The organism is Nonomuraea sp. NPDC054003 (assembly GCF_055585125.1).
Map to the genome: position 1 here is coordinate 282,041 of NZ_JBVJKR010000006.1, position 110,976 is coordinate 393,016.

General features: G+C 72.3%; 108 protein-coding genes and 2 tRNA genes (1 of these 110 running past the window's edge). 48 read left to right on the plus strand and 62 right to left on the minus strand.

The window, feature by feature from the left end; translation table 11 throughout:
- The 4 genes from ACZ6YG_RS17820 to ACZ6YG_RS17835 all read right to left on the minus strand — a co-directional run.
- A protein-coding gene (locus ACZ6YG_RS17820; protein ID WP_466018596.1) for a roadblock/LC7 domain-containing protein crosses the window boundary here: on the minus strand, positions 1-166 show its 5' portion. The gene continues 209 nt to the left of window position 1, outside the view; only the first 166 of its 375 coding nucleotides appear in the window; the start codon lies at positions 164-166; its stop codon lies beyond the left edge, outside the window.
- 29 nt (positions 167-195) lie between these two features.
- Entirely contained in the window at positions 196-996 is an 801-nt protein-coding gene (locus tag ACZ6YG_RS17825; RefSeq protein ID WP_466018597.1) for a hypothetical protein, read from the minus strand.
- Positions 997-999: 3 nt separating this feature from the next.
- Complete coding sequence (locus ACZ6YG_RS17830; RefSeq protein ID WP_148029617.1) at positions 1,000-1,377, minus strand: roadblock/LC7 domain-containing protein; 378 nt, start codon at positions 1,375-1,377, stop codon at positions 1,000-1,002.
- Positions 1,378-1,548: 171 nt separating this feature from the next.
- Positions 1,549-2,778 carry a DUF4032 domain-containing protein gene (locus ACZ6YG_RS17835; protein ID WP_148029618.1) on the minus strand — a complete coding sequence of 410 codons (1,230 nt, stop codon included), beginning with the start codon at positions 2,776-2,778 and terminating at the stop codon, positions 1,549-1,551.
- A gap of 22 nt (positions 2,779-2,800) precedes the next feature.
- Between ACZ6YG_RS17835 and ACZ6YG_RS17840 the strand changes: the two genes are divergently transcribed.
- Positions 2,801-4,378 carry a DUF885 domain-containing protein gene (locus tag ACZ6YG_RS17840; protein ID WP_466018598.1) on the plus strand — a complete coding sequence of 526 codons (1,578 nt, stop codon included), beginning with the start codon at positions 2,801-2,803 and terminating at the stop codon, positions 4,376-4,378.
- Here the strand turns inward: ACZ6YG_RS17840 and ACZ6YG_RS17845 are convergent.
- Complete coding sequence (locus ACZ6YG_RS17845; protein WP_466018599.1) at positions 4,350-4,982, minus strand: class II aldolase/adducin family protein; 633 nt, start codon at positions 4,980-4,982, stop codon at positions 4,350-4,352. The two genes, ACZ6YG_RS17840 and ACZ6YG_RS17845, sit on opposite strands and share 29 nt — an antisense overlap.
- A 39-nt stretch (positions 4,983-5,021) precedes the next feature.
- A complete protein-coding gene (locus tag ACZ6YG_RS17850) occupies positions 5,022-5,606 on the minus strand; it encodes a TetR/AcrR family transcriptional regulator (protein ID WP_466018600.1) in 585 nt (194 codons plus the stop codon).
- Positions 5,607-5,674: 68 nt separating this feature from the next.
- Here ACZ6YG_RS17850 and ACZ6YG_RS17855 point away from each other — a divergent pair, with 68 nt between their 5' ends.
- Both ACZ6YG_RS17855 and ACZ6YG_RS17860 read left to right on the plus strand, forming a co-directional pair.
- Positions 5,675-6,592, plus strand: a complete 918-nt coding sequence (locus tag ACZ6YG_RS17855; protein ID WP_466018601.1) for a carbohydrate kinase family protein — start codon at positions 5,675-5,677, stop codon at positions 6,590-6,592.
- 20 nt (positions 6,593-6,612) lie between these two features.
- The gene (locus ACZ6YG_RS17860; RefSeq protein WP_148029623.1) at positions 6,613-7,827 is read left to right on the plus strand and encodes an aminotransferase class III-fold pyridoxal phosphate-dependent enzyme; all 1,215 of its coding nucleotides are present in this window, start codon (positions 6,613-6,615) and stop codon (positions 7,825-7,827) included.
- 4 nt (positions 7,828-7,831) lie between these two features.
- Here the strand turns inward: ACZ6YG_RS17860 and ACZ6YG_RS17865 are convergent, their stop codons facing one another.
- Complete coding sequence (locus ACZ6YG_RS17865; protein WP_271277179.1) at positions 7,832-9,070, minus strand: alkyl sulfatase dimerization domain-containing protein; 1,239 nt, start codon at positions 9,068-9,070, stop codon at positions 7,832-7,834.
- A gap of 170 nt (positions 9,071-9,240) precedes the next feature.
- On the opposite strand from ACZ6YG_RS17865, the gene ACZ6YG_RS17870 reads away from it, so the two are divergent.
- Entirely contained in the window at positions 9,241-9,780 is a 540-nt protein-coding gene (locus tag ACZ6YG_RS17870; protein ID WP_219543793.1) for a superoxide dismutase family protein, read from the plus strand.
- On the opposite strand, the gene ACZ6YG_RS17875 is transcribed toward ACZ6YG_RS17870, so the two are convergent.
- Complete coding sequence (locus tag ACZ6YG_RS17875; protein WP_466018602.1) at positions 9,777-11,162, minus strand: serine hydrolase; 1,386 nt, start codon at positions 11,160-11,162, stop codon at positions 9,777-9,779. The two genes, ACZ6YG_RS17870 and ACZ6YG_RS17875, sit on opposite strands and share 4 nt — an antisense overlap.
- Before the next feature lie 16 nt (positions 11,163-11,178).
- On the opposite strand from ACZ6YG_RS17875, the gene ACZ6YG_RS17880 reads away from it, so the two are divergent.
- From ACZ6YG_RS17880 to ACZ6YG_RS17890, 3 genes are read left to right on the plus strand one after another with little or no spacing between them, the layout of a single operon-like run.
- Positions 11,179-11,307 (plus strand): hypothetical protein, encoded by a 129-nt coding sequence (locus ACZ6YG_RS17880; RefSeq protein ID WP_281429311.1) that lies wholly within the window; start codon positions 11,179-11,181, stop codon positions 11,305-11,307.
- 12 nt (positions 11,308-11,319) lie between these two features.
- The gene (locus ACZ6YG_RS17885) at positions 11,320-13,032 is read left to right on the plus strand and encodes a sensor histidine kinase (protein WP_466018603.1); all 1,713 of its coding nucleotides are present in this window, start codon (positions 11,320-11,322) and stop codon (positions 13,030-13,032) included.
- Positions 13,025-13,693: a response regulator transcription factor gene (locus ACZ6YG_RS17890; protein ID WP_364231234.1), complete on the plus strand. Its 669-nt coding sequence runs from the start codon at positions 13,025-13,027 to the stop codon at positions 13,691-13,693. The genes ACZ6YG_RS17885 and ACZ6YG_RS17890 overlap by 8 nt, the downstream gene beginning before the upstream one ends.
- On the opposite strand, the gene ACZ6YG_RS17895 is transcribed toward ACZ6YG_RS17890, so the two are convergent.
- Positions 13,690-14,541, minus strand: coding sequence for a spermidine synthase (locus ACZ6YG_RS17895; protein WP_396989216.1), 852 nt, complete (start codon positions 14,539-14,541; stop codon positions 13,690-13,692). The genes ACZ6YG_RS17890 and ACZ6YG_RS17895 overlap by 4 nt on opposite strands.
- A 76-nt stretch (positions 14,542-14,617) precedes the next feature.
- Here ACZ6YG_RS17895 and ACZ6YG_RS17900 point away from each other — a divergent pair, with 76 nt between their 5' ends.
- From ACZ6YG_RS17900 to lat, 4 genes are all read left to right on the plus strand, one after another.
- Positions 14,618-16,096 carry a penicillin-binding transpeptidase domain-containing protein gene (locus ACZ6YG_RS17900; RefSeq protein WP_466018604.1) on the plus strand — a complete coding sequence of 493 codons (1,479 nt, stop codon included), beginning with the start codon at positions 14,618-14,620 and terminating at the stop codon, positions 16,094-16,096.
- Positions 16,097-16,116: 20 nt separating this feature from the next.
- Positions 16,117-16,761 carry a PAQR family membrane homeostasis protein TrhA gene (trhA, locus tag ACZ6YG_RS17905; RefSeq protein ID WP_219543798.1) on the plus strand — a complete coding sequence of 215 codons (645 nt, stop codon included), beginning with the start codon at positions 16,117-16,119 and terminating at the stop codon, positions 16,759-16,761.
- Between the two features lie 60 nt (positions 16,762-16,821).
- The gene (locus tag ACZ6YG_RS17910; protein ID WP_219543799.1) at positions 16,822-17,349 is read left to right on the plus strand and encodes an HdeD family acid-resistance protein; all 528 of its coding nucleotides are present in this window, start codon (positions 16,822-16,824) and stop codon (positions 17,347-17,349) included.
- An 84-nt stretch (positions 17,350-17,433) separates the two neighbouring features.
- Positions 17,434-18,714 (plus strand): L-lysine 6-transaminase, encoded by a 1,281-nt coding sequence (lat, locus tag ACZ6YG_RS17915; protein WP_466018605.1) that lies wholly within the window; start codon positions 17,434-17,436, stop codon positions 18,712-18,714.
- A gap of 57 nt (positions 18,715-18,771) precedes the next feature.
- Here the strand turns inward: lat and ACZ6YG_RS17920 are convergent, their stop codons facing one another.
- From ACZ6YG_RS17920 to ACZ6YG_RS17955, 8 genes are all read right to left on the minus strand, one after another.
- A complete protein-coding gene (locus ACZ6YG_RS17920; protein ID WP_148029633.1) occupies positions 18,772-18,999 on the minus strand; it encodes a helix-turn-helix domain-containing protein in 228 nt (75 codons plus the stop codon).
- Positions 19,000-19,155: 156 nt separating this feature from the next.
- Positions 19,156-19,231 (minus strand) — tRNA-His (locus ACZ6YG_RS17925).
- 67 nt (positions 19,232-19,298) lie between these two features.
- On the minus strand, positions 19,299-19,892 hold the full coding sequence (gene orn / locus ACZ6YG_RS17930; protein ID WP_148029634.1) for an oligoribonuclease: 594 nt from the start codon (positions 19,890-19,892) through the stop codon (positions 19,299-19,301).
- Positions 19,893-19,962: 70 nt separating this feature from the next.
- Positions 19,963-21,270 (minus strand): DUF2510 domain-containing protein, encoded by a 1,308-nt coding sequence (locus ACZ6YG_RS17935; protein ID WP_466018606.1) that lies wholly within the window; start codon positions 21,268-21,270, stop codon positions 19,963-19,965.
- Between the two features lie 37 nt (positions 21,271-21,307).
- Positions 21,308-22,711: a protein kinase family protein gene (locus ACZ6YG_RS17940; protein ID WP_466018607.1), complete on the minus strand. Its 1,404-nt coding sequence runs from the start codon at positions 22,709-22,711 to the stop codon at positions 21,308-21,310.
- A 119-nt stretch (positions 22,712-22,830) separates the two neighbouring features.
- Positions 22,831-24,369 (minus strand): protein kinase domain-containing protein, encoded by a 1,539-nt coding sequence (locus ACZ6YG_RS17945; RefSeq protein WP_466018608.1) that lies wholly within the window; start codon positions 24,367-24,369, stop codon positions 22,831-22,833.
- 111 nt (positions 24,370-24,480) lie between these two features.
- Positions 24,481-26,844, minus strand: coding sequence for a serine/threonine-protein kinase (locus tag ACZ6YG_RS17950; protein ID WP_466018609.1), 2,364 nt, complete (start codon positions 26,842-26,844; stop codon positions 24,481-24,483).
- Between the two features lie 88 nt (positions 26,845-26,932).
- On the minus strand, positions 26,933-27,571 hold the full coding sequence (locus tag ACZ6YG_RS17955; protein ID WP_148029639.1) for a pyridoxamine 5'-phosphate oxidase family protein: 639 nt from the start codon (positions 27,569-27,571) through the stop codon (positions 26,933-26,935).
- A 67-nt stretch (positions 27,572-27,638) separates the two neighbouring features.
- On the opposite strand from ACZ6YG_RS17955, the gene pdxR reads away from it, so the two are divergent.
- Positions 27,639-29,030: a MocR-like pyridoxine biosynthesis transcription factor PdxR gene (gene pdxR, locus ACZ6YG_RS17960; RefSeq protein WP_148029640.1), complete on the plus strand. Its 1,392-nt coding sequence runs from the start codon at positions 27,639-27,641 to the stop codon at positions 29,028-29,030.
- On the opposite strand, the gene ACZ6YG_RS17965 is transcribed toward pdxR, so the two are convergent.
- Positions 29,017-30,141: a DegT/DnrJ/EryC1/StrS family aminotransferase gene (locus ACZ6YG_RS17965; RefSeq protein ID WP_466018610.1), complete on the minus strand. Its 1,125-nt coding sequence runs from the start codon at positions 30,139-30,141 to the stop codon at positions 29,017-29,019. The genes pdxR and ACZ6YG_RS17965 overlap by 14 nt on opposite strands.
- Positions 30,138-31,157, minus strand: coding sequence for a GNAT family N-acetyltransferase (locus ACZ6YG_RS17970; RefSeq protein WP_466018611.1), 1,020 nt, complete (start codon positions 31,155-31,157; stop codon positions 30,138-30,140). Before ACZ6YG_RS17970 ends, ACZ6YG_RS17965 begins: the two co-directional genes overlap by 4 nt.
- Before the next feature lie 210 nt (positions 31,158-31,367).
- Here ACZ6YG_RS17970 and ACZ6YG_RS17975 point away from each other — a divergent pair, with 210 nt between their 5' ends.
- The 3 genes from ACZ6YG_RS17975 (at position 31,368) to ACZ6YG_RS17985 (ending at position 34,698) form a co-directional block, all read left to right on the plus strand.
- The gene (locus tag ACZ6YG_RS17975) at positions 31,368-32,396 is read left to right on the plus strand and encodes a phosphotransferase family protein (RefSeq protein WP_466018612.1); all 1,029 of its coding nucleotides are present in this window, start codon (positions 31,368-31,370) and stop codon (positions 32,394-32,396) included.
- A gap of 54 nt (positions 32,397-32,450) precedes the next feature.
- Entirely contained in the window at positions 32,451-33,200 is a 750-nt protein-coding gene (locus tag ACZ6YG_RS17980) for an SDR family oxidoreductase (RefSeq protein WP_466018613.1), read from the plus strand.
- Between the two features lie 100 nt (positions 33,201-33,300).
- Positions 33,301-34,698, plus strand: coding sequence for a GH39 family glycosyl hydrolase (locus ACZ6YG_RS17985; protein ID WP_466018614.1), 1,398 nt, complete (start codon positions 33,301-33,303; stop codon positions 34,696-34,698).
- A gap of 2 nt (positions 34,699-34,700) precedes the next feature.
- On the opposite strand, the gene ACZ6YG_RS17990 is transcribed toward ACZ6YG_RS17985, so the two are convergent.
- The 10 genes from ACZ6YG_RS17990 to ACZ6YG_RS18035 all read right to left on the minus strand — a co-directional run bounded on the left by ACZ6YG_RS17990 (position 34,701) and on the right by ACZ6YG_RS18035 (position 48,399).
- Positions 34,701-38,321, minus strand: a complete 3,621-nt coding sequence (locus tag ACZ6YG_RS17990; protein WP_466018615.1) for an MFS transporter — start codon at positions 38,319-38,321, stop codon at positions 34,701-34,703.
- Between the two features lie 91 nt (positions 38,322-38,412).
- Positions 38,413-39,711, minus strand: coding sequence for a lipopolysaccharide biosynthesis protein (locus tag ACZ6YG_RS17995; protein WP_148029646.1), 1,299 nt, complete (start codon positions 39,709-39,711; stop codon positions 38,413-38,415).
- Between the two features lie 13 nt (positions 39,712-39,724).
- On the minus strand, positions 39,725-40,528 hold the full coding sequence (locus tag ACZ6YG_RS18000) for a polysaccharide deacetylase family protein (protein WP_148029647.1): 804 nt from the start codon (positions 40,526-40,528) through the stop codon (positions 39,725-39,727).
- On the minus strand, positions 40,525-41,466 hold the full coding sequence (locus ACZ6YG_RS18005) for a glycosyltransferase family 2 protein (protein WP_466018616.1): 942 nt from the start codon (positions 41,464-41,466) through the stop codon (positions 40,525-40,527). The genes ACZ6YG_RS18000 and ACZ6YG_RS18005 overlap by 4 nt, the downstream gene beginning before the upstream one ends.
- 26 nt (positions 41,467-41,492) lie before the next feature.
- Complete coding sequence (locus ACZ6YG_RS18010) at positions 41,493-42,326, minus strand: glycosyltransferase family 2 protein (RefSeq protein WP_148029649.1); 834 nt, start codon at positions 42,324-42,326, stop codon at positions 41,493-41,495.
- A gap of 156 nt (positions 42,327-42,482) precedes the next feature.
- Positions 42,483-43,607 carry a GNAT family N-acetyltransferase gene (locus tag ACZ6YG_RS18015; RefSeq protein ID WP_345482858.1) on the minus strand — a complete coding sequence of 375 codons (1,125 nt, stop codon included), beginning with the start codon at positions 43,605-43,607 and terminating at the stop codon, positions 42,483-42,485.
- Complete coding sequence (locus tag ACZ6YG_RS18020; protein WP_246639421.1) at positions 43,604-44,026, minus strand: hypothetical protein; 423 nt, start codon at positions 44,024-44,026, stop codon at positions 43,604-43,606. Before ACZ6YG_RS18020 ends, ACZ6YG_RS18015 begins: the two co-directional genes overlap by 4 nt.
- A 193-nt stretch (positions 44,027-44,219) precedes the next feature.
- Positions 44,220-45,737 (minus strand): RNA polymerase sigma factor, encoded by a 1,518-nt coding sequence (locus tag ACZ6YG_RS18025; RefSeq protein ID WP_466018617.1) that lies wholly within the window; start codon positions 45,735-45,737, stop codon positions 44,220-44,222.
- A 123-nt stretch (positions 45,738-45,860) separates the two neighbouring features.
- On the minus strand, positions 45,861-47,540 hold the full coding sequence (locus ACZ6YG_RS18030) for a substrate-binding and VWA domain-containing protein (RefSeq protein ID WP_261808348.1): 1,680 nt from the start codon (positions 47,538-47,540) through the stop codon (positions 45,861-45,863).
- Between the two features lie 253 nt (positions 47,541-47,793).
- Complete coding sequence (locus tag ACZ6YG_RS18035; protein WP_148029652.1) at positions 47,794-48,399, minus strand: cation diffusion facilitator family transporter; 606 nt, start codon at positions 48,397-48,399, stop codon at positions 47,794-47,796.
- Between the two features lie 168 nt (positions 48,400-48,567).
- On the opposite strand from ACZ6YG_RS18035, the gene ACZ6YG_RS18040 reads away from it, so the two are divergent.
- Positions 48,568-49,350 carry a DUF4184 family protein gene (locus tag ACZ6YG_RS18040; RefSeq protein WP_466018618.1) on the plus strand — a complete coding sequence of 261 codons (783 nt, stop codon included), beginning with the start codon at positions 48,568-48,570 and terminating at the stop codon, positions 49,348-49,350.
- Entirely contained in the window at positions 49,343-50,152 is an 810-nt protein-coding gene (locus ACZ6YG_RS18045) for a TrmH family RNA methyltransferase (protein ID WP_466018619.1), read from the plus strand. Before ACZ6YG_RS18040 ends, ACZ6YG_RS18045 begins: the two co-directional genes overlap by 8 nt.
- A 6-nt stretch (positions 50,153-50,158) precedes the next feature.
- Here ACZ6YG_RS18045 and ACZ6YG_RS18050 read toward each other — a convergent pair whose 3' ends face one another.
- Together ACZ6YG_RS18050 and selD are read right to left on the minus strand one after the other, a co-directional pair.
- Positions 50,159-50,932, minus strand: coding sequence for a neutral zinc metallopeptidase (locus ACZ6YG_RS18050; RefSeq protein WP_148029655.1), 774 nt, complete (start codon positions 50,930-50,932; stop codon positions 50,159-50,161).
- A 105-nt stretch (positions 50,933-51,037) separates the two neighbouring features.
- Entirely contained in the window at positions 51,038-52,015 is a 978-nt protein-coding gene (gene selD, locus ACZ6YG_RS18055) for a selenide, water dikinase SelD (RefSeq protein ID WP_148029656.1), read from the minus strand.
- A gap of 47 nt (positions 52,016-52,062) precedes the next feature.
- Here selD and selA point away from each other — a divergent pair, with 47 nt between their 5' ends.
- The 3 genes from selA (at position 52,063) to ACZ6YG_RS18070 (ending at position 55,702) form a co-directional block, all read left to right on the plus strand.
- Positions 52,063-53,364 carry an L-seryl-tRNA(Sec) selenium transferase gene (gene selA, locus ACZ6YG_RS18060; protein WP_466018620.1) on the plus strand — a complete coding sequence of 434 codons (1,302 nt, stop codon included), beginning with the start codon at positions 52,063-52,065 and terminating at the stop codon, positions 53,362-53,364.
- Positions 53,355-55,598, plus strand: a complete 2,244-nt coding sequence (locus tag ACZ6YG_RS18065) for a SelB domain-containing protein (protein WP_466018621.1) — start codon at positions 53,355-53,357, stop codon at positions 55,596-55,598. The genes selA and ACZ6YG_RS18065 overlap by 10 nt, the downstream gene beginning before the upstream one ends.
- Positions 55,599-55,608: 10 nt before the next feature.
- Positions 55,609-55,702, plus strand: a tRNA-Sec gene (locus tag ACZ6YG_RS18070).
- A gap of 8 nt (positions 55,703-55,710) precedes the next feature.
- Here the strand turns inward: ACZ6YG_RS18070 and ACZ6YG_RS18075 are convergent.
- The 10 genes from ACZ6YG_RS18075 to ACZ6YG_RS18120 all read right to left on the minus strand — a co-directional run bounded on the left by ACZ6YG_RS18075 (position 55,711) and on the right by ACZ6YG_RS18120 (position 62,296).
- Positions 55,711-56,769 (minus strand): TolB-like translocation protein, encoded by a 1,059-nt coding sequence (locus ACZ6YG_RS18075; protein ID WP_466018622.1) that lies wholly within the window; start codon positions 56,767-56,769, stop codon positions 55,711-55,713.
- Positions 56,766-57,269 carry a SigE family RNA polymerase sigma factor gene (locus ACZ6YG_RS18080; protein ID WP_466018623.1) on the minus strand — a complete coding sequence of 168 codons (504 nt, stop codon included), beginning with the start codon at positions 57,267-57,269 and terminating at the stop codon, positions 56,766-56,768. Before ACZ6YG_RS18080 ends, ACZ6YG_RS18075 begins: the two co-directional genes overlap by 4 nt.
- A gap of 88 nt (positions 57,270-57,357) precedes the next feature.
- Positions 57,358-57,738, minus strand: a complete 381-nt coding sequence (locus tag ACZ6YG_RS18085; RefSeq protein WP_466018624.1) for a MauE/DoxX family redox-associated membrane protein — start codon at positions 57,736-57,738, stop codon at positions 57,358-57,360.
- Positions 57,735-58,208 (minus strand): hypothetical protein, encoded by a 474-nt coding sequence (locus ACZ6YG_RS18090; RefSeq protein ID WP_148029662.1) that lies wholly within the window; start codon positions 58,206-58,208, stop codon positions 57,735-57,737. The genes ACZ6YG_RS18085 and ACZ6YG_RS18090 overlap by 4 nt, the downstream gene beginning before the upstream one ends.
- 87 nt (positions 58,209-58,295) lie before the next feature.
- The gene (locus ACZ6YG_RS18095; protein ID WP_148029663.1) at positions 58,296-58,478 is read right to left on the minus strand and encodes a hypothetical protein; all 183 of its coding nucleotides are present in this window, start codon (positions 58,476-58,478) and stop codon (positions 58,296-58,298) included.
- Positions 58,479-59,000 carry a hypothetical protein gene (locus ACZ6YG_RS18100; protein WP_148029664.1) on the minus strand — a complete coding sequence of 174 codons (522 nt, stop codon included), beginning with the start codon at positions 58,998-59,000 and terminating at the stop codon, positions 58,479-58,481.
- Positions 58,997-59,506, minus strand: coding sequence for a hypothetical protein (locus tag ACZ6YG_RS18105; protein ID WP_148029665.1), 510 nt, complete (start codon positions 59,504-59,506; stop codon positions 58,997-58,999). Before ACZ6YG_RS18105 ends, ACZ6YG_RS18100 begins: the two co-directional genes overlap by 4 nt.
- A complete protein-coding gene (locus tag ACZ6YG_RS18110) occupies positions 59,507-60,259 on the minus strand; it encodes a hypothetical protein (protein WP_148029666.1) in 753 nt (250 codons plus the stop codon).
- A gap of 186 nt (positions 60,260-60,445) precedes the next feature.
- The gene (locus ACZ6YG_RS18115) at positions 60,446-61,183 is read right to left on the minus strand and encodes a ThuA domain-containing protein (RefSeq protein ID WP_271277637.1); all 738 of its coding nucleotides are present in this window, start codon (positions 61,181-61,183) and stop codon (positions 60,446-60,448) included.
- Between the two features lie 42 nt (positions 61,184-61,225).
- Positions 61,226-62,296: a Gfo/Idh/MocA family protein gene (locus tag ACZ6YG_RS18120; RefSeq protein WP_271277636.1), complete on the minus strand. Its 1,071-nt coding sequence runs from the start codon at positions 62,294-62,296 to the stop codon at positions 61,226-61,228.
- A gap of 179 nt (positions 62,297-62,475) precedes the next feature.
- Here ACZ6YG_RS18120 and ACZ6YG_RS18125 point away from each other — a divergent pair, with 179 nt between their 5' ends.
- Positions 62,476-63,660: an RNA-guided endonuclease InsQ/TnpB family protein gene (locus ACZ6YG_RS18125; protein ID WP_466018625.1), complete on the plus strand. Its 1,185-nt coding sequence runs from the start codon at positions 62,476-62,478 to the stop codon at positions 63,658-63,660.
- A 183-nt stretch (positions 63,661-63,843) separates the two neighbouring features.
- Here ACZ6YG_RS18125 and ACZ6YG_RS18130 read toward each other — a convergent pair whose 3' ends face one another.
- Positions 63,844-64,890 (minus strand): LacI family DNA-binding transcriptional regulator, encoded by a 1,047-nt coding sequence (locus ACZ6YG_RS18130; RefSeq protein ID WP_148029669.1) that lies wholly within the window; start codon positions 64,888-64,890, stop codon positions 63,844-63,846.
- 76 nt (positions 64,891-64,966) lie between these two features.
- On the opposite strand from ACZ6YG_RS18130, the gene ACZ6YG_RS18135 reads away from it, so the two are divergent.
- Entirely contained in the window at positions 64,967-65,143 is a 177-nt protein-coding gene (locus ACZ6YG_RS18135; protein WP_187280980.1) for a hypothetical protein, read from the plus strand.
- Between the two features lie 3 nt (positions 65,144-65,146).
- Here ACZ6YG_RS18135 and ACZ6YG_RS18140 read toward each other — a convergent pair whose 3' ends face one another.
- Positions 65,147-65,983, minus strand: a complete 837-nt coding sequence (locus ACZ6YG_RS18140; RefSeq protein WP_246639422.1) for a D-alanyl-D-alanine carboxypeptidase family protein — start codon at positions 65,981-65,983, stop codon at positions 65,147-65,149.
- A gap of 54 nt (positions 65,984-66,037) precedes the next feature.
- Positions 66,038-66,562, minus strand: coding sequence for a DedA family protein (locus ACZ6YG_RS18145; RefSeq protein WP_148029670.1), 525 nt, complete (start codon positions 66,560-66,562; stop codon positions 66,038-66,040).
- 133 nt (positions 66,563-66,695) lie between these two features.
- Between ACZ6YG_RS18145 and ACZ6YG_RS18150 the strand changes: the two genes are divergently transcribed.
- The gene (locus tag ACZ6YG_RS18150; protein ID WP_466018626.1) at positions 66,696-67,208 is read left to right on the plus strand and encodes a hypothetical protein; all 513 of its coding nucleotides are present in this window, start codon (positions 66,696-66,698) and stop codon (positions 67,206-67,208) included.
- Here ACZ6YG_RS18150 and ACZ6YG_RS18155 read toward each other — a convergent pair.
- The 3 genes from ACZ6YG_RS18155 to ACZ6YG_RS18165 all read right to left on the minus strand — a co-directional run bounded on the left by ACZ6YG_RS18155 (position 67,177) and on the right by ACZ6YG_RS18165 (position 72,550).
- Entirely contained in the window at positions 67,177-70,542 is a 3,366-nt protein-coding gene (locus ACZ6YG_RS18155) for a BTAD domain-containing putative transcriptional regulator (RefSeq protein ID WP_148029672.1), read from the minus strand. The genes ACZ6YG_RS18150 and ACZ6YG_RS18155 overlap by 32 nt on opposite strands.
- Positions 70,543-70,620: 78 nt before the next feature.
- Positions 70,621-71,682, minus strand: coding sequence for a lysylphosphatidylglycerol synthase domain-containing protein (locus ACZ6YG_RS18160; protein WP_148029673.1), 1,062 nt, complete (start codon positions 71,680-71,682; stop codon positions 70,621-70,623).
- Between the two features lie 49 nt (positions 71,683-71,731).
- A complete protein-coding gene (locus ACZ6YG_RS18165; protein WP_148029674.1) occupies positions 71,732-72,550 on the minus strand; it encodes a PIG-L deacetylase family protein in 819 nt (272 codons plus the stop codon).
- Between the two features lie 24 nt (positions 72,551-72,574).
- On the opposite strand from ACZ6YG_RS18165, the gene ACZ6YG_RS18170 reads away from it, so the two are divergent.
- Genes ACZ6YG_RS18170 through ACZ6YG_RS18180 form a run of 3 tightly spaced genes read left to right on the plus strand, consistent with a single transcriptional unit; the run spans position 72,575 to position 74,400 of the window.
- Positions 72,575-73,681 carry a glycosyltransferase family 4 protein gene (locus tag ACZ6YG_RS18170; protein WP_466018627.1) on the plus strand — a complete coding sequence of 369 codons (1,107 nt, stop codon included), beginning with the start codon at positions 72,575-72,577 and terminating at the stop codon, positions 73,679-73,681.
- 18 nt (positions 73,682-73,699) lie between these two features.
- Positions 73,700-73,942 (plus strand): hypothetical protein, encoded by a 243-nt coding sequence (locus ACZ6YG_RS18175; protein WP_148029675.1) that lies wholly within the window; start codon positions 73,700-73,702, stop codon positions 73,940-73,942.
- Positions 73,939-74,400, plus strand: a complete 462-nt coding sequence (locus ACZ6YG_RS18180) for an SRPBCC family protein (RefSeq protein WP_148029676.1) — start codon at positions 73,939-73,941, stop codon at positions 74,398-74,400. The genes ACZ6YG_RS18175 and ACZ6YG_RS18180 overlap by 4 nt, the downstream gene beginning before the upstream one ends.
- 45 nt (positions 74,401-74,445) lie before the next feature.
- Here ACZ6YG_RS18180 and ACZ6YG_RS18185 read toward each other — a convergent pair whose 3' ends face one another.
- Entirely contained in the window at positions 74,446-74,829 is a 384-nt protein-coding gene (locus tag ACZ6YG_RS18185; protein WP_148029677.1) for a hypothetical protein, read from the minus strand.
- 241 nt (positions 74,830-75,070) lie between these two features.
- On the opposite strand from ACZ6YG_RS18185, the gene ACZ6YG_RS18190 reads away from it, so the two are divergent.
- The gene (locus ACZ6YG_RS18190; protein WP_261808350.1) at positions 75,071-76,183 is read left to right on the plus strand and encodes an aromatic ring-hydroxylating oxygenase subunit alpha; all 1,113 of its coding nucleotides are present in this window, start codon (positions 75,071-75,073) and stop codon (positions 76,181-76,183) included.
- Here ACZ6YG_RS18190 and ACZ6YG_RS18195 read toward each other — a convergent pair.
- On the minus strand, positions 76,150-76,710 hold the full coding sequence (locus ACZ6YG_RS18195) for a DUF1707 SHOCT-like domain-containing protein (RefSeq protein ID WP_246639423.1): 561 nt from the start codon (positions 76,708-76,710) through the stop codon (positions 76,150-76,152). The two genes, ACZ6YG_RS18190 and ACZ6YG_RS18195, sit on opposite strands and share 34 nt — an antisense overlap.
- A 182-nt stretch (positions 76,711-76,892) precedes the next feature.
- On the opposite strand from ACZ6YG_RS18195, the gene ACZ6YG_RS18200 reads away from it, so the two are divergent.
- The 8 genes from ACZ6YG_RS18200 (at position 76,893) to ACZ6YG_RS18235 (ending at position 84,431) form a co-directional block, all read left to right on the plus strand.
- On the plus strand, positions 76,893-77,822 hold the full coding sequence (locus ACZ6YG_RS18200; RefSeq protein WP_271277632.1) for an anti-sigma factor RsbA family regulatory protein: 930 nt from the start codon (positions 76,893-76,895) through the stop codon (positions 77,820-77,822).
- 168 nt (positions 77,823-77,990) lie between these two features.
- Positions 77,991-78,611 (plus strand): DUF998 domain-containing protein, encoded by a 621-nt coding sequence (locus tag ACZ6YG_RS18205; RefSeq protein WP_397198723.1) that lies wholly within the window; start codon positions 77,991-77,993, stop codon positions 78,609-78,611.
- 28 nt (positions 78,612-78,639) lie between these two features.
- On the plus strand, positions 78,640-79,098 hold the full coding sequence (locus ACZ6YG_RS18210; RefSeq protein ID WP_148029680.1) for a universal stress protein: 459 nt from the start codon (positions 78,640-78,642) through the stop codon (positions 79,096-79,098).
- A gap of 87 nt (positions 79,099-79,185) precedes the next feature.
- Positions 79,186-80,445: an APC family permease gene (locus ACZ6YG_RS18215; RefSeq protein ID WP_466018628.1), complete on the plus strand. Its 1,260-nt coding sequence runs from the start codon at positions 79,186-79,188 to the stop codon at positions 80,443-80,445.
- A gap of 197 nt (positions 80,446-80,642) precedes the next feature.
- Positions 80,643-82,067, plus strand: coding sequence for a methionine--tRNA ligase (locus ACZ6YG_RS18220; protein WP_466018629.1), 1,425 nt, complete (start codon positions 80,643-80,645; stop codon positions 82,065-82,067).
- 58 nt (positions 82,068-82,125) lie between these two features.
- The gene (locus ACZ6YG_RS18225; protein WP_466018630.1) at positions 82,126-83,100 is read left to right on the plus strand and encodes a phosphotriesterase family protein; all 975 of its coding nucleotides are present in this window, start codon (positions 82,126-82,128) and stop codon (positions 83,098-83,100) included.
- 41 nt (positions 83,101-83,141) lie between these two features.
- Positions 83,142-83,528, plus strand: coding sequence for an STAS domain-containing protein (locus ACZ6YG_RS18230; protein ID WP_148029683.1), 387 nt, complete (start codon positions 83,142-83,144; stop codon positions 83,526-83,528).
- A 9-nt stretch (positions 83,529-83,537) separates the two neighbouring features.
- Positions 83,538-84,431: a sigma-70 family RNA polymerase sigma factor gene (locus ACZ6YG_RS18235; protein WP_148029684.1), complete on the plus strand. Its 894-nt coding sequence runs from the start codon at positions 83,538-83,540 to the stop codon at positions 84,429-84,431.
- A gap of 371 nt (positions 84,432-84,802) precedes the next feature.
- Here the strand turns inward: ACZ6YG_RS18235 and ACZ6YG_RS18240 are convergent, their stop codons facing one another.
- From ACZ6YG_RS18240 to ACZ6YG_RS18255, 4 genes are all read right to left on the minus strand, one after another.
- Entirely contained in the window at positions 84,803-85,954 is a 1,152-nt protein-coding gene (locus ACZ6YG_RS18240) for a hypothetical protein (RefSeq protein WP_466018631.1), read from the minus strand.
- Between the two features lie 570 nt (positions 85,955-86,524).
- On the minus strand, positions 86,525-89,077 hold the full coding sequence (locus ACZ6YG_RS18245) for a Tex family protein (RefSeq protein ID WP_466018632.1): 2,553 nt from the start codon (positions 89,075-89,077) through the stop codon (positions 86,525-86,527).
- 28 nt (positions 89,078-89,105) lie between these two features.
- Positions 89,106-90,269, minus strand: a complete 1,164-nt coding sequence (locus ACZ6YG_RS18250) for an amidohydrolase (RefSeq protein ID WP_466018633.1) — start codon at positions 90,267-90,269, stop codon at positions 89,106-89,108.
- 203 nt (positions 90,270-90,472) lie between these two features.
- Positions 90,473-90,907, minus strand: coding sequence for an RpiB/LacA/LacB family sugar-phosphate isomerase (locus ACZ6YG_RS18255; RefSeq protein WP_466018634.1), 435 nt, complete (start codon positions 90,905-90,907; stop codon positions 90,473-90,475).
- A 107-nt stretch (positions 90,908-91,014) separates the two neighbouring features.
- Between ACZ6YG_RS18255 and ACZ6YG_RS18260 the strand changes: the two genes are divergently transcribed.
- Genes ACZ6YG_RS18260 through ACZ6YG_RS18290 form a run of 7 tightly spaced genes read left to right on the plus strand, consistent with a single transcriptional unit; the run spans position 91,015 to position 98,794 of the window.
- Positions 91,015-92,082, plus strand: a complete 1,068-nt coding sequence (locus ACZ6YG_RS18260; protein ID WP_148029689.1) for a DUF917 domain-containing protein — start codon at positions 91,015-91,017, stop codon at positions 92,080-92,082.
- Positions 92,075-93,622: a hydantoinase/oxoprolinase N-terminal domain-containing protein gene (locus ACZ6YG_RS18265; RefSeq protein ID WP_148029690.1), complete on the plus strand. Its 1,548-nt coding sequence runs from the start codon at positions 92,075-92,077 to the stop codon at positions 93,620-93,622. The genes ACZ6YG_RS18260 and ACZ6YG_RS18265 overlap by 8 nt, the downstream gene beginning before the upstream one ends.
- 21 nt (positions 93,623-93,643) lie before the next feature.
- Positions 93,644-95,269 (plus strand): ABC transporter substrate-binding protein, encoded by a 1,626-nt coding sequence (locus tag ACZ6YG_RS18270; protein ID WP_148029691.1) that lies wholly within the window; start codon positions 93,644-93,646, stop codon positions 95,267-95,269.
- A gap of 3 nt (positions 95,270-95,272) precedes the next feature.
- Complete coding sequence (locus ACZ6YG_RS18275) at positions 95,273-96,289, plus strand: ABC transporter permease (protein WP_148029692.1); 1,017 nt, start codon at positions 95,273-95,275, stop codon at positions 96,287-96,289.
- Entirely contained in the window at positions 96,286-97,143 is an 858-nt protein-coding gene (locus ACZ6YG_RS18280; RefSeq protein WP_466018635.1) for an ABC transporter permease, read from the plus strand. The genes ACZ6YG_RS18275 and ACZ6YG_RS18280 overlap by 4 nt, the downstream gene beginning before the upstream one ends.
- Complete coding sequence (locus ACZ6YG_RS18285; RefSeq protein ID WP_466018636.1) at positions 97,140-97,877, plus strand: ATP-binding cassette domain-containing protein; 738 nt, start codon at positions 97,140-97,142, stop codon at positions 97,875-97,877. Before ACZ6YG_RS18280 ends, ACZ6YG_RS18285 begins: the two co-directional genes overlap by 4 nt.
- The gene (locus ACZ6YG_RS18290; protein ID WP_466018637.1) at positions 97,874-98,794 is read left to right on the plus strand and encodes an ABC transporter ATP-binding protein; all 921 of its coding nucleotides are present in this window, start codon (positions 97,874-97,876) and stop codon (positions 98,792-98,794) included. The genes ACZ6YG_RS18285 and ACZ6YG_RS18290 overlap by 4 nt, the downstream gene beginning before the upstream one ends.
- Here the strand turns inward: ACZ6YG_RS18290 and ACZ6YG_RS18295 are convergent.
- Positions 98,769-99,128: a DUF742 domain-containing protein gene (locus tag ACZ6YG_RS18295; protein WP_148029695.1), complete on the minus strand. Its 360-nt coding sequence runs from the start codon at positions 99,126-99,128 to the stop codon at positions 98,769-98,771. The two genes, ACZ6YG_RS18290 and ACZ6YG_RS18295, sit on opposite strands and share 26 nt — an antisense overlap.
- On the minus strand, positions 99,121-101,019 hold the full coding sequence (locus ACZ6YG_RS18300) for a sensor histidine kinase (RefSeq protein ID WP_466018638.1): 1,899 nt from the start codon (positions 101,017-101,019) through the stop codon (positions 99,121-99,123). The genes ACZ6YG_RS18295 and ACZ6YG_RS18300 overlap by 8 nt, the downstream gene beginning before the upstream one ends.
- A 162-nt stretch (positions 101,020-101,181) precedes the next feature.
- On the opposite strand from ACZ6YG_RS18300, the gene ACZ6YG_RS18305 reads away from it, so the two are divergent.
- Positions 101,182-102,744 carry an ABC transporter substrate-binding protein gene (locus ACZ6YG_RS18305; RefSeq protein ID WP_466018639.1) on the plus strand — a complete coding sequence of 521 codons (1,563 nt, stop codon included), beginning with the start codon at positions 101,182-101,184 and terminating at the stop codon, positions 102,742-102,744.
- On the opposite strand, the gene ACZ6YG_RS18310 is transcribed toward ACZ6YG_RS18305, so the two are convergent.
- On the minus strand, positions 102,720-102,884 hold the full coding sequence (locus ACZ6YG_RS18310) for a hypothetical protein (protein WP_187280982.1): 165 nt from the start codon (positions 102,882-102,884) through the stop codon (positions 102,720-102,722). The two genes, ACZ6YG_RS18305 and ACZ6YG_RS18310, sit on opposite strands and share 25 nt — an antisense overlap.
- Positions 102,885-102,901: 17 nt before the next feature.
- On the opposite strand from ACZ6YG_RS18310, the gene ACZ6YG_RS18315 reads away from it, so the two are divergent.
- A complete protein-coding gene (locus tag ACZ6YG_RS18315; RefSeq protein WP_219543847.1) occupies positions 102,902-103,540 on the plus strand; it encodes a hypothetical protein in 639 nt (212 codons plus the stop codon).
- On the opposite strand, the gene ACZ6YG_RS18320 is transcribed toward ACZ6YG_RS18315, so the two are convergent.
- Positions 103,503-104,855 (minus strand): NAD(P)/FAD-dependent oxidoreductase, encoded by a 1,353-nt coding sequence (locus ACZ6YG_RS18320; RefSeq protein WP_261808353.1) that lies wholly within the window; start codon positions 104,853-104,855, stop codon positions 103,503-103,505. The genes ACZ6YG_RS18315 and ACZ6YG_RS18320 overlap by 38 nt on opposite strands.
- 121 nt (positions 104,856-104,976) lie before the next feature.
- Here ACZ6YG_RS18320 and ACZ6YG_RS18325 point away from each other — a divergent pair, with 121 nt between their 5' ends.
- Entirely contained in the window at positions 104,977-105,879 is a 903-nt protein-coding gene (locus tag ACZ6YG_RS18325; RefSeq protein WP_466018640.1) for a DNA-3-methyladenine glycosylase family protein, read from the plus strand.
- On the opposite strand, the gene ACZ6YG_RS18330 is transcribed toward ACZ6YG_RS18325, so the two are convergent.
- From ACZ6YG_RS18330 to ACZ6YG_RS18350, 5 genes are all read right to left on the minus strand, one after another.
- Complete coding sequence (locus tag ACZ6YG_RS18330; RefSeq protein WP_466018641.1) at positions 105,880-106,242, minus strand: hypothetical protein; 363 nt, start codon at positions 106,240-106,242, stop codon at positions 105,880-105,882. It lies immediately after the preceding gene.
- Positions 106,243-106,276: 34 nt separating this feature from the next.
- A complete protein-coding gene (locus ACZ6YG_RS18335; RefSeq protein ID WP_466018642.1) occupies positions 106,277-106,732 on the minus strand; it encodes a hypothetical protein in 456 nt (151 codons plus the stop codon).
- Between the two features lie 47 nt (positions 106,733-106,779).
- Positions 106,780-107,052 (minus strand): DUF3040 domain-containing protein, encoded by a 273-nt coding sequence (locus ACZ6YG_RS18340; RefSeq protein WP_187280983.1) that lies wholly within the window; start codon positions 107,050-107,052, stop codon positions 106,780-106,782.
- A gap of 239 nt (positions 107,053-107,291) precedes the next feature.
- A complete protein-coding gene (locus tag ACZ6YG_RS18345) occupies positions 107,292-108,449 on the minus strand; it encodes a DUF1648 domain-containing protein (RefSeq protein ID WP_466018643.1) in 1,158 nt (385 codons plus the stop codon).
- On the minus strand, positions 108,446-108,835 hold the full coding sequence (locus ACZ6YG_RS18350) for a GntR family transcriptional regulator (RefSeq protein ID WP_148029703.1): 390 nt from the start codon (positions 108,833-108,835) through the stop codon (positions 108,446-108,448). Before ACZ6YG_RS18350 ends, ACZ6YG_RS18345 begins: the two co-directional genes overlap by 4 nt.
- 56 nt (positions 108,836-108,891) lie before the next feature.
- Here ACZ6YG_RS18350 and ACZ6YG_RS18355 point away from each other — a divergent pair, with 56 nt between their 5' ends.
- From ACZ6YG_RS18355 to ACZ6YG_RS18365, 3 genes are read left to right on the plus strand one after another with little or no spacing between them, the layout of a single operon-like run.
- Positions 108,892-109,248 (plus strand): hypothetical protein, encoded by a 357-nt coding sequence (locus tag ACZ6YG_RS18355; protein ID WP_271278612.1) that lies wholly within the window; start codon positions 108,892-108,894, stop codon positions 109,246-109,248.
- Positions 109,245-110,126, plus strand: a complete 882-nt coding sequence (locus ACZ6YG_RS18360) for an ABC transporter ATP-binding protein (RefSeq protein ID WP_466018644.1) — start codon at positions 109,245-109,247, stop codon at positions 110,124-110,126. The genes ACZ6YG_RS18355 and ACZ6YG_RS18360 overlap by 4 nt, the downstream gene beginning before the upstream one ends.
- Entirely contained in the window at positions 110,123-110,920 is a 798-nt protein-coding gene (locus tag ACZ6YG_RS18365) for an ABC transporter permease (RefSeq protein WP_466018645.1), read from the plus strand. Before ACZ6YG_RS18360 ends, ACZ6YG_RS18365 begins: the two co-directional genes overlap by 4 nt.
- The last annotated feature ends 56 nt before the right edge of the window (positions 110,921-110,976 follow it).

Here is a 110,976-nt window from a genome sequence, read left to right on the forward strand (position 1 = left end):
TCGCGAGCAGCGCCGCGGCCAGCGCGGACACGTGCTCGCTGGTGTCCTCCGCCAGGTCGCAGGCGATCGTCAGCCCGTCGATGGTGGAGGCCACGCTCCCTTTGACGTCGGCCGTCCGTTCGCGCAGGAGAACCATCTCCTTGAGCACCTCTTGACGCAGTTCCACAGATGGCCTCCTCCTGCGTGAGGGGAACCTCACGTCAGCTCCTCCAACGCCTTCCTGAGCCGCAGCAGCAGCTCGATGTCCGTGGGATCCCCGGTGACGACCGGGCCGAGCGGGCCGCCGGCGGTGGCGTCCGCCCTGTGCCGGGCGACGTCGAGCCGCTTGACCCGCCTGGGCAGCGGCTCCGTCCCCTCGGCCGCGACGATCAGGCCCGCCGCCGCCAGCCTGCGCACCGCCAGCAGGACCGCGTAACCGGACCGGCCCAGCCGTTTGGCCAGCTCCAGGGGAGTGGCCTCGCCGTCGGCCCCGATCGCCACCTCCCACTGCACGTCGCTGAGCGTCACGCTCTGCCCGGGCATCCGCCGCGCGGCGCGTACGGGGGAGGTGTCCAGGTCGGCCCGCGGCCACGTCTCGGCGAGCCGTGCCCGGCGGCGCGCGCACTCGCGCACCAGGCCGGGCACGTCGAAGTACCAGCGCCCGCCGAGCCAGTGCCCCTCGCCGGGCCGGAACCTCGGCCGGGCGCCGGTCACCGGCAGCAGGAAGAACGCCGCGTCCAGCACCGCGCCGAGCACGCAGTACTGCAGCTCGCCGAGCGTGACCCGGCCTTCCTCCAGCAGGCGCTCGGTGCCGCCGTCGGCCTGCAGCCTGCGCAGCGCCGACTCCGGCACCCGGCCACCGGCCGCGAGCAGCCGCTCGGCGCCGGGCACCTGCGCGCAGGTCATGTACGTGATGCGCCCGTCGTCGAGGTAGACGGTGCCGGCGCGGCCCACCCGCAGCGCACCGGTGGCCCGTTCCTTGGCGAGGCCGGCCAGGAGCGTGTCCAGCGACGGCATCGGTCACGCCAGCAGCTGCTCGGAGATGGTGCGCAGCCGGTGGCGGGCCAGCGCGATGTTCGACCGCTCCATGTCGAGGCGCACGTAGATCACCAGCGGCCCCTCGAACAGGGTGTCCATCAGCCTGATCAGGTGGTGTCCCTGGTCGGTGCTGATCAGCAGGTCGCCGATGCGCACGGTGTCGCCGGGACAGGCCCGCGAGAGCCCGTCCATGCTGGCCCGCAGCATCTCGGTCAGCGCCGCGGCCGCCTTGTCGGCGTCCACGCCGCGGGGTTGCCCGCTGAAGGACACGGCCATGCCGCTCGTGTGATCCACGAGCATCGCGTCGAGCGCTCCCGGTATGGCCATGACTTCGGTCAGGCAGCTGTCGAGTGCGAGCACGGTGGCCTCCCTCGCCGTCATGCGGACGCGGACAGCTTAGGGATGCCAGAAGAGACGGAAATGAACGGCGATAACGTGAGCCGTACCGAGATGAAGTTGTCTACGGCTGAGGCGAAGAAAAACCCTACTGAGAGGGATAATCCCGCGATTTATGAGGAAATGACAAAGGCCTCAGGGAAGGTTATTCGCATTCGGTTCCGTCGCCTCGTCCGGAAGGAGCGCCTTCTCGTCGGGCTTGAAGACCAGCACCTTGTCCACGTACGACTTGACCGCCGCGGCCAGCCCCACATCGCTCCCGGCCGCCTCCGACAGGTACCACCGGTGGTCGAGGATCTCGTGGAACAGCTGCGGAGCCTCCAGCTTGCCGCGCAGCCCGGCCGGGATGGCCGCGATCGTCGGCTGGAACACCTCGGCCAGCCAGCGGTGCGCCACGATCGCCTCGTCCTCGTGCCGCAGCCCCACGGCGACCCGGAACCCGTCGAGGTCGTTGAGCAGCCGCCTGGCCTGGTTCTCCTCCGCGTCCAGGCCGGTCAGCCGCAGCAGGCGGCGCTGGTGGTGCCCGGAGTCGACCACCTTGGGGCGGACGATCAGCCGGCCGGTGCCGACCTTGCGCCGCACCATCATCTCGGCCACGTCGAACCCGAGCAGGTTCAGCCGCCGGATCCGCTGCTCCACCCGGTGCCAGTCGACCTCCTCGATGATCTCGTCCTGGGTCAGCTCGGCCCACAGCCGGTGGTAGCGGCTGACGATGTCCTCGGCGGTGTCCATCGGGTCGATCGACGGATGGAGCAGGCCGCCGGCCTCCAGGTCGAGCATCTCCCCGAAGATGTTCAGGTGCGCGGCGTCGATGTCGCCGAGCCGCTGCCCGTCGCTGAGCATCGGGTGCATCTCGCCGGTCTCGGCGTCGACCAGGTAGGCGGCGAACGCCCCCGCGTCGCGCCTGAACAGCGTGTTCGACAGCGAGCAGTCGCCCCAGTAGAACCCGGTGAGATGCAGCCGCACCAGCAGCACGACCAGCGCGTCCATCAGCCGGGTGAGCGTGTCGGGGCGCAGCGTCCCGGACATCACGGCCCGGTACGGGAGCGAGAACTGCAGGTGCCGGGTGATCAGCGCCGCGTCCAGCCCTTCCTCGCGGCCGGTGACGTAGGCGACCGGCTCCACGGCGGGCGCGTCCAGCCTGGCCAGGTCCCACAGGAGCTGGTACTCGCGCCTGGCGTACCGCTCGCTGATTTCCTTGATCGCGTAGACCTTGCCGCCCAGCCGGGCGAACCGCACGACGTGCCGCGAGATGCCGCGGGGCAGGTCGACGAGGTGGTGCTGGGGCCACTCCGCGAGCGGCAGCTCCCAGGGGAGCCGGATCAGGTCGGGATCGCCTAACGCGCCGGTGATCTGAAGGGGCATTCGCCAAGGATATGGTGCATCGGTGGACGAGTTTCTCAGGTGGTACTTTTCCCGGCGTCCGGTCCTGGCGAGCACCTTGGGCGCCGAGGGCTACGACCACACGCTCGGCGACTTCTCCGCCGCCGCGTTCGCCGAGCGCGAGCGCGAGGAGGCCCGATGGCTGGCGCGGCTGGAGGCCGGCGAGACGGGCGACCCGATCGACCGTGACCTCGTGATCTCCCAGCTCCGCGGCGCGGTCGCGCTGGCGGAGTGGCCCGACTGGCGGCGCGACCCGGCCGTCTACCTGTCGGCCGTCTTCACGGCCCTGTTCACGCCGTTCCAGCACCGGCTCAGGCCGGAGCCCGAGCTGGTGGCCGCCGCGATCTCCCGGCTGGCCGAGGTGCCCGGAGTGCTGGCCGCCTGCCGCGCCAACCTCGACCCCGAGCTGGCCGCGCCGCTGATCGTGCGGCGCGGGCTCGGCCAGGCGCGCACCGGGCGCGCCTTCCTCACCGAGACCGTCCCCGGCATGGTCGGCGACCCGGACCTGCGGGCCCGGCTCGCCGAGGCCGCCGAGCCGGCCGCCGCCGCGTTCGACGAACTGGTCGCGTTCCTGGACGGCTTCCAGTGCGGCGGCACCTGGCGGATGGGCGAGCGGCTCTACTCGCGCCTGCTGCGCGAGCGCGAACTGCTCGGGTACGGCGCCGCCGAGCTGCACGAGAAGGGCCGGGCCGCTTGGGACGAGCTGGACGGGCGGATGCGCGAGGTCGCGGTACGGGTGAGCGGCTCGCCCGACTGGCGGGCCGCCATGGAGACGCTCATGGACGACCACCCCGGCACGCTGGAGGGGATGCGGGCCGAGTACGAGGCCGAGACCCGGCGGGCCAGGGAGTTCGTCCGCGAGCGGGACCTGGTGACGTTCCCCGAGGGCGAGGAGTGCCTGGTGCTGCCGTCGGCGGTCTACAGCCGGCCCGTCGTGGCGGTGGCCCACTACCTGGCGCCGCCGCCGCTCAGCAGCTCGCGCACCGGCGTGTTCTTCGTGCCGTACACCCCCGACCACTTCACGCCCGAGCAGGTGCGGCAGCGGCTGCGCACCAACAGCCGGGCGCAGATGCCGTCGATCGCGGTCCACGAGGCCTACCCCGGCCACCACTGGCACCTGGCGACCCTGGCCGCCAACCCGCACCCGGTGCGCAAGGTGTTCCGCACCCCGTACTTCACCGAGGGCTGGGGCCTGTACGTGGAGAAGCTCCTGCACGAGCAGGGCTACTTCGGCACGCCCGCCACCGAGCTGGCCCACCTGGACTTCCGGATCTTCCGGGCGGCCCGCATCGTCGTGGACACCGCGCTGCACTGCGGGGACATGACGACCGAGGAGGCCGAGACGTTCATGGCCACCAAGGCGTCGCTGTCGCCCGGCACCGCGCAGGGCGAGGTCAGCCGCTACTGCGCCTGGCCCACCCAGGCCCCCTCGTACCTCACCGGCGCCATCGAGATCGAACGGATCCGCGCGTCGTACACCGGCTCGCTGAAGTCCTTCCACGACCGGATCGCCGGCTCCGGCGGGCTGCCGACCGGGCTCGCCGAGCGGGCGCTCACCGGCGGGGGAACTCCGGCGGGTTGAGCGCGCGCTCGACCACGGCGGCGAGCTGCTCGTCGGTGAGCACGGCCGGCTCGCCCACGCCCAGCGCGCGCACGTACACCTCGCACAGCCACTCCAGCAGCCGGGTGGCCTCGAACGCCTCCTCCAGCGTGGCGCCGATGGTCACCCCGCCGTGGTTGGCCATCAGCGCCGCCCGCTTGCCCTCCAGCGCCGCCCGCACGTTCGCGGCCAGCTCGTCGGTGCCGTACGTGGCGTACTCGGCGACCTTGACCACCCCGCCCAGCATCAGCGCGTTGTAGTGGATCGGCGGCAGCTCGGTCTTCGTGGTGGCCACGACCGCGCCGAACACCGAGTGGGTGTGGACCACCGCGCGCGCGTCGGTGGCGCGGTAGATCGCCAGGTGCATCGGCGTCTCCGAGGACGGCTGCGCGTCACCTTCCAGGAGGTTGCCGTCGAGGTCCACGACCGGGCACGACTCCGGGGTCAGCCGGTCGAGCGCCACCCCGGAGGGGGTCACCGCCACCCGGTCGCCCTCGCGCACGCTCAGGTTGCCCGACGTCCCGATGACCAGGCCCAGCTCGACGGCGCGCCTGCCGTACGCGCACAACTGCTCGCGGAGGCTCATGGCGGCAATGTAGTCGGTCGTCCGAAATGCGGCAACGAATCAGAGCCCGTCGAGGTGCTGGAGCAGGAGTCGTTCCAGGTCGACCCGGCGCAGCCGGTCCGGATAGAGCAGCAGGTGCAGGCTCAGGCCGTCGACCAGGGCGAGCAGGTGCTCGGTCACGTCGTCGAGGTTCTGCCCGGTGGTCAGCTCGCCCGCCGCGCTCGCCTGGCCGAGCAGGTCGCGCACGGCGGCGCGCAGCTCGGCCGCCTCCGACCGCTGCACCTCGGCCAGCCGCTCGGAGGCCAGGCTCCGGCTCCAGAAGCTCACCTCCAGGCGGGTCTCCTGGGTGCGCTCGGCGTCGAGCGGCAGGTTGTCGAGGAGCAGCTCGCGCAGCGCGGCCAGCCCAGAGACGCCCTCGACCTTGCGGGACAGCCGGTCGCGGATGCGCTCGTGGGACTGGCTCAGCGCCGACAGCAGGATCTCGTCCTTGTCGGTGAAGTAGTGGGCCAGGACACCGTTGGAGTAGCCGGCCTCCTTGGCGATGGCGCGGGTGGTGGCGGCGTCGATGCCGTCTCTGACGATCACCCGGCGGGCGGCTGACAGCACCTCGCGCCTGCGCTCGTCGTGGTCCACGATCTTCGGCATCGGCATGCCCCCTTCCGTGTTCGTTCCAGCATATTGACTTTTTAGTCGGACGTCTGTCTATTTAAACCATGACCGTCGTCACCGTCGGCGTGCACATCGTCGACATCCTCGCCAGGCCCGTCTCGCACATCCCCGACGGGCAGGACACCGTGCTCGTCGACGAGATCCGGCTCACCGCCGCGGGCTCCGCCGCCGGCACCGCCGTCGACCTGGTCAAGCTGGGCAACGAGGTCGTCACCATGGGCGCCGCCGGCGACGACGAGCTCGGCGACTTCCTCGTCGCGGTGCTGGCCAAGCACGGCGTGAACGTCTCCCGGCTGGTCCGCCGGGCGGGGGAGCACACCGCCGCCTCGATCCTGCCGATCCGGCCGGACGGCGGGCGCCCCAGCTTCCACGTCCCCGGCGCGAACCTCGGCGTCACGCCCGCCGACCTCGACACCGATCTGCTGCGCCGGGCGCGGGCGATCCACCTGGGCGGCGTGGACGTCACCTTCGCGCTCGCCGACCCCGCCTTCTTCGCGCTGCTCGACGAGGTCAGGGCCGCCGGCACGGTGGTCACCATGGATCTGCTGTCGGAGATGCCGGACCTGCTCGGTCTGGCGCGGGCGTTCCTGCCGCACGTCGACTACGTGCTGCCGAACGAGAGCCAGGCCCGGCTGATGGCGGGCGCCGACGATGTGCGGGAGGCCGCCGGGGCGCTGCTGGCCGAGGGGCCGCGCGGCGTGCTCGTCACGCTGGGCGAGGCGGGCAGCCTCGTGGTGACCGGCGCGGGCGCCGAACGGGTCCCGGTCGTCAAGACGGAGGTGGCCGACACCACCGGCTGCGGCGACGCGTACTGCGCCGGGTTCGTCACCGGCCTGCTGCACGGCGAGGACGTGCCCACCGCCGCCCGCTGGGGCACCGCCGCCGCCTCCCTGGTGGCCACCGGGCTCGGCTCCGACGCCGGGCTCACGGACCTCGACGCCGTGCTGGCCCTCCTCGACTGACCACCCCTTAGGAGTCTCCGATGACAGACGCCGAACTCCGCGCGCGGGCCGCCAAGGTCGTCCCCGGCGGCATGTACGGGCACCTCAACGCGGCCATCTTCGCCCCCGGCTACCCGCAGTTCTTCGAGCGGGCCGAAGGCTGCCGGCAGTGGGACGCGGACGGTCGCGCGTACATCGACTTCATGTGCAGCTGGGGGCCGGTCGTGCTGGGCCACCGCCACCCCCGGGTGGAGGAGGCCGCCGCCCGGCAGGCCGCTCTCGGCGACTGCCTCAACGGCCCCGGCCCGATCATGGTGGAATTGGCCGAGCTGCTGGTGGACACGATCCCGAGCGCCGACTGGGCGATGTTCTCCAAGAACGGCACCGACGCCACCACCCAGGCGCTCATGGTCGCCCGCGCCGCCACCGGCCGCACCAAGGTGCTCCGCGCGCACGGCGCCTACCACGGGGCCGACCCGTGGTGCACGCCCTCCACCGCCGGCACCACCCCGAACGAGCGGGCCGACCTGGTCGAGTTCGACTACAACTCCCTGGAGTCGCTGGAGGCCGCCGCCGCGAGCGCGGGCGACGACGTGGCGGCGATCATCGTGACGCCGTTCAAGCACGACTCGTTCGAGGACCAGGCACTGGTCGAGCCCGCCTTCGCGCGGGGCGCGCGGGCGCTGGCCGACCGGCTCGGCGCGGCGCTGGTGATCGACGACGTGCGCGCCGGGTTCCGGATCGACCTGCGCGGGTCGTGGGAGCGGTACGGAGTGCGGCCGGATCTGACGGCCTGGTCCAAGGCCATGGCCAACGGCTACCCGATCGCCGCCCTCACCGGCGTCGACGCGCTGCGGGGCGCGGCCCAGACGCTCTACACGACCGGGTCGTTCTGGTTCTCCGCGGTCGCCATGGCGGCGGCCAAGGCGACCATCGAGACCCTGCGCGACACCGACGGCATCGCGGCGATGGAGCGCGCCGGCACCCAGCTCAGGGAGGGCCTGTACGCGCAGGCCAAGGCGCACGGCTTCGTGGTGAACCAGACCGGCCCGGTGACGATCCCGTGGCTCAGCTTCGACGGCGACGCGGACCTGTCGGTCGCCCTGCACTGGAGCGACGCCTGCCTGCGGCACGGCGTCTACCTGCACCCCTGGCACAACTGGTTCATGTCGGCGGCCCACACGGAACAGGACGTGGCCCTCGCGCTGGAGGGCACCGACCGGGCCTTCGCCGAGACCCGGTCGCACTTCGGCTGACCGGTCAGGAGCCGGCCCGCTCCGCCGACTCGGAGGCGGCCCAGGTGAAGACGCCCTTGGCCATGAGGGACGCCTCGCGGGCGGCGCGGGCGGCGAAGACGTCGGCGCGGACCCGGTGGACGCCCGGGTCGTCAGGAGCGGCGAGCGCGGCCATCTCGGCGAAGTGGCCGGCGAGCCGCTCGTCGCCGTCCGCGAGCGCCTTCACGGCGGCGTCCGCGAGCTTCCCGGCGCCGCCTGCCAGGTCCGCCACCGCCCGGGCGAGCACCGCGTCGGGAGCGGGCTTGAGGTTGGCCGGGTTGCCGTCGTACCAGCCGCCGTAGAGCCGCCAGAGGTTGCGCACCACGAACTCCGGCTCGTCGTAACGGGCCCGCAGGTACGGCCGGTCGGCCAGGTGGCCGGGCGGCCGGACGGCGTGCACGATCTCGTCCAGCCGGGCGCCCGCGTTGAGCAGGCCGAGCGTCTGGGTGACCAGCGACTCCAGCCACTCGGCCGTCTCCAGCAGCGCCTGCCGGATGCGGTCGCGGCCGAAGATCGGGGCGCCGTGGCTGGGCAGCATGATCTCGGCGTCGAGCGCGGCCATCCGGCGCAGGGCGTGCACCCACTCGCGCGGGTAGCGCTGCGCCTTCTGCGGGTTGCCGCAGTTGGGAGTGACCCAGATGAACAGGTCGCCGGGCAGCAGCAGCCGGTGCTCGGGCACGTACGCGACCGTGGCGTCGTCGGTCTCGCCCTTGGCGTGGAACAGGTCGAAGGTCAGCCCGCCGAGCCTGACGGTGAGCGCGTCCCGGTAGGTGACGTCGGGGTGGCGGTACTCCGAGGGCCACTGGAGGCCGGGGAGCTGGAACTGCCGCTGGTTGATCACCGCGTTGTAGCCGCTGGTCAGCAGGTAGCGCTGGAACCTCGGCACGACGGCCTCGTGCGCGTACACCGTCGCCCGGGGCCCGGACTCCTCGAACGGCCCGGTGCCGAAGACGTGGTCGATGTGGCCGTGCGAGTAGAACGCGGCCGTCAGCGGCGCCCGGGTCCATCCCCGCACGTCCTCGTACAGCTTGCCCGCCGAGAACGGGCTGCTGGTGTCCCAGAGCGCCAGGTGCCCCTCCGTCTCGAACGCGATCACGTTGCCGAATCCGGGCCACCACCCCAGGCCGTCGGCGACGGTCATCACACCCCTGCCGGACAACCCGGGATCCGCGATGCTGTCGCCAGTCTCCCCACGCCACACGCGGTCCGCGTACTCCTCCATCATGGTCCCACTCTGCTTCTAGAATTCGGTTCTAGGCAAGAGGGGCATGGCAAGGTCACGTCTCGATTCGATCGCGACCTTTTGGCGGGCGGGGGTGAGGGCCGGGTCGCTGAAGTGGGACACGAATCTTCAAACACGATGCGTAGTCACTCGGTTACTGATATGAGTGGGGCATGCCCACACGCCTGCCCGTCATCCTGCTCGCCCTGCTCGCGGCCGGTTGCGGCGCCAGCCCGCCGCAGCTCGCCCACACGGAAGGCCAGCCGGCCACCACGCTCAACGGCAGCGGCGAGTTCACCGTCGCCGGCGCCTCCGCGGTCGCCTATGACCGGAAGCTGGCGCCCGAAGGCGCCCAGGCCAGCGTCACCGCCGAGTCGTCCGGCGGCCAGACGATCACCTCTCTGGTGGTCGAGGGTTTCCGGCCGAGTCGTGGCTACGGCGCCCACCTGCACACGAAGCCGTGCGGCAAGACCGGCGCCGACGCGGGCCCGCACTACCAGCACCGGCCCGGCCCGGCCAGCGCCGACAACGAGATCTGGCTCGACCTCAAGACCGACGCCACCGGCGCCGGCCGGGCCACCGCCCGCCACCCGTGGGGCTTCGACCCGGCCACGCCGCCCCGCTCCCTGGTCCTGCACTCCAAGGAGACCACGGCGACCGGCCCCGACGCCGGCAACGCCGGTGACCGGATCGCCTGCCTGACGATCAGCTAGCCCCGCGCCGCCAGCGCGAACGCGCCCCGCGCCAGCGCCAGGAACTCCTGGCCGGTCTTCCCGTCGTCCAACGGCGCGTCCGGGTCGACGCCCATCAGGGTCACGGCGTACGTCCTGCCGTCGGTGGTACGGGCGCGGAAGCCCATGGCATACACCCCGGGCTCGGAGCCGCCCTTGAACCACACCGACCGCCACCGGTCCGGCGGCAGCCCGAGCCCCGCGTCGTTCGCCGACATGATCTCGTCCACCCGCTCGTCGCCCAGCCCGGAGAGCGCGGCGTGGGCGCGGCAGACGTCCTCCGGTGACACGAACCACTCGATCGTGTCGAGCTCGCGCGGGTGGGTCCACGGACGGATGTCCGAGAGCGGCACCTTCGCCACGACCTTCGCCAGATAGTCGCGCCTGTCCCGGGTGTTCATCGACAGGTAGCGCTCGGCCAGCTCCGGGTAGCGGGCGCCCTTGAGTACGAACAGCTCCCTCGTGGTCAGCAGCGGCGTGTTGCGCCGGTCGTGGCCCTTCGTCCAGGAACGCATGGTGCGCTCCACGGCCTCGCGTCCCGCCTTGCGGATGAGCAGGTCGGTGGCGGTGTTGTCGCTGATGGAGATCATCAGCCTGGCGGCCTCCAGCACGGTCACCCGGCTCCCGTCGGGGCGGTCCTGGAGCTGCCCGGTCGGCAGGCTCTTCACGTCCGCCGTGATCGTCAGCTCGGTGTCCCAGCCGTAGGCGCCCTTCTCGATCTGCCCGGCGACCGTGCCGAGCACGTACAGCTTGAACATCGAGCCGAGCGGGCGGCGCACGTCCGCCGCGACGCCGCGCACGGTGCGGCAGGCGCGGCCGTCGACCCGCGCCGCGACGAACCCGGCCCGCGGCGCGACGGCGCGCAGCCGCCGCTCCAGCTCCTTCCAGCTCTTCGGCGCGGGCTGCGGGGCGGGCGCCTCGGTGAGCCGCATCCCGTTGATCAACCCCGCGCCGTCGACCGACAACTCCAGCAGGAACCGCTTGCCGCCCGACTCCACGCCCGCCACGAGCGCGGCGGCGTGCGCCACGCTCACCGCCCGCAGGCTCAGGTCCGGGTACGCGGTCAGCACCGCGTCGAACTGCTCGGCCGGGACCGCCGCGAGGAACTCGGGGGCGATGCGCGTCCTCAGCTCGCTCTCCCCGACCGGCGCCCTGGTGGAGGCGTCCAGCACCCAGCGCAGCGCGTCCCCCAGAGGCGTGTCCGGGATCTCGACGGGCGGCGCCGTAGACGTGGCCGCAGGCGTCGCGGTCGCCGTCGCGGCAGTGGCGACCGGTGGGACCGCCGCGGCGGTGGCGACCGGTGCGGCGCACGCCGTCAGGCTGACGGCACAGGCGGCCGCCAGGAGTGATACGCGCCTTCTCATGAAAGATCCTCCTCGCGTGGACGTGCCCCCAGCCAAGCCGGGCGCCGCCGCCGCGCCCACCGGGCAGGCCACCGTCCCGCGGGGTGGGGATGGCCGCACCGACTGTGCGGTCAACCTCATGGACGCAGGTCAGCTGCCTTTGTGACGATGAGGGGCGATGCGTACGAATCTGGTGGCCGGGCTGATGGCCCTGATCGCGGCCGCGGGTCTGGTGGGCGGGTCGCTCCTGGAGGGCTTCACGGTCTGGCACGTGGCGTTCGTCGCCGTCGGGCTGGTCCTGCCGGTGCTGGGCTGGCTGCTGGCCGCTCGCCGGCCGGACGTGCCGTACGGCCGGCTGCTGCTGGCCGCCGCGGTGTGCTTCGGCGCCGGCATCTTCGGCGTCGGCCTGGTCGGCCGCGTGCCCGGGCTCGCGGCCCCTTCGATGGTCGCGATGGTCGTCTTCTACGCGCTGACCTGGGTGTACGTCCCGCTGCTGTTCCCGGAGGGCCGGCTGCCCTCGCGCCGGTGGCGTCCCGTCGCCTGGGGCGCGGGCGTCGCCGCCGCCGTGCACGCCGCGGGGGTGCTGATGGCGCCCCTCTTCCTCGGCGGGTCTCCGGACGTGACCGATCCCGTGCAACTGACCGGCGTTCTCGCCGCCACCGTCGGCCAGCTCACCGTCTGGGTCGCCGGCTGGGTGGTCCTCGGCGGGCTCGTGCTGCGCTGGCGCCGCAGCCGTCCGCCGGAACGCTCGCAGTACGGCTGGATGGTCGCCGGGACCACGGCCACCCAGGTGGGAGTGCTGCTGGCGTACTTCTTCCTCTTCGGAGGGGTCGCCCTGCCGGTCGTCGGCGTGGCCGGGGCGCTGGCCATGCTGGGGGCGCTGCCCGGCGCGATCGTGGTCGCGGTCGTCCGCCACCGCCTGCTCGACCTCCGCGTCGGCCTGCGCGGCTCGCGGCTGCTGCTGGTGTTCGACGTGCGGCCGACCGTGCAGGAGGTGCTGTCCAGCCTCGGCCCGGAGCTGGAGGACAGCCGGGAGCCCGTCGAGCAGCTCGGCAGACTGGCCATGGCCGTGCGCACCGGCCTGGAGACCCGCTGGGCCGCCGTGACGCTCGCCGACGGCCGCCGGGTGGTCTCCGGGCCGGAGGACGGTCCCGCCGCGATCACCCTGCCCGTGCTCGGCGGGCAGGGGCGGATCGAGTGCGGCCCGCGTGCCCACGGCCGCCTGTCCGTCGAGGACCGGCGTTTCCTGGAGGCGCTGGCCGTACCCGCCGGGCTGGCCATCCAGAGCGCCGGGCTGGCCACCCGCCTGGTCAACGCGCAGGAGGCCGAGCGGCGGCGCATCGAGCGCAACATCCACGACGGCGTGCAGCAGCAGCTCGTCGCCCTCATCGCCGGCATCGAGCTGGCCCGCGCCACCGGCGGCGGCACCGGGACGCTCGGGAACCTCCGCGAGCAGGCCCGCCAGACCCTCGCCGACCTGCGCGAGCTCGCGGCGGGCATCCACCCGTCGGCGCTCAGCCAGGGCGGCCTGGTGGAGGCCGTCGAGGAGCGCTGCGCCCGGCTGCCGGTGCCCGTCCAGGTGCTCGCCGGCCGGGAGCTGCGGGCCGAGCGGTTCCCCGACGAGGTCGAGGGCGCGATGTACTTCACGGTGAGCGAGGCCGTCGCCAACGCGCTCAAGCACGCGGGGGCGGCCAGGATAGAGGTGCGGCTGTCCCGGGAGGAAGGGCGGCTCGGCGCCACGGTGACCGACGACGGCACGGGGTTCGAGGCGCGGCCCGGCGTGCTCGCCACGCTGGCCGACCGGCTCGACGCGCTGGGCGGCGGGCTGCGGGTCGAGAGCGCGCGCGGAGAGGGGACACGGGTGGACGCGTGGGTGCCGGTCGATGGGTGACGCGATCAGGACGGTCCTGGCCGACGACCACTACCTGGTGCGCGAGGGCACCCGGCAGCTGCTGGAGACGTCCGGCGGGGTCACCGTCGTCAGCGCGGTCGGCGACGCCGACGAGCTGCTCGACGCGGTGCGCAGGCTGCGGCCCGACGTGGTGGTCACCGACATCAGGATGCCCGGCGGCGACTGGCGGCAGGGCTTCGAGGGCATCGACGCCGCGCACGCGGTGCGGGCGGCGCACCCGGGGGTCGGCATCGTGGTGCTGTCGCAGTACTCCGACGCGCTGTCCGCGCTGGAGCTGTTCAAGCACGGCACCGAGGGCTTCGCCTACCTGCTGAAGGACCGGGTCGGCGACCTGGACGAGCTGCTCGGCGCGATCAGGGCGGTGGCCTCCGGGGGTTCGGTCATCGACCCGAAGGTCGTCGAGGGCCTGATGGCGAGACACGACCTGCGCGGTGAGCCGGAGTCGCTCACCCCGCGCGAGCGCGACGTGCTCCGCGAGATGGCCCACGGCCGCTCCAACGGCGCCATCGCCAGGGCCCTGCACCTGTCGGTGTCGTCGGTGGAGAAGAACGTCAACTCCATCTTCACCAAGCTCGGCCTGGAGGTCAGCGCCGACGTGCACCGCAGGGTGGCGGCCGTGCTCGCCTACCTGCGGCCCTAGCCGAACACCGCCGGCGGTGGCACCGGGGCGAGCACCGCGTCGCCGTCCTTGATCGGGGCGGCTCCGGCGACGAAGTTTTCCAGCGCTTCCCCGTACACGCACCTGGCCTGGGTGAGGCCGCCGGCGGCGCGGCGGGTGAGCGGGTCGAGCGGCAGCTCGGCGCGCGAGGCGGCGACGATCAGGTTGCCGAACCGGCGCCCGCGCATCACCCCGGGCTCGGCCAGCAGGGCGACGTGGCGGAAGGCGCCGGTGACGGTGGCGAGCAGGCGCCTGGCGAAGGCCAGGCCCTTGCCGTCGGCCAGGTTGATCAGCAGCGTGCCGGAGGGGCGCAGGACGCGGGCGACGTCGCCGAGATACTCCACCGTGGCCAGTTCCACCGGCATGGTGGCGCCGGTGAACGCGTCCAGCACCACGAGGTCGGCCGAGGAGTCCCAGACCTTGGCGGTGCCCTCCCGGCCGCCCGCGATGATCATTTTGAGCTTGGGCACCGAGCGCAGGTCGAGCTGCTCGCGTACCAGGTTGACCAGGAGGCCGTCGGGCTCGATCACGATGTGCCGGGAACCCGGCCGGGTGGCGGCGACGTAGCGGGGGATCGTGCAGGCGCCGCCGCCCACGTGCACGCAGCTCAGCGGGCCCTCGTCGAGCAGGTCGATGACGTCGGCCATGAGGCGGACGTATTCGAATTCCAGAAATGTCGGGTCTTGTAGGTCCACATAGGACTGAGGTACGCCATCCTTGGACAGCACCCAGCCGTCCTGCCTGTCCAGGTCCCGGAGCAGCTCCACCTCGCCGAAGGTCACCGGGTACTGGCCGGGCATCGGTTCCCTCTGTCCACGTGCCACGTTCATCTCCTCCTGGGAGAACCGTATGCGACAGCGCAGGCTGATTGTGGTCGTAGGCGCAGTTGTGGCCGTTATCGCCGCGGTGGCTTTCGCGGTCTCGGCCGCCGGCGGCGTCGAGGGCAGCGCCGCCGCCACCTCGGCCGCGTACTTCCAGGCCTGGCGGGACGGCGACGTGGTCGCCATGTCGCGGCTGGTGGACCGGCCTCCCGGCGACTTCAGGCAGTGGCACGAGGCGATGGGCGGCGCCCTCGGCGTCGAGCGGCTGCGGCTGGAGCCCGGGGACGTCGAGCGCACCGGCGAGGAGACGGCCGAGGTGACGTTTACCGGGGTCAGGGAGCTGGAGGAGCTGGGCGAGTGGCCGTTCGACGGCACGCTCAGGCTGGCGGTGCGCGACCGGCAGTGGAAGGTCCTCTGGCAGCCCGAGACCCTGCACCCGCTGCTCAAGGACGGCGGCACGATCGAGCTCGTCGAGCTGTTCGGCTCCCCGGCCGAGCAGGTCACCAGGGAGGGCGACAAGATCCCGCACAACAGCTACGCCGACGCCCACCTGCGGCCGCTGCGCGACGACCGGGAGGAGGGCGAGCCGGTGGGCTGGGTGCTGGTGGCCAAGGCGCCGGGGAAGCCGGACCGGGAGCTGCTGAGCGCGCGGCCGGAGACCCGGCGCCAGCGGACCACGCTGTCGCGCTCGGTGCAGGCGGCGGCCGCGCGAGCGCTCGACGCGAGCTCCGACGCGGCCATCGTGGCGATCCAGCCCAGCAGCGGCGACATCCTCGCGGTGGCCGACCGGCTGAAGAGCGGCTTCAGCGCGTTGAAGGACGTGTTCCCGCCCGGCTCCACCTTCAAGGTCATCACGGCCGCGGCGCTGCTGGAGTCGGGGCTCGGCCCGAGTGACCAGGTGGCGTGTCCCGGCACGTACACGATCCCCGGTCATCGCACCCTCCGCAACGACGGCGAGGTGGCGCGCGGCGCCGTCTCCTTCACCGACGCGTTCGCGTACTCCTGCAACACCACGTTCGTCGAGCAGTCGCTCGCCCGGCTGGACGTGGCCGACCTGCCGGGGACGGCCTCCAGGTGGGGCTTCGGGCGGGCGCTGCCGACCGGCGCGGGCGGCTTCTGCGGCTCGATCCAGGAGGCGGACGGGCCCGACCAGCGCGCCGCCGACGCCATCGGGCAGGGCTCGGTCACGGCCAGCCCGCTCTGCATGGCGACGGTCGCGGCCGCGGTGCAGAGCGGCACCTGGCGGGCGCCCAGGCTGTTGCCGGAGAAGGAGGCCACCCGCATCGACGGCCCCGCGCCCGACCCCGTGGAGCTGGACCAGGGGGTGGTGGCCGGGCTGCGGGCGATGATGCGCGCGGTCGTGGACCACGGCACGGCCGGTGGCGCGGGGCTGCCCGGTGACCTGTCGGGCAAGACCGGCACCGCCGAGGTCGTGGACGGCGCCCCGCACGCGTGGTTCATCGGTTACCGCGGCGACCTGGCCTTCTCCGTCTTCGTCAGGCACGGCGGCTCGGGCCGGTCGGCGGCGGTGCCGATCGCCGCCCGCTTCTTGAACGGACTCTAACCTACGGTACCGTAGGTTATATGACGACGATCTCCGTTAAGCCCATTCTGCGGGGGTGGTTGCACGCGGGAGCGTTGCCCGTGACCATGATCGCGGGCATCGTGCTCGTGGCGCTCGGCCCGACCCTCCAGGCCCGCCTCGCCTCGGCCGTCTACGCGATCACTTCAGGGCTGCTCTTCGGCATCTCGGCCACCTACCACCGCGGCACGCTCGGCCCCCGGCTCGCCGAGTGGCTGCGCCGGTTCGACCACGCCAACATCTACCTGATCATCGCGGGCACGTACACGCCGTTCGCGCTGCTCGCGCTCGACGGCGCCGCGCGCATCGCCGTGCTCGCCGTCACCTGGGGCGGGGCGCTCGCGGGCGTGCTGTTCAGGGTGCTGTGGATGGGCGCGCCGCGCTGGCTCTACACCGTCCTGTATCTCGCGCTCGGCTGGACCGCGATCTTCGTGATGCCGCAGCTCCTGCGGGGCGCCGGGGTGGCCGCCGTGGTGCTGGTCGCCGTCGGCGGCGTCTTCTACAGCGCCGGCGCCGTCGTGTACGGGCTGCGCCGGCCGGATCCCTCGCCCCGCTGGTTCGGCTACCACGAGGTGTTCCACGCCTTCACCCTGGCCGCCTACCTGGTGCAGTACGTCGCGGTGTCGATCGTGGTCTACTCCCAATGATCGCCCATTCTTGACCATGCCGAGGGATGCCCCGACGGCTCGCGCGGACATCAGGGAAGAATGGAGCAGCAACTCGCACGTACCTGGTGGATGCCGCTCGTCCGGGGCATCGCGGCCGTGATCTTCGGCATCCTGGCACTGATCTGGCCGGGCATCACCCTGCTGGTGCTGGTGATCTTCTTCGGCGCCTACGCGATCGTCGACGGCATCGTCGCGATCTACTCCGCGTACCGCCACGAGGTGCGGTCGCGGGCCTGGGCCGTGGCTCTCGGCGTCATCGGCATCCTGGCCGGCCTCGCCGCCTTCATCTGGCCGGGCATCACCTCGCTCGTGCTGCTGTACCTCATCGCCCTCTGGGCGATCTTCACCGGCATCGCGGAGATCGCGGACGGGATCCAGCTGCGCAAGGTCATCTCCAACGAGTGGATGCTCATCCTGGGCGGCGTGCTGTCGGTCATCTTCGGCGTGCTGCTCCTGCTCTGGCCGGCCGCCGGGCTGCTCAGCCTCGTCTGGCTGGTCGGGATCTTCGCGCTGCTGTACGGGATCACGCTGATCGCGCTGTCTTTCCGGTTGAAAAAGATAGCCTGATGGGGCGATGATCCGTAAATTTTATGGATGAATCCGGGTTACGGTGGGGAATATATGGCATGTCCGGCCGAATGCGGAGGAGACATGGACGTTCACGCCCGCCTTGCCCGCCACCTGCTCGTCGACGGATACAGGCTCGTACTCGACCTCGAACTCAGCCAGGGCTCGTGGCTCGTCGACGCCCGCGACGGCCGCCGCTACCTCGACTTCTACACGTTCTTCGCCTCCGCGCCGCTCGGCGTGAACCCGCCCTTCGACCCCGACTTCGCCCGCCTGCTCGGCCAGGTCGCCCGCAACAAGCCGGCCAACCCCGACATGTACACCGAGCACCTCGCCGACTTCGTCGACACCTTCACCCGGGTGCTCGGCGACCCCGCCCTGCCCCACCTGTTCTTCGTCGAGGGCGGCGCGCTGGCCGTGGAGAACGCGCTCAAGGTCGCCTTCGACTGGAAGAGCCGCCGCAACGAGGCCGCCGGTCGCCCGCGCGAGCTCGGCACCCGGGTCCTCCACCTCACCCAGGCCTTCCACGGCCGCAGCGGCTACACGCTGAGCCTGACCAACACCGATCCGGTCAAGACCGACCGGTTCCCCACCTTCGACTGGCCGCGCGTCGAGGTGCCCGCCATCCACGCCGGCGACGTCGAGGCGGCCGAGGAGCGCGCGCTGGCCCAGGCCCGCGCCGCCTTCGAGCGGCATCCGCACGACATCGCCTGCTTCATCGCCGAGCCCATCCAGGGAGAGGGCGGCGACAACCACATGCGGCCGGAGTTCCTGCGGGCCATGCAGGACCTGTGCCACGCGCACGACGCCCTGTTCGTCCTGGACGAGGTGCAGACGGGCGGCGGCACCACCGGCACCCCCTGGGCCTACCAGCAGCTCGGGCTGCAGCCGGACATCGTGGCCTTCGCCAAGAAGGTCCAGGTCGGCGGCATCATGGCGGGGCGGCGCGTGGACGAGGTGCCCGGCAACGTCTTCGAACGCAGCGGGCGGATCAACTCCACCTGGGGCGGCGGGCTGGTCGACATGGTGCGCAGCCGCGGCATCCTGGAGATCGTCGAACGCGACGGGCTCATCCCGCGGGCGGCCGCCCTCGGCACCACCATCCTGGAGCGGCTGACCAAGCTGGAGGCCGAGCACCCGGAGACCGTGTCCGGCGTCCGGGGTCGCGGGCTCATGTGCGCCTTCGACCTGCCGAAGCCGTCCGACAGGGACGCCCTGGTCACCCGGCTGCGCGAGGAGGCGGGAGTCCTGGTCCTGCCGTGCGGGCCCAGGTCGGTCCGCCTGCGCCCGGCGCTCAACATCCCCGAGCAGGACGTGGACCACGGCCTCACGGCCCTGTCCGCCCTCCTGGAGACGGCTCCGTAGCCACCTCTGTCCGAGCGCGCGCGCCTCAGGGGAGGGCGCGCACGCTCCGAAACGGGATCACTCCGTGGTACGGGACCGCCAGAGGCCGATGGCACGGACGCGGGAGTCCACGCCGAGCTTGGCATAGATGCGGTTGACGTGGTTCTTGACCGTTTTCTCGCTGAGAAACAGTCGCTGTGCGATCTGGCTGTTGGACTGTCCTGTCGCGATCAGGTCCATGACCTCGGCCTCACGCTTGCTCAAGGACGTGAACGCGCTGTCGAACGCTGCGTCGTCGACTCTCATCCGGCCTCCGGGGCGCGCAGACGGTCAGATCGCCGAGTCCCCCCAACCAACCGGCGTTAGCGGTAGACAGCGAGCATAACTCGCATTGACATGTTTTTGGGGAGTTGTCGGAAGAAAACGGCAACGGCCGGTCCCGAAGAACCGGCCGTTGCCCTCTGGGGTGAGTGAAGGGACTTGAACCCTCGACATCCAGGACCACAACCTGGCGCTCTGCCAACTGAGCTACACCCACCATCGCGCCGTCCGCAAGAACGGCACAGGAAGAGTGTAGCGGTGTTCGGGAGTCTTCACGCCACCCGTTAACCGCTGACACGCTCCGCGAGTGTCCGGGCCGTCGCCGAGTCAGGCCCGGGCTGGCCGACGAACACGGCAGCCCGATAGTAACGCAGCTCCCGGATGCTCTCCAGGATGTCGGCCAGAGCCCGGTGGCCGCCCTGCTTCTCGGGCGCGGCGAAGTAGACGCGGGGATACCACCGCCGCGACAGCTCCTTGATCGACGACACGTCGACCATGCGGTAGTGGAGGTAGGCGTCGACCGCCGGCATGTCCCTGGCCAGGAACGTGCGGTCGGTGCCGATCGAGTTGCCGCACAGCGGAGCCTTCTTCGGCTCGGGGACGTGGCGCCGGATGTAGTCGAGCACCAGCGACTCGGCCTCGGCCAGCGTGACCCCGGTCGCCAGCTCCGGCAGCAGCCCCGACGCGGTGTGCATCTCGCGGACGACCCCCGACATCTGCTCCAGTGACTCCGGCGGCGGCTTGATGATCACATCCACGCCGCTGTCGAGCTGGTTGAGCTCGCTGTCGGTGACGATGCACGCCACCTCGACGAGCGCGTCGCGCCCGAGGTCGAGACCCGTCATCTCGCAGTCGATCCAGACCAGGGAATCACTCATGCGTACTCCTCGCCGCAGCGGCCCGGAGCGACCCGTCCGCCTGCTCATGCCACCAGCCTAGTGCCACTCGTCACGCGGGCTTGAGCGAGCTCACCACCTTGTCGACCACGTCGGTGCCGAGGTTGTCGGGCACCGAGACGTAGATGAGTCCCGGCCGCTCGCCCTCACCGCGGTCCATGAGCACGACCGCGCCGTTCTCCTTCTTCCACTGGTAGCCCTTCTCCTCGGAGATCTGGGTGAAGTCCATCTCGAACTGCACCAGCCAGGCGTCCCGGTCACCGATCTTGATCGCCTGGTCCTTGACGATCTTGCTGGTGTGCTGGAGCGAGTAGTACCTGTTGTTGAAGTCGGCGTACACCGCCTTGGCCGTCAGCCCGATCCCGGCGGCGCCGGGGTAGGGGTAGCGGTCGCTGAGCGCCCCGGTGAAGACGTTGCCGATCCAGTCGGACCGGCCGTCGAACTTCTCCTGCGAGATCTTCTGCACGCCGCTGCTCCACAGCTGGGCCCCCGGCTGGGTGCTGTTGATCGCGGACGCGCGCGGCACGTCCCAGGCGTCCGGCACCTCGTACGAGACCCCCAGCTTGGCGTCGGTGATGCGGCCGTCCACCGGCTGCGGGAGCTCGGCGGAGCTCTGCGGCGGGTCGGTCGAGGGCGGGGGATCGGTCGAGGGCGCCGGGTCCGGGTCCTCGGTCTCCGCCGGCTCCTCGGTCTGGCTCTGGGACGTCGTCGGCGCGGCCGCCGGGTCACCGGTGCTGTTGACGAAGACGACGGCGGCCACCACGAGGAGGGCCACCACGAGCAGTGCCGCCGCCCCGCCGATGATCCACGGCATCGGGTTGCTCTGCTTGGGCGGCGGGCCGTAGCCGGGAGCGTCCCACGGCTGCTGCCCGTAGGAGCCCTGCTGTCCGTACGGGGCCTGCTGGCCGTACTGCTGCCCTCCCGGCTGCCCGTACGGGGCCTGCTGGCCGCCGGGATGCCCGAACGCGCCCTGCTGCGGACCCGACTGCCCGTAAGGACCGGACTGCCCGTACGGTCCAGACTGGCCGGAAGGCCCGGACTGCCCGTACGGACCTGACTGGCCGGAAGGGGGCTGGCCCTGGGGCGGAGGCTGGCCGTAGGCGAGCGTGGGGTTGGCCCCCGCCGGCGGCCAGTCGGGCGGCCGGCTGCCGTGCTGCTGCGGGCCGGAGGCCGGCTGGGGTCCTGAGGGCTGCTGGTGCGCCGGCCCCTGATCCGTCTGGCCCTGCTGCGTCGGGCCTCGATCCATCGGGCCCTGCTCCATCGGATGGGTGGCGTCGGTCCACTGGCTGCCGTCCCACCACCGCAGTTGCGGAGAGCCGTACGGGTCGGGGTACCAGCCCGCGGGGGTCTGCGAGGTCATGCACGTCAGCGTAGTAAACAACCGCTTTGGTGTGCATTCAGCACTTGTAGGTGAAGGTCGTCTTCGCGGTGCGGGCCGGACCGGGAGAGAGCACCCGTAACGTGGCCGTGGCCTTGGCGGTGCGCTCGCCCTGGAGCCGCCACGTCAGGTCGACGTCGTAGGAGGTGGTGCCGGCCGTGGCGCGCAGGGTGCCCTCCTCGACGTCCTTGTCCAGGTTCATCCGCCACTCGTAGCGGATCTCGCCGGCCCCGCCGTTGGTGTCGATCCGGCCCGAGACGAACGCGTCGCTGTCGCAGCCCAGCGTCTTCTCCGACGTGGTGACGGTCACCTTCTCCACCGCCACGGGTGTGTCGTCGCCACCGCTGAGCCGCAGCCAGGCCAGGACCGCCCCGGCCATCACGGCCGCGAACACGAGCGCCGATACGATCGTCCGGCGGCGTCGCGCGCGCACCGCCCTGGCCCTGCCGTTCCGCGCGGGGGAGGCGCCCTCGCGCCAGATCCGCTGGGCCGTGGACTCCTGCCCCGCCGCGCCGACGCCCGGCCCGAACCGCATCGCCTCCCCGCCGCCGGGGCTGGGACTGGTGGTCGCCTGACCGGCGTGCGTGGTGCGGCCCGCGCTCTCGCGCCCCTGCGGGACGTGCAGCAGGGTGACGATGTCGCCCTCGTCGCGCTCCTGCCCGGCCGGGGCCGGCATGCCGTACGCGGCGGGCTGCGCGAACATCGACTGGCCGCGTGCCGCCTGCGCCAGCCGGTCACGGGTGATCATGCCGCCGGGCAGCACGTGCGACTCGGCGAGCAGGCCGCTCCTGGCCGCCGCCAGCCCGTGGGTGGTGGCCGCGGCCGCGGCCCGCTCGAACGCCGCCGCGGCCTGCGGCGCCCCGCGCTGGCAGGCGCCGGCGAGCCCGCGTGCCAGCGCCGCCCAGCCGGAGACGTCGCGGTCCGGCGGCGAGATCTCGCCCCGGATGGCGTCGGCCAGCCCGCGCTCGGACAGCAGCGCGGCGCCGTCGGCCGTGACCACGACGGTGCCCGGGTGCACCGAGCCGTGCGTCACCCCCGACGCGTGCAGCGCGAGCAGGGTCTGAGAGGTGTCGGCCAGCACCGCCGCCGCGCCGCCCGACTCCACGGTGCCGGCCGCCAGCAGGCTCGCCAGGGTGGGCGTGACCGCCTGCGCGGTGAGCAGCCACACCTGCTCGCCGGCCGCCACCACGTCGGCGACCGGGATCAGCCCGCCGAGCCCGCCCATGACGAGCCGTCGGTCGGTCAGCACCGCCGACACCACCCGGTCGCGCACCCCGGGCAGCTCGATGATCCTGGAGTCGAACAGCAGCGCCCCGGCCCTGCGGCCGTCGGGCGAGATCGCGTCGATCCAGTTGCCCAGCTCGGTGATCCAGGTGTGCTCGGTCAGCCGGAACCCGGCGATCCCCTGTCTCGGATTGCTCATCGCCGTCTGCCCCCCCGGAGCGTCAGATCTTCCTGTGGTGACGCCCCGACTTGCGTCGCCTTACCGCCAGTTTGACGGGAACCGCACCGGACGTCACCCGTTCCGGTCGGTGCCGCTCCCTAGTCGATGATCACCGTGGGCGTGCTCCTGGGCGGCTCGCCGCCGGTCGGGCTCTCGGACGGGCTGGGCGTGGTCGGCGGTGTGGACGGCGTCCGCGTGGGTTGCCGCGTCGGCGTCTGCCGCGTGGGCGTGGCGGAGGGCTGCGTGGGCGCGGCGGTGCCCCGGTTGCCGGTGTCGGCCTTGCCGGACAGCCTGGTCTCCGGCGTCTCGGCCGGGGTGGACACCGGGGTCTTCACCGGGGTCCGGGTCGGCCGGGCCGTGGGCTTCCTGGTCCTGGTCGGCCGCACAGTCGGCCGCACCGTGGGCCGTGCCGTGGGACGGGTGGCCGTGGGCTGGGCGACGGGCGCGACGGACGTGGTCGGCTGCGGCGTCGTCGCCTCCGGCGTCGGCTCCTCGGGCGTCTCCGTCTCGACCGGCTCCAAGGTGTCGGTCTCCACCGGCTCGGCGCTGGAGGCCGACGGGGTGGGCGTGGCCGTGGTGGTCTGCGCGCGCAGGGCGGTGTCGCCCTTCCACGGGTTCACCAGCACCACCGCCACCGCGATCGCCACCCCGACGCAGGCCGTGGTGATCGTGGCCTTGGCGGACACCTTGCTCAGCAGCTTGGCCGGGCCTTCGAAGCGGGTCTCGGCCAGCGTGGTGACCGCCTCCGCCGGAGCCTCGGGCGGCACCGGCCAGAGCAGCAGGAGCAGGCCCGCCAGAGAGGTCAGCCTCCGCCTGCCGCGCTCCTCCCAGTCGGTCCCGTACGCCTCGCGGGCGACGGTCTCCAGCTCCACCAGGAACGCCTCGGCGGACGCCGGCCGTTCGTCCGTGCGCTTGGCCAGGCCCTGCTCGACCAGGCCCTGCAGGGCCGGCGGCACCTCCTCGACGGGCGGCGGCGTGGCCTGGTGCTGGCGGGCCAGCGCGGCCAGGTTGGTCGCCCGGTAGGGGCGGGCGCCGGTCAGGCACTCGAAGAAGACCACCGTGGCCGCGTACACGTCGGTCGCGGGGGAGGCCGGCGCGCCCGACCACTGCTCCGGCGCCATGTACGGCGGCGTGCCGGCCGCGCTGGCGCCGATGCCGGCCGCCACGGCGATGCCGAAGTCGACCAGCTTGCTGGCGCCGTCGCCCTGGACGATCACGTTCTCCGGCTTGTAGTCGCGGTGCACGATCCCCATCGCGTGCGCCGCGGCGAGCCCCTGTAAGGAGCCCTTCAGCACGGTCAGCGCGGCCTCGGGCCCCGTCGGGCCCTCCGAGCGGAGCAGCTCGCGCAGCGACACGCCGTTGACCAGCTCCATGACGATGGCCGCGCCGTGCCCGGTCTCGACGTAGTCGATCAGCCTGGCGTTGTGCGGGCTGCGCATCGCGCCCAGCAGCCTGGCCTCCTGCCGGAACCGGGCGACGAAGCCGACGTCGTCCCTCAGCCGGTCGGACAGGTACTTGATGGCGACTTCGGCCCCGTCGTGGTCGCGCGTGGCCAGGACCACCCGGCCGGCGGCGCCGGTGCCCAGCTCGCGGACCTCGGTGTAACCGGGGACCCCCCACCGCTCATCGCCGTTCATAGCGGTCTCCTCTACGGTCGTCCGGGCCCCCACCCTCAACAGACGGAGCGTAGCTTAACCGGCGTTTCACACCTACCGGCATCAGATATCCCGAATTCGAAAGGGTGAGGTTCAGTCGATCTCCGGCTGTGGAGTCTCCGTCACCTCGGGTTCACAGTCCGGCAGCGTGCCGCCCCGCTGGGAGCCGCCGTTGCCCGCTCCCGGCCGGGTGCTCGCCCGTACCCGCCAGGACGCCCCGCAGGGTGTCTTGACCGCGTATCGGATCGTCCTGGAGTACGAAGTCGCGCCGGACAGCGTGAGCTGCCTCGTACCGGCGATCTTCCCGGCCTGGAACGCCACGACGAGGCGGACCGGCCGCGTGTCACCGGTTCTCACGGCGACCGTGGCGGTCAGCCCGCCGGCGTCGGCCACGGCGCGCACGACGGAGACGCTCCTGACCTCGATCGGGCAGACGACGTCGGCGCTGCCGGTGGCCGTCCGGTTCTTGGCGGTCACCCGCACCGTGACGGTGGCGCCGCACGGGCGGCTGCGGAAGGCGTGGCGGAACGTCGTGGTGTACGTGGTGCGCCCGGACGCCTCGGCCGACCGGGTGGCGACCTGGTCGCCGTTGACCGCGAAGGCCGCCGCCACCGGCACCTCGCCGGTGCCGCTGGTGCGCATGGACACGGTGGCTCTGGCGGTCGCGCCCGCCATGGCCAGCCTCACCCGCAGGCCGGTCACCTCGGTCGGGCAGGGCGGCACGCTCACGGTCGACGAACCGTTCCCGCCGCGTGCGGGCGGGTCGGAGACGACGGTGAGCGTGACGTCCTTGCCGCAGGGGCGCTCGCCCAGGTCGTGCGAGACGGTGCGGGTGTAGGTGCGGGCGTCGCCGAGCCGGATCCGCTCGGTGCGCACCTCCTCACCGGCGACGCGCCAGGTGGCGCGGGCGGTGATGGGGCCGGTGCCGGTGGCGTCGACGGTGAGCGCTCCCGCCGCGACGGCGCCCCTGACGGCCAACCGGTGCACGACGAGCGAGGACACCGCGGTCAGGGGCGGCGCGCTCGTGACCGGGTCGCTCGGCGTCGGGGTGCTCGCCGTCGGAGTCACCGTCGGAGTCACCGTCGGCGTGGTGGTCGTCGGCGGGTCGGAAGAGGGCGGGGCGCTGGTGGGCGGGTCCGAGGAGGGCGGGTCGCTGGTCGGAGGCTCGGAGGAAGGCGGGGTGCTGGCCGGCGGGGCGCCGGGGTCGTCCGTGGAGGTCGCGACCGGGTCGGGGCCCCCGGTGACGGCGGGGTCCGGCGACCCGCCCGTGGCGGTGGCCGGGGATCCCGGGTCGCCGATGACCGGCAGGCGGCCGAGCGCCGTGTCCTCCGGGGAGGGGCCCGCGGTGGGATCCCCGGAGGGCCGCGGAGTCACCGTCGGCGGCAGGGACGGGGTGGGCGACGGCGCTTCGGAGGGCGCGGCGGCCACGGGTTCGAGCCGCGTCGGCGTCTCCCTGTTGACGGCCACGACCACCACGGCGGCGGCCACCACGGCGGCCAGCCCGCCCGCCATGGCGACGCGCACCGCCTTGCGCGGCGCTGCCCTGAACACCGTGCGGGCCAGGGTGGTGGTCACCTGCGGGGCGGGCTCGGCGGGCTCGGGCAGCAGCAGCGCGAGCAGGAACACCAGCCCGGCCAGCCGCCGGCGGCCGCGCTCCTCCCAGTCGTCGCCGTAGGCGGCCCTGGCGACCTCCTCCACCTCGGCGACGAACGCCTCGGCGCCGGCGGGCCGGTCGGCGGGGCTCTTGGCCAGCCCGCGCCGGATCAGCTCGCGCACCGGCTCGGGCGCGTCGTCCACCGGCACCGGGGCGTGCAGGTGCTGGTAGCCCAGCACGCTCGGCTCCGGCGAGCGGTAGGGCCGGTGGCCCGTCAGGCACTCGAAGAACACGGCCGTGGCCGCGTACACGTCGGTCGCCGGGGTGGCGGGCTCGCCCGACCACAGCTCCGGCGCCATGTAGGGCGGGGTGCCCTCGGCCCGGGTGGCCTGACCCTGCTTGACGGCGATGCCGAAGTCGACGAGCTTGCTGTGGCCGTCGTCGCGGACGATCACGTTCTCCGGCTTGTAGTCGCGGTGGACCAGGCCGAGCGCGTGCGCCCCGGCCAGGCCGAGCAGCGAGCCCTTGAGGACGACCAGCGCCGCCTCCGCGCCGGTCGGGCCGCTCTCGCGCAGCAGCGCGCGCAGCGGGACGCCGTTGACCAGCTCCATGACGATGGCGGCGCCCTGCGGATCCTGGATGTACTCCCACAGCGTGGCGACGTTCGGGTCGCGCAGCGTGGTCAGCAGCCGCGCCTCGGAGCGGAACCTGCCCAGCGCGGCCGGATCATGTCGCAACCTCTCGGAGAGGTACTTGATCGCGACCTTGACGCCGGTCTCCTCGTGCGCGGCCAGCACGACACGGCCGCTGGCGCCCGCGCCGAGCTGCGTGATCTCCGTGTAGCCGGGTGCGCTCCACTCCATTTGTCCGCCTCTTTAACCAGGGTCGGCCCACCAGTTGAGACGCGTGATCTAGGGAAGGAGTTTGCCAGGTGCGCCCCTGTTCATGGAACTACTTTCTGTCACTGATGTGAACCGGTATGCCGATCCCGTCTGCGAGCGCCGGGTCGGGCAGCGGCTCGCCCCAGGCGGTGACGAGCGGGAGCACCCCCGCCCACATGGGCAGCGCGTAGTCGGCGTCCTCGTCGCTGGGCGCGCCACGGCGGATCTTGACCGACGCCTCGTCCAGCGGCAGGGCGAGCACGGCGGTGGCGGCCAGCTCCTTGCGGTCCGGCGGCCGGGCGTAGTCCCACTGGCCCGGCGCGAGCTGCTCGGTCAGCGCCCGCAGGCCGGCCATCCGCTCCTCCTCGTCCGTCACCAGCCTGGCCCGGCCGTAGACGATCGCGGAGCGGTAGTTGACGGAGTGGTGGAAGACCGACCTGGCCAGCACGATGCCGTCGAGGTGGGTCACCGTCACGCACACCTCGCCGCCGGCCGCCGCCCGCAGCGACCTGGCCCCCGTCGACCCGTGCAGGTAGAGGGTGTCGCCGACGCGCCCGTAGCCGGTGGGCACCACCATCGGGTAACCGTCGGCCACCACGCCCAGGTGGCAGATCAGGCCCGCGTCGAGGATCTCGTACAGATCGTTCCTGTCGGTGCTGCCACGCTCCTTCGAGCGGCCCAGCCGGGTGCGAGCGGTGGAGGAGAGCATGCGTCGACCGTAGCCGCGAAGTGGACCTATCCTGGAGAGCCACTATCAATGCCTTCCCGGAGACCACTTGCGCGCCCTCGTCGACCTCCCGATCTCCCTGTCCAGGGAGTCCGACGTGCCGCTGACCGTCCAGCTCGCGGGCCGGCTGCGCGACGCCATGCTCTCGGGCGCGCTCGCGACCGGTGAGCGGCTGCCGTCCTCGCGCGGGCTGGCCGCCCAGCTCGGGGTCAGCCGCACCGTGGTGACCGAGGCCTACCAGCAGCTCTACGCCGAGGGCTGGCTGGAGGGGCGGCACGGCTCCGGCACGTTCGTGGCCTCGATGGAGACACCGCCCGGCGCCAACGGGGCCGCCGCCGCGCAGGCGCCCGCCCCGAAGATGGCGCGGCGGGCGGTGCCGGGCGACCACGTGATCAACCTGTCGCCCGGCCACCCCTGGGTGCGCGACTACGACGTGGCCGCCTGGAAGCGGGCCTGGCGCAAGGCCGCCGACCTGCCGCCGGGCGACTATCCCGACCCCTACGGCCTGCCCAGGCTCAGAGAGCTCCTCGCCGATCACCTGCGCAGGGCCAGGGCGGTGGCCGTCGGGCCGGAGAACATCCTGGTCACCCGCGGCACCGGCAACGGCCTCGACCTGTGCGCGCAGGCGCTGCTCGGCGCGGGCACCCGCGCGGGCGTCGAGGACCCGGGCTACCACGTGGCCCGCACGGTGTTCGCCGCCAGGGGAGCGGAGGTGGTGGCCTGCCCCGTGGACGAGGACGGCGTGATCGTCGACGACCTGCCCGGCGGGCTGCGCGTGCTCTACACCACTCCCGCCCACCAGTACCCGCTGGGCGGGCGCCTGCCGATCCCGCGCCGCGAGCGGCTGCTGGCGTGGGCCAGGCGCACCGGCGCCACGGTCGTGGAGGACGACTACGACGCCGAGTTCCGCTACGACGTCGCCCCGCTGCCCGCCCTCTACGGCCTCGACCCGTCGCGGGTGGTGCTGCTCGGCACGCTCTCGAAGTCGCTGGCGCCGGACGTCGGGGTCGGCTGGCTGGTCGGCACGCCCGATCTGCTCGACAGGATCGCCGCCATCCGCCGCGCCGTCTCCGACCGCACCAGCGGGCCGGTGCAGCAGGCGGTGGCGACCCTGCTGGAGCGCGGCGACCTCGACCGCCACCTGCGCAGGATGCGCCTGGAGTACGCGCGCAGGCGCGCCGTGGTGGTGGAGTCGCTGGGACCGGTCTGCCGCCTGCGCGGCGACACGGCCGGGCTGCACGTGCTGGCCGAGCTGCCGCCGGGGCTGGCCCCCCGCGTCATGGAACGTGCCGCGGAGCGAGGGGTGCTGCTCGACACGGCCGAACGCCATCATCACGGGGTCGAGCGGGTGCACGGCCTGGTCATCGGGTACGGTTCCGCCTCGCTCGCGCAGGTGCGGCGGGGCTGCCAGATCCTGGCCGAGCTGATCAGGGAAGGCTGAACGCCGGGGCGGCCTCAAGCTCGCGCAGCAGCGGCAGCGCCCGGCGCGCGTACAGCGGGTCGACCGGCAGCACGTGCCGGGCCCACCAGCGGGCCGGCGTCGGGTCGGGCGAGGGCTTGGTGAGACCCGGCGCGTAGTCGTCGTACGGCGGGTCGTAGAGATAGCCGGTCGCCACCCCGCGCCGCTCCAGCTCGGCGATGGCGGCGTCGCGGTCGCGCACCAGCAGCGGCACCCTGAACAACGGCTGGTCGAGGTGGTCGCGCACGGCGGGGGCGGCGATCGGCAACGACGCGAGCAGGGCGACCCCGGCCAGCCTGCGCTCGCGTTCGCGCGGCACCTTGGCCACCCGCCTGGCCTGGTACCACCGGGAGACCCGGCCACGGGCGGCGCGGTAGTCGTGCAGGTCGGCCCGGACCCACGGGTCGAACGACGGCAGCGAGGGCGCCCGCGGCAGCGCCTCGGCCAGCTCGCGGGCCATCAGCGCGATGCGGTAGCCCTCCCGCTCCTCCTGCAGGCCCAGCGCCCGCATCAGCCACAGCGCCGGGCGCACCAGGTCGAGCCGGAGCGCCGCCTGGCGGGCCATCGAGGTGGCCACCGCGAACAGCTCCGCGCGCAGCGACCCCGGCCGCAGCAGGGCGTCGCGGGCCTGCTCCAGCGACTTCAGGTCGGCGCGTTCCGCCACGGCCAGCACCCCGCCCGAGCCGGCGGCGGCGTGCTTGCCCAGGCTGAACACCCCGGCCAGGCCGAACGTGCCGAGCGGCCGGCCGCCGACCGAGGTCTCCATCGCGTGGGCGACGTCCTCGACGAGCACCTTCCCGGTGAACGCCGTCACCTGGTCGGGCAGCCCGTACAGATTGGTCGTCAGGACCGCGTCCACGGAGGAGAGGTCGGCGCGGGCGACGTCGATGTTGCCGTCGCGCGGCGACAGCGGCGCGATCACCGGGCACAGGCCGGCGGCGAGCACCAGGAAGAGGATCTCGTCGGCGGAGACCGGCGACATGAGCAACCGCTGGCCGGGCGAGCACCAGTGGCGCAGCGCCAGGTAGAGACCGAGCCGGTTGGAGGGGAGGAGCAGGCAGTGGCGGCCGGTGCGCTCCTCCAGGAACCTCATCCGGCCATCCTGGCCCGCAACCGGCCGTAGGTCTTCAGCGCCTTGTCGGCGGTCTTGTGGAGCACCGGATGGGCCAGCACGGTGGCCCTGGCCCTGCGCGCGGGCACCCGCATCATCCAGTGGACGCCGGCCGGGAGGCCGGGCCTGGCGAGCCGGCCCTCCGCGACGGAGAGCTCGCCGGTCTTGAGCTTCTCCTTGTACTCCTTGGCGCCCCGGCCCATGTCGATCAGCTCGATGCCGGCGGCGGCGGCCTTCTCGGCCATCGCCAGGTGCTGGATGAGGCCGGGGGAGTACTTGGCGAAGGCGGTGTCGTAGGCGGGGAACCAGCCGGCCAGGGTGGTGCGGGTGCGGACGCCGAAGTGGCCGGCCACCGGCCGGTCGCCGACGTAGACCATGTCGAGCACGCCGGCGAAGCTCTCGCCGCGAGTCGCCTGCAGCCGCTCCACCAGCTCGACGATCCACCGGTGGGAGAACCGGTCGGTGCGGCCGGTGCGGCGGTACTGGTCGGTCTTCCAGTTGAGCAGCGTGTGGAGCGGTCCCGGGTCGGTGATCGCGAACTCGTGGCGCACCTCGCCGGCCTCGCGCCCGAGCTTGCGCTCCTTGGCCAGCGTCGTCTTGTAGGTCTTGCCGGAGTTGGCCCGCAGGAACTCGGTGTAGGGGCCGTAGCCGTCGCTCAGGTCGATGACCGGCGACGGATAGGTCTCGTAGGTGGCGCCCAGCAGGGGCTGCCCGATCACCAGGTGGTCGAACTCGTAGACGCTGAGCCCGCACTTGCGCAGCAGCTTGAACGGGTCGATCTCGAGGTCCTTGGCGTAGATCATGCCCTGGGCGTCGGTCAGGCCCGCGGCCACCGGTTTGCCGATGCCCAGCGGGTGTCGCTCGAACGGGAAGAATCCGACGATCTCCGGCCCGTCGTGGATCACCGCGACCCGCACGGCGTCGCGCAACTCACCGACGGTGAGCGTGAACTCCGGAGACAGGAAGGGGTTGTCGAACGCCGTGTCGCTTTCCTGCAAAGCACGCCAGCGGCTGATTTCGGCGTCTCCCAGCTCTCTGGGATGAGCGAGGGTGACCTGCACTGGGCTCCTACTGTCGACATGCCTCGGGGCGGCAGACATGTGGAAACTCAGCTTAAAGGATCGGCGTGGCGCCTGTTCTCGCAGGTGCGGAACGTTACGCAACTCCCAGGTGGTTTTCAGAACCGAATAACGTTCTAATATCAGACCATGACCGTACCTGGGATCGACCGGCCCCGGCTGTTCGCCTGGATGGGCCGCCACACGCCCGACGCCGGTGAGCCGCTGTCCGTCTCGCTCATCTCCGGGGGCAGGTCCAACCTGACCTACCTCATCGAGACCGGCGAACGCCGCGTGGTGCTGCGCCGGCCCCCGCTCGGCCACGTGCTGCCCACCGCGCACGACATGGCGCGCGAGTGGCGCGTCATCTCCGCGCTGGCGCCGACCCCGGTGCCCGTGCCCGGCCCGGTCGCGTTCTGCGCGGACGAGGACGTCATCGGGGCGCCGTTCTACCTCATGGAGTACGTGGAAGGCGCCGCGGTGCGCGGCCGGGAGGAACTCGGCGACCTGCCGCCGGAGGGGACCAGAAGGCTGAGCGAGCGGCTGGCCGAGGTGCTGGCCGCCATCCACGCCGTCGACTACCGGGAGGCGGGGCTGGACGGCTTCGGCCGTCCCGACGGCTACCTGGCCCGGCAGGTCGAGCGCTGGTGCAAGCAGTGGGAGCGGTCGAAGACGGAGGAACGGCCCGACTTCGACCGCCTGGCGGAGCGGCTGCGCCGGAGGCTGCCCGCACACTCGCACGGCACGCTCGTGCACGGCGACTACCGGCTCGACAACACGCTGGTGCGGCTCGGCCCGGAGCCCGAGATCCGCGCGGTCGTCGACTGGGAGATGTCCACCCTCGGCGACCCCCTCGCCGACCTCGGGCTCACGCTCACGTACTGGCAGGACGCCGGGGACGAGGAACGGGCCGGGATCCCGGTCGCCGGGGACGTGACGGCCGCGCCCGGCTTCCTGAACGCCGCCGAGTTCGCCGCCCACTACGCGAAGGTCTCCGGCCGCGACACCGCCGAACTGGGCTTCTACGTCGCGCTCGGCAACTTCAAACTCGCGGTCATCGTGGAGGGTATCCACGCCCGCTTCCGCCAGGGTAAGACCGTGGGGGAGGGGTTCGAGCGCATCGGCGGCGCCGTGCCCACCCTGATCGCCCGCGCGCACCGCATGCTCGGCCCGTCGTGACCGCCGGCCACGCCTGATCCGACGCCAGTCACACCCACCGCCCTGAGGAGCGTCATGAGCACTGTTGCACTGATCACCGGAGCGGCGAGCGGCATCGGCGCCGCGGTGGCCCGCCGCCTGTCGACGGGAGGCGCCAGGTGCGTCCTGGTCGACCTCGACGGCGACGGCGCCGAGCGGCTCGCCAAGGAGGTCGGCGGCGTCGCCCTGGCCGCCGACGTGCGCACCGAGGAGGCGTCCAGGCAGGCCGTCGAACTGGCCGAGCGCACCTACGGCCGGCTCGACCTGGTCCACCTCAACGCCGGCATCTCCAGCGGCGTCGACCTGAACGCCTTCGACCTGGCCCAGTACCGCAAGACCTTGGGGGTGAACGTGGACGGCGTGGTCTTCGGCGTGACCGCCGCCCTGCCGCTGCTGCGGCGCTCCGGCGGCGGCGCCATCGTGGTCACCGCGTCGCTGGCCGGGCTGGTCGGCTACGACGGCGACCCCATCTACACGATGACCAAGCACGCCGTCGTCGGCCTCGTCCGCGCCCTCGCCCCGCCGCTGGCCAAGGAGCACATCCGCATCTCCGCCGTCTGCCCCGGCTTCACCGACACCCCGCTGGTGGCCCAGGCGCGCGAGCTGTTCATCAGCGCCGGGTTCCCCCTGCTGGAGGCCGACGAGGTCGCGGCCGCCGTGGAATCGGCTTTTTACGCCGACGACACCGGCAGCTTGCTCGTGGTGCAGCCGGGTAGGCAACCGGTGCCGTACCGTTATGCAGGGGTTCCTGGACCCGCGAGCGGCCAGCGGCCACCATCGTCCTGACCGTTCGCAAGCCACTCGCAACCCGGACGGTTACGGTGAACAAGGTCGAGGTCCTGGCGCTCGGCCTTGTTTGGAACGTTCGTGAAGGGGTGGGTTCAGGGTGATTCCGACGGACGGCAGGCATGCCCGCAAACGGTCGCCATGGCCGCTGGCCGTCGGGGCGGGGGTCGTCGCGGTCCTGCTGGTCGCCGGCATCCTGACCTACGCCGGCCTCCGCTCGGAGCCGGACGACGGGCCCACGAGTTACGTCGGCGGCGAGATCGCCTCGTCCGCGCCCGCCGAGCCCGCGCCCGAGCTCGACCCGCCGCCGGCGGTGGACGACTGGCCGCGCTGGGGCATCACCCACACCCAATACAGCGCCGACAACGAGGACCGCGTGGCCCGGGAGGCGGCCAAGGGGATCCTCGGCCGGGTCCCGATGCTGCAGAACCAGCACATCATGGGCTGGGGCGCCGGCAACCCCGAGCCGAGCCCCGGCCAGTACAACTTCGTCGACCTCAACAGGCGGCTGAAGTTCATGGCGTCCTCGCGGTCCATCCCCGTGATCACGCTGTGCTGCGCGCCCGACTGGATGAAGGGCGGCCAGGCGGGCCGCACCGACTGGTCGAAGAACCACACGGTCGCGGTCAAGCCCGAACACTTCGACGACTACGCCAAGCTCGCCGCCCGGGTCGCCAAGCAGTATCCGACGGTCGAGTACTACATGGTGTGGAACGAGTTCAAGGGCTTCTGGAACGCCAGCACCAACCGGTGGGACGCCGAGGGCTACACCGAGCTCTACAACAAGGTCTACGACGCGCTCAAGAAGGTCAACCCGAAGATCAAGGTCGGCGGCCCCTACGTGCCGATCGAGAGCTCCAAGGCCGACAGGCCGTCCGAGCTGAAGGGCACGTACGGCAGCGTCGACCAGCGGGCGCTGGACGCGATCGAGTACTGGATCGAGCACAAGAAGGGCGCCGACTTCATCGTCGTCGACGGCGCCACCATGACCACCGACGGCGGCAACGTCCCCGACGACTTCGCGGCCACCGAGAAGTTCAGCGCGATCAGCACCTGGCTCAGGCAGAAGAGCGGCGACCTGCCGGTCTGGTGGGCCGAGTGGTACGTCGAGCCCGACGACTCCGGCTGGACCGAGGACAAGCGGACCGCCGTCCAGGCCACGGCCCTCATGGAGTTCGCCAAGAGCGGCGTCTCCACGGCTCTCTACTGGAACCCGCAGACCAGGGGCCGCGGCGAGTGCGCCGGCTGCCTGTGGCGGTCCGGCACCGGCGAGGAGATGCCCATGGCCGGCCTGCTCAGCGGCTTCACCAAGTGGTTCCCCGCCCACGCGCAGCTGGTGCAGGTCCAGTCCTCCGACAAGCGGATTCGCGTCCTGGCCCAGGAACGCCAGGTCGTCATGGTCAACACCGCCGACACCGCCGTGACCGCCACCGTCGACGGCAAGCAGGTCACGCTCCAGCCGTACGAGATCCAGTGGAGCGGCCGCGGCCCCGCCTGACGTCAGTTGAGGCCCGCGATGTAGACGAACCGCTCCACGATCACCCCGAGCGCCACCGCGAAGGCCGGGATGGCCACCGCCAGCATCCAGCGGCGGGCGCGTGGCGCCCGGCGGGGGCCGTTGAGCCTGATCACCTCGTAGCCGAACAGCGCGATCCAGGTCACGGCCAGCGCCCCGATGCCGACCGGCGTCCACGGCGAGGTGGGCTCCCCCTGCACCTTGTACGGGCGAGGATCGGGGATCTCCGTGCCGCGCACGAACTCGCCCCACGTGTAGAGAGCGGCGTCGTCGTTGGAGAAGACCCTCTTCAGCTCCGGCGCGGCGTCCAGCGCGGCCCGGAACTTCTCGCCCCAGCCCTCCGGGAAGCCCTCGTTGAGCTGCAGGTAGCTGACCTGGCCGCGGCTGACCACCACGTAGGTGTTGCGCGGGCTCTCGGGGCCGGGCTTCAGCGAGTCGATCACCCCGGTGATGTTCGTCGGGTCCTTGAACACCTGCGCCTGGCCGGCGAAGTTGACCAGCTCGATGTCGCGTTCGCCCCACGGCAGCGTGGGCGTGACCTCCGGGCCCAGCTTCGGCACCAGATAGACCACCCGGGCGCTCGGCTTGTCGTGCTCGTACACGTGGTGCATGGCCGCGACCTCGCCCGAGGTCACCCGCTCGAACTTCTCGTTGCCGTAGCGGGCGACCAGGAAGGCGCCCGCGAACGCCACCGCCATGCACGCGGCCAGCACCAGCGAGATCTTCCTCGTCAGGTCGGGGTTGAAGCGCACGTTCCGCTTGCGCAGCGGGACGGTCTCCTCGCGCACGTCGGCGCTGTCGGCCGGCATGTTGGGGAAGAACGCGTACGCGGCCAGCAGGCACGCGCCGGGCAGCGCGAACATGTAGATGCGCAGCCCCATCTCGCCGCCGTAGCTCTGCATCGCCAGCGCCAGCGCCGGCACGCAGAGCAGGATGAGCGCCGCCCGGTCGAACACGCCGCGGTGCAGCCGCCTGAACAGGCCCACCGCCGCCAGCGCCAGGATCACCACCAGGATGCCCAGCCGCGCCTGCAGCACCAGGGCGTGCAGCGCGTCGGTGCCCTCGATCCGGTCGCCCGTGTTGGTCTGCAGGTTGTCGAGCACCCGGCCGAGCCCGCCGAAGATCGTGTCGATCTGGCCGACCCAGAAGCCGACGGCCATGTAGCTGATCCAGGTCAGCACCACCAGGCCGAGGAAGAACGGCAGCCCCCACGTCAGCGAGGTCCGCTTGAACAGCAGGAACGCCGTCAGCACGCCGAGCATCATGAACGGCGTGATCTGGTGGGACGCCGTCGCGGCCACGAACAGGGCCAGCAGCAGCATGAGCATGAGCAGCTTGTCGGCCCGGAACATGCCGGTGTTGGCCAGCTCGCCCGGCGTCATCGCGTCCAGGCGGGCCAGCAGCCTGCGCAGCCCCTTCGGCGGGATCGGCTTGGTGCGCGGCTCCACCCGCCCGAACCAGCGCAGCAGGATCGCCACGAACACCAGATAGAGGGCGAACGTGAAGCCCTGCGGCGAGAAGTAGTCCTGCCCGATCCACTGGACCAGGATGAACAGCAGCGCCGCGAACCAGCGCGCCCGCGTGGTCGCCACCACCTGGCGCAGGATGAGCACGAACGGCAGCAGGTAGAGCAGGTTGGACAGCAGCGGCGACCAGTTGAGTATCGGCGTCAGGTCCTCGATCCCGGCGGCCTTCGTGACGAACGCGAACAGCGCGAAGAAGCCCGGCCAGCCCATGCGGGCGTCGATGTTGATGGCCGTCTCGCCGGTCCTGCCGATGAACTCCACGAAACCGGCATGGATGTACGCGGTCGGGAACCTGGGTTCCTCGGCCACCAGCGCGCCCACGCCGTGCAGGGCGAACGTGATGGCCGCGATCTGGAACAACAGCAGGAACTTGCGGTCGGTGCTCTGGGCGACCGTGACGAAGAACGACACGACCATGATGAGGATGGCCGCGAAGGCGGTGACGGGCAGCGCCGAGATCAGCCCGAGGCCGTTGATCTCCTCGGGGTCGACGCCCCAGTACGGGCCGGGCGGCGCCTTGACCGCCAGCACGTACATGACCAGACCTTCGAGCACCAGCAGCACGGGCAGCCACCGGGGCGCGCTGGCCAGCAACCTCGCCCAGCGCCCTCCCTGCTCGCCCGCGGCCCCAGGCGTCGCGACCGGCTTCTGCCGCACCGCGGTCGCGGTTTGCGCGGCCGCCGCGCCCTGCTTGGAGGCCGCTGGAGCTTCCGCCGGGTCTTTCTGGAGACCCGCCGGACCCTGGGGTGCCGCTGGATCTTTCTGGAGAGCCTTCGGAGCTTGGGGCGCCGCGGGGTCCTTCCGGGGACCCGCCGGAGTTTGGGGTGCCGCCGGGTCCTTCTGGAGACCCGCCGGACCCTGGGGTGCCGCGGGGTCCTTTTGGAGAGCTGCCGGGGTTTGGGGTGCCGCCGGGTCTTTCTGGAGACCGGTCGGGGCTTGGGAGGCCGCCGCGTCCTGTGGGGACGTGGTCTCCTGTCCGCCGTCTTCCGCCTTCGCGCCCGGCTGCCCGGGCTTGCCCTTGGCGGGCGCGGACGCCGCCGAGGCACCCGCCCCTCCCGTGGCCTTGCCCCCGCGAGCGGTGGGTGCCGGCGAGCCCTTGGCGGCCGGTCGTGAGACTCCGCCGGTCGAAGGGGAGGTGAAGTCCGTGGTCGGCGGGGCCGTGGATGCGCCGGAGTCCTTACGGGCCTGCTGCGCGGGGAACGGAGTCGTGCCGGAGACGTCCTCCGTGGGCTTGGCCGAAGGGCCGAACTTGAGCTTGGGCAGCGTGGCCGTCTCCGGCTCGGCGTCCCCTTGCCCAGGTGCGGCAGCGGGGGCCGCCCCCTCAGCCTTCGGCTTGGCCGCATCGCCCACCGGCTTCTGACCCGAGCGGGCCTCCTCCGCCTCGGCTACGGCCTTCGTGCCCGAGCGGGCCTCCGTCTCGGGTGCGGCCTTCTTGCCCGAGGGGGTCTCCGCCTCGGGTACGGCCTTCTGACCCGAGGGGGTCTCCGCCTCGGGTACGGACTTTTCACCCAAGCGGGTCTCTGCCTCGGGTACGGCCTTCTGACCCGAGGGGGTCTCCGCCTCGGGTACGGACTTCTCGCCCGAGCGGGTCTTCTCCGTCTCGGGCACGGCCTTCTGGGCGGACCGGGTTCTCTCGGGTACGGATTGCGCCTTGGAGGCCGTGGTGCCCTTGGACGCGGGTGGTGGGGCGGCCGCGGCAGCGGCCTCTTCGGCGGTCGGCGGGCGGCCGATGTGGACCGACGGCGGGCCGGGGATGCGGAAGGTCAGGGTCTGGCTGACGTCCTCGGAGTCCCGCTCCGCTCCGCGCTCGTCCTCGGCGGAGTCGCCTCCGGAGGAAGCCGCGGCACGCTCTCCGGCAGGCCGCTCGGCGTCCGTCACGACGTCGGCGGAACGCTCTCGGGCGGGCCGCTCGGCGTCGGCGGGGGGCTCTTCGGCCGCCTCTTCGTCGGACGGGCGGTCGTCAGCCGAGCCGTCGGTGGGCTGGTCCGCGTCGGCGGGCTTGGGCGTGTCGGCTCGGTCCTTGGCGGCATCGAGGTCCAGCCGCGGGATGATCCCCGTAGCCTCCGGATCGAAGGGCACCTCTGACTCCTCTCCCGTGTCCCCCCGTACGCCGGAAGAGCCGGTGAAACGCGCTGTCATACGATCGCCGTCCCGTTGCCTCACGTGACCATCATGGGGCCCCGGGCGACCCCTGAGCGACGCTGAGCAGCCTAGTGTCGGCAGGTCTGAGAATTTTACGTAGTTTTCCGAAGATCACCAATGCGATGAGACTCTGGCTGATCAGCATGCCGTACCCCACCGCTTCGACGCTCGCGAACGGGAACAGCACCGCGATCGAGGTCAGCACCAGCGCCGCGAGCCCGATCTGCAGGAACGCCAGCTTCCGTACCTCGCCCTGTGCGCGCAGCGCGCTCAGGTAGATCTCGATCAGCACGCGTGGCAGCACGGCCAGCGCCATGAGCCGCAACAGCAGCGTCCCCTCGGCGGCGAAGGAGTCACCGAAGATCTGCAGGATGAGCGGGGCGGCGGCGACGGCTACCACGATGATGGGCACGATGATCATTAAGGCCCTGCGCAGCGCGTTGCGGCAGTTGACCGCCAGCTGGGACCGGTCGAAGGACCCCTCCACGGTCAGCGACACGGCCATGTTCATGGCCAGCAGCTCGATCATGCAGCCCAGCGTGTGGGCCATCGAGAAGCGGCCGAACGTCGCCTCGCTCACCTGGGTGGCCACGGCCACCGGCACCAGGTAGACGATCGCCAGTACGGACAGCGTGCCGGGGAAGTCGCCGGACAGGAACCTGCCGATCTCGCGCAGCCCTGGAGGGTGCGGGTGCCGCTCGGCGGTCTGCCGCATGTGCCGCGGCACCACCACCCCGAAGATCAGCCAGTTGATCGGGATCAGCGCGATCGCCGTCGGCACCATCCAGGAGACGAAGATCCCGCCGTCGGGCAGCGCCCCGGCGAGCGCGACCAGCAGCCCCATCTTCATCAGGCCGAACACGATGCTGTTGACCGGGACCCAGACGGCGTTGCGCAGCCCGGTCAGCACCACGTCCTGGAGCGTGAAGACGGCCCAGACCGCGACCGCGCCGAGGAAGAACAGCCCGGGGCCGAACCCGCCGAGCACGGCGTAGGTGTCGCCCCACAGGGGCAGCGTCAGCAGGAAGCCGATCGCGGCGGTCACACCCGTGGCTGCGGCGATCCCGTAGCCGCGCAGGATGAGCCCCGGCGTGCTCCGGCCGCCGATCGGCAGGTAACGTGCCAGCGCCCCGACCAGCCCGAGCGCGGTCAGCGACGCGAACAGCCGCATCAGCGTGATGACCGCCTGGCCCCGGCCGAACTCCTCCTCGGAGAAGTAGTGGGCCGCCAGCAGCCAGTAGCCCATGCCGAGCACCGCGGTGATGCCGGTGTTGGCCATCAGCGCGTAGCCGTTGCGGAAGAGCGGGTTGCGGAGGTCGCTCAGCACCTTCCGCCAGAGGCTAGACATTGCCGCGAACCCGTTGCAGCCCGTATCGCGTCCTTCTGACGACGGCGTAGCCCTTGGTCAGGATGCGTTCGCGCAGGTAGATCAGGGGCACGGCGGTGCCCTCGACGGCCTTCTTGAACATGCTGATCGTGGTGTGGCGGGCGACGGTCAGGCGCGGGATGGCGAGCACGTCGTGGCCGTCGGCCGCGATCGTGTTGTTCACCGCGCAGGCGGCGAAGTAGCCGGCCTTGCGCACCTCGCGGCGGACCCGCGCGCTGGAGTAGCCGTAGGGGTAGGCCATGGTCGCCACAGGAGTGCCGAGCTTGTCTTCGAGCAGGCCCTTGTTGCGGCGCAGCTCCTGGCGCAGCTCCTCGCCCGGGAGCTGGTCGAGCTGCGGGTGGCTGTGGCTGTGACCGCCGATCTCGATGCCGGTCTGGGCGGCCTCGCGGGCCTGGGTCCAGCTCAGCATGTCGTCCAGCGGCCTGCCAGCGGCGTCCTTGCCCGCGTCGGCCACCCACCCGCTGGTCAGGAAGACCGTGGCGGGGAACGCGTGGCGCTCCAGCAGGGGCAGCGCCTTCGTGTGGAAGTCGGCGTAGCCGTCGTCGAACGTGAGCACGATCGGCTTGCCGGGCAGCTCGACGCCGTTGATCTTGTTGAGCCGGGCGACCAGGTCGCCCAGCGTCAACGGGGTGAAGCCGCTCTCCGCCAGGTAGGCGAGCTGCTCGTCCAGGTCGGAGGGGCGCACCGAGTGCGGTTTGGTCTCCTCGTTGGGCGAGTCGGTGACGGAGTGGTACATCAGGATCGGCACCCGGATCACGAGCGCACCCCCTTCAGCCGGATCGAGCCCACCAGGTAGCCCCAGGCGGTCCAGGCCAGCCCGACCACGATCGCGCCGGCCCGGCCCAGGCCGCCGAGGTCGCCCCTGAGCGCCTCGCCGAGACCGCGCAGCGCGCCCAGCGGCAGCGTCTTCATCGCGTGCGCCCGCTCGCTGGACAGCCCGTCCTGGGTGCCCACCTCCTGGGTCACCAGGGCCTTCGACAGGCCCTCCGCGTAGCAGCGGGAGCGGAAGTAGCCGAACGTCTCCCGCTGCCTGGACACCTTGTGCCCGATCGCCGCCGTGGGCTGGAAGAGCATGACCGAGCCCGGCTTCCGCTGACTCAGGCGGATGCAGAACTCGGTCTCCTCGCAGCCCAGCGGCCGGCTCTTGCGACCCTGCACGCTCCGGCCGATGCCGCTGTGGAAGCCGCCCACCTCGGACACCGCCTCGCGCAGGAAGGCCGCGTTGCCGCCCATCACGTTGCGGATCGGCGCCTTCACCTGGGGCATGCCCCGGTAGCTGCAGCCGACCGTCCAGTCGAACTCGTGCGGGAACCAGCGCGGCCTCCGGCCTGAAGCCCAGATGGGTTCGGTGCGACCGCCCACGCCGACGACACCCGGATCCTGGAAGCCCTCCTCCAAAGCCTCCAGCCAGCCGGGATCGGCGACCGCGTCGTCGTCGAGGAACGCGACGATCTCACCGTTGGCGGTGGCCACGCCGGTGTTCTTGCCGCCCGACAGGCCCTGCTCGTGCGAGTTCTCCACGACGATCGCGTGTGGATAGGCGCGCTTGAGTCTCAGGTGCAGGTCGGGGTTGTGGTCGACGACCAGGATCAGCTCGCGGGGCGGGCGCGTCTGGCGCTCCACCGACTCCACGGCCTCCCTGATGTCCTCCCACCGGTCCTCGGTGTAGACGCAGATGACGACAGACGTGTTCACGACGATTCCTTCAGGCGTTCGAGCGCTTACGCCACACCCCGGTCCGCGGCTGGGGCGGCGGCCGGCTCGGGCCTGGGCGGCGCGGGCTGGCGACGCCACTCACGCATGATCGTCCTGAGCACGCGCAGGCCGTCGCGTACCACGTGCAGGTTGCTCTCGCCGTGGATGCGGTCGCGCTCGTGGCTGGGCACCTCGTGCACCTTGAGCCCGCCCTTGGCGGCGCGGATGTTCATCAGCGTCTCGACCTCGAAGCCGTCGCAGTCGAGGTCGAGCACGTCGAGGTGACGCGACCAGAAGGCGTTGTAGCCGTAGCAGAGGTCGGTGTACTGGGTGCCGTACATCTTGTTGACGATGCCGGTGAGGACCCTGTTGCCGAAGCGGCGGCTGAAGGTCAGGTCGTCGCTGCCGCCTCCGGAGGCGTAGCGCGAGCCCTTCACGAAGTCGGCCCCGGTCATGAGGGCGCCCACGAACGAGATGATCTCGTGGCCGTCCGTCGAGCCGTCGGCGTCGATCATCACGATGATGTCGCCCGTGCAGGCGGCGAAGCCCTCCGCGAGGGCGTTGCCCTTGCCCTTCCCGGTCTGCGTGACGATCTTGACATTGGGCCGCAGGCGCCGCGCCACGGCCACCGTGTCGTCGACGGAGTTGCCGTCGACGAGCACGATCTCGTCGATCCACTGCGGCAGCGTGGCGAACACATGGGGCAGGTTCTCCGCCTCGTTCATCGCCGGAACTACCACACTCACTGTGGGTGAAATGGCCAAGTGGGGCGTGATCGGCGTGAATCGCTCAATAGGCGGCATCGAACGCAAGGGCATGACGTGGCTCTTGCCGTTGTGCTGGACGGTGTCGGAACTCATGGCGAAGTTGATCCTTCCGGGACCGGCCGCGGCGTGCCGGCGCCAGTGTTTCCCCGGTGCTGAGGGAACGCCTGACGAGACAGGTGGTGCATCGGCCGGTCCAGTGAGGTGCGGGTGGTGCTCGGGTTGTGCTGCTGAAGTGCTGACGGACCGCCACTAGGGCGCTCCCGGCACTTCCTTCGGTACTGCGTTCGGATCGTGCTGGACGGTACTGCGGACCCGCCCGAATCCTTTGAGGACTCGATCGGCTGCCTTATAGAGAGACGGCCGATCCAGCACGATAGTTCGGGCCTTGTTGAAAGGAGTTCGGCCGATCCAGTGGACGGCCGCCGCCGGCGTCGGCCTGGACACGCGCCCCTCGGCGACGTAGAGAGTGCCGCTCTTGAGCCAGTCCTTGTACTCCTTGCCGCCCTTGCCCATGTCGATGATGTGCAGGCCGCTCTTGGCCGCGGCCTCCGCCATCTGCATGTGGTGGACGATGCCGGGGGAGTATCGGGCGTATTCGGTGTCGTACGCGGGGAACCAGCCGACGAGCGTGGTGGCCGTCATCAGCCCGAAATGGCCGGCCACAGGCACGTCTCCCGCGTACAACATGGTGAGCACGCCGGAGAAGTCGGGCGACCTCGAGGCGTGCATCAGACCGGTCAGTTCGACGATCCACGGCTGGGCGAACCTGTCGACCCTGCCGGTGCGCCGGTACTGATCGGACTTCCAGGACAGGAGCGTGCGAAGCTCGGACTCGTCATCGGAGGCCCAGGCGAGCCGGAGCCCGCCGTGTTCCCTGCCGAGCTTGCGCTCCTTGTAGCGGACAGTCTTGAGATTCTTCGGGGAGTTGGCCTTGACCTGGTCGAGCCAGTTGTCGAAGCCGGTGGTGAAGTCCATGACCGGCGCCGGGCGGACGTCGCTCTCGTACGGGGCGAACGTCGGCTGGCCGGCGACCAGGTGGTCGAAGTCGTACACGGTGAGCCTGCACGCGCGCAGGAGCGCGCGGGCGTCGAGCTGCAGGTCGGGAACAGCGATCAAACCATGACAAGTAGTCAGGAATCCGCCGAGAGGCTTACCAATACCGAAATTGTGTCGCTCATAAGGAAAAAATCCGACAATACGGTCTTCGTTCTCAATAACGGCAACCCGTACATAATCCCGCAATTGATCCATGGCGAGCGCGAACTCCACCGACAGGAACGGATTGTCCAGACTCGGGTCGGCCTTCTGGAGCTCCCGCCATCGTGCCCGCTCGGGCCCGCCAAGCTCGCGCGGGCGCACGACGCTGATCTTCACCTTGCCCTGGCCCCCTGTTCGGTCTGCATGTTCTTCCCCCGGTACAACACGCGAAGCACGTACATGAACCCGCCGAGCACGGCGACCGTCGCCACGCCCGCCCGGGGTGACCACGCGTCGAACAGCAGCATGGCCTGGGCCAGCAGCACGTTGATCACGAGGCTCGCGGCGGCTCCTACCGATAGTGCGGCAAGCGGATCACGATCGCGCAACAGGCCGACGACCGCGGTGCCCGGCACGACCAGAAGGAAGAGGGAGATCAGGAACGGCCGCAGAGGCGTGTCGATGTCGAGCAGAGCGATGACCGCCCCCGCTATGCAGGCCAGCGAGAGCAGCCACGTGACCGCTCTGCGGTGCTGCTTGAGCATGCCGTCTCTCTCCCGGTTCTTCGCTTCGAGGTGCGCGGTTGATCGCTCCATGGCATCAATCCATGCGCGCGCGCGTCAACGCCGACGCGTGAGGACCACGTCAGGTTTACCGCAGGTCGCCACTTACCCATGTGGGATTGACCACATGGGTAGGAACCACCTCGGCCTGACACGTTCCCCAGCTACACCAGGATGCCCTATCTGCCACACACGTACCGACTTCGCGTCCGACTTATCGCATTTTTTAACGCGATGACGAACTGGCGGCTTCGGGCACCGGTGTGCCGGTCGGTCCGGCGCTCGCGGTGACGTCGTCGTCGGGCAGCCTGGTGGGGCCCGGCACGGCCGGGTCGTCCCAGCTCAGCGCGCAGGCCGAGCCGCCGCCGTTCGAGGTGATCGTCACCGTTCCGCTGCCCTCTGTGCCGGGATCCTCCACCGTGACCCAGACGACCGCCGTGCCGCCGGGCTTGATCGAGCCCGCGGCCGGGACCACGCCCAGTCCTTCCGACGCCGCGGCCTTCCAGGAGACAGTCCTGTTGCGGGCGCGCAACCCGATCGTGGCGGCGCCGGCCACCTCTTCCGGGCAGGTCGTGGTGAGCCTGGCGGGACGGGCGGCCCGCCGCCGGGTGGGGGTGCTGACGGCCGGGGGCCTGGTGGTCGCCAGGTCGGCGGCGGGCCGCCGCGTCGGCTTCGGCGACGGCGTGCGCTCGCGCCTGCTCTCGCTCGGGCTCGGGGTGGGGCCGGACTCCTCCTCGGTCTCGGCCGGGGGGCTCTCCGGCAGCACGTGTGCGGTGGGCGAGCCCTCGGGCCGCAGATCCAGCGCGGTCTTGGCGCCCTCGTGGCCGGTCATGGCGACCAGCACGGCCGTGCCGGCCAGCAGCGCCGCGGCCGCCAGCAGCGCCGGCGCGAGCCCGCGCCGCCCGCGCCGCCGCGACCGGCCGGGCGGCGCGGGGAAGCCGCCGCGGTCGAAGCCGTCGCCCCGGTCCAGGATCATCGTGCGGGTGTCGCCCAGCGCCGGGTCCGCGCACGTGCCGAGCACCCGCTCGCGCAGGGAGAACGGCGCGTACGCCACCGGGAGCATCTCCAGCAGCCGCGCCGCGGACACCTGCGCGCGCCGCCGCTCGGTGCAGACCTCGCAGCCGCCGATGTGCGCGGCCAGCCGCCGGCGCAGCGGCGGCGTCAGCGGCCCCTCCCACGAGTCCACCAGCGCCGAGAGCTCCGGGCAGTGCGCCCGGCCGGTCCTGGCCAGCACCACCGCCGCGGCCGCGTTCTCCAGCAGGTCGCGCGACCGGCGCAGCCTGCTCGCCGCCTGCCGTGAGGTCAGCCCCAGCACCGAGCCGACCTCGGCGGGCGTGAGCCCGTGCCGCGTCGACAGCTCCAGGATCTCCCGCTCGCTCCTGCGCATCTCGCCCAGCGCCGCCCCGACGAGCTCGGCCAGCTCGTGATCGTCGGGGTCGTCCAGCGGCGCCACGGCCCCGCGATGGTGGCCGAGCCTGGCCATCGCCTGGAACCTGACCAGCGCGTACAGCCAAGCGCGTAACCTGGCCGGCTCGCGCAGCCGGTCGGCGCACCCCTGCGCGGTCACCACCGCGTCGTGCACCGCGTCGGCCGCGCGCCGGTCGCCCAGGAGCGAGGCGGCGTAGTCGTGCAGCCGGTCGCCGTACGCGTCGTACAGGCGCTCCGGCGCGCCCGGATCGGCGCGCCGCAACGCCGCCACCAGTTCCAGATCGTGGGCGCGGTCGACCGCCGGCCATCCAGGCACCAGTACCTCCCCGCGGGTGACAAGGAATCCCCGGCGTAGAGGACGTCCCTGGTGCCCGGCGGGTTGCCAGGTCGTGCCCAAGTGGCTTAACCAGGTAAAACAGGGGTAGATGTGACGGTTGTGTCAGCCGTCGCAGTTGGGGGAGCAGAGGCGGCGTTCCATGCCCTGGAGGAAGAAGTCGCGCACCTGGAGCGGGTCCTTGGCGATGTAGGCCTCGCCGCCGGTGGCCCGCGCCACCGCGTCCATCTGCCGCTTGCCCGCCTGCGCCTCGGGGCCGAACGCGATCAGCAGGATGCTGACCGGCCGCTCCGGGTTGTAGGTCTCCTTCAGGAACCGCAGGATCTCCGCGTCGCTGACGCCGCCGTCGGGGTCGTCGTTCCCCGCGCCGTCGGTCAGGATCAGCAGCGTGTTGATCCTGTCCCGGGCGTACGTCTTGGTCATCTCGGTGTAGGCGGCCTTGATCGTGTCGTTCAGGCCGGTGTCGCCGGTGGCCTTGGCCTGGACCGAGGCGAGCTCCCTGGCCAGCGCGTCCTTGCGCAGCACGCCGTCGACGCTCTGGGTGAGCGGGCCGACGGAGACGACTTCCTTCCAGTCCTTGCCCTGGCCGTCGAGGTGGGTGGAGAACATCCACACGCCCATCTCGGAGTTCGCCGGGAACAGCGTCAGGCCCTCGGTGGCGATCTTGCTGATGGCCTGCATGCGGGTCAGGTTCGTGCCGGGGACCGGCAGCGCCATCGTGCCGGAGACGTCGAGCAGCGTGAGCAGGCGGGTGCCGAGGTTCAGCCTGGTCCAGGTCTGGCTGACGGTGGCGACCGTCTTGACGTCGGGCTCCGGCAGCGCCTTGGGGGCGGCGGGGACGAAGCCCTTGGCCTCCGACAGCGCCTCGCCCGCCGTGCCGTCGGGGCCGCGGAAGCCCTGCGCGCGCAGCACCTTGAGCGCGGACTCCTTGGCCAGCTCCTGACGGAAGTCGGCCGCGGCCTTCTGCGTCGCCAGGTCCTTGGTGAGGACGGTGAGCGGATAGTCGAGGCTCAGCGTGCCCTCGGCCGGGTAGAGCGCGACCGCCGGCGTCTCCGGCTTCTTCGTGTTGTGCACGTGGATGGCCTGCTCGGAGCTGACGCCGATCGGCACCTTCCCGCCGGACTTGACCGTGAGGCTGGCGAGCAGCGCGGTCGAGTCGGCCGCCACCTGGCCCGACAGCTCCTTGAGCGCGCCCACCAGCGCCTTGCTCTGGCCCGCCTCCCTGGCCACGCCGGACGCGGCCATCAGGGCCGCCATCCCGGCCGAGCTCTTCTGCGGGTCGAGGGCGACCACGCGCACCTTCTTGCCGGGGCCGTCGGGGTCGGCCACGTTCGCCGCCGCCACCAGGCCGGACCAGCTCGGCTTCAGCGTGCCCTCCAGCTTGGCCGCCGCGGACGCGGCCGTCGCCAGCACGACGGGCGAGGAGGCGATCGAACCGGCCGGCTGGGGCACCTCGACCTGCTCCGACACGCGGCTGCTCAGCTGGCTCAGGATCAGGCTGGAGTCGGGCACCCAGATGTCACCGGCGAACTTGCCCGCGGCGACCGCGCTCGCGGCCTTCGCGGAGGTCTCCTTGGCCACCGTGACCTCGACGCACTTGCTGTCGATCGAGTGCAGGGCCTTGGTGTACGTGCCCGCGATCTTGTTCAGCGCCGGCTGGATGTCCGGGCTCGCCACCACCCGCAGCGGCAGCCTTCCGGCGGAGCAGTCGTGTTCGCGGGTGAAGATGACGAACGCCGCTACGCCGAGCAGCACCGCCAGCGCCACGGCTCCCGCGAGCGGCACCAGGACCCGTCCGCGTCCACGCGCCCGTCTGCGCGCGGAGCGGGAAGATGGGTCCTGGGCTCGGTAGCCGCCGTCGATGTCGTCTGTGCGGTGTCGCCCCACGGTGTCCCTCTTGGTGTTCTTGATCGCCTGGCTGAGCCTGACCTTCCGGAGACCCTGGCGGGTGGTACTCCTCGATACCCGGGGAACGATACTCGGTAGGCTTGCCGGGGCAAAACACCTCTTTTGGTGCAGTAATTACTCAGGGTCGTGTTCAGTGGCAGCACGTGTGACCACGCCACGCCCGTATCCCTTCGCGTACCGCGACCACGGCGAGGACCAGCGCCACGATCGGATCGACCCACCACAGGCCGAGGGTGTTGAACCAGAGCCCGGCGAGCACGCCCGCGGCCGTCAGACCGCAGATGATGTTCTGGGTGCCCTCGCCCGCGGTCGCCCCGGACGCCAGCCGCACCCCCAGCCGCCGCTTCAGCACGCCCAGCACCGGCATGCTGACCAGGCTCACCGACGTCACCACGATGCCGAGCAGGCTCACCTCCGCGCGGTGGCCGGCGTCCAGGTCGTGGCCCACATGCACGATCAGGTACGGGGCGAGCAGCCAGAAGCTCACCGCCACGGCCCGCCGTGCCCGGAGCTCGGCCGTCTCCGACAGCGTGCGCTCGCCGGTGAACCGCCACACCACGATCAGGCTGGCCAGCGCCTCCACCAGGGCCGACAGCCCCCACCCGATCAGCGCGACCGAGTGCGCGCCGAACCCGGCCGCCAGCCCCAGCGTGCTCTCCACGCCGAGCCAGACGAGCGTGACCACCGAAAGCGACCGCGCGTTCCGCGCCGCGCGCAGCCATTCGGGCGACGCCACAGGATGTGCATGAACTCGCTGGTCAGACACCTTGAACCCCCGCTTTCGCCGCCGACAGCGGTCCGTACCGACCTCATCACTGCTCGTGACCCTAGAGGGTGGAGGCGAGGGACGGCCGAACTTCGCGGGTAGTGTCGTGATCAAGGAGCGACTCGTACAGGGGGGCCGGTGCCGTTCACACCCAGCCACATGGCGCTCGTGCTGCCCCTCATCTCGTCGGCCCGTCTGCGCCGCCTCGCCGACCCGTGGGCGCTGGCGCTCGGCGCGATGGTGCCCGACCTGCCGATCTTCCTGCCGTTCCTGCCCGACTACAGCGACTGGCACTCCTGGCAGGGCGTGGTGACGGTGGACCTGGCGGCGATGCTTATCCTGCTGGTCCTCTTCCACGGCCTGCTCCGCGACCCGCTCCTGGCCCTGCTCCCGCCCGCGCTGGCGGGCCGCGCCGCCACGCTGCGCCCCGCCTGGCCGCAGCTCGCCCGCGGCTTTCCGGCCGTCGTGGCCGGCGGCCTGATCGGCTCGGCCAGCCACGTCGCCTGGGACTCCTTCACCCACTCCACCGGGCCGGGGGAGTGGGGCGCGTGGCTGGCGACCCCGGTGCTCGGCGTGCTGCCGCTGTTCCGGGTCCTGCAGTACACCTCGTCGGCGGTGGGGCTGGTGATCGTCGTGTGGTGGGCCTGGCGCGGCCTGTCCAGGATGGCGCCCGTGCCGGTGCCCGCCGACCTGCGCACCCCCGCGCGGACGCGCTGGACGGTCCTGGGCTGGAGCGCGGCGGGCGTCGTCGCCGGCGCGTTCGCCTGGCCCCGGCTGGACGAACCCAACCCGGTCTTCGGCCTGCCCGGCGTCATCACCAAGGTCGGCGCCGGCACCGTCGTGGGGTTCTGCCTCGTGCTTCTCTGCTACGCGGCCGTCTGGCAGGTCAGACGGCTCATGGCAGTATCGGAACGTGCTTGAGTACGTCACGGACGCCGCCGATCCCCGCCTGACCGACTTCACCAGACTGCGCGACGTCGAGCTGCGCAAGAGCCTGGAGGCCGAGCGCGGCCTCTTCATGGCCGAGGGCGAGAAGGTGATCAGGCGCGCCGTCGGCGCGGGCTACCCGATCCGCTCCGTCCTCACCACCCGCCGCTGGCTCCAGCCGCTCGCCGACGTCCTCGGCGACGCCACCGTGTACGTGGTCAGCGACGAGATCATGACCGCCACCGCCGGCTTCCAGGTCCACCGGGGCGCCCTCGCCTCGATGGCCCGCCTCCCGCTGCCGCCCACCGCCTCGGTCATGGAGTCGGCCGGCCGCCTCGTCGTCCTGGAGGACATCGTCGACCACGCCAACGTCGGCGCCGTCTTCCGCTGCGCCGCCGCACTCGGCGTCGGCGGCGTCATCCTGTCCCCCCGCTGCGCGGATCCGCTCTACCGGCGCGCGGTGAAGGTCTCGATGGGGGCGGTGTTCTCGATCCCGTACGCCCGGATGGACAACTGGTACACCGGCCTGGACGAGCTGCGCGCGGCCGGCTTCCAGACCCTGGCGCTGACCCCCGACCAGTCGGCCACCCCGCTCGACGAGGTCAAGCTGGGTGACCGGGTGGCGTTGCTGCTCGGCGCCGAGGGCGACGGCCTGTCGTCGCGGTGGCTGCACGAGGCGGACGAGCCGGTCTGCATCCCGATGAGCCCGGCGGCCATGGACGCGGGCGTGGACTCGCTGAACGTGGTCGCCGCCGCCGCCATCGCCTGTCACGGCCTCATGCGCGGCCGACGGTGACGCCGGTCAGGAGACCTTGGAGGACGACGCCGCCCAGGTGTTGCAGGACTTGGGGTCACCGGTGGCGAAGCCCTGCTTGATCCAGGCACGCACGTTGGCCGTCTTCCCGACCCAGCGCTCCGAGCCGGTGTCGCCCTGGACCAGGCTCAGCAGTTCGCGATAGTCACGCGACGTCCTGCCCTTGAGCGGCCACACGCTCTTCAGGAAAGCCCCGCCGAGGCAGTCGGTCTGCAGACTGACGCGGCGCGACTGCTCCCGCAGCTCCGTCTTGTTGTCGTAGGGCTCGTCGTTGTAGGCGTCGGTGATGCCGGTGAGCTTCTGGACGTGGTAGCCGTACATGCCGGCCGTGTAGTTGAAGAGCCACAGGTCGTCCGGATCCTCGACCCAGGTCTTGCCCACCTGGACGGCGAGCGTCTCGGTCTTCTCGCAGTACCAGGCCTGCGAGTCGTCCTTGTCCACGTCCAGGCCGCAGTACTTCTTCGGGATCCGGTTGAAGTGCTTGACGCGCATCTTGCCGAAGTCCACCCCGGCCTTCGTCAGGTGCGCGCCCCAGGTCTTGTTGAGGCAGGCGACGACGGCGTCGATATAGGCCCGGGCCTGCTTCTTGTCGCCCGTCCTGATGCGCTTCTCCGCGCACTTCGTACGGGGGAGAGGCCCGGTGGCGTAGAGGTCGTTCTTGGTGAGCTCGGGGCTGTTGATCGGGTCCATGGCGGCGTTGGCCGCGGTGCCGGACAGCGGAAGGGTGATGGTCGCCAGCGCGGCGATCATGAGGGTTTTCACATGGCGGGACCATAGGGGGGAAGGTGACTTCGGGCAACCGCAATAGATGAAAAGCGATATTTCCGGAATTTTCGGCGTATAACGCTGCCAAAGGCGCTTGCCTGCCTATCGGATGACGATGGCGTGGTCGCCGCGCGGCACCAGTTCGCCGATGACCGGGGCGCCCGGGATCTCGCCGGCGATCAGCAGGCCGCCCGAGGTCTGGGCGTCCGCGAGCAGGAGCATCGTCTCCTCGTCCGCGCCGCCCGGATCGACGTGGCCGGCGACCCAGTCCAGGTTGCGGCGGGAACCGCCCGGCACGTACCCCTCGCGCAGGCTCCGGCGGGCGTCGTCCAGGATCGGCACCGCGGCCGCGTCCACCACCGCCGTCACCCCCGAGGCGCGGGCGAGCTTGAACAGGTGACCCAGGAGCCCGAACCCGGTCACGTCGGTGGCGCAGCGCACCCCGGCCTCCAGCGCCGCCCGGCTCGCCGCCGCGTTGAGCGCGGTCATGGTGGCGACGGCGTGCGGGAACACCTCGCCCGTCGCCTTGTGCCGGTTGTTGAGCACGCCCAGGCCGAGCGGCTTGGTGAGCGACAGCGGCACGCCCGCGACCCCGGCGTCGTTGCGCATCAGCCGGTCCGGGTCAGCCAGCCCCGTCACCGCCATGCCGTACTTGGGCTCGACGTCGACCACGCTGTGACCTCCGGCGACGTGGCAGCCGGCGTCCGCCGCGACCTCCGCGGCCCCGCGCAGCACCTCGCGGGCGAGCTCGTACGGGAGAGTCTCGCGGGGCCAGCACAGCAGGTTGATCGCCATCAACGGGCGCCCGCCCATGGCATAGACGTCCGAGAGCGCGTTGGCCGCCGCGATCCGCCCCCAGTCGAACGGGTCGTCCACCACCGGCGTGAAGAAGTCGGCGGTGCTCACGATCGCCGTCCCGCCCTCGATCCTGACGACCGCCGCGTCGTCACCGCTGTCGAGGCCGACCACGAGATCACCGCCCTGCGGCCGGGCCAGGCCGGCCAGCACGTCCTCCAGCTCTCCGGGAGGGATCTTGCACGCGCAGCCGCCGCCCTGGGCGTATTGGGTGAGCCTCATCATGATCACATCATTGCGTGGATCGCGGGTTTCCGGTATGGCAGATGACCATGACCGATCAACGGCGCCGGATTCCCCGCACGGACGCGGTCCTGGCGGATCCCCGCCTGGCCGAGCTCATCCCCGTCTTCGGCAGGAGCCGGGTGAAGGCCGCGGTCACCGCGGCGCAGCGCCGGGCGCGTGACGGCGAGATCGCCCCCGAGCTGGTGGCCGAGACCGCGCTGGCGTCGCTGTCGGACGCCGGGCCGCGCCGCGTGATCAACGCCACGGGGGTGGTCGTGCACACCAACCTGGGCCGGGCGCCACTGTCCGGGCCGGCGCTGGAGGCCGTGCGGGTGGCGGCCGGATCCACCGACGTGGAGCTCGACCTGGTCACCGGACGCAGGGGACGGCGCGGGCGCGGCGCCCTGGCGGCCCTGGCCCAGGCAGTCCCGGCGGCGGAGGCGGTGCACGTCGTCAACAACAACGCGGCCGCCCTCGTCCTCGCGGCGACCGCGCTCGCGTACGGGAAGGAGATCGTCATCAGCCGGGGCGAGCTGGTCGAGATCGGCGCCGGGTTCCGGCTGCCCGAGCTGCTGGAGTCCACCGGCGCCCGGCTGCGGGAGGTCGGCACCACGAACCGCACCACCGTCGCCGACTACCGGGCGGCGATCGGCCCCGCGACCGGGTTCGTGCTGAAGGTCCACCCGTCCAACTACCGCGTCGAAGGCTTCGGGGGGACGCCCGGCGTGGGCGAGCTCGCGGGGCTGGGCGTCCCGGTCGTCGGCGACATCGGCTCGGGGCTGCTGCGCCCGGAGCCCGCGCTGCCGGCCGAGCCGGACGCGGCCACCTGGCTGGAGCAGGGCGCCGACCTGGTGACGGCCAGCGGCGACAAGCTGCTCGGCGGCCCTCAGTGCGGGCTCCTGCTCGGCCGGGCCGGCCTGGTCGAACGGCTCCGCACCCACCCCCTGGCCCGCGCGCTGCGCGTCGACAAGCTCACCCTCGCCGCTCTGGAGGCCACGCTCACGCACGCCGCCAACCCGACCCGCGCCGCGCTCCTCGCGGACCTGCCCACGCTGCGCCGCCGCGCGGACGAGCTCCTGCTCCTGCTGCACGCGGACGGGGTCAAGGCCGACGCCGTGGACACCGTGGCGGCGGTCGGCGGAGGGGGCGCGCCGGGGGTGGAGCTGCCCAGCGTGGCCGTCACCGTGCCGATCGCGCTCGCCGGCCCGCTGCGGACCGGGACCCCCGCCGTGGTCGGCCGGGCGGCCGCGGACCGCTACCTGCTGGACCTGCGCGCCGTCGCCCCGGACGACGACGGGGACCTCGCGGCGGCGGTGGCGGCCGCCTGGGAGGCGGCGGCATGCGCGTGATCGCCACCGCCGGGCACGTCGACCACGGCAAGTCGACCCTGCTCCGGGCGCTGACCGGGATGGAGCCCGACCGGTGGGAGGAGGAACGCCGCCGCGGCCTCACCCTGGACCTCGGCTTCGTCTGGACCGACGGGCTGGCCTTCGTCGACGTGCCCGGCCACGAACGGTTCATCGGCAACATGCTGTCCGGCGTCGGCCCCGCGCCGGCCGTGCTGTTCGTGGTCGCCGCCGACGACGGCTGGGCCGTGCAGTCGGAGGAGCACCTGCGGATCGTCGACGCGCTCGGCATCACCACCGGGGTTCTCGCGGTCACCCGCGCCGACCTCGCGGACCCGGGACCGGTCCTGGCCGCCTGCCGGGAACGGCTGCGCGGCACCGGCCTCGACGGGATCCCGGCGATCGCCGTGAGCGCCGTCCGCGGCGATGGGCTGGCCGAGCTGAGAGCGGCGCTGTCCGCCCTTCCCGAGCCCGAGCCGTGCCCGGACGCCGACGTCCGCCTCTGGATCGACCGGGTGTTCACCGTCGAGGGCCGCGGCACCGTCGTGACCGGGACGCTCGGCGCGGGCACGATCCGCACCGGCGACCGGCTGATGGCCGGCCGCGAGCCCGTCCGCGTCCGCGGCTTGCACAGCCTCGGCACGGCCCGCGACGAGGTCCGCGGCCCGGCCCGGGTCGCGGTCAACCTCCGCGGCGCGGCCACCCCCCGCCGCGGCGACGCCCTCCTCACCCCGGACCGTTGGCTGGAAGTCACCCAGGCCGACGTCCGGCTCTCACCCGCGACCGACGTCCCCCACCACGCCATCTGGCACATCGGCACATCAGCCACCCCCGCCCGCATCCGCCCCCTGACAGCCCCCTCCCCCCGCACCGTCCGTAACCACCCACCCGCAGCGTCCCCCCACGACCTTCAGAACTCGCCGAGAGTGTCTGTCGGCGACGTTCAGGATCACCCGTATGGAGGAGCCGCCCGCGACCTCCGGGATCGCCCGTCTGGGGGAGTCGCTCGCGACCTTCAGGGTCATCCGCCGGGGGTGTCCGCTCGGGACCTCCAGGATCACCCGTCGGGAGTGGCCGCTCGCGACCTTCAGGGCCATCCGCCGGGATTGGTCGCTCGCGACCTCCGGGATCATTCGCGGGGAGTGTCTGCTGGTGACCTCCGGGACCATCCGCCTGGAACGTCCGCCCGCGACCTTCAGGACTCGCCGGGAGTGGCCGCTCGCGACGTCCGGGACCGCTCGCCTGGAGACCTCGGGCTCGGGCCGGGGGATCGGCTGGCCGCCGACGGCGCGGGGGGCCGTTCGTTCGGGGAGGACCCGGTGCATGTCACGCTGGATCGTGCGTACGGCGGGGAATCGGTGCTCGATCGTGCGTATGGCGGGGACACTGTGCGGGTCACGTTGGAGAGGCCGCTTCCGCTGCGTATCGGTGATCGGGCGTTGCTGCGCGATCCCGGCAGCCGCAGGGTCTGGGGGGTGACCGTACTCGACGTCCGGCCGCCCGCGCTGCGTCGCAGGGGCGCGGCGAGGCGGCGGGCGGAGGAGCTGGCCGCCCTGGACGGCGTTCCCGACGGAGAGGCGGAGCTGCGGCGGCGGGGGATCGCCAGGCTGGACGAGCTGGCCGCCATGGGCGCGCCGGTGACCGCCGAGCCCGTCGCCGGCGCGTGGGTCGCCGATCCCGAGCACTGGGAGTCGCTCAGGGCCCGGCTGGTCGAGGTCGTGACCGCGCACGCCGAGGCCAGCCCGCACGATCCCGGGATGTCGGCCGAGGAGGTCAGGCAGGCGCTGGGCCTGCCCGACCGGTCGCTCGTGGACGCGCTCGCCGAGCGGACGCCGCTCGGCCGCTCCCGGGGACGGCTGACCGCCGCGCCGCCGGAGCTCGCGCCCGGCGTCGAGCGGTTGCGCAGCGACTGGGCCGCCGCGCCGTTCGCCGCCCCCGACGCCGCCAGGCTGGCCGAGCTCGGTCTGGACGGCCGCGACCTGGCCGCGGCGGAGGCCGCCGGACACCTGGTACGGCTCGCGCCCGGCGTCGTCCTGCCCCCGGGCGCACCCGAAAGGGCGCTCACCGTGCTGTCCGGCCTGGCCCAGCCGTTCACCGCCGCCGACGCGCGCAAGGCGCTGGGCACGTCCCGCCGGGTGGTCATCCCGCTGCTCGAACACCTGGACAGGACCGGCGCGACCCGCAGGGCCGAGGACGGCTCGCGCCGGATCGCCGGAACGGGCCGCCCGGAGCGCTAAGATCGCGAGCGGAGGCGTCCAGGTGCCTGGTGGCCCTCCCGGTCTTCAAAACCGGTGGCGCCGAGCATCTCGGCGCGGCGGGTTCGATTCCCGTCCGCCTCCGCTGAACAGTTCAGTGCCGGGCCAGGCCCGGGATCGCCGGCTCCGCCTCGCCCGGCAGGTCACGCAGGACATGCCCGTCGGTGGTCAGCAGCCGCAGGCGTCCCCGCTGGTCGGCCGGTGGCTGGACGACCGCGTACCCGTCCCTCGTGGGCCCGAGGGCGTACTGCCCGTCCGGCAGCGGCGTGCGCTCGACGAGCGTGCCGCGCGGATCGAACCGCAGCACGGCGACGCTGTCGCCGGTGTACTCCAGCACGAAGATCCGCTCTCCGCTGACCTGGACGGACAGCCCGTGGTCGGCGTCGGACAGCACCCCGGACCCGGTCGCCGAGAGCGTGCGGGCCGTCCCGCCCACCCGCAGCCGCACCCGCTCGCGCGCGCCGTCGCCGTCCTGCCCGAGCGCCAGGAGGACGAGCTCGCCCGACGGGAGCACGCCGACCGGCTCGTACCCCTCCGGCGGGGTCAGCGGCTCCGTCCGCCCGTCATCGAGACGCACGTCGGTGTACGCGTGCACGTCCCCGCTCGCGTGGTAGCCGAGGATCAGCCTGCGGGAGTCGGCCGACCACGCCCACGGGCTGTAGGCGCTGTCGGCCCGGCCGTCACCGGGCACGGGGACCCGATGCGCGGTGCCGCCCAGCAGGTCCCTGAGCTCGTAGCCGTCCGGCGTGGGCAGGCCCAGCCAGCGGCCGTCGGGGGACAGCGTGATGTTGCCCTGCGGGTGCACGGTCCGCGCGCCGAGCCCGTAGGTCCGGCCGTCCTCCAGGGTGAGCAGCGTGGGGCAGGAGCTCCGGCACGGCGCGTACACGACCGCGCCGCGGCCCACCGGACCGCTCGAAGGCAGGACTGGGTACCCCGCGCTCGTGGAGACCGCCGGCACCGCCGTGATGGTCTCGGCGGAGCGGGTGAGGTTCTGTAGCAGCCCGAACCCCCCGGCCACGAGCAGGGCCGCCGCCGCGGCGCCGGTCACGGCCCGCGCGGTTCTGCGGCGGCGCAGGACGCGCAGGGCGAGGTCCGCGTCCGCGTAGTCGCGCGCGTCGGCTCCTAGCCGGTGGTACGTGTCGCGGAGGTTCATGGGCACACCCTCTCCAGCAGTCGCGGCGCCACCCGGCGCAGGCGGTTGAGCGCGTCGTGCGCGTGCCGCTTGACCGTCCCGACCGAGCAGCCCAGGTGCGCGGCGACCGCCGACTCCGGGAGGTCCTCGTAGAAGCGCAGGTAGAGCACGATCCGCTGCTTGGCCGTGAGCACGCCGAGCGCGCGCCCTAACATGATCTTCAGGTCGGCCTGCGTGGACTGGTCGTGGTGCGGCCCGGAGTCCGGCAGGTCGGCGGTCGGGACGATGGTGAGCCGCCGAGGGCGGCGCCAGGTGCGCAGCTGGTTGAGCATCATCGTGCGCACGTACGCCTCGGGATCGGCCGCGGCGGAGACCCTGCGCCACCGGGTGGCGGCCTTGACCAGCGTCTCCTGCAGCAGGTCCTCCGCCTGGCCGTGGTCGCCGGTGAGCAGGAACGCCGTCCTGGACAGGGCGTGGCCACGCGCGGCCACGAAGTCGCGGAAACCCTCGGTGTCGATCAATCGGCCCAGCCCTTCAGTCCTGCGGCGTCATAGGAGAGGACTCTCCGCACCCCGCCGGAGGTTGAGGCCGTTCGCGAGATCGTGCCAGTCAGGCCGGGACGGCGAGCAGCAGCAGGCCCAGGGCCAGCACCGCCGCGGCCCTGGCCCAGGTGCGCCAGGACACCGGCTCGCGGACGCCGAAGCACTGGCAGGCGGCCGGCCCGCCCGCGGCGACCAGGTACGTCTGCGCCGCGGTGAAGCCGGCCCCCAGCACCGTCGCCGCCACCCCCGCCACCAGGCCAGGGGCGGGGGAGAACAGCAACGCGGCCGTGCCCACCTCCACGGCCACGGCCGCGCCCGCGGCGGCCGTGCCCACCGCGCCCCGCAGCCCGAACGCGCCGAGGCTGTCGCGGAAGCCGCGCGGATCCCGCAGCTTGCCCGCGACGGCCAGGACGAGCACCAGCCCCAGCGCGTACCGGACGACGATCACGCGATCACCATCAGGGCCAGCATCGGGATCACCAGGACCACGAACAGCGGCCGGAGCCTCGGCAGCTCGAAGTAGAAGGCCTTGTCCGCGCTGTTCTTGCTGCGCGCGGCCACGAACGTCAGCAGCATCACGGCCCTGCCGAGCGCGAACCCGGCGCCGGCCAGGAGCGCCTGCTGCCAGGAGGCGAGGAACACGATGGAGATCGCCATGATGTGCGGCAGCGCCGTCGGCGAGTACGTGCGCATGCCCGTGCCCATCTCCATGCCGAACTGCACCGAGCCCCAGAACGGGATCCTGGTGACGAACTGCGGGACGAGCCGCGCGTTCTGCAGGATCGGGAACCGGAGCACGCCGATCTCCTGCAGCAGCAGGACGATCGCCGCGACGACGACCACCACCCGCGCCACGGCGGGCGGGAACGGCACGCGCAGGAGCGAGCCGACCACCACGAAGGCGAACGCGGTGCCCATCGCACCCAAGAAAAGACCGAGGACGAACCCCGAGACGTCAGAGCCCCGCCGGACCGACGAGGACAGCACCCAGGCGCTGTTGAGGCTTCAAACGGAGCCCGACAGCGAGAACCCGGCGACCAGGGCGGCGACCAGCCAGACGAAGCCGGTCGTGCCCGCGCCGAGCGCCCCTGCCGAGGTCAGGGCCGCGAGCACGGCCGCCTCCCCCGCCGCGATGAGCCCGAAGCCGGGCCAGAGCAGGCGGAGGGAGGCCGACGTGTTGTCACTCACTCAGATCGTGGTCCTGCAGATCGAGAACTGGCCGGAGCCGCTGGCGCCGCAGGCCACCACGTAGCGGTAGCCGTCGGAGCACTTGCGCCGCTTGCTGGTCGTGCTGCCGCCGGTCCAGCGCCAGGCGTTGCGGCCGGCGCACGAGTCGGCGTACGAGGTGTAGTTGATGCTGACGCAGGTGCCCGAGTAGCCGTCGTCGCGGTGCCAGGAGCCCGTGCAGTTGTCGGAGCCGTAGTAGGCCGAGGACGGCACGCACACCGACGACGCGTTGATGAATCCCTTGCAGGTGTCCCAGACGGTCTTGTAGACGGCGGCGGCGGCGCTGCGCGGGCGGGAGCCGGGCAGCAGGTCGAGGGCGCCGAGCCCGGCCGCCGTCGCCACGCCGAGGGCGAGGCCGAACACGCCCCGGCGGCTCGGACGCGGCTTGGTCGCGGCGACCCGGGACGGGACCGCGTCCACGGGCTCCCGGTTCGCGCTCGGTATCTGGTCGAGGATCGAACTCTTCTCGTCCGAGATGGTCACGGCTGTGCTTCCCTTCGTTTCTCCAACGCTCGTTCCACGACGTCCACCAGCGCCTCGCCGGACCCGACCGGGGTCGAGAACACGACCAGCCCGTCAGGGCCGACGACGAGGAGGGCGGGTGCGTACGGGACGGTGATCGACCGCCACATCTCGGGGTCCTTGATCACCCGTACCGTCTCGGGGAGGCTCTTGCCGAAGCCCGGGTCGTCGGACACCACCGCGAAGGAGTGGTCCTCAGGGAGTTCGGGAGCCAGTTTGGCCACGGCGACGAGGACGTCGTCGCAGATGGAGCACTGTCTGTTGATCTTCACGACCAGCGTCGTGCCGTCGGGCCTGGTGATGGCCGAGCGTGCCTGCTCGTGCTGCCCGGAGGTGAAGCGGACGCCGACGCCCTCGTAGGTGGCCAGCTCCAGCTCGCGGACCCGGCGGTAGAGACCCGCCCCGGCCGCGAAGAGCAGCCCGACCAGGACGGCGAGGACGATGATCGCGGCGGTGGCGGGCTCCACCTACGCGGTCCACTCGAGGCGCTTGATCTTCGTGAGGAAGGTGGCGGCGGCGTCCTCGGCCGCCACGCCCAGGGAACGCACGGAGACGCCGGGCCGGTCCTGCCGCGGGGCGTCCCACGGGGACAGGGTGACCACGGCGGTGTCGGTGACCATGATCAGAGGCTGCGCGTGGGTGTTGGACTCGTCGTCGTCCCGCCAGATCTCGCCCGCGCTCGTCTCGTAGCCGCGCCAGGCCGGGATCCGCTTGGAGCTGGTCTGCTTGGGCTCGACGAGCAGCGACCCGACCCCGGCGATGGTCTGCGTGTACATGGCCATGGACAGCTGGAAGCGCTGCCCGGCGTCGGCGGTCATGCCTTCGGGGGTGTCGGTCCACGCGACCCGGGCGAAGGTGTCGATGATGTCCTTCGTCTCCCATTCCGGGGCGTAGAACATGCCGTGCACCATGTGCCAAGGGCCGAGCCAGGCGGCCCAGCGGGCGTCCTGGGGGTCCTTGCAGTCGTGGATGACGAGCTCGCCGCCCGCCACGGACAGGCGCTCACGCTCCCTGCCGCCGACCGCCTGCACGGCCGAGCCGAGGGAGGTGAGGGGCGCGAGTTCGAGGGCCCAGACATCGGCCGTCGTGTCGCGGCTCCCGTATTTCGGGTTGTAACGCACATGGCCGCACCAGACGTGCAGCAGTTCTTTGTCGTTGTCCTCGACTTCTAGTTGAATAATGGAATTGTCGATGGCGCGGACGCGGGATAAATAAGTCATGCCGACCCCTTGACGAGTGCCGATGCTGCGCGCGACCAGAGCTTTTCATGATCGGATTCAGCCCGTCAAGAGGCTGATCAACTCACCGGTAAAGTCGCTGATCATGGGCTTTACCGTTTTTTACTGGAACGGTCTAGCGGCGTTTTTCTCTTTCCTGACCGGCGGTGGAAAGTCCGGTAAGCGCTCCTACCACCGGACCGGCGTGTGCGCGTTGTCCAGCGGCTCGCCGACGCCCGCCGGCGGGGCCGCCCACAGCACGGCGTTGGCCAGCACGCGGCGCACGTCGGGATGGTGGTAGACGGGGTAGTTCTGGTCGCCGGGGCTGAAGTAGAAGATCCGGCCCAGCCCCCGCCGGTAGCAGCAGCCGCTGCGGAACGCCTCGCCGCCGCCGAACGAGCTGATGAACACCAGCTCGTCAGGCTCGGGCACACCGAACGGCTCGCCGTACGTCTCGTGCTCGCCGATGACGATCGGCCGCGGCACCCCCTCGGCGATCGGATGGCCGGGGGCCACGGTCCACACCAGCTCGCGCTCTCCGGCGTCGCGCCAGTTGAGGCTGCACGTGGTGCCCATCAGGGAGCGGAAGAGCTTCGAGTAGTGGCCGGAGTGGAGCACCAGCAGCCCCATGCCGCCGAGCACCCGCGACCGCACCCGCTCGACCACCTCGTCGGCGACGTCCTCGTGGGCCATGTGCCCCCACCAGGTCAGCACGTCGGTCTCGGCGAGCTCCTTGTCCGACAGCCCGTGCTCGGGGTCGTCCAGGACGGCGGTGCGGACGCGGACCCTGGAGCCCAGGTGCTCGGTCAGCCCCGCCGCGATCGCCCCGTGCATCCCGTCGGGGTAGCGCCGCCGTACCTCCTCCTCGCGCTGCTCGTGACGGTTCTCGCCCCACACCGTGACCTTGATCGGCCCCTTGATCGGCATCGTGTCCCCCCTCGTGCGCCGCCTACGGGGAGGGCCTACCCGTCATTCGGCCCAGCTCATCGGCGCGGGCGGTTCGAACGAGCTGACCAGCTCGACAGTCCCGCCCTTCTCGTACGAGGCGCGCGCGGCGCAGAGGATCTCCACCACGTGCGCGGCCTGCTGACCGGTGGCGCGGTGCGGCCGCCGCTCGCGGATCGCGGCGGCGAGGTCGCGTACGGCCCGGCCCCATTCGACGCCCGCGTACGGCTCCCGCAGCGGCTTCACCGGCCGGGGCTCCTCGCGGAAGGCGGCGATCTCCAGCGGCGCGTCGAAGTCGTGCCAGCCGCGCAGCAGCAGCGATCCGCCGTCGCCGTGGAACTCCATGCCCTTCTGGTGGGTGTTGCGCTGGTCGACGTAGAAGTCGCAGGTCAGCCGGAGCAGCACGCCGCCCTCGAACTCGATGTTGGCCACCACGTAGTCGGGCGTGGTGAGGGTGAACGGGAGGCCGTCGAGGCGGGTCCGCTGGGGGTGCAGGGTGGAGGCGAACGCGGTCACCCGGCGGGCCGGGCCGAGCGCGGCCGTGGCGATCGTGAGCGGGTAGACGCCCACGTCGAACAGCGCCCCCACCTCGTAGAAGCCGACCGGCTCCGGGTGCCACACCTCGATCCGGCCCCAGTTCACCTCCGCGTAGACCAGCCGGACGCGGCCGATCGCCTCCTCGCGCAGCAGCTTGAGCGCCGTCTGCTGGGACTCGCCGAGGAACGTGGCGGGCGCGCCGCCGAGCCGCAGCCCGCGCTCGCCGGCCAGCGTCACCAGCTCGGCCGCCTCCTCGTAGCGCAGCGCGAGCGGCTTCTCGCTGTGCACGTGCCGGCCCGCCTCCAGGGCGCGGCGGATGACCTCGTAGTGGGCCTTGTGCGCGGTCAGGTTGACCACGATGTCGACGCCGGGGTCGGCCAGCAGCTCGTCCATCGTCGCGTACGCGCGGACGCCGTGCGCGGCGGCGAGGGTCCCGGCCCGCGCGGGGTCGACGTCCTGCACGCCGCGGAGCTCGATCTCGGGGTAGGAGGCCAGGTCGGCGGCGTACCTCTGGGCGATGTTTCCGCATCCGACGATCGCCACGCCTGTGGTCCCCATCAGAGCCTCCCGAGGGGACCGTTGCCTTCAGGCAACGGGGGAATCGGGAGCGGGAGGGCCGCCAAGGCCCGAGCGTGCCCTGACCTGTCAGGTCTGCGCATCACGGATGTCCTTCCGGGTTTGTCGGCGCCAGCCGATATTGTGGCGTTGTCGTTACCGAATGTGACAGGAGGTGGGGTGTGCGCAGGTCGTTCAAGTTCCTGCTGCGCCCCACCCGCCACCAGGAGATCGCTCTCACCGCATGTCTGGAGGACCACCGGCAGCTCTACAACGCCGCCCTGGAGCACCGCCGCACCGCCTACGCCAAGGCGGGCGTGAGCGTCCGCTACGGCGACCAGTCCGCCGAGCTGAAACACATCCGGGGCGATGACCTGGATGGGCAGGGCCGCTGGTCGTTCTCCTCCCAGCAGGCCACCCTGCGACGCCTCGACAAGGCGTTCCGCGCGTTCTTCGACCGCGTCAAGGCCGGACGCACCCCGGGCTACCCGCGTTTCAAAGGGCGCGGCTGGTTCGACACCGTCGAGTGGCCGAAGGACGGCGACGGCTGCCGGTGGGACTCCCAGCCCGGACACCCCACCGCCACCTACGTCCGCTTGCAGGGCATCGGGCACGTCCGCGTCCACCGGCACCGGCCCGTGAAAGGCCGGGTCAAGACCATCAGCGTCAAGCGCCAGAGCTCCCGCTGGGTTGTGGTCCTGTCGTGCGACGACGTACCCGCCGGCCCGCTGCCCGCCACGGGTGCGGCCGCAGGGATCGACATGGGTGTGGCCTCGCTCGTCACCACCTCCGACGGCGGCGAGGTGGCGAACCCGCGTCACCTGGCCGCCACTGCCGGCCGTCTCGCGGACGCGCAGCGCGACCTGGCACGCAAGAAACAGGGCTCCTGGCGGCGGCGCAAGGCGGTGGCGCGCGTCGCTGCGCTGCACGCCAAAGTGCGCAGGCAGCGCCTGGACCACGCGCACAAGGCCGCGAACGCGCTGGTCCGCGCCTACGACGTGATCGTGCACGAAGACCTGCGGATCACGAACATGACCCGCAGCGCGTCCGGCACCCGTGAGCAGCCCGGCCGGAATGTCGCCCAGAAGTCCGGCCTCAACCGATCGCTCCTGGACGCGGGTTGGGGGGTGTTCCTGACGATCCTGTCGCACAAGGCTGAAAGCGCCGGTCGAGAGCTGATCGCGGTGAACCCCGCCGGCACCTCCCGCACGTGCTCGTGTTGCGGGCACTGCGCGAAGGCGAACCGCGTCACCCAGGCCGAGTTCCGGTGCGTGTCGTGCGGGCATGCCGCGCACGCCGACGTGAACGCGGCGATCAACATTTTGAGGGCAGGGCTTGCCCTTCGCCAGGCTGCGGAAGCGGCTTAGCGAGAAGCCGCTCCCTTCAGGGAGCGGAGGAGTCACCACACGTCTCCCTCGCAGGCTCGCGGATCTGGCACTTCGATCACCGAAACTACGCGTACCGCACAACAAAGGTCAATCATGTGTAATGAGCTGAAAACCTGCCGTTTACGCCACTTGACTAGGGAGGGGAGCGTCTCGTCCGAAGGACTACGGACGCGGCGGCGCTGTCGAGGCGCGGACGATCAGCTCGTGCGGGAACAGCAGCCGCTCGGGCTCGTCAGGCGGCTCCAGCAGCAGCCGCCCGGCCGCTGCCCCGATCTCCTGCTTCGCCTGCCGGATCGTGGTCAGCCCGGCCTCCTCGGCGGCGCTGTCGGAGAACCCCACCACCGACAGGTCGCGGGGGACGTCGAGCCCCAGGTCGGCGGCGGCGTCGAGGATGCCGAGCGCCAGCACGTCGGTGTTGGTAAGGATGGCCGTCGGCCGCGGCGTGCGCCCGAGCAGCGCGTGGCCGGCCTCCCTGCCGGCCGCCCGCGAGTTCCTGCTCAGCTCGTAGAACGGCACGGACGCCCAGTCGACGCCGGCTGACACGCAGGCCGCCTCGTAGCCGGAGCGCCGCCCTCGCATCGCCTCGAACACGGCGCCGCGCTGGCGGCCGGGGTCGGCCCAGCCCGTCCGCCCGTCGTCGTGCAGGCCGACCATGGCCACGCCGACGCGCCGGTGGCCCAGCTCGACGAGGTGACGCGCGGCCTGCGCCCCGGCGGCCGGCTCGTCGATGCCCAGGAACGGGTGACCGGGCACGTACGGCTCGTCGACCACCACCGTGGGCAGCCTGCGGGCCAGCACCTCCGCCAGCGCCGGGTGGCCGTCGGGCAGTGACACCACGCAGAACGCGTCGACCACCGCGTCCCGCACCGGCGGCGGGCGTTTCTCGCCGCGCGGGAGCGGCAGGATGAGCAGTCCGACCCCGGCCTCCTCGGCGGCGGTGGCCAGCCCCTGGAAGAACCCGAGCGCGTACGGGTCGGCGAAGGCGTAGGCGAGGGTCTCGCTGAACAGCAGGCCCACCGCGCCGGCCCGGCCCAGGCGCAGCGAGCGCGCTGCCGCGTTGGGGCCGGCGTAGCCCAGCTCGTCGGCGACCTGGAGGATGCGCCGCCGCAGGTCGTCGCTGAGCTGGTCGGGCCGGGAGAAGGCGTAGGACACGGTCGCCCTGGACACGCCCAGCCGATCGGCGATCGTCTGCAGCGTGACCCTGGCCATCTTCCCACCGTAGCGGATCTCTTGCCGACCACCTCTTAATCGATTAAGGTCTTAATGGATTAAGAAGGAGGGTTCCATGGATGCCATGCAGGTCCTCGCGTACCGGACCGCGATGGGACACCGGGAGTCGGCGCATGCGGCGCTGCCGGACGCGCCGGTGCTGCCGCATCGCGACCGGGCCCGGGTCAGGGTCCGTCTGGCGCACAGCCTGCGCCGGACCGCCGACCGCCTCGACCCGGTCGTGCAGTGCTGAGCCTCAGCCGATGACGATCTCCCCGGCGGCGTGCTCCAGCAACCGCTCGGCGGTCTTGAACCGGCGCTCGTCGCTGTCGCCGAGCAGCACGCCGACCACCCGCGTGCCGCGTTGCTCCGCCGCGAACAGCAGGCAGAACCCGGCCTTGCGGGTGTAGCCGGTCTTGACGCCGATCGCGCCGTCGGCCCGGCCGAGCAGCTTGTTCGTGTTGGTCCAGGTGTGCGCCTGGTGCAGAGCCGTCTTGGTCACCTTGTGCGTCGGGCGGCTCACGACCGTCTTGAAGACCGGGATGTCGAGCGCGTACTGCGCCAGCCTCGCCTGGTCGACGGCGGTCGAGTAGCCGCCGTCGCGCGGGGTGGGCATGCCGTCGGCGTTGGTGTAGCGGGTGTCGCCGAGCCCCATCCTGCGGGCGGCGGAGTTCATCTTGGCGACGAAGGCGGGCTTGCCCGGCCCGTAGGTGCGGGCCAGCGCGTTGGCCGCGTCGGCGCCGGACGGCAGCATGAGCGCGTACAGCAGGTCCCGGACCGTGAGCCGCTCGCCCGCGCGCAGGCCCGCCGTCGCCGCGCCGCCCTTGGCGGCGTAGCGGACGTCGGCGGCGGTGACGGTGACGACGTCGGTCAGCTTCGCCTCGCGCAGCACCACGTACGCGGTCATCACCTTGACCAGGCTGGCCACCGGCACCCGGGCGGTCTCGCGCTTGCCGAAGTGGACCGTTCCGTGGGAGTCGACCACGTAAGCGTGCCTGGCGGCCACGGCGGGGGCCGCGACGGCCGGCGGCGCGGCGGAGACCCCCACGGTGAAGGCGAGCATGGTGGAACAGGCGAGAGCAGCGAAGCGCATGCGCACCATGTTGACATCAAGAGGGCGCGGATTCGGTGAAACATGCCGGGACGGTCAGGCCGGGAGTGTTTCCTCCCGCTGCGCCCTTTTCTTGCGCCGCCGGGCGACATAGACCGCCACAGCCGCCACGACGGCCACCGCCACCAGCGCGGCCGTGATCGGCGACTGGTAGGCGAGCCGCAGCCACGCCCACAGCGCGACCATGCCGCCGAACCACCACAGCGGCGCCCAGGTCATGCACCCGAGCGCGCTGGCCACCACGTACCAGGGATAGGACACCCGCAGCGCCCCCGCCACCCACGGCAGCGTGTGACGCAGCATGGGCACCCAGAAACAGCCGTAGACGGCGAGAGCCCCCCACTTCTCGACCGTCCGCTCGATCCTGGCGATCCGCTCCCGGCCCATCCGCTCGCCGACGCGGGACTCGTACAGCTTCTCGCCCAGCCGGCGGCCGGCCCAGTAGTAGACCTGGAACACCACGAAAAGGGCGATCATCAGGATGACGCCCACCAGCCAGTAGGGCAGGCCCAGCCAGAACGGGTCCGTCGGCGCCGGCATCGCGAGCGGGAGGTGCCTCATGGCGAACTCCACACCCCCAATCGTTAGGTCAGGCTTACCTTATTTCACCTTGCAAACGACTGCCATATCGGGCTGCAAGTCGTGGTCAACCACCTCCCAGTAGACCTGAGGGTGAGCGAAAGAGGTGGTGACCATGGCGACGAGAAGCGGAGCGGTGCTGGCCAGTGGTACGGCGAACGCGGCCAAGTTCGTGGTGGCGGCCCTGGCCTTCACCGCCGCGTACGCGGGCCTGTCGGCCTACGGTATCGCGAGCTCCGCCCAGGCCCCCGCGCCGGCCGCCGTGAGCCTGTCGGCCGAGAAGACACCGGTCACCACAGCCCTCACCGCGCGGGCGCTCGCCGCCGGCACCGTCACCGTCAGCGCGCTGCCCGCCGGGCCGGGCTGCCTGAAGCCGTACGTGGCCCGCACCCTCCTGGTCAACCCGGACCCGGGCCGGACCGTCTCCTACAGCTGGAAGCTGGCCCGCTGGAGCCCGTCGGCCAAGACCTGGCGGACCTACTTCGTCGACTACTCCGGCTTCGCCGGGGCGCGCGGCACTGCCGAGTGGGAGGCCACGGTCTCCGGCAACCCCGGCTGGTATCGCGTCGAGCTGGCCGTCGAGGGCGCCAAGACCGTCAAGAGCGACCGTTTCCAGGTGAGTTGCTGACCGAGCGCTGCGCCGCCTCCACCCATCGCGGCACGCCCACCCGCCTGGCCACCTCCAGCGCCTTGAGGTAGTGGTCGCGGGCGGCCTCGGGCTGGCCCACCCGGATCGCCAGGTCGCCGAGCGTCAGCGCCACCGGCCACAGCGCCACCACGCCGGTGCCGGCGCCCGCGACCCGGTCGGCGAACGGCTTGAGCTTGTCGTAGCAGTCGACCATCCGCTCCCGGTCGTCGAGGAGCATCCCGGCCAGCGCCCGCCACGTCATGGCGAGCTCGTACAGGAAGTCGGGCCGCACCGGCGGGCGCACCGCGGCGACGGCCTTGGCGTCGGCCAGGTGACCCGCCGAGGCCAGCGCCAGCGCGTAGGCGTCGAGGGTCCACTTGGCGCCGCGCTGGTGGGCCTCGGCCAGCAGGTCGACCATCTCGGCGGCCCGCCCGTCGACCAGGTGGAGGCAGAACGCGGTGATCAGCGGCAGGTCCTGGCGGCCCTCCAGCATGCCCGCCCTGGCGGTCAGCCGGGCCGCGTCGCGGTAGGCGTGCTCGGCCGCCGGGTAGTCGCCGGCGATCATGCGCCGCAGCCCGACGTACCACGCGTGCACCGCGGCGGGGGCCGGCAGGTCGTACTGGCGGGCGAGCTGGTCGGCGGCGGCGGCGTGCTCGTCGGCCGCCGCGAACTCGCCCCGCGCGGCCGCGCACTCCAGCAGCACCAGGTGGGCCAGCGCCTGGGTGGCGATCTGCCCCGAACGCTGGGCGACCTGCAGCAGCTCACGGCCGATGCTCTCGCGGGTGTCGACCGCGGGGATGTCGTAGGACTGCCGCAGCCGCGCGCTCAGCGCGACCGCGATCAGCGCCGGGTCGCCGCTCTGCCGGGCCACCTCCAGCGCCTCCAGCGACGCCTGGCGGCCCCGCTCGGGCGAGGAGGAGCCCTCCAGCTCCAGCGCCAGCGTGGTGAGCAGGCTGGCGCGCAGCGACTGCTCGCCCTCCGGCAGCTCCGACAGCGCCCGCTCGGTGATGTCGACGATCTCCCAGGCGGTGCGGGTGAAGTCGCGGGCCATGCCCTTGTGCGGCACCGCCAGCGACGCGGCCACCCGGGCCGTCAGCTCCAGGTCGCCGAGCGGCAGCGCGGCGTCCATCGCCTCGCGCCGCAGCACCCGGGCCGCCGTCATGTCGCCGCATAGCGCCAGCGCCTTGATGCGGCGGAGCATGAGCTGCAGGCGCTGCTTGGTGTCGCCGCCGGTGCGGTCGAACGCGGCGGTGGCCTGCTCCCACAGCGTGGCCGCCTCGCGGTGGGCGAAGCGCCGCTCGGCCTGCTCGGCCGCCAGCCCGGCGTAGTGGACCGCCTTGTCGGCGGCGTCGGCCAGGTAGTAGTGATGGGCCAGCGCCGCCACGTCGGACGGGGCGCGCCGCTCGATCACCGCCGCCACGGCGGCGTGCAGCCGGGTGCGGCGCAGCCGCGAGGCGTCGGAGTAGATCGTGTCGCGCACCAGGTCGTGGTCGAACCGGAGCATGCCGGGACCCGGCTCGGTCACCAGCCCCGCCAGCAGCGCGGCCTCGACCGCCTCGACCACCGCGTCCTCGTCGCCGGCCACGTCGACCAGCACGTCCACGTCCACGTCGCGGCCGATCACCGCGGCCTGCAGCAGGATCTGCTGCGCCCCGGCGGGCAGCCGGGAGATGCGCCGCCGCAGCACGTCGCGCACCCCGGACGGCACCTGCGACAGCACCTCCGCCGCGCTGGCCCGGTCGGCCGCGCCCTCGGCGTCGAGCAGGCGTACGGTCTCGCGCACGAAGAACGGGTTGCCCGCGGTGCGCTCCACGATCGACTCGACCGCGTCGTCCTCGATCTCGCGCACGCAGGTGGCGCGCACGAGCTGCGCCACGGCCTTCGGGTCGAGCCCGGACAGGCTCACCCGCAGCGGCCCGAGCCGGGCCAGGGCGGCGAGCACGTCGGCCTGGTTGTCGTCGAGCTCGCTCTCGCGGCAGGTGACCACGAGCAGCACCCGGCTGGTGGCCAGCAGGCTGGGCAGCGCGCGCAGCAGCGCGAGCGTCTGGTCGTCGGCCCAGTGGAGGTCCTCCAGCGTGAGCAGGACGGGCGAGCGGCTCGCCACGCCCGCCAGGTAGCCGCCGACGGCGCGGTGCAGCCGGAAGCCGCCCGACACCTCGTCGTCGTCGGGGTCGGGGGCGGCGTCGTCGAGCAGCGGCGCGAGTAACTGGGCGTACTCGCCCGCGCCGGTCACGCGGACCAGCGTGCGCAGGATCTCCACCCAGGCCCAGCCGGGCGGGGTGGCGCTGGAGTCGGGGCAGGCGCCCGACGAGGTCATCCAGCCGTCGGCGGTGAGCCTGCCCTGGAGCTGGCGGAGCAGCGTGGTCTTGCCGGCGCCGGCGACGCCGGTGACGATCGCCACCTGGAAGCGGCCGGTGCGGGCGGCGGCCGTGGTCAGCCTGGACAGCTCGGCGTCGCGGCCGACGAACGGCTCAGGCTCCAGCGGCGGCGGCTCGACGGGCGTGGCCGGGCGGGGCGGCCAGGTGTCGGCCGCCGGGACCGGCCTGGACGGGCGCGGCGGCGGGGTCAGGTCGAGCTCGGGCGACTGGGCCAGGATGTCGGACTCCAGCTTGCGCAGCGCCGGGCCGGGGTCGATGCCGAGCTCGTCGGCGAGGATGCCGCGCGCCCTGCGCAGCGCGGCCAGCGCGTCGCCCTGCCTGCCGCAGCGGTAGAGGCCGAGCGCCAGCAGCCGCCAGCCCTCCTCGCGCAGCGGGTGTTCGGTGGTCAGCGCCTCCAGGTCGGGCACGGTCTCGGAGGGCAGGCCCAGGCGCAGGCCGGTGTCGGCGTGCCGCTCGCGGGCCACCAGCCGCAGCTCGGCGAGCCGGTTGACCTCGGCCTCGGCCCACGTCTGGTCGGCGAAGTCGGAATAGGGGGTGCCGCGCCACAGGCCGAGCGACTTCTCCAGGCGGCCGCGCGCCGACTGGGGGTCGCCCTCCTCCAGGTGCTCGCCCGCCGCGCGCACGAGCTGCTCGAACCGCAGCGCGTCGACCTGGTCGGGCGCCACCCGCAACGCGTAGCCGGAGGCCACCGTCACCAGCAGCCGGTTGGGCCCGCCGCGCGGGCGGCCGGGCTCCAGCACGCGGCGCAGCCGCGAGATGTAGACCTGCAGGCCGGACTGGGCGCCCTTGGCCGTGTCGTCGTCCCACAGGTCGTAGAGCAGGGTGTCAACGGGCACGACCTGACCCCTGGCCACGAGGAGCCGGGCGAGGACGGCCCGCTGCCGCAACCCGCCGAGGTCGAGTTCGTCGTCGTGTGCGTACGCCTCGACTGGCCCCAGAACTCGGAACGCCACCATTTCAGCCGCCACGCTATGCGGGCTTCCGAATCACGCACAAGGCCCGGGGTTGATAATCGAGCGTTATGTTTCTGATCGTCACCTGGGGGCCTTCGAGATCGTGGACGGGGGCTCCGCGGCGGCGCCACGCCTGTCGCGCCTACGCAGAAGCGCCCACGCCCCGAGCGCGAGGCCACCGAACGGGATCTCGATAGTGTAAGTCCAGAAGCCGAAAAGCAGTGCGGCGGCCGTCGCGGGAGCGAGCGGCACGCCGAACGCGCTGGTGAGCAGCACCACCACGCCCGCCTCCATGATGCCCGCCCCGCTGGGCGTGATCAGCGCGGTCGTCAGCACCCGCGACAGCGCGAAGACCGCGATCGACTCGGCCGGGCCCGGATAGGCGCCGGTGGCGACGAGGCAGGCCACCATGATCGCCCCCTGCAGGACCAGGAACGCGACCATGCCCGCGGTCAACGGCGGCCACCGGGTCCTGATGACGTCCGCGGTGTCGGCCCGCAGCCGGTGGAACGCCTCCGACGGCCGCACCCGCAGCCGGATCAGCCGTACGAGGGAGTCGAGGCCCCGGCCCAGCACGGCCGCGGCGCGGTCCCAGTAGAGCGCCACGGCCACCACCGTGACGAGGACCAGGATCGACACCGCGCCCGCCCAGCCCGCGTTGGCCACCGTCGGGTTGGGCACCCGGCCCGCGATCAGCAGCGCGATGATGCCGACGGCCGGCAGGACGAACCTGAACAGGGTGTTCCACACGCCGCTGACCAGCGTCATGACCACGATCGAGCGGCTGTGGAAGCCCCACCCCCTGGCCATCGCGAACGTCAGCGCGACCCCGGCGGCGCCGCCGAACGGCAGCAGGTTGCTCACCGCGCTGCCCGCCGCGTTGAGCGTGAGCGCCTGCAGGCGCCCCAGCCCCGGCAGGGATCCCGTCAGCACGAACGTGTACGCCAGCAGGCTGAGCAGCCACAGCCCGGTCATCAGCGCGATGGTGCCGGCGCCGAGCGAGCCGAAGACGGCCCAGATCTCCCGCCACGAGACGTGCTTGCCGGTCAGGGTGTGCACGATCTGCGGCAGGTAGACCACGAGCACCACTGCCAGGCCCAGCGAGAGGGCGGACAGCGTGATCTGCAGCCACTTGTTCTTCATCGGCTCCCAGTCTGGCGGCTGCGCGGCGTGGCCGGGTCCATCTGGGGGACTATTTCGGCCCCGGGTCGAAGGGATGACGCACCCGGGTGCCCGGCGGCAGGTCGCGCCGGACGTACCACTCGGTGCCGAAGACCAGGCGGTAGAGCGGGCCAGGCACCTTGAGCATCACGGCGAGCGTGCGGTCGCTGTCGCCGCCGGAGGCCTGCGACACGTGCGCGGCCATCGCGGCCCGCTTCTGCCGCGCGTAGCGGCGCACGTTGACCCGGTGGGTGATGGTCTCGCCGGCCGAGTAGGCGCTCTCGAAGGTGCGCACGTCGAACTCCGGCGGGAACCGGTAGACCTTGCCCGCCATCCGCAGCAGCCGCAGCAGCGGGTCGCGGTTGACCGTGGCCTCCAGGACGATCGGCGTGCCGGCGATCTCCGCCGCCCGCCTGCCTACCCGGTGGACCTGCACGTGGTCGGGGTGGCCGTAGCCGCCGGCGGGGTCGTAGATGGTGAGCAGGTCGGCCTCCTCCTCGCGGAGGATCGCGGCGAGCGCGCCGGCGGCCTTCTCGGTGTCGGCGTCGATGAACGCGTTGTCGGGGCGCTCGTCGGCGACGCCGCCCTGCGGGCTCAGCCCCGAGTCGCCGTAGCCCAGGCACTCCACGCGGGCGCAGCCGAGCACCGCGGCCGACTGGTAGAGCTCTTTCATCCGGGTCTCGCCGAGCGCCTCGCCGGGATCCATGTCGGCCAGGCCGCGCTCGCCGGCGGTGGCCACCACGAGCACCACGCGGTGCCCCTCGGCCGCCAGCATCGCCATCGTGCCCGCCGTCAGCAGGGCCTCGTCGTCGGGGTGGGCGTGGAAGAAGACTGCGGTACGTGGAGGCACAGGCCCCAGATTAGTCTGGGAGAGGTGCGGATCTTTCACGTGAGCGACTGTTACCTCCCGCGGCTCGGGGGCATCGAGGTGCAGGTCGCCGATCTCGTGCGGATGCAGCGCGAGTCCGGCCACGCCGTCGAGGTGGCCACCGCCACCCGGGGGGAGCCGCTCGACGGGGTGCACCGCGTCGCCGCCAGGATGCCGTTCGACCTGCCGGTCCACCCGCGCGGGGTGAGCCATCTCACCAGACGGCTGGCGCTGTCCAGGCCCGACGTGGTGCACGTGCACATGGGGGCGGTCTCGCCGTTCGCGTGGATGGGGGTGCGCGCCGCGGTGCGCCGCGGGCTGCCGTGCGTGGTGACCGTCCACAGCATGTGGGACCCCGTCACGCGGGCCCTGTACCGCCTCCTGGGGCTCGTGTACGGGTGGCAGCGGTGGGGACTGGTGGCCACCACGGTCAGCAACGCGGCGGCGGTGCCGATCCGCCGGGTGGCCGGGCCTGGGGTGCCGGTGCGGGTGGTGTCCAACGGCCTCGACCTGTCCGGCTGGCGGCTCTTTCCCGGAGGCGGCGGGCCCGAGCCGCGTGACGAGGTTCACGTGGTGGCGGTCGGCCGGCTGGCCCCGCGCAAGCAGCCGGTGGGCCTGCTGCGGATCCTGGAGAAGGCGAGGGCGCGGGTGCCCGCGGCGATCCCGCTGCGCGCCACGGTGGTCGGCGACGGCCCGGCCAGGCCGGCCATGGAGCGCTATCTGGCCAGGCACGGCATGAGCGGGTGGGTGTCGCTGCCCGGCCGCTACAGCAGGGAGCGCATCGCGAAGGTGCTGGAGTCGGCCGACGTGTTCGTGGCGCCGGCGCCGCGCGAGTCGTTCGGCATCGCCGCGCTGGAGGCCAGGACCGCCGGGCTGCCGGTGGTCGCGCGGACGCAGAGCGGGGTGGCCGACTTCGTCGAGCACGGCACGGAGGGCCTGCTCGGCCGCGATCCGGGCGCGGTCGCCGAGGCCGTGGCGCGGCTCTGCGAGGACCCCGGGCTGCGGGAGCGGATCACCCGCCACAACCGGGCCAACCCGCCCGCGGCGGGCTCCTGGCCCACGGTGCTCGCCGGATTCGACCGGGCGTACGCGGAAGCGGCCGGCCGCGCCTGAGGGTGTTATCTTGTTACCGTGGTACCAACCGAGCGGACGCAGACCGGCCTGAGAGTGGAGAAGAACCTGTTGAAGGTCCTCAAGGGGCTGGCCGAATATCTCGACATGTCACTCGGCGACCTGGTCGAGGGCATCACGCTGCACGCCTTCGAAGGCCGCGCGCCGTTCTCCGACGAGACCCTCGGCAAGATCGCCCAGCTCAAGTCCGTCTACGGTCTGACGCTCACCGCCGACGACGCCCACAAGCTGGTCGACCGGTGAGCGACGGGCACTGCACGCTGACCGGGCACGTGCCGGTCCCGCTGCCGCCGCCGGAGGCGCTGCGCCTGTTCACCCCGCGCGGCGAGGAGGAGTGGATCAAGGGCTGGCGGCCCCGCTTCCCCGTCCCCGCCCCCGACGACTCGCGGCCCGGCACCGTCTTCGAGACCGACTCCCACGGCGAGCGCACGATCTGGGTGGTGGCCGACCGGCAGGAGGGCCACCGCATCAGCTACGCGAGGGTGACCCCCGGCTCGCGGGCCGGCACGGTGACGGTCACCGCCGTCGACGACGGTCACGGCGGCACGACGGTCGAGGTCACGTACGAGCTGACGGCGCTGTCCCCGCAGGGGGCCCGCGAGCTGCGCGGGTTCGCCGACGGCTACGCGGACTTCCTCGGGTCCTGGGAGCGGGCGATAGCCGCCCGGCTCGCCTCTCCCAACGCGGCCACCCCTACGTGACGCGACCGGGGGCGGTCGGCGACTGCCCCCGGAACCGTTCTCTGGTCAGCTGCAGGCCTGCTGGATCTTGGTGATGAAGCCCTGCAGCTTGCTGACCGACTCCATCGAGCCCGCCGGGTCGGAGCCGTCGATCTTGATGCCTTCCAGGCCGGTGGCGAGGTCGTTGAGCGCGGCGCCGACCTCGCCGTCGTAGTTGCCGGCCAGCGTCTTCACCTTGGCGCCGGCCTCCTTGCCCGCGGTCTCCAGCGCCTTCGGGTCCGTCGCGGCCGACGCGGCCGTGGTGTTGAACTCGTTCATGATCGTGGTGACTTCCGCGGCGGCGGTGTTGCAGTCGACCGCCTGGCTCAGGGCACCGCAGCCGGTGATCGTCATACCTGCGAACGCGAACGTCGCGACCGCGAGGGCCAGGCGACGGCGAGGGGGTGTCATGGTTGTGCCTTTCGTAGGTTCAGGGACGAACGGACAGTAGAAGCGCGTTCTTGACGGTCGCTTGCACCGCGCTAACGACCGCGCTAACGACCACGGTGACAGCAGGTGGCCAGCCGGGGTGGAACGCCGTGACCAGCCCCGGCGCGCGCCGCCCCGGATGCCTCTTGACACGCCCTCAGGCCGACCCGAATATGTCGCATATAGAGCAACTCGGTGCGTATTACGCAACAAGGAGTGTCCCTTGACCAGCACATCGAGTCTGATCTCCACGCTGCCCGGACGCTCCTACACCGACCCGGCGCTGTTCGTGGCGGAACAGGCCAGGATCTTCGAGGTCCTGTGGTTCTGCGCGCTCCGGTCGGACGAACTCGCCAGACCCGGGGCGTTCAGGACCGTCCAGGTCGGCAGGGAGAGCGTGATCGTGGTCCGGGGCCGGGACGGGGAGCTGCGCGCGTTCCTGAACGTCTGCAGGCACCGCGGCGCCCGGCTCTGCGTGGAGGAGACGGGCGAGGTCAAGCGCACGCTCAAGTGCCCGTACCACGCCTGGGCCTACGACCTCGACGGCCGCCTGGCCGCCGCGCCCAACCTGGTCAAGATGCCCGACGTGGACCGCGTCGAGTACGGCCTGGTCCCGGTGGCCCTGCGCGAGTGGCTCGGCTACGCCTGGGTCTGCCTCGCCGACCAGCCGCCCTCGTTCGAGGACACGGTGATGCACGCGGCCACGGAACGGCTCGGCGACCCGGCCGCCATCGAGCACTACCAGACCGACAAGCTCGCCCTCGGCCGCCGCATCCGCTACGACGTGCGGGCCAACTGGAAGCTGATCGTCGAGAACTTCATGGAGTGCTACCACTGCGCGACCATCCACCCCGAGCTCACGGCCGTGCTGCCGGAGTTCGCCGGCGGATACGCCGCCCAGTACTACGTGGGCCACGGCGCCGAGTTCGCCGAGCGCGTGCAGGGCTTCACCGTCGACGGCAGCCCCGGCTTCGGCAAGCTGCCCGACGTCTCCGCCGAGCAGGACCGGCGCTACTACGCGATCACCGTCAAGCCGCAGGTGTTCGTCAACCTCGTGCCCGACCACGTCATCGTGCACCGGATGTTCCCGATGGCCGTCGACCGCACGGTCGTGGAGTGCGACTGGCTCTACCACCCCGACGTGGTGGCCTCGGGAGCCGACCTGTCGCTGTCGGTCGAGCTGTTCCACCGGGTCAACGAGCAGGACTTCGACGCCTGCGAGCGGACCCAGCCCGGGATGTACTCGCGGGCCTACCGGTCAGGCGGCGTGCTGGTGCCGAGCGAGCACCACATCTCCGCCTTTCACGACTGGGTGAACCAGCGCTTGCGCGGATAGCGTACGGTCAGGCCGCCGTACTTGCTCTGCCCGACGATCACCAGGTGAAGGGCGCCGGGCTGCTGGCGGCCCGGCACGTCCGCGACGCTCGTGCTGCCCCAGTCGCTGCGGAACCCGTCGATGTCCGCCGACGCGCCCGGCGGCAGCACGATCTTGGCCGCTCCGTACTTCAGGTCGAACGCGACCTCGACCACCCGGTGCGGAACCACGGCCTCGGTGAAGTCGAGGTGGACGGCGCCGTGCTTGGAGGCGATCCGCAGCCGTCGCGGGACCGCCCAGTCGCCGGTGCGCCGGATGCTGTCGTGCGTGCTCTCCAGGGTCACCTCGTCGCGCGCCGGCCCGGCCGCCGCCGCGGGCAGGTCGTCGACCAGGGCGACCAGATCTCCGTAGACCTTGGCGCTCAACGCCCTCTCCAGGCGCTCCTCCAGCTCGAACTGGTCGAGCCGACCCTCGGTGAACGCCTGCTGCAGCTGCTGGGTGATGCGCTCCCGGTCCGCGTCCGAGGCGCGCATCCGCAATTCCGACATACTCCGAGCATAGGGATCGGAAACCTAGAACGGGAGTTGACGGCCGGATGGGGTGCGCAGATCCAGGGAGAACGCTGGACGCGGCTGGCGGGGTCGCCGGACGACCCGGTATCTCTTCACACTGAGGGGGTACCCCCAACGAGGTGCCTTGAAGTCGTCAATTCCGGGTAGCTTGAATCACGATGCTGGCCGAGTCCTTCTCCTTCTCACATCCGGCCCTCTTCTACAGAGGCGACCGGGAATACACGGCTGCCGTCACGGCCTTCGTGCGCGAGGGCCTGGCGGCCGGTGAGCCCGTCGCCGTCGCGGTGCCCGGTCCCAAGCTGGAGCTGCTGGAGCGGGAGCTGGGCGCCGACGCCGCCCGCGTCCTCATGCTCGACATGAACCGGGAGGGCCGCAACCCCGGCCGCATCATCCCCGGCGTGCTGCTCGACTTCGCCGACCGCCACCGCGACGCCCACGTCCGCATCGTCGGCGAGCCGATCTGGCCGGACCGGACCGACACCGAATATCCCGCGTGCGCCCAGCACGAGGCGCTGATCAACTTCGCGTTCGAGGGCCGCCACGTCACGATCCTGTGCCCGTACGACGCCGAGGGGCTCACCGCCGAGGTGCTCCGCGAGGCGGAGCTCACCCACCCGGTGCTGCTCGACGCCGCCGGCGAGCGGCCGAGCGGCAGCTACGCCCCGCGGCTCGTCGTCGACGGCCACAACCGGCCGCTCGCCGACCCCGACGACTTCGTCTCGCTCCGCTTCGACCACGACAACCTGGCCGCCGCCCGCGGCCTCGCCGCCACCGCGGCGGCCGAGATGGGGTTCGGCGGCCACCGGCTCGACGACGTCCGCCTGGTGGTCGCCGAGCTGGGCGCCAACAGCCTCGACCACGGCGGCGGCGCCGGTCTCATCCGGGTGTGGCGCGAGGGCGGCCGCCTGGTCTGCGAGGTGAGCGACGCCGGCCACATCGCCGACCCGCTGGCCGGGCGCAGGCCGGTCGACCCGCAGGTGGCGGGCTCGCGCGGGCTGCTCATCGTCAACCTGCTCAGCGATCTGGTCCGGGTCCACACCCGCGCGGGAGCGACCGTCGTCCGCGTCTACTTCGACGCGCCGCGCTGACGTCCGCCCCACCCTCCCTGATCGGGCCCGCCCTACCCAGGGTCGGGTCCTCGCAGGTCAGGGCAGGGTCTTAGGGGGTGATCCGACCTAAGTACTAAGGGATCGACCAGGGAGCGCTGGGGCTCTTCTCCGATACTCCGCGAGGCCGCGTGCCACGACCTTGGAAGCATGAAGGGATTGCTTGCCAGCGGATTCACGGCCATCGGCACCGGCACCGGCACCATGGTCGCCCTGCACGCCGAGGCGGGGCTCGACCCGATGCACACCGTCATCAGCGAGTACGCCTTCCAGGCGGCCGGCTGGCTGCTGCCGCTGTCGCTGACTCTCTTCGCGGCGGGCGCGGCCCTGATCGCCGAGGCGCTGCGCCGGTCCGGCGCGGACCGGTGGGTGGTGGCGCTGCTGGCCGTGTGGGGAGCGAGCATGTTCCTGGTCGGCGCCTTCCCGACCGACGCGCCCGGGCTGCCGCTGTCCTTCTCGGGGGCCGTCCACCGCTATGCCGCCTTCGTCGCGTTCCTGGTGATGCCGCTGGCCGGACTGCTGCTGGCCAGGGCGCGGATCCGGTACGCCGGATGGGTGCGGGTGCTCAGCATGGTGGCCCTGGGCGCGCTGGTGATGGTCGTGATCCCGTACGCGGTGCGGATGTTCGGCATCCCGCTGGAGAACGAGGACTTCCCGGCCGGGCTGATCCAGCGGACCGTGGTGATCACCGAGCTGGGCGTGCTGGCGCTGGCCGGCCTGTCGACGCCGGGGCGGCCCGCCCGCCGCTCGACGGCCCCGGCCCTGGCGTAATCGCCCCGCCTTTCGGTAGAGGACGGGCATGACGATTCTGATCGCGTACGACGGATCCGACGACGCCAAGGCGGCCATCGAGTGCTGCGGGAAGATGTTCCCCGGCCGGGACGCCGTGGTGCTGACCGTGTGGGAGCGGCTGGCGATGACCACCGCGCGGGCCTCCGCCGGCCTGGTGATGGTCGTGGACACCTCGCCCGCCGAGGAGGAGGCGATCCAGCGGGCCATGACCGAGCTCGCCGGACAGGGGACCGAGCGGGCGCGCGCGGCGGGGCTGGAGGCACGGCCGCGCTGTGAGCCGGACGCGCCGGCCGTGTGGGCGACCATCGTGGACGTGGCCGACGAGCTCGACGCCGAGCTGATCGTGACCGGCACGCGCGGGCTCGGCGGGGTGCGGTCGCTGCTGCTCGGCAGCACCTCGGACCGGGTGCTGCACCACGCGGGCCGGCCGGTGCTGGTCGTGCCGGGCCCGAGACCCGCCGAATAGCACGCTGTTCAGCCGCTGTTCTCCCGCCGTGGGTTGATCGCGCCGGTCCGATGCGGCAGAGTGCGCCGGACGGTGAGGGAGGGGTGCGTGGGCGAAGGGCTGGCCAGGCGACTGGGCACCGGTGACGCGGTCGTCGTGGGATTGAGCGCGATGGTCGGGGCCGGGGTGTTCGCCGTGTTCGCGCCGGCGGCCGGGGCCGCCGGGTCGTGGCTGCTCGCCGCGCTCGGGCTGGCCGCCGTCGTGGCCTACTGCAACGCCACCTCCTCCGCCCGCCTGGCGGCCCGCCACCCGGAGTCGGGCGGGACCTACGTGTACGGGCGGCGCAGGCTGGGGCCCTTCTGGGGCTACCTCGCGGGGTGGGGGTTCACCGTCGGCAAGACGGCCTCCTGCGCGGCCATGGCGCTGACCTTCGGCGCGTACGCCGCGCCCGGCCTGGCCAGGCCGCTGGCCGTCGGCGCGGTCGTCGTGCTGACGGCGCTCAACCTGTTCGGAGTGCGGCGGTCGGCGGGCGCGGCGCGGATCATGGTCGGGTTCGTGCTGCTGGTGCTGGCCGCCGTCGTGGCGGTGGCGTTCCTGCCGGACCTGGTCGCCGGTCCCGCGTACGACCAGCCGCCGGGCCTCCGCATGTTCCTCGATCCCGAGGTGACCGGGTGGGGTGTGCTCCAGGGGGCCGGTCTGCTGTTCTTCGCGTTCGCCGGGTATGCGCGCATCGCCACGCTGGGGGAGGAGGTCCGCGACCCCGGCCGGACGATCCCGCGCGCCATCGGCGTCGCGCTCGGCCTCACGCTGGTGGTGTACGCGCTGGTCGCCGTGGCCGCGCTGGACACGCTCGGGCCGGGGATGCTCGCCCAGTCCGCCGAGCCGCTGGTGGACGTGGTGAAGATGGCCGGTGCGCTGTGGCTGGAGCCGGTGGTGCGGGCCGGCGCGGCGGTGGCGGCGCTCGGCGCGCTGCTCGCGCTGCTGCTCGGCGTCTCGCGCACGGTGCTCGCCATGGCCCGCGAGCGCGACCTGCCCGGCGTGCTCGCCGCCGTCGACCCCGTCCACCAGGCGCCGCGCCGGGCCGAACTGGCGGTGGGTGCGGCCGTGGTGGTGCTCGTGCTCGTCGCCGACCTGCGGGAGGCGATCGGGTTCTCGTCCTTCGGGGTGCTCGTCTACTACGCGATCGCGAACGCCGCCGCCCTGACCCTGCGCCCCGACGAGGGCGCGCCGCCGAAGGCGGTGCCGGTGCTCGGGCTGGCGCTCTGCCTCCTGCTCGCCGCCACCCTGCCGGTGGCGTCGGTGGTGGCCGGGCTGGTCATGTTCGCCGTCGGCACGGCGCTGTGGGCCCTGCGCCGCCGCCGGGCCTGAGCCGCCCGCTTCCTCGTACGCCTGCTTCCTCGTACGCGGAAAATGGCGGGAGACGCGTGGGGCCGATCGGTACGATGGGAGGCATGACGGCGTTCGCGGTGATGACGGCCCCCTAGCGGGGTTCACCGGACGACGTCCTTCACGAGGCCCTGCGAGCGGGGCCTCTCGTCGTGTCAGGGGTCCCCGGGAGGCACCCGATGTACATCACGACGACCATTCCCTATGTGAACGCCCGCCCGCATCTCGGGTTCGCGCTGGAGATCGTGCAGGCCGACGTGCTGGCCCGCCACCATCGGCGGCGCGGCGAGCCGGTGCGGTTCCAGACCGGCACCGACGACAACTCGCTGAAGAACGTGCTGGCGGCGGAGGCGGCGGGCGTGCCGGTGCGCGAGCTGGTCGACCGCAACGCCGCCGCGTTCGAGGGCCTGCGCGGGCCGCTGGACCTGTCGTTCGACGCGTTCGTCCGGACCAGCTCCCACCCGGGACACCGGGCCGGGGTGGAGCGCCTGTGGCGGGCGACCGCGCACGACCTCTACCGCAGGCACTACGAAGGGCTCTACTGCGTCGGCTGTGAGGCGTTCTACCAGGAGGAACCCTGCCCTGAGGGGCACCCGGAACCGCTGCGGCGGGTGTCGGAGGAGAACTGGTTCTTCCGGCTGTCCCGCTACCGCGAACCGCTGCTGGACCTGATCAGGAGCGGCACCCCGGCGATCGAGCCGGTCAGCCGCAGGAACGAGGTGCTGGCGTTCCTGGAGTCCGGCCTGGAGGACATCAGCGTCTCGCGGTCGGCGGAGCGCTCGCGCGGCTGGGGCATCCCGGTGCCCGGCGACCCCGGCCAGGTGGTGTACGTGTGGTGGGACGCGCTGGCCAACTACATCACCGCGCTGGACGGCGACGACTACGGACGCTGGTGGGAGCGCGAGCCCCGCAGGCTCCACCTCATGGGCAAGGGCGTGATCCGCTTCCACGCCGTGTACTGGCCGGCCATGCTGCTCTCGGCCGGGCTGCCGCTGCCCACGCGGATCTTCGTGCACGACTACGTCACCGCGGGCGGGCGCAAGATCAGCAAGTCCGGGGGCGCGACGGCCGACCCGGTGGCGCTGTCGGCCGCGTACGGGGTGGACGCGGTGCGGTGGTGGCTGCTGCGCGAGGTGCCGCGCGTCGGCGACGCCGACTTCACCGAGGAGCGGCTGATCGCCCGCGCCGACGAGGACCTCGCCAACGGCGCCGGCAACCTGGTCAACCGGGTCGTCACGATGGTGCACAGGTTCCGCGACGGGAGGGTGCCCGACGCCCGGCCGGAGCCGCTGGAGGCGGCCGGCCGCGCGGGGGAGCGGGTGCACGAGGCGCTGGAGGCGTTCGACTTCCGGCGGGCGGCGGCCGCCGTGCAGGCGATCGTCGAGGAGGCCAACCAGTACGTGGAGCGGACGCGGCCGTGGAAGCAGGATCCCGGCGGGCGCGACGCCTCCCTGGCGACGCTGGTGCGCGCCTGCCGGGAGCTCGCCGTACAGCTGGAGCCCTTCCTGCCCACGGCGGCGCGCCGGGTGGCCGCGGCGGTGCGCGAGGAGGACGGGCGGCTGCCGCGGCCGGCGCCGCTCTTCCCCCGGCTGGGCGGCGGTTGACGGGGAGTCAGGGGCCGCTTACGGTGGCGCGGGAAGATCCGCCGGCACGGAGGTGGCCATGCCCGTCGTCAGCACCGTCCGAGGCCCGGTCGACGTCGCCGAACTCGGCCAGACCCTCATGCACGAACACATCTTCGTGGCCGCCGCCGAGCACCTGGAGAACTACGGCAGGGGCGCCTGGTGGGACGAGGAGGTCCGGGTCGCCGACGCGATCACCAAGCTGAACGCGGTGGCGGCCAAGGGGGTGCGGACGATCGTCGACCCGACCGTGTGGGGGCTCGGCCGGTACATCCCCCGCATCCAGCGGGTCGCCGCCGGGGTTCCGGACCTCAACATCGTCGTCGCCACCGGCATCTACAGCTTCGAGGAGCTGCCTCACCAGTACGAGCACCGCGGCCCGGGGCTCCTCCTCGACATGCCCGACCCGATGATCGACGACTTCGTCCGCGACCTCACCGACGGGATCGCCGACACCGGGGTCAAGGCGGCCTTCCTCAAGTGCGTGGTCGACGAGAAGGGGCTCACCCCCGGCGTGGAGCGCATCTGCCGCGCCGTCGCCCAGGCCCACGTGCGCACCGGGGCGCCGATCACCGTGCACACCAACTCGCCCGCGCAGAGCGGGATCGTCGCGCTCGACCTGTTCGCCAAGGAGGGGGTGGACCTGACCAAGGTGGTGGTCGGCCACGCCGGCGACAGTAACGATCTGGACTACTTGCGGCGGCTCGCCGACACCGGGGCGACGCTCGGCATGGACCGGTTCGGGCTCGACCTCTACAACCCGACGCCGCAGCGCGTGGCCACGATCGCGGCGCTGTGCGAGCGCGGCTACACCGACCGGATGGTGCTCAGCCACGACGCGTCCTGCTTCATGGACTACTTCCCCAACGAGTGGGACATGGTCGGCGTCATCGCTCCCAACTGGCGCTATGACCACATTCACGATGATGTGCTGCCCGCTCTGCGTGAGGCGGGCGTGACGGATGGGCAGATCGAGCAGATGCTGGTGTTCAACCCCCGTCGATACTTCTCGTAAAGTAAGGGGAAGTCAGACGCAACGCAGGTAGGTGGAGCTGGGTGACTTCGGACCAAGCCTTGTCGATCAGTCTCGGTCTCCAGGGGCCGTGCGTCATCGCGAGGCTGACGGGCGACTTCGACTTCGGCTCCGCCGCTGAAGTACGCGACCGAGTCACCAAGGCTCTCGACCTCACCCAACCGCCGATGCTCGTGATCGACATGCAGGCGGTCAGCGTCTGCGACTCCTCGGGTCTGTCCGTGCTGGTCTACCTGCACAAGGCCGTCACCGCCTCCGGCGGCAAGCTGCTGCTGTCCGGGCTCAACGGCCGGTGCAAGCACCTGTTCGCGATCACCGCGCTCGACAAGTTCTTCGACATCAGGACGACCGCCGAGCTGGCCATCGCCGAGCTGAGCGAAGAGGGGAATTCGCCGCCCTTTACCGGGTAGTCGCCTCGCATGTCGGCTGAAGAGCCCGATCTGCTCGGCCTCTACCTGCAGCAGATCGGCGTGATCCCCCTGCTCTCCGCCGCGGACGAGGTCGACCTGGCCAAACGGATCGAGGCGGGCCTGTACGCGGGTCACCTGATCGGCCGGGGCGCGGGCTCCCCGGAGCTCGAAGACGTCCGCCGCGACGGCGAGCGTGCCAAGGAGCTGCTCATCAGGTCCAACCTGCGGCTCGTCGTGGCCGCGGCGCGCAAGTTCGCCCACCGCGGGCTGCCCATGACGGACGTCGTCCAGGAGGGCAACCTCGGGCTCATGAGGGCCGTGGAGAAGTTCGACTACCGGCGCGGATACAAGTTCTCCACCTACGGCATGTGGTGGATCCGGCAGGCCATCGAGCGCGGCATCCACGACAAGAGCCGTACGGTCCGGCTGCCGATCCACGTGGCCGAGGAGCTCGCGCGGCTGCTCACGGTGGAGCGGCGGCTCGCCGTCGAGCTCGGCCGCGACCCGGGCCTCGACGAGCTGGCCGAGGCCGCCGGGCGCTCGGTCCGGCAGGTGGCCAGGTTACGGATGCTGGCCCAGGAGACGGTCAGCCTGGACATGCCCGTCGGCGACCGGGGCGAGGGCAGGATCGGCGACCTGATCGCCGACGAGGACGGCCTGGAGGTGCAGGAGCTCACCGAACGCCGCGCGCTCGGCGCCGAGCTGAACCGGCTCGTCACGTCGCTGCCGCCGCGCGAGGCGTACATCATCAGGCTGCGGTTCGGGCTGGCCGGGCGCGAGATCATGACTTATACGGAGATCGCCGCGCAGATGGGGCTGACCAGGGAGCGCATCCGGCAGTTGGAGAAGCAGGCGTTCAAACGCCTGCGGGAAGGCGGACCGCTGCTCGCCTGGGCATCATGAGCCGAAATATCGGCAAATGTGGACGTTGACCTTGCTCCCGATCTGGTGGTTAATCAGGATGCCGCTTTCAACAGGGGGAGGCGGCGGCCGGTCAGTCATGGGGGCACCAGTGCGCAGACGCCATGCCGGAAATCGCGCCACGACGCTGTCGAGGCTCTGGAGACGCTGGCTCGACGGAGAGATCCGCTTCGACCTGCGCGCGTTGAGGGTGAGGGCCAGGGGCGAAACGCCCCTGGCTGTCAGGAGGTGACCAGCAGGGCCAGGCCGATGAGAACCACGACCGGCACGAGCCAGACGACCGCCTCGGCAGCGAACTCCTTGTACATCGTGTAGATCTCCCTCTCAACGCCCGGGCGGGGGCAGCGTGAACGTCACTGCACACCATAGCCGCCCCCCGCCGGTGGATCGGCCCCCGGCTCCTCCGTCCGGCTCGCGGCGATGCGCTTGGCGAGGCCGGCGAGCGACTCGTCGGCCATCAGCGCGGGCAACCTGGGGGCCTCCGCGGCGATCCGGTCGTGGATCTCCTCGTGGTCGCCCAGGTGGCGGGTCCAGGCCCGCAGGACCTCCGGCATCGCGGCGATCGCCGCGTCGCTCAGGATCGCCTCGCGGGGCAGCCACGAGGTGAGGAACGCCGACACCCTGGCCGGGCTCCACCACAGCGGCCGCGCGCCCAGGAACTCGGCCAGCGCGCCGAACGCCTCGTCCGCCCCGGGCGTGTCGGGCAGGGCGTCGAAAGCGGTGAACGTCTCATCCGGCGCGTGACGTACCGGATCGGGGACGGACCGGGCGCGTGCCAGCGCGAGCGGGCGGACGGCGGGCAGGGTGTCGGCCACCTCCGCGCCCATGAGCAGGTCGGTCACCTCGAACGCGTCCAGCACCCGCCCCGCCACGACGTCCGCCGGCGCCCGCGCCAGGTCGAGGTCGTCGAGGAACTTCGGCTCCTCCACCACCGCGTCCACCGCCAGCCCGCCGTGCGCCTGGTCGATGCCCACCACCAGCAGATGCGGCTCCCGGCCGTCGGCATAACGGAACGCGAGCGCGGCCAGCACCTGCTCGCCGTGCCGATCACCCCTGCCGTACCACGCCCCCTCGCACACCACCTCCCCCATCCGGGCCGCCCACCTGGGCAACCACTCCAACGCCTCCCGCCCTGCCATGGCGAGATCGACACCGTACGAGGGAGGTGTCCGTGGGACGGTCGCCGTGAGATCGTCGGGTTCTTCGTCCTCCCGGGCGGCGGCGGTGAGATCGTCGCGTTCTTCGTCCGAGGTCGGTGTCTCCTGGACGGCCTCGGCGTCGTACGGCGTCGCGCTGGCGGTCGTGGTGAGGTCGTCCGGGAGTTCGAGCGTGGCCAGGGCCGCTGTCGCGAGTCTCGCCTCGGGACGCTCGGAACCGGCCAGTTCGCCCAGCAGGTCAGGGTCGCCCTCGGACACCAGGCGGGCCGCCCAGAGCTCGGTGCGCAGCGGCGAACGCCACCGGAGGAGGTCACGGGCCTGCTCGATCGCGCGGTCGTACGTGGTCACCTTCCGACCGTATCGTCCCACCGGTCATGACAGCCGTCACCGCCGGTCCGGGTCGCCGCTCGTCCCTGGCGATGTCCATCCACAGTCCCACCGCGCGTCCCGTGGAAACCGAGATGTCGGGCTGCGTGATTCTCCCGCACGGCAGGAGAACGGAGAACGTCCTCTTCTGGAGTCGCCCGGTCCTCACGGGCGGCACAACGTCCCATCCCTGAGCCGCCGAATCCTTCGGCGCGGGTACGCGGGAACCGAGAACGTCCTCTCTCTTAGCCGCCGGATCCTCACAAGCGGTACGTGGAGACGGAGAACGTTTCCTCATCCGGGCGGAGCGCGGCGTCTGGAAAGACGGTCAGCGGACCTGCACCCATGGTCGATCTTGAGGATGTGCGACAGGACTAGGCCGAGTGGTGCCGCTCAGGTACTGGGGGACGGGCACGCCGTACTGACCGGGCTTGGGGTTGTGGACTGCCATGACGCGCGCGTGCACTTGGCGACGATGGTCATGGCGTCCGACGTAGGCGGGATTGACCACACCTCCGGCCTCCCGGACCGGGTGTCCGGGAGGCCGGGTGGTTACTTGTCGTTGCCGGTGAGGCCGGCCTTGCGGAGGGCCTCGGCCATGGCGCCCGTGGGCTCGGCGCGGCGCTGGGACTGGCCGCGGCGGTCACGCTGGGCGTTGCCGCGCTGGTTGCCCTCGCCTCCGCCGCGCCGGTCGCCCTTGGCGTCGCGGCGGGCGTCTCCGCGAGCACCGTCGCCCCGGGTGCCGTTACCGCGAGACCCGTCTCCTCGGGCGGCCCCGCCGCGGGCTCCATCGCCCCGGGTGCCGTTGCCACGAGAGCCGTCCCCGGTGTTGCCGCGAGAGCCGTCTCCCCGGGCGGCGTTACCGCGAGCACCGTCGCCTCGGGCTCCGTCGCCGCGCGCGCCGTCGCGGCGGGGGCCGCCGCCTCGGCCTTCGCCCCGGCCGCCGGAGGCCGCGGGCTGGGCGGCGTCGTCGTCGAGGCGGAGGGTGAGGGAGATGCGCTTGCGCGGGATGTCGACGTCCAGCACCTTGACGCGCACGATGTCGCCCGGCTTGGCGACGTCGCGCGGGTCCTTGACGAAGGTGCGCGACATGGCCGACACGTGGACCAGGCCGTCCTGGTGGACGCCGACGTCGACGAAGGCGCCGAACGCGGCCACGTTGGTGACCACGCCCTCCAGGATCATCCCCGGCTCCAGGTCGGACAGCTTCTCCACGCCCTCCTTGAAGGCCGCCGTGCGGAAGGCGGGCCGAGGGTCGCGGCCGGGCTTCTCCAGCTCGCGCAGGATGTCGGTGACCGTCGGCAGGCCGAACGTGTCGTCGGTGAACTTCGGCGGGTCGAGGGACCGCAGCGTGGCCGTGTTGCCGATCAGCGACTTGAGGTCGGTGCCGACCGCGTCGAGGATGCGGCGGACCACGGGATAGGACTCGGGGTGCACGCTGGAGGCGTCGAGCGGGTCGTCGCCGTCCTGGATGCGCAGGAAGCCCGCGCACTGCTCGAACGCCTTCGGCCCCAGCCGCGGCACGTCCTTCAGCGCCGTGCGGCCGCGGAACGGGCCGTTGGCGTCGCGGTGGCGGACGATGCTCTCGGCGAGCGTGGCGCCGATGCCCGACACGCGGGTCAGCAGCGGCGCGGAGGCGGTGTTGACGTCGACGCCCACGCCGTTGACGCAGTCTTCGACCACCGCGTCGAGCGACCGGGACAGCTTGGACTCGGCGAGGTCGTGCTGATACTGGCCGACGCCGATGGACTTCGGGTCGATCTTGACCAGCTCGGCCAGCGGGTCCTGCAGGCGGCGGGCGATCGACACCGCGCCGCGCAGCGACACGTCGAGCTCGGGCAGCTCCTGCGAGGCGTAGGCGGACGCGGAGTAGACGGACGCGCCCGCCTCCGACACCACCACCTTGGTCATCGACGGCATGAGCTTGACCAGCTCGCCGGCCAGCTTGTCGGTCTCGCGGGAGGCGGTGCCGTTGCCGATGGCGATCAGCTCGACGCCGTGGCGCTGCGCCAGCGCGCCCAGCACGGCCAGCGACTGGTCCCACTGCCGCTTGGGCTCGTGGGGGTAGACGGTCGCGGTCTCGACGACCTTGCCGGTGGCGTCGACCACGGCCACCTTGACGCCGGTGCGCAGGCCGGGGTCGAGGCCCATGGTGGGGCGGCTGCCGGCGGGCGCGGCGAGCAGCAGGTCACGCAGGTTGGTCGCGAACACCCGCACCGCTTCGTCCTCCGCCGCCTGCCACAGCCGCATCCGCAGGTCGATGCCCAGGTGGACGAGGATGCGGGTGCGCCACGCCCAGCGGACCGTCTCCCACAGCCACCCGTCGGCGGGCCTGCCCCGGTCGGAGATCCCGTAGCGGGCGGCGACCCGCAGCTCGTAGGCGGCGGTCTCCTCGGGCTCCAGCGCGACGGTGAGGACCTCCTCCTTCTCGCCGCGGAAGATGGCGAGGACGCGGTGGGAGGGAAGCTTGGTGAACGGCTCGGCGAAGTCGAAGTAGTCGGAGAACTTGGCGCCCGCCTCCTCCTTGCCGTCGCGCACCTTGGAGGTCAGCCTGCCCCGCTCCCACAGCTGCTCGCGCAGCGCGCCGATCAGGTCGGCGTCCTCGGCGAACCGCTCGATGAGGATCGCCCTGGCGCCCTCCAGCGCCGCCCCGGCGTCGGCCACGCCCTCGGTGACGAAGCCCGCGGCCGTCGCGGCGGGGTCGAGCGACGGGTCGCCGAGCAGCTGGTCGGCCAGCGGCTCCAGCCCCAGCTCACGGGCGATCTGCGCTTTGGTGCGCCGCTTCGGCTTGTAGGGCAGGTAGATGTCTTCGAGGCGGGCCTTGGTCTCGGCCGCCATGATCTGGGCGCGCAGCTCGTCGTCGAGCTTGCCCTGAGACTCGATCGACTCCAGGATCGCGGCCCGCCGCTCGTCGAGCTCACGGAGGTAGCGCAGCCGCTCTTCGAGCGTGCGCAGCTGGGCGTCGTCGAGCGCGCCGGTGACCTCCTTGCGGTAGCGCGCGATGAACGGCACGGTGGAGCCGCCGTCGAGCAGCTCTACCGCGGACCGCACCTGCCCCTCGCGCACCCCGAGCTCTTCGGCGATCCGCTGGTGAATAGAGAGCACTTGCCCTGCCTTTCGATGGTCCCGCCGGTCAATTGTGCAGGACGATGCCGTCTTTCATGACAAGAGTGCGCCCGGGGCGAACGACCACGGCCTCGGCCGGGGTGCTCGCCCCGACCACGACGAGGTCGGCCCGATCGCCCGGCGCGAGCCCGTAGCCGCGCAGGCCGAGCGCGCGGGCGCCGCCGTGGGTGGCGGCCTCCAGGGCCAGCTCGATGTCGTCGTCGCGGCGGAACGTGCTGCGGTAGGCCAGATGCATGGCCCGCTCCAGCATGTCGCCGCTGCCGAACGGGCCCCACAGGTCGCGGATGCCGTCGTGGCCGCACGCCACCGTGACGCCGGCCGCCCGCAGCGTCTTGACCGGCGGCACCGGGAAGCTGTAGACGGCGGCGGTGCAGACCGCCACGCCCGCTCCGGCGAGTCCCTCCGCCAGCTTGCCCGCCTGGGCGGCGTCGACCTGGCCGAGCGCGTACGCGTGGCTGATCGTGACCCGGCCCGCCAGGCCGAGCACGCGGGTGCGTTCGGTGATCAGCTCCACCTCCCACGCGCCCAGCGAGCCGCCGTCGTGCAGGTGGATGTCGACGTGGGCGCCGTAGCGGTCGGCCAGGCCGAAGATCAGGTCGAGGTGGCGCACGGGGTCGCGGTCGATGCCCGCCGGGTCGAGGCCGCCGACCGCCTCCACGCCGCTCTTGAGCGCCTCCTCCAGCAGCTCGGCGGTGCCGGGGTTGGTGAGCAGGCCGTGTTGCGGGAACGCCACCTGGGTCACGTCGACCGGCACCTGCGCGGCCGCCTCCCTGACCGCCTCCACGCCGCGCAACCCGGTCTGCGGGTCGATGTCGGTGTGGCTGCGCACGCTGGTGGTGCCGTACGAGCTCATCGCCCGCAGCAGGGACACCATGCGCGGCACGCTCGGGACGCCCAGCTCGCCGCGGCGGGCCAGGTCGTTGCCGATGCGGCCGGCGAGGGTGTCGTCGGCCGAGTGGGGCACCCAGGGGCCGCCGTAGAGGGTCTTGTCGAGGTGGCAGTGGGCGTCGACCAGGCCGGGCAGCACGAGCTGCCCCGCGACGTCGACGACCCGCGCGCCGGGGGCCTCGACGGACGGCGCGACGACCTCGATCACGCCGTCGCGGACGAGGACGTCGGCGGGGCCGTTGACCCCCCAGGGCCGGCCGCCGCGCAGCAGGACGTCTGTCATGCCCTGCACCCTAAAGCGCGACACCGACGTTTTGCGGCCCTCCGCCGTCCGGGTTCGGTGGGTTGGGGGTGAGGTGACTTTGGGGTGGTTTGCGCGGCACTGACGTTTTGCGGGCCTCCGCCGTCCGGGTTCGGTGGGGTGATTTTGGGGTGGTTCGCGCGGCATTGACGTTTTGCGGGCCTCCGCCGTCCGGGGGTGAGGGGTCAGATGTGGTCGAGGTGGGCGATGTTGGCCTGGTCGGTTTCGTCGGTGCTCGGGGTGCCGCGCAGCCAGGCGTCGAGGATCTCGTCGAGCAGGACGTCCGAGGTGAGGCGGAGGCTGAGGGCGAGCACGTTGGCGTCGTTCCACTTGCGGGCGCCGTCGGCCGTGTAGGAGTCGACGCAGAGCGCGGCCCTGACGCCGGGCACCTTGTTGGCCGCGATGGACGCGCCGGTGCCGGTCCAGCAGCACACCACCGCCTGGTCGGCGCGGCCCTCGGCGACGTCGCGGGCCGCCGCCTCGGACGCCCAGGCCCAGTCGTCGCGCTCGTCGCCGTTGAGCGCGCCGTGCGTGACCACCTCGTGGCCGCGCCGCCGCAGAACGGCCACCAGCCGCTCCGCGACCCCGTCCAGGCTGTCGGCCGCCACCGAGATCCGCATCCTGCCCTCCTCCGGCCGGGAACCTGTTCTCAGGTCTACCAGTGAAGGGCCCGATGCGAGAGCGTGACTGGCGCAATGCCGGTGTATGTGCTTGGTTGGGGCCCCATATGAGCATCCGCGAAACTGACATTCCGGCCCTGGCGCGGGGATGCGCCGTGCTCGGCACCGGCGGCGGCGGTGACGTGCGCGCCGGCTCGCTGGCCGCCGTACGGGCCATCAGGGCGTACGGGCCGGTGCCCCTCGTGCGGCTGGCCGAGTTACCCCCCGACGCACTGGTGGTGCCGCTGTCCGGGATCGGGGCGCCGACCGTGAGCCACGAGATGATCCACGGCGAGGACGAGCCGAAGCGCATCGCCGAGGAGGTCGAACGGCTCTTCGGCAGGCCGCCCACGGCCGTGATGTCGTCGGAGATCGGCGGCTCCAACGGGGTCGCGCCGGTGGCCTGGGCCGCCCAGCTCGGGCTGCCGCTGCTCGACGCCGACGGCATGGGCCGGGCGTTCCCCGAGGTCCAGATGGTCTCCATGTACGTCGCGGGGCTGCCCGCCGACCTGGTGATCATGTCGGACGTGGCGGGCAACGTGGTGACGATCCGGCCGGTGGACGGCCTGTGGTCGGAGCGGCTGGCGCGGGCGGTCTGCGTGGCCGCGGGCTCCTCGGCGCTGATGGCCGACTACGTACTCACCGCCGAGCGGGCGCGGGGCGCGGTCGTCGAGGGCACGGTCACGCGCGCGCTGGAGATCGGCCGGGCCACCGAGGACGCGACGGACCCGCTGACCTCCCTGGCCGCCGAGCTGGGCGCGGTCAGGCTGATCACCGGCAAGCTGACCGACGTGGAGCGGCGCACCACCGGCGGGTTCGTCAGGGGCACCGCCACGATCGAGGGCACCGGCGACGACCGCGGCCGCACGCTCGTCCTGGAGCTGCAGAACGAGAACCTGGTCGCCGTCGAGGACAACCAGGTCAGGGCGATGGTGCCGGATCTGATCACGGTGGTCGACACCGAGACCGCGGCCGCGATCCAGACCGAGGGCCTGCGTTACGGCCAGCGGGTCACCGTGCTCGCCTGGCCGTGCGACCCGCTGTGGCGCACCCGGAAAGGGCTGGACACGGCCGGGCCGCGGGCGTTCGGCTACGACCTGGACTACGTTCCCGTGGAGGAGCTGGCGCATGGCTGAGCCGGACCTGCGGATCGGCATCGACGTCGGCGGCACCAACACCGACGCGGTGGTGCTCGACTCCGGCGACCGGGTGATCGCCAAGGCCAAGCGGCCGACCAGCCGGGACGTCACCGAAGGGCTGCGCGCCGCGCTGGACGCGGTGCTGGACGAGCTGGGCCCGCACGCCCACGGCCGGATCGGCCGGGTGATGCTCGGCACCACCCACGCCACCAACGCGATCCTGGAGCGCAGGAACCTGGGCCGGGTGGCCGTGCTGCGGCTGGGCGCACCCGCCACCACGGCCGTCCCGCCGCTCTCCGACTGGCCCGACGGCCTGCGCGAGGTCGTCTCGGCCGGCGAGGCCGTGGTGCCCGGCGGTCACTACGTGGACGGGCGCGAGATCGGCCGGCTCGACCCCGGCTCGATCCGCCGCTTCCTGGACGGGGTGGAGGCCGACGCGGTGGCGGTCACCGCCGTGTTCAGCCCGGCCACGGCCGACCACGAGCGGGCCGCCGAGGAGCTGATCAGGAGCGAGTACGGGCTGCCGGTCTCGGTCAGCCACGAGATCGGCTCGCTCGGGCTGCTGGAGCGCGAGAACGCGACCGTGCTCAACGCCGCCCTGTACGAGGTCGCCGGGCACGTCACGAGTGCGCTGACGGCCGCGCTGGCCGAACGCGGGCTGGCGGCCACCCCCTACCTGGCGCAGAACGACGGCACGCTGATGACCCTGGAGCACGCGGCGCGGCTGCCGGTGTCGACCATCGGCTCCGGCCCGGCGAACTCACTGCGCGGCGCCGCGTTCCTGTCGGGCGTGCCGGACGCGGTCGTCGCGGACGTCGGCGGCACCTCCACCGACCTCGGGGTGCTGACCGGAGGGTTCCCGCGCGAGTCGGCGGCGGCCGTGGAGATCGGCGGCGTGCTCACCAACTTCCGCATGCCGGACATCCTGGCCATCGCGCTGGGCGGCGGCACCGTCGTGCGCGGCGCGAAGGCCGGTCCCGACTCGGTGGGCTACCGGATCGCGGAGGAGGCGCTGGTGTTCGGCGGCGGCACGGCGACGCTCACGGACGCGGCGGTCGCGGCCGGGCGGCGGCCGCCGGGCGTCACCTGGGACCTGGGCGACATATCGGAAGATTTCCGCGACACTCTGCAAAGGGCGATCGCCGCCACCGACGCGCTGGCCGCCGACGCCGTGGACCGCATGACGCTCGGCCGCACCGGCCGTCCCCTGGTGGCGGTGGGTGGCGGCGCTTTCCTGCTGCCCGAGCGGATCCCCGGCGTGAGCCGCGTCATCCGCCCGGAGCACGCCGAGGTGGCCAACGCCGTCGGCGCCGCCATCGCCCTGGCGAGCGGCAGAGTCGATACGATCATGCCTGCGGGTGAAAGCCGGACAAAGGCGATCGAAAGGGTGAGGCGGGAGGCCGCGGCACGTGCCGTGGCGGCGGGCGCGGACCCTGACCGGGTCCAGATCGTCGACCTCCTGGAGGTGCCGCTCAGCTACCTCGCGGAGCCCGCCGTGCGGATACACGCCAAAGCCGCCGGACCCCTCACCCGGTGACAATTCGAAAGGATCCCCCCCATGCGCTGGCACAAGCGTCTGCTCGTAGCCGGGATCGCCGGTGTCGTCGCCCTGGCCGCATCCGCGTGCGCGGGCGGCCAGGTACGCGGCGCCGGCGGCACCCCCCAGCCGAGCACCGGCGGAACGCAGGCTACCCAGTCCACCGAGAACGACGCCACCTTCGTCTACGCCCCCAACCTCGACGTGGTGACCGACTGGGACCCGGCGACCTCGTACTCCAACGAGATCATCGCCATGACCAGCATCTACGAGGGCCTCACCCGCTACGACGCCGAGGCCAAGGAGGTCCGGCCGCGCCTGGCCACCGAGTGGTCCTCGGCGGACGAGGGCAAGGAGTGGACGTTCAAGCTGCGCCAGGGCGTGAAGTTCCACACCGGAGCCACGCTCGACGCCGAGGCCGCCAAGAAGGCCATCGAGCGCACGATGAAGTCCGGCGGCGGCGCCGCCTACATCTGGAGCGCGGTCGACAAGATCGAGACGCCGGACGCCTCGACGCTGAAGTTCACGCTCAAGTACGCGGCCCCGATGGACCTCATCACCTCCTCCGGGTACGCCGCCCACATCTACGACGCCGAGGCGCTGGAGAAGAACGAGGACGACGTCAAGAACGGCAAGCTGGACGCCGGCACCGGCCCGTACACGATCGACTCGTGGCAGAAGGGCCAGGAGACCGAGCTGACGCTGAAGGCGTTCGACGACTACTGGGGCGGCTGGCGGCCGGAGCAGTACAAGAAGGTCGCCTTCCGCGTCACGCCGGAGATCACCACGGCGTGGCAGCTCCTCCAGCGCGGCGAGGTCAACTTCGTGCAGCGGCTCAACCCGCAGCTGTTCGAGCAGGCGGGCATGACCGAGGGCGTGCAGGCCAAGCAGACGCCGTCGTTCCAGAACCTGCTGGTGCTGTTCAACACGGCGGAGGGGCCGACGAAGGACGTGCGCGTCCGGCAGGCGCTGCAGCACGCCATCGACTACGACGGCCTGGTGGCGGCGCTCAAGGGCTCCGCGCAGAAGGCCGGCGGTCTGGTGCCGCCCGGGCTGCTCGGCCACACCACGGGCATGGAGCCCAAGCAGGACCTGGCCAAGGCGCAGGAGCTGCTGCAGGACGCCGGGTACGGCCCGGACAACGCCGAGCTGAAGCTCACGCTCACCTACGCCCAGGGCGACGAGGACCAGAAGCTGCTGGTCACCCTGCTCACCGCGGCGCTGAAGAAGGTCAACGTCACCGTCGAAGCGCGGGCGATGGCCTGGAACGCGCAGTGGGACAGGGGCAAGAAGGGCGACCAGGACATCTTCGTCATGTACTGGTTCCCCGACTACGCCGACCCGTACTCGTGGTTCCTCAACGTCTTCCGCAGCGCGGACGAGGTCTCGTTCAACCTGTCGTACCTGAAGGACGAGGCGATCGACAAGGCCATCGACGGCCTGCCGCAGCTCACCGCCACCGACCAGCTGGCGGCCGACCAGGCCTACGCCGACCTGCAGAAGAAGATCATTCAGGACGAGGCGGCGGTCGCGGTGCCGTACGTGCAGACCTACCAGCGCGCGCTCACCGCGGACGTGCTCGGGTACGTCGACAACCCGGCCTACCCGAACGTGGTCTCCTTCTACGACCTCAAGCCCGCCAGCTGACCGATGCCGCGCTACCTGATCCGCCGGCTGGGCCAGGCACTCCTGGTCATGGCCGGCGTGGTCGCCCTCACCTTCGTGATCACGAGGATGGTGCCCGGCGATCCGGCGGTCGCCTACGCCGGGCCCAAGGCCACGCCCGAGCAGCTCGCCGAGGTGCGCGCCCGCTTCGGGCTGGACGACCCGCTCTGGGTGCAGCTCGGCAACTACGTCAGGGACCTGGTGACGGGCGACTGGCAGACCAGCCTGCACACCCGGCGGCCGGTGCTGGAGGATCTGTACCACGCCTTCCCGGCCAGCCTGGAGCTGGTCGGGGCCGGCCTGGTGATCGCCGTCGTGGCAGGCATCCCCGTCGGCGTGCTGGCCGCCCGGTTCAGGGGCCGCTTCCCTGACTTCTCGGTCCGGCTGACCAGCATGCTCGCGGTGTCGCTGCCGGTGTTCTGGCTGGCCCTGGCCCTGCAGACGGTCTTCGCCAGCAACCTGGGCTGGTTCCCGGTCGCCGGGGAGTACGACAGCGCGCTCGACACCACCAGCCCGCTGACGCTCTGGACGAACATCACCGTCGTGGACGCGCTCATCACCGGCAACTGGCCGATCCTCACCAGCACGCTGGCGCACCTGGTGCTCCCGGCCCTGGTCGTGGCCGCGTACCCGGCGGGCGTGATCGCGCAGATGGTGCGCGCCACGCTCATCGAGGAGGCGTCGCAGGACCACGCCCGGCTGGAGCGGGCGCTCGGCTTCCGCGAGACGACCATCCTGACCCGGTTCGCGCTGCGGCCCGCGCTCAACCCGGTGCTGTCGCTGATCGCGCTGGTGTTCGCGTACGCGATCGTGAACGGGTTCCTGGTCGAGGCCGTCTTCAACTGGCCCGGCCTGGGCCGCTACGCGGTCAACGCCATCTCCAGCTCCGACACCCCGGCGGTCGCGGGCGTCACCCTGCTGGTCGCGCTGATGTACGTGCTCGCCAACCTCGTGGTGGACCTGCTGCAGGGCGTCGTCGACCCGAGGGCGAGGGCCCGGTGAGCGCGCTGCCCGAGGCGGCGCCGCTGCGCCGCACCCTGCCGAGGGTCACCGACCGGTTCGCACTCGCCGGGGCGGTGCTGATCGCGCTCATCGCGCTGGCCGCCCTGCTCGCGCCCTGGCTCGCCCCCTACCCGCCGGACGAGGTGGACCCGTTCGCCGCACTGCGGCCGCCGGACGCCGCGCACTGGTTCGGCACCGACGCGGCCGGCCGCGACGTGCTCACCCGGGTGCTGTACGGCGGGCGGACGTCGCTGTTCATCGCCGTCACCGTGCTGGCGGTCTCGGCCACCACGGGCGTCCTGCTCGGCGTCGTGGCCGGGTACGCGGGCGGCTGGGTCAGAGACGTGATCATGCGGATCACGGACGTGTTCCTGGCCTTCCCCGCGCTGCTGCTGTCGGTGGCCCTGGCGGCCGTGCTGCAGCCGAGCGTCACCACCGTGATCGTGGCCATCGCGGTCACCTGGTGGCCGTGGTACGCGCGGCTGTCGGCGTCGATGGCCGCCTCCATCGCCACCCGCCCGTACGTGGACGCCGCGCGCTGCCTGGGCGTGCCCGCGCCCATGATCATCCTGCGGCACGTGCTGCCGAACTCGCTGACGCCCGTCCTGGTCCAGGTCTCGCTCGACGGCGGCGGGGTCATCCTCACCGCCGCGGCGCTGTCGTACCTGGGGCTGGGCGCCCAGGAGCCGACGGCGGAGTGGGGGCTGATGGTGGAGCAGGGGCAGTCGCTGTTCACCACGAACTGGTGGGTCGTCACCTTCCCCGGGCTGGCGATCCTGCTGACCGCGTTCGCGTTCAACGTGCTGGGCGAAGGGCTGCGCAACGCGCTGGACCCGCGGAGGATCGTGAAGTGATCGAGGTACGCGACCTCCGGGTGAGCTACGGCGGGCGGGTCGTGGCGAAGGTGCCGGAGCTGGACGTGGCCCCCGGCGAGTGCGTGGCGATCGTGGGGGAGAGCGGCTCCGGCAAGTCCACCACGCTGCTGGCGCTGCTCGGGCTCACCGAGGGCGCCGAGGTCGGCGGGCGGATCCGGATGGCCGGGGTGGACGTGACGAGCGCCTCGCCGGCCGAGCTGCGCGCGATCAGGGGAGCCAGGGTGGCGCTCGTCATGCAGTCGCCGCAGGCCGCGCTCAGCCCCACCCTCCGGCTCGGCACGCTGATGCGCCGGGCGCTCAGGCTGCACGGCGTCGGCGACGCGGAGCGGGTCATGGCCGAGGCGGTCGAGGCCGTCCTGCTCGACCCGGCCATCCTGCGCCGCTACCCGCACGAGGTCTCCGGCGGGCAGGCGCAGCGGTTCGCGATCGCGCTGGCCATCGCGCTGGGCGCGGAGGCGATCCTGGCCGACGAGCCGACCAGCGCGCTGGACGTGACCGTGCAGGCCGAGGTGGTCGCCGTGCTGCGCACGCTCTGCGCCGAGCGCGGGCTGGCGCTGCTGCTCGTCTCGCACGACCTGGCCCTGGTCTCCACCATCGCCCACCGGGTGCTGGTCATGCGCGCCGGCGAGGTCGTGGAGAGCGGCCCCGCCGGCCGCGTGCTGGCCGAGCCGTCCCACCCCTACACCCGCGAACTGCTGGAGGCGCTGCCGTGACATCGTCGGGGAGCCTGCTGAGGGCGGAGCGGGTGACGCTCGGGTACGGCCGCACCCCCGTGGTCCACGACGTCACCCTGGACATCACCGGGGGCGGGGTCGGCCTGATCGGGGAGAGCGGGTCGGGCAAGACGACGCTGGCGCGCGCCTTCCTCGGCCTCCTCACCCCCATGTCCGGAAATATCCTGTACGGGGACCAGAACCTGAAAAAAGTGGACATGAGGCGCTTCCGCGGCGACGTCCAGCCCGTCTTCCAGGCCGAGGCCCTGGACCCCCGCATGCGCGTCGGCAGCTCCGTAGCCGAGGCGCTGCCCTGGGACGCCCGCCACCGCGTCCCCGAGCTGCTCGAACAGGTCGGCCTCGACCCCGCGCTGGCGAGCCGCCGGCCGCACCAGCTCTCCGGCGGCCAGCGCCAGCGGGTGGTCATCGCCCGCGCGCTCGCCGTGAACCCGAAACTGCTCATCCTCGACGAGCCCACCAGCGCCCTGGACGTGACGGTCCAGGCCAGGATCCTCGACCTGATCGCGGGGCTGGCGGCGGAACGCCTGCTGATCACGCACAATCTGGCCGTGGTGGGGAAGCTGTGCCGCACCTCGCACGTGCTCTTCGCGGGCCGCGTGGTCGAGTCGGGCCCCACGGCCGACCTGCTCGCCAGGCCCGCTCACCCGTACACGCTGGCGCTGCGCGACGCCGTCCCGAAGCTGGGGGGAGAGCCGCCCGTGGCGCGGGGGCGCGCGGAGGTGAGGCCGGCGGAGACGGGCTGCCCGTTCCGGCCGCGCTGCCCGATGGCGGTGACGGAGTGCGATCGCGCGCCCGCGCTGCGGGACCTAGGAGGGCGTCAGGAGGGGCAGGAGGGGCGCCGGGTCGCCTGCCACCGGGCCGAGGACGTGCTCAGAGAGCCTTCAGCCCGTCGATGACCTCCAGGAGCACCGTGGCGTCGGGCGCCGGAGGCGGCGACTCCACCTGGACGAGCTTCTGCTGGTGCAGGTCGCCGACGAGGACCCGGACCACGCCGATGGGCAGGTTCAGCTCCGCGGCGACGTCCACCAGCCGCGTCGGCTTGGTGCACTTCTGCAGGATGATCAGATGCTCGGGACCGAGCCCGACCGGCGGCGTCAGGCCGCCGGAGGTGATGATGACGGCGATGAGGTCGATGGCCTCGCTCGCGGGCACCGTCCGGCCCCGGGTGAGTAAGTAGGCGGGGACGATCGGACCGGCGTCCTCGTCCAGCCAGCGCTCGTCTCTACTCACCTTGCACCACCCGGATCGGGCGGGCCGGGGCCGCGGTGGGCTCCTCCGGCTCGTCCGGAGGATCTGTTACGTGTTCTGCCGGGATCAGCACGATGGCGGTGGTCCCTCCATATGGTGAATCGCGCAACATCACGCGAATGTCATGCCTGGCGGCCAGGCGGGAAACGACGAAGAGACCGAGCCGCTCGCTGTCGGCCAGGTCGAACTCGGGCGGGCTGGCCAGCCGCTCGTTGTAGTCGGCCAGCTGCTCGTCACTCATCCCGAGCCCCCGGTCCTCCACGTGGAAGGCGAAGCCGCGGGCCGCCACCTCGCCTCGCACGATCACCGAGGTGTGCGGGGGAGAGTAGACGGTGGCGTTCTCGATGAGCTCGGCCACCAGGTGGATCACGTCGCCGACCACGGGCCCGGCCAGACGCTGGGCCGGCATCGGGTCGACGATCACCCGCTGGTAGTCCTCCACCTCGGCGGCGGCGCCGCGGGCCACGTCCAGCATCGGCACGGGCTTGCTCCAGCCGCGGCCGGGGGTGGCGCCCGACAGGATGATCAGGCCCTCGGCGTGCCGGCGCATCCGGGTGGCCAGGTGGTCGAGCCGGAACAGGTCGTCGAGGTCGTCGGGGTCGGTGGCGCGGTGCTGCATGCCCTCCAGCTGGATGCGCTGGCGGTGCAGCAGCGCCTGGCTGCGCCTGGCGAGGTTGCGGAACACGTGGCCGACGCCGTCACGCAGCTGCGCCTGGCCGACGGCCGCCTCGACCGCGGTCTGCTGGACCGTGGAGAAGGCCTGGCCGACGTCGTCGATCTCGACGGTCGTGCTGGCGACGGAGAGCTCGGGCACGTCAACCGTCTCCCCCTTCCGCAGCTTGGCGACGACCTCGGGCAGCCGCTCCTGGGCCACCTCCAGCGCCGCCCCGCGGAGATTGGCCAGCTCCTTGGACAGGCGGTTGCCCATCCGCAGCGAGAACGCGATCGAGACCAGGATCAGCGCGAAGCATGTCCCGGCCAGCAGCAGCGCCCGGGTGAGCCCGGCGTCGGCCACCGGCTCGGAGCGCTCCTGCAGGATCATGCTCGCCCGCATCTGGGCCTCTTGGAAAGACTTCGCCAGAGACTCGGTGGTGTCCAGCCATCCGCGCGGCGAGCCGCCCGCGACGATCTGGTCCTCCATCAGCCGCATCCGCTGGTAGACGGGCGAGGTGATGATCGACACCTGGGTCTCGCGCAGGCTGGGGTCCAGCTGGCCGAGCGAGTGGTCGATGAGGAAGCGCCGGTTGCCCACCAGCCGGGTGAACAGCCTGCGCTCGGCCACCGTGGTGGTGCCCAGGCCCAGTGCCTGCTCGCGGGTGAGCAGCTCCTTGGCGTAGCCGAGGTCGATGACGATCCTGGACTGCTCGTAGATCGGCAGGTCGTCGATGTAGCCGACCCGCCGGTGCAGGTCGAAGAGGGCGTCGAGGATCGTGTTGTACCCCTCCACCGTGCGCAGACGGTCGGACAGGCCCGTGTCGATCTCTCCCCTGACCGCGTCGAGCCTGTCGAGCTGCGTGTACACCGCGTCCACCTGCTTGCGGATCGCCTCCGAGGTATCCCGGGACTTGCCCGAGGACTTCTTGAACTCCTCCTTCGCCCTGTCGCTGCGTGAGCGCTGCTCGATGAGCGCCGACCTGTCGGCCGACACGCCGGCGCCCAGGAGCTGAACGGAGGCGAGGCGCTCGCGCTGCAGCTCGTTGCCGAGCTTGTACGCCGGGTGTCGCAGGTTCGTCCAGAGCGTCTGATACTGCCTCAGCTCCAGACTCTCGCCCGCCGTGACGGCGGTGATAACCCCCCACAACACCACCATCGAGGCCAGCGGAACCAGCAGTAGGCCGATGATCTTCAGGCGGATCGTTCGGCTACGACCCATGGCACCTCACTCCGGTCGGTCCCCTGCTGGCAACCCCGGACGGGACAAGGCACGAGAATAGCAATTCGATCTCCGGATTGCCCAATTTTTCGGTGGTTTCGGCCATCGGGCCATGATCGTCTAGTAGGTTCTCCCAGGAGATCGGTCATAGAGGGAGATGCGTTGCGCCGTCGTCTCGCAGCGGTCGCCACGCTGGTGCTGCTCCTCACGGCGTGCTCGGCACCGGCAGTGGTGCGGCAGCCGCGGCTGGGGGAATCGGCGTTCGTCTACGTCCAGCACGGCGACGTGGTCACGGATCTGGATCCCGGCACGTCCTACTCCAACGAGGTCGTCGCCCTGCAGAACGTCTACGAGACGCTCACCCTCTGGAACCCGGTCACGAAGAAGAGCTCACCCCGCCTGGCCACCTCGTGGCGGACCACCGCCGACGGCCGCTCCTGGACGTTCACCCTGCGCCAGGACGTCACCTTCCACACCGGCCGGCCCATGGACGCCACCGCCGTCAAGCAGTCCATCGAGCGGACCATGTCCACCAAGGCCGGCGCCTACTACATCTGGGACGCGGTCTCCTCCATCAGGGTCGAGGACCCTCATACGCTCACGTTCGCGCTGCGCTACCCGGTGCCGCTCGACCTGGCGGCCTCCTCCGCCTACGCGGCCTACATCTACGACACCGAGGCGGCCCCCGACCTGGGGAAGTGGTTCCAGGCCGGCCGGGACGCCGGGACCGGGCCGTACAAGGTGGACACCTGGAAGGACGGGGCCGAGACCGAGCTGACGCTCAAGGCGTACGACGACTACTGGGGAGGCTGGGACCAGCCGCACTACCGTACGGTCAAGTTCCGCGTCATACCCGACCAGCGGCGCGCCTGGCAGCTGCTGCTGCAGGGCGAGGTCAGCTTCCTGCGCCGGCTGGAGCCGAGGCTGTTCGCCCGGGCGGAGGCCGCGCCGGGGCTGCGCACCTCCGAGCGGCCCTCGTTCCAGACGGCGATGCTGCTGTTCAACACCGCCGAGGGGCCCATGTCCGACCAGCGGGTGCGGCGCGCGGTGCAGAAGGCCGTCGACTACCGGGGGGCGGTCCGGGCGCTACGCGGCGGCGTCAGCCCGCACAGCGGCGTGGTGCCGGAAGGGTTGCTCGGCCACGTGCCGGGCCGGGTGCCCCGGCAGGACCTCGCGGGCGCGGGCGAGCTGCTCCGGCAGGCGGGGTACGGGCCGCAGGGCAGGCCGCTGCGGCTGACCCTCACCTACACCGAGGGTGACAGCGACCAGCCGGTCCTGATCAAACGGCTGCGCCGCGACCTCAAGACGCTGAACGTCACGCTCAGGGTCCGGGCGATGCCCTGGGTCGACCAGTGGGAGCTGGGCAAGAAGGGCGGCCAGGACATCTTCGCGATGTACTGGTGGCCGGACTACGCCGACGGCTACTCGTGGTTCGGCAACGTCTTCCACAGCGCCGAGCCGCCCGTGTTCAACCTCTCCTACCTGAACGACCCGACCACCGACAAACTGCTGGACTCGCTGCCCGAGCTGACCGTGACGGACCAGCGGACGGCGCAGCAGGCGTTCGCCAGGGCCACCAGGAGGGTGCTGGACCAGCAGGCCGCGGCGGCCATGCCGTGGGTGGTCAACTACCGGCGGGCCTACCTGGGCAGCGTGCAGGGATACGTGGACAACCCGGCCTATCCGGACGTGGTCTTCGTCTACGACCTGCGGCCCTCGGGCTGACCCTCGACCCGCTCGCGCAGCCGTACCCTGATCTCCTCCGGCGTGTAGGCGCGGCGGCGGCGCTCGGCGCGCGCGATCGCCACTCCCGTGGCCGCGACGCCCGCGACCCCCGCCAGGCCGAGTATCTTCCACCAGCGCATGTGCCTAGGCTAGCCCCATGCTGACTCTCGACGAGGCGGTTGAGCTCACCCGGACGGGCGACCTGTGGATCTTCCGCGGCCGGACCGTCCCCGACCGGGCCATCCAGACCATGACCAACAGCCCGGTCAACCACGTGGGCATGGCGATCGTCATCGAGGACCTGCCGCCCATGATGTTCCACGCCGAGCTCGGCAAGTCGCTGCTCGACCTGTGGTCGGGCACCCACCACCGCGGCGTGCAGCTGCACGACCTGCGCGACGCGGTGACGGTCTGGGCCGACCGCTACGGCCAGCGCGCGTGGCTGCGCCAGCTGGAGCCGCAGGCGACCCGCGAGATGGAGGACGCCGCGCTGCGCGCGGTGGCCCGGCTCGACGGCACCCCGTTCCCGTCGACCGCCAGGCTGGCGGCCCGCTGGGTGGGCGGCCGGCTGCCGCGCCCGCGCCGGGTCGCGGGGGAGCGGGCGCTGGAGAACGCCTACTGCGCCGAGGTGGTGGCCGTCACCTACCAGGAGATGGGGCTGCTGCCCCCGGGCCGCAGGCCCAACTGGTACGACCCGGGCCGGTTCTGGAGCGGCGACGACCTCGACCTGCTCGGCGACCACAAGCTCGGCAAGGAGATCACCGTCGGGATCCCGCTGGCTCCTCGGTCACGCTGATCCGGCGCGCGCGCGGCGTGATCGGCATGTGCTCCAGGTCCTCCAGCGTGCCGGGGGTGTCCTTGAGGAAGTCGAGCCTGATCAGGTCGTCGGGGGCCATCATGTTGAGCAGCCAGTCGCCGCTCACGCGCAGCCGCGAGCGGCCCGACGGCGTCGTCAGCAGGTGATAGCCGCGGGTGACCAGCTGCGCCAGCGGCCCCTTGAGGTCGATCCCGAACGGCCTGGCCACCGCGTCCGAGCCGCCGAGGTCGACCACCAGGCCGAGGTCGCGGTGACGGTATTCGCGCAGCTTGCCGCCGCGCAGGGCCGCCAGCACGTTCCGCGCCGCGGTCCTCGCCTGCCGGTGGGCGTGCTGGGCGGTCGGCGCGCAGGGCGTGCCGGGCTCGGCCGTCAGGTCGGGCACCGCCGCGGCGTCGCCCAGCCCGAACACGCCGTCGCAGCCGGGCACCCGCAGATCGGCGCCCACGACCAGGCGGCCCTTGACCGTCTCGGTGCCGAGGCTGGACACCACCGGCCTGGGCGTCACCCCCGCCGTCCAGATGACCGTGCGGGAGGGCAGCGTGGTGCCGTCGGTCAGCTTCGCGGTGTCCACGGTGATCCGGTCGAGCGTGACGCCGAGTCGCACCTCGACCCCGCGCTCCTCCAGCAGCCGCGTCGCCGCCTCGCCCAGCTCGGGGCCCAGCTCGGGCATCACCTTGGGCGCGATGTCGATCAGCGTCCAGCGCAGCAGCCCGGGGTCGAGCCGCGGGAAGCGGGCCATCGCCCGGCGGGTGACGAGCTGGAGCGTCGCCGCCGTCTCGACGCCCGAGTAGCCGGCGCCCACCACCACGAACCCGCACCGCGCGGCCCGCTCCTCCGGGTCGTCGGAGGAGGCGGCCAGTTCGAGCTGGGCGATCGAGTGGTCGCGCAGGTAGACCGCCTCGGCCAGCGTCTTCATGCCGCGCGCGTACTCCTGCAGGCCCGGGATGTCGAACGTCCTGGTCATGCTGCCGGGGGCCAGCACGAGCACGTCGTACGGCACCCGCACCGGCTCGCCGTCGATCCTGAGCACGTCCACGGCGCGGGCGTCCAGATCCACCTGGTGCGCCACACCCGGCAGCAGCTTGCTGCGCCGCAGCCGCGTGTGCAGCGGCGTCACGATCGAGCGGGGCTGCAGCACCCCGCCGGCCACCTGTGGCAGCAGCGGGAGGTACAGCGTGTAGTCCTTCGGCGTGATCAGTACGATCTCCGCCTCGCCAGGCCTGAGCCAGCGCTCCAGAAGTTTCGCGCAGGTGTACCCGCCGAAGCCGGTGCCCACGATCGCTATGCGTGCCACGTGTAGCCCCTTCCGTGGACCGGAGCGGGCAAACCCGGGCGCGGTGAAAATCTGTTACGTGGACCTACGCTCGGAGGGCGGATTCACGGCGCTGTCCGGGCGAGCTCCTACGATACGGCGCATGACCTCGTTCGGATTCACGATCACCGCCGGCGGACCGTTCGACTTCGGCGCCTCCCTGCGCTTCGTCGAGGACTGGCCGGCGACCAGCGCCCTGCACTCCGACGGGCGGGCGCTGCGGTTCGGGTTCTGCCCGGAGACCGACTGGCTGCCGATCGGCGTGTCCGTGACCGCCGCGCCGGGCGGGGTCGCCGTGGCCACGACGCGGCCGGCCGGCGCGGGGATCCGGGGCGAGGTCGCGCGCATCCTCTCTCTCGACGTGGACGGCTCGGGGTTCGCCGCGCTCGGCGAGGCCGACCCGGTGCTGGGCGACCTGCAGCGCCGCAGCCCCGGCCTGCGGCCGGTGTGCTTCTGGAGCCCGTGGGAGGCGGCGTGCTGGGCGGTGATCGTGCAGCGCTCGTCGATGCTCATCGCCGCCCGCATCAAGCAGCGCATCGCCGAGAGGTACGGGGCGACGGTCGCCGTGGACGGCCGCGAGCACGCCGTCTTCCCGCCGCCCGTGACGCTCCTGGAGGCCGGCGGCCTCGGTCTGCCCGCGCAGAAGGAGGAGTGGATCCGCGGCCTGGCCCGCGCCGCGCTCGACGGCGTCCTCACCGCCGAGCACCTGCGCTCCCTCGCCCCGGAGCAGGCCCTGGCCGAGCTGCGCGCCCTGCCCGGCGTCGGCCCGTTCTCCGCCGGGCTGATCCTGATCCGCGGCGCCGGCGCTCCCGATGCCTTCCCCGGCGACGAGCCCCGCCTGTTCGCGATCCTCCGCGAGGTGTACGGCCTGCCCGAGGACGCGCCCGCCGCGGCCTACCGGAAGCTGGCCGACCACTGGCGGCCCTACCGCTCGTGGGCCTCGTTCCTGTTCCGCGCGGCCACGTACCAGCCGGTGCGCGGGAACCCCGGCGACGAACCCCGCTGACTACCCGAAGGCGGGCGGGCCGCCTCCCGACCGGGAGCGGCGTACGCTCACCCGGATCAAGTAGCCCGCCGCTACCAGCGCCACGGCGGCCGGGACGAGCGCCGGCCACGGCATCCCGGCCAGCAGGGCCAGCACGGCCAGCACGACCGCGGCGAGCAGCACGAGCGCCGCGCCCAGCAGGCGGTAGCTCGACGCGTTCGAGGGCGGCGGGCTCTCGTCCCGGTCCCCCCGGCCGCCGCCGGGGACCTCGGGCACGCCGGTGTCGCTCACCACGCCGGAGCGGCTGACCTCCTCGGGAGGCGGCGGCTCGCGGAGCACGGGCGCGAAGAACTCGTCGTCGGGATCGTCGTCCTTCCTGTTCATCCCCGCCCCCTGCCCCCGGAGCGGCGGTTCACCGCTACGAGGGGCTCGGGCCCGCCCCGTCGACGATCTCGCGCCCCGCGACGGGCTCACGCAGCTTGACCATCGTCTGCTTCTCGATCGCGATCTCCACGCACACCGGGTCGCGCACGTCCGGGTCCGAGCCCTCGTACAGCGTCACCTGGACCGTGTCCGTCCCGTACGAGACGTCCACCCGGTCGAGCACCCGGCACGGCGCCACGCCGGACGTCCACGTGACCAGCAGGCCGTGGCCGTCGCTCACCGGCTCGGCCGAAGTCCAGGCGACCGGCATGGGATCGACGGCGTCGCCGAGGGCGACCACGGGCTCGGCGGTGCGGCACGGCGCGGGAGACGGTTCGGCCGTCGGCGGCGGTGGCGTGGCGGCCGTGGTCGGCCCACCGGCGGTCGAGGCCCCGCAGCCCGCGAGGCCCAGGGCCAGCGCCGCGAGCCAGGCCGCCGTCCTCACCCTCATGACTGCCTCCTCGTGGCCTGGCAACCGGACGGTTGCCCGCGCGGCGACTACGGGCCGGTCTGGGACGTGCGGACCGCCGGATGATCGCAGCCGCTCCCGCCGCCCTGGCAGGCGTTCTGCGGGGCGGCCACGGTCATGACCACGCCGATCAGGAACACGACGTAGGCCACGATGGCGAGCACCCACCAGAAGGCCACCGGCACCTCCTTCGCGTGCCCCTGCTGGGACCCGGACAGGAGGGCGTCGAGGTCCGGATCGTCGAAGGCCAGCCGCTCCTCGATCTCCTGAAGCGTCTGGCGTTCCTCGTGTGAAAGGCCCATGGCGGTCACCCCCGCCCTCGCGTCTCCTTGCAGTATGCAACGTGCTCCCGGCGAGCAGGAAGCGTGGCCCCCCCATCCACGGGCCGGCGCCCAGCCCTTGCGCTCGCCTTCCTCGGCGGCCTCGGCCAGATCCTGGTCGGACAGGACGCGCTCGTCGGGACCGGGCGTGTCCGTGCCGTTCGTTCTCTGGGCAGGTGGTCCTTTCTGGCCGCCTGCCCAGCCCGGCCAAGGGGAAACCGTCACCACAGGCTGTGCCGCCGGGGCAGGTCGACGACGCCGGACAGCGAGAGCGCGCCGAGCACGAGGAGAGCGACCGCGAGGACGCCGAGCAGGAGCCAGGCGATCGGGTGCCCGAGGTTGAGCGTCCACGAGCCGGTCCCCAGGCGGGCGTGCACCAGCAGGGCGGGGTCGCGGCGGTTGGCGTAGACCGCGCCGGCCAGGAACCAGTGGCGGTCGTCGTCGCGCTGCTCGATCCCGGAATCCTCGTCCTCCTCGCCGGGCAGGCCGGGCAGGCGGTGCCCGGCCTGCCCGGCCTTGATCTCCCAGCCGACCCAGCCGGCCAGGAGCGCGACGAGCGGCACGTACGCGGCCACCTGCCAGCCGATGCCCGGCGTGACCACGTCCCACAGCTGGAGCGCCCCGACGAGCAGGCTCAGGTTGAGGCAGGCGGCGGCCAGCAGCGACATCGACGCGACGCCGCGCAGGTAGAGGCGGTAGCGGCGGGCCGACCCCCGAGGGCGGGCGGCGTCGAGGTCGGGACGGGCGCGCAGCACGACCACGACCAGCGCGACGACGACCACGAGGACCGCGACCTGGTAGAGCAGCGGCTCGAAGACCCGCAGCGGGGTCGTGGCCACGCGCTCCCCGGGGTCGATGGCGAACCCGAGGTAGAGCGGCAGCGTGGCGGGCAGCCCGCCCAGGCGTGACCAGCCGATGCCTCCGGTGATCAGCAGGACGGCCAGCGCGGGCAGCCCGTGCTTCCACGGCACCCGGACGGGATCGGTGCGGAAGGTGGTGTCGACGGTGACGCCCTGGCGGCGCCCGGCCGACCACGCGCCGGCCCGCTTGGCGGCGCTGATCCGGCGGTGGGCGAGGTAGTAGAGCAGCAGGTCCGCGACGATCACCGCCGACACCGTGACGGTGACCCCGGCCGCGTAGCCCGTGACGAGCAGCACGGGGACGGCCATCACGGCGGCGACCACGCCCATCACGATCACCAGGCGGGCGAAGCGGCGCCGCTGGCGGACCACGGCCGGATCGCCCGCGCGGTCGGCGGGCACCCGCACGCCGAACGGCAGGGCCGGCCTGGCCAGCGCGGGCAGCGCCAGCATGAGGCAGGTGATCAGGGCGACGGAGACGAGCACGGAGACGAGCGCGGTGACGATGAACGGGGTCATGCCGGCTCTCCGAAGCCGTCCAGCATGGCCGCGCACCGGCGCAGCACGTCCTGACGGTCCATGCCGTGGACGGTGGCCTCGGCCAGTAGCACACGCATGCGTTCCTCCCAGTCTTCGGTGAAGGGGGCCTCGGGCGGGCCGCTGCCGGCGTCCCGCCGCACGACCGCGCCGCTCTTGCGGTTGATCCGGATGACGCCCTGCTGCCGCAGCAGGTCGTACGCCTTGTTCACCGTATGGAAGTTGACGCCGAAGTCGGCGGCGAGCTGGCGGGTGGAGGGCAGCGGGTCGCCTTCCCCGGCCTGCCTGCGGGCGATGGCCTCCACGATCCGGTCGCGGATCTGCTGGTAGATCGGGACCTCGCTGTCGAGGTCGAGGGTCAGGTGCACATCCGCAGTCTATCTGATATACAACTTATAGAACAGATAGTTGAGGAGGCACAAAGATGATGCATGTAGAAATCGGCCAGGGCACGCTGACCCTGCGTTTCGCCCCGTGGGCACGGCTGTTCACCAGGACCGGCGTCGTGAGCGTGCCGCTGGCGGCCATCGCCGAGGTGCACCACCTCGACCGGCCGCTCGCCGCCCTCACCGGCTTCCACTCGGGCCTGCTCGTCTCCGGCGTCGTCAAGCTCGGCACGTGGACGTCCCCCGGCGGCGTCAGGCGCCTGGCCGCCGCCCGGCGCGAGGTCCCCGGCGTGCGCGTCGTGCTCAAGGACCGGGTGGCCGGCTATGACGAGCTGATCCTCGGCGTCCCCGACGCCCGGCGGCTCCACCACGACCTGACGGCGGCGCGGGCATGAAGGTCGAGGTGCGCGGCCTGACGAAGACGTTCGGGCCGGTCGCCGCCGTCACCGGCCTCAGCTTCGACGTCGCGCCCGGCGCCGTGACGGGCTTCCTCGGGCCCAACGGCGCCGGCAAGACCACCACCATGCGGATGATGCTCGACCTGGTCGCGCCCGGCTCCGGCACCGTCACCTACGCCGGCAGGCGCTACTCCGACCTGGCCAGGCCGTCGGCGGCCGTCGGCGCCGTGCTGGACGGCGCGGGCTTCCACCCGGCCTGCACCGCCCGCGACCACCTGCGGATCTACGCCCGCATGGGCCGCCACGGCGCGGCCCGGGTCGCGGAGGTCGCCGACCTGACCGGGGTGTCGGCGTTCGGCGACCGCGCCACGCGCACCCTGTCCACCGGCATGCGGCAGCGGCTCAACCTCGCCACCGCGCTGCTCGGCGACCCCGGGGTGCTGCTGCTCGACGAGCCGGGCAACGGTCTGGACCCCGAGGGCATCGCCTGGCTGCGCGGGTTCCTGCGCGCCATGGCCGCCGAGGGCCGCACCATCCTGGTCTCCAGCCACGTGCTCGGCGAGGTCGAGCATCTGGCCGACCACGTCGTGGTGATCCGCGACGGCCGGCTGGTCCTCGACCGGCCCATGGCCGAGCTGTACGGGAGCGCGGCGGTGGTGATCCACTCCCCGCAGGCGGAGGCGTTCGCGGCCCGGCTGGCGGAGCGCGGGACCCAGGTGGGCCAGCCGCGCCCCGGTGTCCTGCGCGTCCACGGCCTGACGACCGCCGAGATCGCCACCTTGGCGGCCTCGTACGGGGTGGTCCTGCACGAGATCACCCCCGAGCGCCCCACCCTCGAACAGACGTACCTGCATCTCACCGGAGGTTCCCCATGATGACGCTGATCGCGGCGGAGTGGACGCGCCTGACGAGCACCAGGCTCTGGCTGTGGGGCCTGCTGGCGGCGCTGGGCAGCGGGGCGCTCATCGGCCTGGCCGCGCTCGTCGGCCCGGAGAACTTCACCCCGCCGCTGCCCGGCCTCGAAACCGAGGAGGGCACCCGTGTCCTGCTCGGCCTGCTGGGCTTCACCGTGTTCGCCCCCGCTCTGCTCGGCACCAACGCCGTGGCCGCCGAGTACCGCCACGGGACCATCACCGCCACGGCGCTGTTCGCGCCCAGGCGCTGGACGTGGCTCGCCGCCAAGCTGGCGGCCTACACCGTCGCGGGGCTCGCCTACGGCTTGCTGGCCACGGCCGTGGCGGGCGGCGCGCTCCTCGGGGCGGCGGCGCTCAAGGGAGTCACCCTCGGCCTGCCCGCCGGCACCGTCGCGGTCCTGCTCGGCCGCATCGCCCTCACCATGGCGGTCTACACCCTGCTGGGGGTGGCGGTGGGCGCCCTCCTGCGCAACCAGGTGCTCGCGCTCCTCGCCGTCGGGGCGTACTTCTACATGGTCGAGACCGCGCTGATGCTCGTCCCGGGCGTCAAGGAGCTCTACCCCTTCCTGCCGGGCGGCGCCACGGCGGCGCTGACCGGATTCACCTATCTGTCGGAGGCCGTCGCCACCCAGACCGGCACCTCCGCCACGGCCCTGCTTCCGGCCGCGGCGGGCGGCGCCGTGCTGGTTGCCTACGCCCTGGTCGCGGCCGCCGTCGCCGTGGCGGCGCCGCTGCGGCGGGACATCGCGCGCTGACGACGTGCGGGCGAGGAGAGCGGGAAGGCTGGATCCAAAAGAGTTTTGAGAAGGAA

Excerpts from the sequence above, each read along its gene's own strand:
- ACZ6YG_RS18130 (WP_148029669.1), bottom strand. The coding sequence starts at position 64,890 with ATGGCCAGGGTCACGCTGCAGACGATCGCCGATCGGCTGGGCGTGTCC.
- ACZ6YG_RS17835 (WP_148029618.1), bottom strand. The coding sequence starts at position 2,778 with ATGCCCCTTCAGATCACCGGCGCGTTAGGCGATCCCGACCTGATCCGG.
- ACZ6YG_RS18235 (WP_148029684.1), top strand. The coding sequence starts at position 83,538 with ATGTCGGCTGAAGAGCCCGATCTGCTCGGCCTCTACCTGCAGCAGATC.
- ACZ6YG_RS18220 (WP_466018629.1), top strand. The coding sequence starts at position 80,643 with ATGTACATCACGACGACCATTCCCTATGTGAACGCCCGCCCGCATCTC.
- ACZ6YG_RS17825 (WP_466018597.1), bottom strand. The coding sequence starts at position 996 with ATGCCGTCGCTGGACACGCTCCTGGCCGGCCTCGCCAAGGAACGGGCC.
- orn (WP_148029634.1), bottom strand. The coding sequence starts at position 19,892 with ATGAGTGATTCCCTGGTCTGGATCGACTGCGAGATGACGGGTCTCGAC.
- ACZ6YG_RS18110 (WP_148029666.1), bottom strand. The coding sequence starts at position 60,259 with ATGACTTATTTATCCCGCGTCCGCGCCATCGACAATTCCATTATTCAA.
- ACZ6YG_RS18145 (WP_148029670.1), bottom strand. The coding sequence starts at position 66,562 with ATGAGGCACCTCCCGCTCGCGATGCCGGCGCCGACGGACCCGTTCTGG.
- ACZ6YG_RS18330 (WP_466018641.1), bottom strand. The coding sequence starts at position 106,242 with ATGAACAGGAAGGACGACGATCCCGACGACGAGTTCTTCGCGCCCGTG.
- ACZ6YG_RS17945 (WP_466018608.1), bottom strand. The coding sequence starts at position 24,369 with ATGAACGGCGATGAGCGGTGGGGGGTCCCCGGTTACACCGAGGTCCGC.
- ACZ6YG_RS17875 (WP_466018602.1), bottom strand. The coding sequence starts at position 11,162 with ATGAGAAGGCGCGTATCACTCCTGGCGGCCGCCTGTGCCGTCAGCCTG.
- ACZ6YG_RS18275 (WP_148029692.1), top strand. The coding sequence starts at position 95,273 with ATGCCGCGCTACCTGATCCGCCGGCTGGGCCAGGCACTCCTGGTCATG.
- ACZ6YG_RS17965 (WP_466018610.1), bottom strand. The coding sequence starts at position 30,141 with ATGAGGTTCCTGGAGGAGCGCACCGGCCGCCACTGCCTGCTCCTCCCC.
- ACZ6YG_RS18315 (WP_219543847.1), top strand. The coding sequence starts at position 102,902 with ATGCTGACTCTCGACGAGGCGGTTGAGCTCACCCGGACGGGCGACCTG.
- ACZ6YG_RS18185 (WP_148029677.1), bottom strand. The coding sequence starts at position 74,829 with ATGACACCCCCTCGCCGTCGCCTGGCCCTCGCGGTCGCGACGTTCGCG.
- ACZ6YG_RS18250 (WP_466018633.1), bottom strand. The coding sequence starts at position 90,269 with ATGACAGACGTCCTGCTGCGCGGCGGCCGGCCCTGGGGGGTCAACGGC.
- ACZ6YG_RS18200 (WP_271277632.1), top strand. The coding sequence starts at position 76,893 with ATGCTGGCCGAGTCCTTCTCCTTCTCACATCCGGCCCTCTTCTACAGA.
- ACZ6YG_RS17870 (WP_219543793.1), top strand. The coding sequence starts at position 9,241 with ATGCCCACACGCCTGCCCGTCATCCTGCTCGCCCTGCTCGCGGCCGGT.
- ACZ6YG_RS17950 (WP_466018609.1), bottom strand. The coding sequence starts at position 26,844 with ATGGAGTGGAGCGCACCCGGCTACACGGAGATCACGCAGCTCGGCGCG.
- ACZ6YG_RS17890 (WP_364231234.1), top strand. The coding sequence starts at position 13,025 with ATGGGTGACGCGATCAGGACGGTCCTGGCCGACGACCACTACCTGGTG.
- ACZ6YG_RS17860 (WP_148029623.1), top strand. The coding sequence starts at position 6,613 with ATGACAGACGCCGAACTCCGCGCGCGGGCCGCCAAGGTCGTCCCCGGC.
- ACZ6YG_RS18075 (WP_466018622.1), bottom strand. The coding sequence starts at position 56,769 with ATGAACCTCCGCGACACGTACCACCGGCTAGGAGCCGACGCGCGCGAC.
- ACZ6YG_RS17865 (WP_271277179.1), bottom strand. The coding sequence starts at position 9,070 with ATGATGGAGGAGTACGCGGACCGCGTGTGGCGTGGGGAGACTGGCGAC.
- ACZ6YG_RS18115 (WP_271277637.1), bottom strand. The coding sequence starts at position 61,183 with ATGCCGATCAAGGGGCCGATCAAGGTCACGGTGTGGGGCGAGAACCGT.
- ACZ6YG_RS18065 (WP_466018621.1), top strand. The coding sequence starts at position 53,355 with ATGCGCGTGATCGCCACCGCCGGGCACGTCGACCACGGCAAGTCGACC.
- ACZ6YG_RS18150 (WP_466018626.1), top strand. The coding sequence starts at position 66,696 with ATGGCGACGAGAAGCGGAGCGGTGCTGGCCAGTGGTACGGCGAACGCG.
- ACZ6YG_RS18255 (WP_466018634.1), bottom strand. The coding sequence starts at position 90,907 with ATGCGGATCTCGGTGGCGGCCGACAGCCTGGACGGGGTCGCGGAGCGG.
- ACZ6YG_RS18340 (WP_187280983.1), bottom strand. The coding sequence starts at position 107,052 with ATGGGCCTTTCACACGAGGAACGCCAGACGCTTCAGGAGATCGAGGAG.
- ACZ6YG_RS18205 (WP_397198723.1), top strand. The coding sequence starts at position 77,991 with ATGAAGGGATTGCTTGCCAGCGGATTCACGGCCATCGGCACCGGCACC.
- ACZ6YG_RS18155 (WP_148029672.1), bottom strand. The coding sequence starts at position 70,542 with ATGGTGGCGTTCCGAGTTCTGGGGCCAGTCGAGGCGTACGCACACGAC.
- trhA (WP_219543798.1), top strand. The coding sequence starts at position 16,117 with ATGACGACGATCTCCGTTAAGCCCATTCTGCGGGGGTGGTTGCACGCG.
- ACZ6YG_RS17850 (WP_466018600.1), bottom strand. The coding sequence starts at position 5,606 with ATGCCGAAGATCGTGGACCACGACGAGCGCAGGCGCGAGGTGCTGTCA.
- lat (WP_466018605.1), top strand. The coding sequence starts at position 17,434 with ATGGACGTTCACGCCCGCCTTGCCCGCCACCTGCTCGTCGACGGATAC.
- ACZ6YG_RS18120 (WP_271277636.1), bottom strand. The coding sequence starts at position 62,296 with ATGGGGACCACAGGCGTGGCGATCGTCGGATGCGGAAACATCGCCCAG.
- ACZ6YG_RS18195 (WP_246639423.1), bottom strand. The coding sequence starts at position 76,710 with ATGTCGGAATTGCGGATGCGCGCCTCGGACGCGGACCGGGAGCGCATC.
- ACZ6YG_RS17895 (WP_396989216.1), bottom strand. The coding sequence starts at position 14,541 with ATGAACGTGGCACGTGGACAGAGGGAACCGATGCCCGGCCAGTACCCG.
- ACZ6YG_RS18300 (WP_466018638.1), bottom strand. The coding sequence starts at position 101,019 with ATGGGTCGTAGCCGAACGATCCGCCTGAAGATCATCGGCCTACTGCTG.
- ACZ6YG_RS17975 (WP_466018612.1), top strand. The coding sequence starts at position 31,368 with ATGACCGTACCTGGGATCGACCGGCCCCGGCTGTTCGCCTGGATGGGC.
- ACZ6YG_RS18365 (WP_466018645.1), top strand. The coding sequence starts at position 110,123 with ATGATGACGCTGATCGCGGCGGAGTGGACGCGCCTGACGAGCACCAGG.
- ACZ6YG_RS18225 (WP_466018630.1), top strand. The coding sequence starts at position 82,126 with ATGCCCGTCGTCAGCACCGTCCGAGGCCCGGTCGACGTCGCCGAACTC.
- ACZ6YG_RS18325 (WP_466018640.1), top strand. The coding sequence starts at position 104,977 with ATGACCTCGTTCGGATTCACGATCACCGCCGGCGGACCGTTCGACTTC.
- selD (WP_148029656.1), bottom strand. The coding sequence starts at position 52,015 with ATGATGAGGCTCACCCAATACGCCCAGGGCGGCGGCTGCGCGTGCAAG.
- ACZ6YG_RS18020 (WP_246639421.1), bottom strand. The coding sequence starts at position 44,026 with ATGGAGCGATCAACCGCGCACCTCGAAGCGAAGAACCGGGAGAGAGAC.
- ACZ6YG_RS18270 (WP_148029691.1), top strand. The coding sequence starts at position 93,644 with ATGCGCTGGCACAAGCGTCTGCTCGTAGCCGGGATCGCCGGTGTCGTC.
- ACZ6YG_RS18010 (WP_148029649.1), bottom strand. The coding sequence starts at position 42,326 with ATGAGTTCCGACACCGTCCAGCACAACGGCAAGAGCCACGTCATGCCC.
- ACZ6YG_RS18360 (WP_466018644.1), top strand. The coding sequence starts at position 109,245 with ATGAAGGTCGAGGTGCGCGGCCTGACGAAGACGTTCGGGCCGGTCGCC.
- ACZ6YG_RS18265 (WP_148029690.1), top strand. The coding sequence starts at position 92,075 with ATGGCTGAGCCGGACCTGCGGATCGGCATCGACGTCGGCGGCACCAAC.
- ACZ6YG_RS17940 (WP_466018607.1), bottom strand. The coding sequence starts at position 22,711 with ATGAGCAATCCGAGACAGGGGATCGCCGGGTTCCGGCTGACCGAGCAC.
- ACZ6YG_RS17920 (WP_148029633.1), bottom strand. The coding sequence starts at position 18,999 with ATGAGAGTCGACGACGCAGCGTTCGACAGCGCGTTCACGTCCTTGAGC.
- ACZ6YG_RS17910 (WP_219543799.1), top strand. The coding sequence starts at position 16,822 with ATGGAGCAGCAACTCGCACGTACCTGGTGGATGCCGCTCGTCCGGGGC.
- ACZ6YG_RS18345 (WP_466018643.1), bottom strand. The coding sequence starts at position 108,449 with ATGACCCCGTTCATCGTCACCGCGCTCGTCTCCGTGCTCGTCTCCGTC.
- ACZ6YG_RS18135 (WP_187280980.1), top strand. The coding sequence starts at position 64,967 with ATGGATGCCATGCAGGTCCTCGCGTACCGGACCGCGATGGGACACCGG.
- ACZ6YG_RS18210 (WP_148029680.1), top strand. The coding sequence starts at position 78,640 with ATGACGATTCTGATCGCGTACGACGGATCCGACGACGCCAAGGCGGCC.
- ACZ6YG_RS17980 (WP_466018613.1), top strand. The coding sequence starts at position 32,451 with ATGAGCACTGTTGCACTGATCACCGGAGCGGCGAGCGGCATCGGCGCC.
- ACZ6YG_RS18335 (WP_466018642.1), bottom strand. The coding sequence starts at position 106,732 with ATGAGGGTGAGGACGGCGGCCTGGCTCGCGGCGCTGGCCCTGGGCCTC.
- ACZ6YG_RS18260 (WP_148029689.1), top strand. The coding sequence starts at position 91,015 with ATGAGCATCCGCGAAACTGACATTCCGGCCCTGGCGCGGGGATGCGCC.
- ACZ6YG_RS17845 (WP_466018599.1), bottom strand. The coding sequence starts at position 4,982 with ATGAGCCTCCGCGAGCAGTTGTGCGCGTACGGCAGGCGCGCCGTCGAG.
- ACZ6YG_RS18160 (WP_148029673.1), bottom strand. The coding sequence starts at position 71,682 with ATGAAGAACAAGTGGCTGCAGATCACGCTGTCCGCCCTCTCGCTGGGC.
- ACZ6YG_RS18310 (WP_187280982.1), bottom strand. The coding sequence starts at position 102,884 with ATGCGCTGGTGGAAGATACTCGGCCTGGCGGGGGTCGCGGGCGTCGCG.
- selA (WP_466018620.1), top strand. The coding sequence starts at position 52,063 with ATGACCGATCAACGGCGCCGGATTCCCCGCACGGACGCGGTCCTGGCG.
- ACZ6YG_RS17935 (WP_466018606.1), bottom strand. The coding sequence starts at position 21,270 with ATGACCTCGCAGACCCCCGCGGGCTGGTACCCCGACCCGTACGGCTCT.
- ACZ6YG_RS17885 (WP_466018603.1), top strand. The coding sequence starts at position 11,320 with ATGCGTACGAATCTGGTGGCCGGGCTGATGGCCCTGATCGCGGCCGCG.
- ACZ6YG_RS17955 (WP_148029639.1), bottom strand. The coding sequence starts at position 27,571 with ATGCTCTCCTCCACCGCTCGCACCCGGCTGGGCCGCTCGAAGGAGCGT.
- ACZ6YG_RS18355 (WP_271278612.1), top strand. The coding sequence starts at position 108,892 with ATGATGCATGTAGAAATCGGCCAGGGCACGCTGACCCTGCGTTTCGCC.
- ACZ6YG_RS17855 (WP_466018601.1), top strand. The coding sequence starts at position 5,675 with ATGACCGTCGTCACCGTCGGCGTGCACATCGTCGACATCCTCGCCAGG.
- ACZ6YG_RS18090 (WP_148029662.1), bottom strand. The coding sequence starts at position 58,208 with ATGGGCACCGCGTTCGCCTTCGTGGTGGTCGGCTCGCTCCTGCGCGTG.
- ACZ6YG_RS18140 (WP_246639422.1), bottom strand. The coding sequence starts at position 65,983 with ATGCGCTTCGCTGCTCTCGCCTGTTCCACCATGCTCGCCTTCACCGTG.